The sequence below is a fragment of the Streptomyces sp. ISL-96 genome (genome assembly GCF_018614035.1).
In the GTDB taxonomy this organism is placed as follows: Bacteria; Actinomycetota; Actinomycetes; order Streptomycetales; family Streptomycetaceae; genus Streptomyces.
Window position 1 is genome coordinate 57,085 of sequence record NZ_JAGGPA010000011.1, and the last position, 115,343, is coordinate 172,427.

The window sequence follows — 115,343 nt, forward strand, 5'->3', positions numbered from 1 at the left end:
TCAAGCGTCCAGGGAGGGCCCATCCACGAGTTCCATGACGATGACCGGGCGGCCTTCGTGCTCGCTGACGTCGTGGACGGCGATGACTCCGGGATGGCGTACGCGCGCGGCGGCCCGCGCCTCGCGCTGCATCCGGATCCGCAGGCCGTCCAGTTCGGGCCCCGACGAGTCGTTGTACGTACGCAGTTCCTTGACCGCGACCTCGCGGCCGAGCACCTCGTCGACGGCGCGCCAGACGACGCCCATGCCGCCCCTGCCGAGCTGTTCGACCACCCGGTAGCGGCCGGCCAACCGCTCGTTCTCCCCCGTAGCCACCGCTGCCCCGTTCCTGTGTTCCGACTGAGATCGGGTACAGAGTACGGGGCAGTGGTGACAGCGCCGGACCCTACTGGGCCGTCGCCGTGAGGTCTCCTCGGCGGGGCGACGCGAAGCCGTCGAGGTCCGCGCGGGTCAGGCCGGTGAGCCGGGCGACCTCGGCGGTGTCGAGGGCGCCGCAGTCGATGCCGCGCAGCAGGTAGCCGCTGAGCGCCTTGGCGGTGGCGGGCTCGTCCATCACGTCGCCGCCCGCGTGGTTGACGTACGCGGCGAGGCGCGCGGCGGCCTGCTCGTAGCCCTCGCGGTAGAAGGCGAACACGGCGGCGTAACGGGTCGGGATGTGGGCCGGGTGCATGTCCCAGCCCTGGTAGTAGGCACGGGCCAGGGCGCGGCGGGTGAGGCCGTAGTGGAGCCGCCAGGCCTCGTGGACGTGCTCGGTGGCGCCGACGGGCAGGACGTTGGTGGAGCCGTCCGAGACGCGCACGCCGGTGCCCGCCGCCGCGACCTGCATGATCGCCTTGGCGTGGTCGGCGGCCGGGTGGTCGCTGGCCTGGTAGGCGGCGCTGACGCCGAGGCAGGCGCTGTAGTCGAACGTGCCGTAGTGCAGTCCGGTGGCGCGGCCCTCGGCGGCGCCGATCATCCGGGCCACGGCGGCGGTGCCGTCGGCGGCGAGGATGGACTGGCTGGTCTCGATCTGGATCTCGAAGCCGATCCGGCCGGCGTCGAGGCCGCGCGCCTTCTCGAACTCCTCGAGGAGGCGCACCATCGCGGTGACCTGCTCGGGGTACGTGACCTTGGGGAGCGTGAGGACGAGCCCGTCGGGCAGGCCGCCGGCCTCCATCAGGCCGGTGAGGAAGATGTCGAGGGTGCGGATGCCGCGGTCGCGTACCGCCGCCTCCATGCACTTCATGCGGATGCCCATGTACGGGGCCGCCGTGCCGTTCGCGTACGCCTCGCTGATCAGCCGGGCGGCGCGGGCGGCGTGCGCGTCCTCGTCGGCGTCGGTGCGGCCGCCGTAGCCGTCCTCGAAGTCGACGCGCAGGTCCTCGATGGGCTCGCGCTCCAGCTTGGCCCGTACGCGGTCGTACACCGGCCCGGCGAGGTCGTCGGAGAGACCGAGGACGGCGGCGAAGGACGCGGCGTCCGGAGCGTGCTCGTCGAGCGCCTCGATCGCCTGGTCGCCCCACGAGCGCACGGTGTCGGCGGCGAAGACGTCACCGGGTACGTAGACCGTGTGTACGGGCTGGCGGGTGCCTGGGTCTCCCGGGTAACGGCGGGCGAGCTCCTCGTCGACCGGTACGAGGGAGGCGCTGATGCCCTCGCTGACCGCGCCCGCGAGGCTCGTCGCCACCTTCTCCTGCTGACCCATTACCAACCCTCCAGTTTTCCGCTTCACGGAATCAAGAATCCGCATAGCGAAGTTAGCGGCCGGTCGTGACCTGCGTCAATGGTCTCCGGAAAGCAGCCGGGGCCGCGCGGTGAACCCTCACCACACGACCCCGGAGCTTTACGGCTTGTCGCTGCCGCGCAGGTCAGCCCTTGCGGGCCTTGACCTCTTCGGTCAGCTGCGGGACGACCGAGAAGAGGTCGCCGACGACGCCGTAGTCGACGAGGTCGAAGATCGGGGCCTCGGCGTCCTTGTTGATGGCGACGATCGTCTTCGAGGTCTGCATGCCGGCCCGGTGCTGGATCGCGCCGGAGATGCCGGACGCGATGTACAGCTGCGGGGAGACCGACTTGCCGGTCTGGCCGACCTGGTTGGAGTGCGGGTACCAGCCGGCGTCCACGGCGGCGCGCGAGGCGCCGACAGCGGCGCCGAGCGAGTCGGCGAGCTCCTCGATGACGTGGAAGTTCTCGGCGCCGTTGACGCCGCGGCCGCCGGAGACCACGATCGCGGCCTCGGTCAGCTCGGGGCGGCCGGTGGACTCGCGCGGGGTGCGCGAGACGACCTTGGTGCCGGTCGCGGTCTCACCGAAGGAGACGGCGAGCGCCTCGACGGTGCCGGCGGCCGGGGCGGCCTCGACCGGCGCCGATTTCGGCTTGACGGTGATGACCGGGGTGCCCTTGGAGACACGGGACTTGGTGGTGTACGAGGCGGCGAACACGGCCTGCGTGGCCACCGGGCCCTCGTCGCCGGCCTCCAGGTCGACGGCGTCCGTGATGATGCCGGAGCCGATACGGACCGCGAGGCGGGCCGCGATCTCCTTGGCCTCGGCGGAGGACGGGACGAGTACGGCGACCGGGGAGCCCCCGGCGGACACTGCCTCGTACGCGGCCTGGAGCGCGTCCACCTTCGGTACGACGAGGTAGTCGGAGAACTCGGGGGCGTCGGCGGTGAGGACCTTGACGGCGCCGTGCTGGGCGAGCGTCTCGGCCGTGGCCTCGGCGCCGTTGCCGAGGGCGACGGCGACGGGCTCGCCGATGCGGCGGGCGAGGGTCAGCAGCTCAAGGGTGGGCTTGCGGACGGCGCCGTCCACGTGGTCGACGTAGACGAGAACTTCAGCCATGGGACTTCAATCTCCTGCGAGTGGCGAGTGCGAAGAATCTGGGGGCGGTAGAGGCGCGCGGGCCTTAGATGAACTTCTGGCCCGCGAGGAACTCGGCCAGCTGCTTGCCGCCCTCGCCCTCGTCCTTGACGATCGTGCCCGCGGTACGCGCCGGGCGCTCGGTGGCGGAGTCGACCTTGGTCCAGGAACCCTCGAGGCCGACCTCGTCGGCGTCGATCTCCAGGTCGTCCAGCTCCAGGGACTCCACCGGCTTCTTCTTGGCGGCCATGATGCCCTTGAAGGACGGGTAGCGGGCCTCGCCCGACTGGTCCGTCACGGACACGACGGCCGGCAGCGAAGCCTCCAGCTGCTCGCTCGCGCTGTCGCCGTCGCGACGGCCCTTGACGAGACCGTCCTCGACGGAGACCTCGGAGAGCAGCGTGACCTGCGGGACGCCCAGGCGCTCGGCCAGGATCGCCGGAAGGACACCCATGGCGCCGTCGGTCGACGCCATACCGCAGATGACCAGGTCGTAACCGGTCTTCTCGATGGCCTTGGCGAGCACCAGCGAGGTGGCCATGACGTCACTGCCGTGCAGGTCGTCGTCCTCGACGTGGACGGCCTTGTCGGCGCCCATGGACAGCGCCTTGCGCAGGGCGTCCTTGGCGTCCTCGGGGCCGACGGTCAGCACGGTGATCTCCGCTGCGTCTTCGGGGTCTGCCTCGTCGGCGATCTGCAGCGCCTGCTCGACGGCGTACTCGTCGAGCTCCGACAGCAGGCCGTCGACGTCGTCGCGGTCGACGGTCAGGTCATCGGCGAAGTGCCGGTCGCCGGTGGCGTCGGGCACGTACTTCACACAGACAACGATCCTCAAGCTCACGCCGGCTCTCCTACTGCATCGTCTATTTCTTGACTGCCTCGTTGCAGGCAGCATAGGCGCCTGAAAGGGCGGATCCCGGTCGGGGCGGACCCCCACTCCGACTGGAATATTACTCGTCAGTACATCCAGTGCATTCCCAGTAAGCAAGCGCTTTGAACTGTGACCTTGCCAACCCTGTGTAATCGGCGTATCCGGCCAGGCCGGGGAACTCTCAGTCCCTCAGCGCGTTGAAGCGTCCCTGGTGATAGAGCAGCGGCCGGCCGTGGCCCGCGGGGTCTCCCGCGACGACCTGGCCGAGCACGATCCGATGATCCCCCGCGGGCACGCGCGCCACCACACGGCACACCAGCCACGCCAGTACGCCGTCGAGCACGGGCACTCCCTCCGGTCCCGTACGCCACCGGGTGGGCGCCGCGAAACGGTCGGCGCCACTGCGGGCGAACGTGGCCGCCAGCTCCTGCTGGTCCTCGGCGAGTATGTGGACGCCGATGTGCTCGGCCTCCGCCAGCACCGGCCAGCTGGACGAGCCGGTGCCCACGCCGAACGAGATCATCGGCGGGTCGGCGGCCACCGAGTTGAGGGAGGTGGCGGTGAAACCGACGGGGCGCGAGCCCCGGGCGGTGATCACCGCGACGCCGGCGGCGTGCTGCCGGAAGACGGAGCGCAGCAGCTCGGGTGAGCCTTCGAGGGGCTGCGCCGGAATCCGGAGCGGAGCGGAGAGGTCGGGTGAAGCCGTCATGGAGGTGTCCTTGGTGTCCTTCTGCGGCGGATGCGTACGTGCCCGTGGGTGCTCAGGCACCGGGACAGCGCGCGCTCGCGTTGCGGGCCAGGTCGACATGGGCCCGCCCGTAGAGAAGGATTTCTGACGGCACGCGGTCAGACTGGCGATTCGTGGCCCGTGCAGTCAAGCCGGGTCCGGGAGATGGGACGTGCGTCACGGTGCCCGTACGCGCTGTCATACGGCGTGGCCGAGGGCGGCGATGACATCCGCCCGGCGCGGCTGACCGGAGGCCCGGCGCACGATCCGGCCGTCCCCGTCGAGCACGAGCACGGTGGGCGTGGCGAGGATGCCGAGTGCGCGTACGAGATCGAGTCGTGCCTCCGCGTCGATCTCCACATGGGTGACGCCTTCGACCATGTCCGCCACCTCGGCGAGGGTCCTGCGGGTCGCCCGGCAGGGCTGGCAGAAGGCGCTGGAGAACTGCACGAGCGTCGCCCGCCGCCCCGGCTCAGCGCCCAGTTCGGCCGCGCTCAGCCGCGTACCGCCGTCGTGCCCTGACACCTTCGGCCTCCCGTTGATCTCTGCCGCTTCCCGGCCTCAGTTTCAGCGTTCACCACACAGAGACGATTCCGCATGTTTCCGTACGTGACGAGAATCTCGCGCATGAAGGTCCTCAGGGCTGGCTACTCGGCCGCTCATGGGGCACGATCTGCCCAATGCCGCTAAACCTACGGCTGCGTAACCTCCGCCGGGAGAGCCTTCCCCGGGCACAGAAGGGTCACCCCTGACATGGCAGAACTCGTCTATCGACCGGTTATCGGTGCCGCACTCACCCTGTTCAAGGCGCTGGACCTGAAGATCGACACGCAGGGTTCTGAGAACATCCCCCGCACCGGTGGCGCCGTGCTGGTGAGCAACCACATCAGCTACCTGGACTTCATCTTCTCGGGACTCGGCGCACTGCCGCAGAAGCGCCTCGTGCGGTTCATGGCGAAGGACTCGGTCTTCCGCCACAAGATCTCCGGACCGCTGATGCGCGGCATGAAGCACATCCCCGTGGACCGCGAGCGCGGTGAGACGGCGTACGCGCACGCCCTCGACTCGCTGCGCTCCGGCGAGATCATCGGGGTCTTCCCCGAGGCGACGATCTCCGAGTCGTTCACGCTCAAGAGCTTCAAGTCGGGTGCGGCGCGAATGGCGCAGGAAGCCGGCGTTCCGCTGATCCCGATGGCGCTGTGGGGCACCCAGCGCGTCTGGACCAAGGGCAGGCCGCGCAACTTCGGCCGCAATCACATCCCCGTGACGATACGAGTCGGCGAGCCGATGGACGCGCCCACGGACGAGTACGCGGGTGCGATCACGCGCCGGCTGCGCGGCCGCGTACAGGAGCTGCTCGAAGCCGCTCAGCGCGCGTATCCCGTACGCCCGAAGAACGCCGAGGACACCTGGTGGATCCCGGCGCACCTCGGCGGTACGGCGCCGACCCCGGCACAGGTGCGCGAGGCCGGCTAGGCGTCCGCCGGCCGTGCTTTCAGAGTGCGGCCGGGAGTGTCCGCCAGAGGTACGGGCGGTCCGGTGCGGCTCGCAGAACGCGTATGACCGCCGGATGCGGTGAGGCGTACAACATCGGATAGTCGACCTCACCGGCCTCCGGGCGTACGGCGAAGGCCAGCCGCTCCCGCTCCAGGGAGAACCGCGCGTCCACGCCGGGCTTGTTGCCGCGCGGATCCTGGCGCGCCCAGTCGTCGCTGCCGGGCAGCTTGACCGCGACGAGTCCGTGGATCACGGGGTTCGAGCCGTCGTCGTCCGCGAGGCGCTGGTAGCACAGGGCCGTCGGGATGGCCTGTGCCCGCAGCAGCGCGGCAAGGGCGTGGGCCTTGGCATGACAGATTCCGGTGCGCTGCGCGATCACGTCGGAGGCGCGCCAGGTGACGCGCATGTCGTCGTCCACGTCGTGGGAGTGCGGGATGGTGTCGCGTACGAATTCGTAGGCCGCTTTGGCGTATGTATATGCATCAGCCGCTTCGGCCCGCAGGCGGCCCGCGGTCTCCCGGACCAGCGGATGCTCATGGTCGATGACGTCGTCGGCAGCCAAATAGGCCGACAGATCAGGGCTTTCCTGAATCAGTTCCATGGCGCAGAGCGTAAAGATGCGACCGACCGGAAGCCAATGACTTTCCGGTCGGTCGCATACTCATGTGTCGCGGGTGGCTCGTCGAGCTACCGGGCCATCTCTTCCTTGAGTGCCTGCACGAAGCCGTCCACGTCGTCCTCGGTGGTGTCGAAGGAGCACATCCAGCGCACGTCACCGACCGCTTCGTTCCAGAAGTAGAAGCGATAGCGCTTCTGCAGACGCTCGCTCACGTCGTGCGGCAGGCGCGCGAAGACGGCGTTGGCCTGCACCGCGTAGAGGATCTCGACGCCGTCCACCTGGCGGACGCCGTCGGCGAGCCGCTTGGCCATGGCGTTGGCGTGGCGGGCGTTGCGCAGCCACAGGTCGCGCGCCAGCATCGCCTCCAGCTGCACCGAGACGAAACGCATCTTGGAAGGGAGCTGCATCGACATCTTGCGCAGGTGCTTCATGGCGCGCACGGCGTCCGGGTTGAGTACGACCACGGCCTCGCCGAAGAGCATGCCGTTCTTCGTCCCGCCGAAGGTCAGGATGTCGACGCCCACGGTGTTCGTGAAGGTCCGCAGCGGTACGTCGAGCGAGGCCGCGGCGTTGGATATCCGGGCCCCGTCGAGGTGCACCTTCATGCCGTGCTGGTGCGCGTGGTCGCAGATCGCCCGGATCTCGTCCGGCGTGTAGACCGTGCCCAGCTCGGTGTTCTGGGTGATCGACACGACCTGCGGCATGGCCCGGTGCTCGTCTTCCCAGCCGTACGCCTGCCGGTCGATGAGCTCGGGTGTGAGCTTGCCGTCCGGCGTCGGTACGGTCAGCAGCTTCAGGCCGCCGACGCGCTCCGGGGCGCCGCACTCGTCGACGTTTATGTGCGCCGACTCGGCGGCGATGACCGCGCCCCAGCGGTCGGTGAGCGCCTGGAGGGCGACCACGTTGGCGCCGGTCCCGTTGAAGACGGGGAACGCCTCGGCGAACGGGCCGAAGTGGCTGTGCATGACCCGCTGGAGGTGATCGGTGTAGTCGTCCTCGCCGTAGGCGACCTGGTGGCCGCCGTTGGCGAGGGCGAGGGCGGCGAGCACCTCGGGGTGGGCGCCCGCGTAGTTGTCGCTCGCGAAACCGCGGACCCGCGGGTCGTGGTGCCGGCGTGCGTCGGTCTTGCCCGCGTTCGCCGGGTCGGGATTCACGGCATTCACGGCTTGGGAGTCAGCCACAGACGCTGTCCATTCACTTCCCTGGCGGGCTTGTCCCAGACTCCGGCGATGGCATCGGCCAGTTCCTTGACGTCCGTGAAGCCCGCGAACTTCGCGTTCGGGCGCTCGGCGCGCATCGCGTCGTGCACCAGTGCCTTGACGACCAGGATGGCAGCCGCCGTACGCGGGCCCTCCTCGCCCCCCGCCTTGCGGAACGCGTCCGCGAGAGCCAGGGTCCACGCCTCGGCGGCGGCCTTGGAGGCGGCGTACGCGGCATTGCCGGCGGTCGGCTGCGAGGCGCCCGCCGCGCTGATCAGCAGGTAGCGGCCGCGGTCGCCGCGCAGCAGCGGTGCCTGGAAGGCGAGGGAGGTGTGCTGGACCGTACGGATCAGCAGCTTCTCCAGCAGATCCCAGTCCGCGAGGTCGGTCTCGGCGAAGGTCGCGCTGCCGCGCCAGCCGCCGACCAGGTGGACCATGCCGTCGACCCGGCCGAATTCCTTCTCGGTCTTGTCGGCCCACTCGCGGGTCGCGGCGAGGTCGAGGAGATCCACGGTGTCGCCGACGACGGTGGCACCCCCATGGGCGTACCTGGCGGCGTCGACGGCCTCGGCGAGGCGCTCGGCGTTCGCGTCGGAGCCGACCACGATCGCGCCCGCCTCGGCGAGCCTGAGCAGGGTCGCACGGCCCGCGGGGCCGCCCGCTCCGGCCACCGCGACCACGGCGCCTTCCAGCGGTCCGCCGTTGCCGTTGCCGGTGCTGCTTGTCATGGTCGTCTCCTCTTGTGCGCGAGGGCTCACGCGGACACCCGCTCGGCGCTCGCCGCGGTGATCCCCTTGGTGGAGGCGATCACGTTCTTCAGCTTCTTGGCAAGGGCCTCATAGAACATGCTCAGCGGAAACTCGTCCGGAAGCACGTCGTCCACGAGTTTGCGCGGCGGCAGCGACAGGTCGAGGGCGTCGGGGCCCTTGGCCCAGCGCGATCCGGGGTGCGGAGCGAGATACGTCGACACCAGGTCGTACGCGGCGAACCAGTGGACCAGCTTCGGGCGGTCGATGCCGGCCCGGTAGAGGTCCTCGATCTCGGCGCACAGCTGGTTGGTGACCTGGGGGGCACGCTCCCAGTCGATCTTCAGCGTGTTGTCGGTCCAGCGCACCACGTCGTGCTTGTGCAGGTACGCGAAGAGCAGCTGGCCGCCGAGACCGTCGTAGTTGCGGACGCGGTCGCCGCTGACCGGGAAGCGGAACATCCGGTCGAAGAGCACGGCGTACTGGACGTCACGGCCGTGCGCGTTGCCCTCGGACTCCAGCTTCACGGCCTCCTTGAAGGCGGTGAGGTCGCAGCGCAGCTCCTCCAGGCCGTACATCCAGAACGGCTGGCGCTGCTTGATCATGAAGGGGTCGAACGGCAGGTCGCCGTGGCTGTGGGTGCGGTCGTGGACCATGTCCCACAGGACGAACGCGTCCTGGCAGCGCTTCTGGTCGGAGACCATGGCGCGGATGTCGTCCGGCAGCTCGAGGCCGAGGATGTCGACGGAGGCCTCGGTGACACGGCGGAAGCGGGCAGCCTCGCGGTCACAGAAGATGCCGCCCCAGCTGAAGCGCTCGGGGGCTTCGCGTACGGCGATCGTCTCGGGGAAGAGCACCGCGGAGTGGGTGTCGTACCCGGCGGTGAAGTCCTCGAAGGTGATGCCGAGGAAGAGCGGGTTGTCGTAGCGGGTGCGCTCCAGCTCGGAGAGCCACTCGGGCCACACCATGCGCAGCACGACCGCTTCGAAATTGCGGTCCGGGTTGCCGTTCTGGGTGTACATCGGGAAGACGACCAGGTGCTGGAGGCCGTCGGCGCGCTGCTGGGCGGGCTGGAAGGCGAGCAGCGAGTCCAGGAAGTCCGGCACGACGAAGCCGTCGGCGACCCACTTGCGGAGGTCGGCGACGAGCGCGCCCAGGTACGCCGCGTCGTGCGGCAGCAGGGGTGCGAGCTCCTCGACCGCGTTGATCATTCGGTCGACCGTCGCCTCCACGGTGGCGCGGGTCGGGGCGCCCTCGGCGTCGAAAGCAATGGATCCGTCCGCCGACTGCCAGGGCCGGACCGCCTCCACGGCATTCTTGAGCTCGGGCCAGGCCGGGTGCTCGACCACGCGCCGGGCACCGGATATGCCATCGGCGACTGTGTCCTGCACAAGAATTTCCGTCATGTCACTTCCTCCACGGGAGAAACTCGCGTCAAGGCACCGTATAGGTGTTCTGGTCTCCCATTCAAGCCCACCCTCAGTAAATTATCCTGCCGAGCCCCCATGATCGCCGCCATTCTTCCTGTCTTCTGCCGTACGGGCGATGCCTTCTGCCACTCCAGTGAGCGCGTCCCGGGCGTCGGGAAGGCGAAGAAGCCATGGAACATCCCGGGACAGTGCCGTTCGGTGACCGGCACTCCGGCATGGTCCGCGGCCCACAGGAGGGCGGCGTATGCCGAACGCGAGCCAGAGCGGCATCTGGACAGGCCGAGTACGGCGCCGCGTCAACACTCGCGGGGCGCGCCCACGCACGAGTGACGCAGGTCGCGGACAGCCGCCTCGCGGCGGTAGGACGGACGGGAGCCGCCCCGATCCCCTTCTCTCCCTTTCTCTGCGATCCCCCGGGAGCCGTACCGCGTGAGTACCCGTGCAGTCCTTGTCGCCGCCCTGATCACGGGTCTGATCCTCGGGATCGCCGGAGCGCGAGCGGAGCACTCCGCTTCCCCGCGCGAGACGGGTTCCCTCCGCGAAGCGGGCCGTTAGGCTGCCCGGGAGCCGCCGTCGACGGAAGCGAGATTGCCTTGAGTTTCCTCACCATTGGTCACCGCGGGGTCATGGGTGTCGAGCCGGAGAACACCCTCCGTTCCTTCGTCCGTGCCGAGCAGGCCGGCATGGACGCCATCGAGCTCGACCTGCATCTGAGCAAGGACGGCGCGCTCGTGGTCATGCACGACGCCGACGTGGACCGTACGACGGACGGCCGGGGCGCGATCGCCGACCTGACCCTCGCGGAACTGCGCGGGCTCGACGCGGGGCAGGGCGAGCGCGTCCCGGTCTTCGAGGAGGTCCTCGACGCGGTGAAGTCGCCGCTCCAGGCGGAGATCAAGGACGCGGCGGCGGCGCGGGCGCTGGCCTCGGTGATGCACCGGCGTGATCTGACGGGCCGCGTGGAGGTGTCGTCGTTCCACGACGAGGCGATCGCCGAGATCGCGTCGCTCGTCCCCGGCGTACGGACGGTCCTGATCGCCAGCCGTTACGGCAACGACGTGGTGGACCGCGCCGGGGCGGTCGGGGCGCAGGCCCTGGCGCTGAACATCCGCCGGCTGACCCTGGAGACGGTGGAACGCGCGCACGCGGCGGGACTGCGGGTCATTGGGTGGGTGGTGAACACCCAGGACCATCTGCGGCTGGTTCGGGCGCTGGAGCTGGACGGTGCGACCACGGACTACCCGGAGATCCGGCGCACGGGGCGCTTCACCGCGTAGGCGTGCGGTGCGTGGGCGATCGCCTGCGGCGGGGTGGGGAAAAGGCCCGCCGCAGGCGCCCGCCCTAGCCCAGCGCCTTCACCAGCAGCTCGAACTCCAGGTCATCCCGCTGCGGGACCCCGAAGCGCTCGTCGCCGTACGGGAACGGGGTCATCCGCCCGGTACGCCGGTATCCACGCCGCTCGTACCACGCGATGAGATCGTCCCGCACGGAGATCACCGTCATGTGCATCTCACTCGCGCCCCAGACCTCCCGCACCATACGCTCCGCCTCAGCGATGATCACCTTCCCGAGGCCCCCGCCCTGCGCATCGGGACGTACCGCGAACATGCCGAAGTACGCCGCCTCCCCCCGGCGTTCGAGCTGGCAGCAGGCGACCAGCACACCGTCGCGCTCCACCGTGAGCAGTCGGCTGTCCGGCGACTTGATCACATCGAGGACGCCCTCGGGATCGGTCCGCTGCCCTTCGAGGATGTCCGCCTCGGTGGTCCAGCCGGACCGGCTGGAGTCCCCCCGGTACGCCGACTCGATGAGCTCGACGAGCGCCGCCACGTCGGCCTCGGTCGCGTCACGGAAGATGAGCTCGGCGGCGGCCGGGCGCGGGGTGGTCTCCATGGGGGCGCTCTCCAGATCTGTACGGCGGCTCGGGCGCCCCGAGCGTAACGCGCGCTAAGGTCCGGGTGCATGGTGCATGTACTGAGCAGCAGGACGCTTCTGCGGCCCACGGATCCGGAGCGTTCCCGCGCGTTCTACGGCGAGGCCCTGGGGCTCGCCGTCTACCGCGAGTTCGGCACGGGCCCCGACCGCGGAACGGTGTACTTCCTCGGCGGCGGCTTCCTGGAGGTCTCCGGCCGCTCGGACGCCCCTCCCTCCCCCGCCCTCCAGCTGTGGCTCCAGGTCCCGGACGCGGCGGCGGCGTACGCCGAACTGTCGGCGCACGGCGTGGAAGTGCTGCGCCCCCCGGTCAAGGAGCCGTGGGGACTGATCGAGATGTGGATCGCCGATCCCGACGGAGTGCGCATCGCGGTGGTGGAGGTGCCCGCGGACCATCCGCTGCGCTACCGCCCCTGACCCCGGCGTGCCCCTTGTGCACCCCCGTGCGCTCGCGTACGACGCGGCGCGGGCGGGCATCGACGGGACGGACGGACACCGTCGATCGTCGATCGGGGAGGTACGCCGTGCACGGACAGGTGATGTCCGGCTGGCTGCTCGTGGCGCTGTGCGCCGCGACCGGCGCGTACTGCCTGCTGCGTCTGCGCAGCGGCAGGGGGGAACACCGCGAGGGGGCGGCCGGCGAGGCTCTGATGGGATTCGGGATGGCGGCGATGGCGGTGCCCGCCGCGCTCCTCGCGCCACCGGTGTGGGGATGGATGCTGTACGCCGCCGTGTTCGGCGGGGCGGCGCTGCGGGCGCTGTGGCAGGCCCGTGGGGGCGGCGGGGTGCACGGGCACCACGCGCACCACCTGGTGGGGTCACTGGCCATGGTCTACATGGCGCTGGTGATGGCGCCGGGAGGGGCGAGTTCCGCGCATGCGGGACACGTGGCCGGGTACGCGGCGGGCGGTGTTCCCCTGCTGACCGGGGCGCTGCTGCTGTACTATGCCGCGTTCGTGCTGCGCTCGGGGGTGAGGCTGATGCCGGTGGCCGCCGGGACGGTGGAAGCGGGCGGCGGGGGAATCGCCTGGGGTGCGCGGCCCGAACTGGCACTCGCCTGCCGGGTTTCCATGGGCATCGGCATGATCGCGATGCTGCTCACTGTGTGAAACGGTTCGAAGCGGTGTCCTGCGTCACATGCGGGCCGCGGTCATACCCGCGAGTAGGGGCGCGCTCATAGGCTGGGCCGCATGACGGTCTCCTTCGCACTTCTGCTGCTCGGTGTCGTCGCCGCCGTCGCGGCCCCGCGGCTGATGTCGCGCGCCGACTGGCGGGAGCGCGAACCCGTGGTGGCCCTGTGGGTGTGGCAGTGCGTGGTGGCCGCCGTGCTGCTGTGCTTCGGCCTGTCGATGACGTTCAGCGCGGCCGCCGCCTGGCAGGCGGTACGGGGCCAGGTCTTCGCACCCGCTCCGCACGGCGTGGTGGAGGCGTACGCCCTTGCCGCGTACGGGCCTTGGTCCGCGGTCATCGCGGTGCTGCTGGCGTGCGGAGGCGCCTGGACGGCGGCGATGCTGACGCGGGAGATCCGCAGGACGCGTGTGAGGCGCGGGCAGCGGCGCGCGGAACTGCTCGTGCGCGCTCCGCTGCTGCCCGGCGAAGAGCCCGGCAGTGACCGGCTGGTCGTACTCGAAGGCGAGCGCCTCGACGCGTGGTGGCTGCCGGGCGCAACGCCCCGGCTGGTCATCACCACCGCCGCGTTGCGGCGCCTGAAGGGGCACCAGCTCGACGCCGTACTCGCCCATGAACAGGGACATGTCCGGGCCAGGCACGACTGGCTGCTGCACTGCGCGTCCGCTCTCGCGATCGGGTTCCCGCAGATCCCGGTGTTCGCGGCGTTCCGCGACGAGATGCACCGGCTGGTGGAGCTGGCCGCCGACGACGTGGCGTCGCGGCGCTTCGGCCGGCTGACGATCGCCCTCGCTCTGGTCGAACTCAACGAGGACCGCGGCGTGTTCGGCCCGTGCCCGACACCGCACGCCGAACTGCCGCAGCGCGTCGACCGGTTGCTGGCAGCGGCCCCGCGGCTCACCGCGGGCCGCCGGCTGCGGCTGACGGCCGCGGCCTCGCTCGTTCCCGCCGTACCGCTGCTGGTGGCGTTCGTGCCGGGGCTGAGCGCGCTGGGATAGCCGGTGCGCGAAAACGGCCGCGGGATGAGCGCCCCGGCCCCGGGATGGCCGCGGGCACCGGCGGTGAGCGAGGATCTTTCCATGCGCTCCTCCAGGCCGACTCAGCCACCCCAGCCGCCCCAGCCGCCCCAGTCGCCCCACCCATCCCGTCCGGAACGTCCGGCCCCCGTACGCGCGGCCGTTGTCCTTTCCGCTCTCTCGGTGGTCCTTCTGCTGCTGGTCGCGTTCGAGTGGCACCCCCTGGTCTCGTTCGACCGGTCGGTCGCGGACGTGTTGCACGACTCCGCGGTCGGCCACCCCGCCGTCACCCACACCAACCGGATCCTGTCCGACTGGGTGTGGGACCCGTGGACGATGCGTGCGCTGGTGGCCGTCGCCTGCGTTTGGCTGCTGCGGCAGCGGGAACGGCTTCTGGCGCTGTGGATCGCCGCCACCAGTGCGCTCGGCTCTCTCGTACAGCAGGGGCTCAAGGCAGCGGTCGGCCGTGAGCGGCCCGAGTGGCCGGATCCGGTCGACTCCGCGCACTTCTCGGCCTGGCCGTCGGGCCATGCGATGACGGCGGTGGTCACCTGCGGGCTGCTGGTGTGGCTGCTCGGGCTGCGCGGCGTGAATCCCCGGCTGCGCACCGCCGTGCTGGTGGTGGGGACGGTGTCCTGGCTGGGCGTCGGTGTGACCCGGCTGTATCTGGGCGTGCACTGGGTGTCCGACGTGCTGGGCGGCTGGTTGCTCGGAGGGGCCGTCGTCGCTCTTTCGGTGGTGGCGTACGGTCGCCTGGTCGCTTCCCGGGAAGGACCCTCCGTATGACGTTCAAGGGTGCGCTCTTCGACTTCTCCGGCACGTTGCTCAGGATCGAACCGACCGAGGTGTGGCTTCGCGCCGTTCTCGACCATGAGGGACTGTCCGTACCGCCGGACGACTTCGCACGGTACGCACGGCAGTTGGAGGCGGCGGGGGCGCTGCCCGGCGGCGCGGATCCGCGGCGGGTGCCACCGCGTCTGGCCGAGCTGTGGGCCACTCGCGACGAGAGCGCGGAGCGGCACCGCGCCGCGTACACGGGTCTGGCCCGCCAGGTCGTCCTCCCCGACGCGCGTCTGTACGACGCCCTGTACGACCGCCACATGACGCCAACCGCCTGGCGTCCGTACCCCGACGCCGCCGAGGTGCTCGGTGAACTGCGGCGGCGGGGCATCGGCGTCGCTGTCGTCAGCAACATCGGGTGGGACCTGCGGCCTGTCTTCCGTGCGCACGGGCTCGACGTGTGGGTGGACGCGTACGTCCTGTCGTACGAGCACGGCATCCAGAAGCCGGATCCGAGGCTTTTCAGGACCGCCTGCGAAGCGCTCGGCCACCATCCGCGCGATGTCCTGATGGTCGGTGACGACCGGCGTGCCGACGGGGGCGCGGCGGAACTGGGGTGCGCCGTGCACTTCGTGGACCATCTGCCGGCCGACGAGCGGCCCTCCGGGCTGCGCCCGGTGCTGAAGCTGGTGGGGTGAGTGACGAGGGGCCGGGCATGGCGAAGCGTCCGTATCCGGCGGTCCCCCGCGCCGCCGGACACGGACAACAAGCCCACAGAGGAGGCCCGGTGAGGCGACTGATGTGAGACCACTGAGTATATTGGCTACGGGCCAGTCAACGCAGGAGTTACAGAATGACCCCGCGCAGCGCATCGGTCAATGAAGAGTTGCGTCGCCGTTCCCGGGAACGGCTGTTGCAGGCCACCGTGGAGCTCGTCGGGGAGCGCGGCTACGAGGCGACGACGCTCGGCGACATCGCGGACCGGGCCGGATCGGCGCGCGGACTGGTCTCGTACTACTTCCCCGGCAAACGGCAGTTGCTGCAGTCGGCCGTTCACCGGTTGATGCACCGGACGCTCGAATCGGCTCTGGAGCGCGAGCCTCGCACTGACGACGGCCGCGAACTGCTGGCCCGCGCGATCGACGCCGTACTGGGTCTCGCCTGCGACCACCCGGTGCTCATGCGCACCCACATGGCGGGCATTCTCCAGGCCGAGGGCTTTGTGCAGTGTCCCGAACAGCGGCGGCTGGCGGAGCTGCTGCGGGGCGCTGTCGTGCGCTACGGATCGCCGGATGCGGACGCCGACTATCCGCTGCTGCGCGCGCTGCTGATGGGCGCGGTGTTCGCCGTACTGCTGCCGGGTGCGCCGATGCCGCTCCCCAGCCTGCGGGCCGAGTTGTTCCAGCGGTACGGGCTGGACTGGGAACTCGGCGTACCGCCGGACGGAGAACCGCCCGGCGGCACACGCGTGCGGACCGTGGATCAGCGGCGGTAGTCGGGCTGCGTCTGCACATTGAGCTCGTGCAGCCGGACCCTCTTGGCGCCGTCGGTGCGCTTGTCGTTGAGCTTCAGGACGTCGAAGCCCTTCGCCATGTCGTTGGAGTAGATGTAGCCGTTGTAGTAGTACGCCGACCAGGAACCGGCGGTGACCCTGGCCGTCGCGCTGACGGGGCCGCGCTCGAAGAAGGCGATCTCCTCGGGCTTGGACGAGTCGGTGAAGTCCCAGACGGACAGGCCGCCCTGGTACCAGGCCTGGACCATGATGTCCTTGCCCTCGACCGGGATCAGCGAGCCGTTGTGGGCGACACAGTTCTCATGGGCGGCCTGGTGACGGTCGATCTTGAAGTAGCTCCGGAAGACCAGCTTCCGCTCGTCGCCCTTGCCGGTGATGTCGTAGATGCCGTCGGCGCCGCGCTTCGGGCCGGTGGCCTCGTTGCAGGTGGCGGCGCTGCCGCCACCGAGCTCGTCGGTGAAGACGACCTTGTCGGCCTTCTGGTTGAAGGTCGCCGAGTGCCAGAACGCGAAGTTGACGTTGTCCTGGACGCGGTCGATGACCCTGGGCTTCTCCGGGTCCTCGATGTCGAAGATGATGCCGTCGCCCATGCAGGCGCCGGCGGCCAGGTCCTTCGAGGGCAGCACGGTGATGTCGTGGCAGCCGGAGGTCTTGGAGACGCCCGGGTTGGTGGGCGCGCCCGGGTTTCCGCCGTCCGGGAAGAGCACCGGGAAGTTCACGATCGCTGACTTCTCGGGGGCACCGCGCGGCACTTTGATGATGGAGATGCCGTCGTGCGGAGGCTGGCAGTCCGGGAAGGTGTCGCTCGGCGAGTACGAGGAGACGTAGACGTAGACGTTGCGCCCGTCCGGCACCAGGGTGTGCGTGTGCGAACCGCAGGCGGTCTCGACAGCGGCGACGTACTGCGGGTTGCTCTTGTCGCTGATGTCGAAGATCTTCATGCCCTCCCAGGAGGACTTCTCCGTCGCGGGCTGCGACGTGCTCGCGCACGAGTTGTCGTTGCGCGAGGAGTCCGTGGAGAGGAAGAGCAGGTTTCCGGAGACGGAAATGTCGTTCTGCGAACCGGGACACAGCACCTGGGAGACCGTCTTCGGGGCCTTGGGGTTGCTGATGTCGAGGATGCGGAAACCGTCGTAGTTTCCGGAGAAGGCGTACTTGCCCTGGAACGCCAGGTCCGAGTTGGTGCCCTTGATCGCGTCCTTGGGGACGTTCACGAGGTGCTCGATGTTGTCGCTGTGGACGATCTCGTCCACGCCGGGTATCTCGCCGCTCTCGATGGCGGCCCTGGCTTCGGCCTGCTGCGAGGTGCTCAGGCTCTCCTTCTTCGCGGGCGCGTCCCCGGGGTCGGGGGTAGCGGCCGCGGGACCGGCCGTCAGCAGGGTGGCGATGAGTCCGGCCGCGGCTGTAGCCACGCCCAGGCGTCTGCGCCGCACGCGGGTGATGTGCAACGAGGTCACTGCGTCCTCCCTTGTATCCGTTCGCAGTTGAACGGTTGAGACACCCCGGCAGTATCGTCGTTTGCATGCACATCTCAACAGATGGCAACGAAGAGATAATGAAAGTTATTGATCACCAGTGCGCGGAAGCGTGCTAAGAACGGGCATCAACTACCCCATGTCCCTCAGGAGGTCGCCGTGTTGATCCGCCGCCAGTCCACGCGCGCCCGGAGACCGGGAACGCACAGAGCCGCACACGCGGCGGCGGCGGTCGCGGTGGCCGCCGTGCTGGGCCTCGGGGCATGTGACGCGGGCGGCGAGACCCCGCCGAAGGGCAAGGCGGCCGCCGGGCCTTCGGTGGTCGCGCCGGGCAAGCCGGGTGAACCCGCGAAGACCATGTCGGCCCAGGAGGCGGCGAAGGCGCTGCCCGACGGCTCGCCCAACGGGGCGGACTTCACGTACGCGCGGATGATGATCGAGCATCACCGCCAGGCGCTGGTGATGGCGGAACTCGCGCCGAAGCGGGCCCAGTCGGCGAAGGTCAAGGGGCTGGCCGAGCGGATCGCGGGGGCCCAGGGGCCGGAGATCGCCGCCATGCAGGGGTGGCTCGACAACAACGGCGGCAAGAAGCACAAGGGCGGCCACGACCACGGCGCGATGCCGGGGATGGCCACGGACAAGCAGCTCGCACAGTTGCGCGAGGCCGAGGGCAAGGACTTCGACCGGCTCTTCCTGAAGCTGATGATCACTCATCACCAGGGCGCGGTCGACATGGCGACCGAGGTCCTGTCGCAGGGGAACAACGTCCAGGTCGAGGAGATGGCGACCGACGTGCTCGCGCAGCAGACCGCCGAGATCGGCAGGATGCGCGACATGTAAGGGCGGCCGCGATTGATGCCGGGGGACGCCTAGCGGCGGTTGTGGCGGGGCGGCAGATGGCCCTCGTCACGCGCGCTCGCGATCAGCCTGAGCGACTTGCGCCGGCTGCGGCCTGTCGCGCACATCACCGCGAGCACCGGGTCCTGCCCCGCCTGCTGGGCCGCCCGGTACGCCTGAGCCGCGATACGCCGCCCCGCCTTGCCGCCGGGCCAGGACGGGCGGGCGCGCCTGACGGGCGGCGGCTTCGGCTCGGATGCCTGTGTGGCGGGCGTACGCGGCGGGTCCTCGGCGACCACCCGGCAGGCGCCGCCGAGCGGCCCTTCGACCCACTCCGCGGCCGCCGTGAAACCGCCCAGCGGCAGATCGGCGCGTACCTCCTCGACGGTGATCCGCTCCGCGGACATCGCGGCCAGTACGTCGATCCTGGCGCCGTCGGCGAAGGTGAGCCGGACGTTGAACCAGGCGGGCCGTACCGGCTCCACCCCATTCGGTTCATAATGGTTGTTAACGTCAAAAAAGGTACTTTCCAGCACGGTGAGAACGTAACCCCACCCCGCGCGGGGTCCGCCACGGCGCGCACGCGGGTACGCCGTAAGGCACCCCCTCAGAGCATCTCCCCCGGCCCGCCGATCGATGCCATGCTGGAGACCTTCGCGGGAAGGAGCCCCCGCCGTGCTTCGAGTCGCAGTGATCGGTTCAGGCCCCAGCGGGGTCTACGCCGCGCAGGCTTTGGTGCAGCAGGACGCGGTGCCCGACGTGCACGTACACGTACTGGACCGGCTGCCCTGTCCGTACGGACTGGTGCGTTACGGCGTCGCACCGGACCACGAGAAGATCAAGTCGCTCCAGGGCAGTCTGCGCACCGTGCTCGAACACGAGCGGATCACCTTCGTCGGCCATGCCGAGGTGGGAACGGCCGGGCTCACCTGTGCGCGGCTGCTGGAGCTCTACCACGCGGTGGTGTACTGCGTCGGGGCCGCGACCGACCGCAGGCTCGGCATTCCCGGCGAGGACCTGCCGGGGAGCTGTTCGGCCACCGATTTCGTCTCCTGGTACAGCGCGCATCCGGACGCGTCCGCGAACGGGTTCGCTCTGGGCGCGCGTTCGGCCGTCGTCATCGGCGTGGGCAATGTGGCGGTGGACGTCGCCCGCATCCTGGCGCGCGGCGCGCACGAGCTGCGGCCCACCGATGTGCCGCAGCCGGCGCTCGACGTGCTGGCACGCAGCCAAGTTCGTGATGTGCACATGGTGGGCAGGCGCGGCCCTTCGCAGGCGAAGTTCACCACCAAGGAACTCCGGGAGCTCGGCACCCTGCCGGACGCGGGAGTGGTCGTACGGCCCGAGGAGCTCGCCCTGGATCCGGCGTACGCCGATCCCGAGTCGGCCGTCGCTGTGGCCCTGCCCGCCGTGAACCGGCGCAACGTCGAGGTACTGCGGGGCTGGGCCGCGGACGGCGACGGACAGCGGGCCCGCCGCATCCATCTGCGGTTCTTCCTGCGGCCGGTGGAGGTGCTGGAGGAGAACGGGCGGGCAGCGGGGGTGCGCTTCGAGCGCACGGTGCCCGACGGGAGCGGCGGCGTACGCGGCACGGGGACGTACGAGGACATCGAGGCACAGCTGGTGCTGCGGTCGGTCGGCTACCGGGGGGCGCCGATCCCTGGGCTGCCGTTCGACCCGGGCAGCGGGACGGTGCCGCACGCCGCGGGGCGCGTTCTGCGGGACGGTGTGCCGTCACCGGGCGAGTACGTCGCGGGCTGGATCAAGCGGGGTCCGACCGGCGTCATCGGCACCAACCGGCCGTGCGCCAAGGAGACGGTGGCTTCGCTCCTCGCCGACGCGCCGACGCTCGCCGCCCGCCCGCTCGTGGACGACCCGCTCGACGCGCTGCGGGACTCGGGGATCCGCCCGGTCGTGTGGAACGACTGGCGGGCGATCGAGGCGGCGGAGGCGGCGCTGGGCGTCTCGCTGGGCCGCCGGTCGGTGAAGCTCCACGACTGGGAGGGACTGCTGGCCGCCGCGCACGGCGGGAACTGAGCGGGCGCGTCAGCCGTCGGTGCCGAGCCGGTCCGCCTCCAGGGCCGCCGCCTCCAGCACGCGGTCGATGAGGCCGGGGAAGAGCGCTTCCAGGTCCTCGCGGCGCAGCCCGTTGAGCTTGGCCGTACCCCGGTAGGCCTGCCGGATGACTCCGCTCTCCCGCAGAACGCGGAAGTGGTGGGTGGTCGTGGACTTGGTGACGGGGAGCGTGAAGTACGAGCAGGACAGCTCGGAGTCGGCCACCGCCATTTCGCGGACGATGAGCAGGCGCATCGGGTCGGACAGCGCGTGGAGCACCCCTTCGAGGCGGATCTCGTCGCGCGTGGGGTGCGCGAGTTCACGCGTACTCGTTGCGGTGTTCACGGCGTCTCCAGTTCGTCCGGGGTACCAATGGTACGACGCCCGTCGTAGTTTGGCGTTCGACGTTCTTCGTTCGTACGCGCCTCTGGGGGCACGGCGGCCGCCGTGCCCCCAGAGGGCTGCTCAGACGGCGCGGTGGTACTGCTGCGGGGTGTGCACCTCGCCGCCCAGTTCGCGTGCGGCGTGGCGGGCGAACGAAGGGTTGCGCAGCAGTTCCCGGCCGAGCAGTACGGCGTCCGCCTGCCCGTCGGCGAGGATCTTCTCGGCCTGCACCGGGTCGGTGATCAGGCCGACCGCGGCGACCGGCAGACCCGTCTCGGTACGGACACGCTCGGCGAACGGCACCTGGTAGCCGGGGCCGACGGGGATCCGCGCGCGCGGCGCGAGCCCGCCGGTCGAGACGTCGAGCAGGTCCACTCCGTGCGCCTTGAGCTCACGGGCGAGGCGGACGGTGTCGTCGGCCGTCCAGCCGTCCCGTTCGTCCTCGGTGTTCTCGGTCAGCCAGTCGGTCGCCGAGATCCGGAAGAACAGCGGCAGCTCCTCGGGCCACACCGCGCGCACCGCGTCCACGACCTCCAGGGCGAAGCGCGTGCGGTTCTCGAAGGACCCGCCGTACTCGTCGGTGCGGCGGTTGCTGTGCGGGGAGAGGAACTCGCCGATCAGATAGCCGTGCGCGCCATGTATCTCGGCGACCTTGAACCCGGCCGCGAGGGCCCGCCGCGCGGCGTCCGCGAACTGTCCGGCGATCTCCGCGATCTGCCCGGTGGTCAGCTCGGCGGGCACCGGATGGTCCTCGTCGTAGGGCACCGGGCTCGGAGCGACGGGCTGCCAGGCCTCGGGGTCCGCGACGATGGGCGCGCCGCCGCGCCAGGGCCGGTCGGTGGATCCCTTGCGTCCGGCGTGGGCCAGCTGAATGCCCGGAACGGTGCCCTGGCCCTCCAGGAACGCGGTGATGCGGCGGAAGGCCTCGACCTGCCGGTCGTTCCAGATGCCGAGGTCGGCCGGGCTGATCCGCCCTTCGGGGCTGACCGCCGTGGCCTCCACCAGGATCAGGCCGGTGCCGCCGGCGGCGCGGGCGGCGTAGTGGGCGAAGTGCCAGTCGTGCGCGACCCCGGCGTTCGGTCCGAACACCTCCGCGCTGTACTGGCACATGGGCGCCATCCAGATGCGGTTGGGGATGGTCAGCGACCGCAGGGTGTAGGGCTCGAAGAGGGCACTCACGAGAAGGACTCCGTTTCAGCTGGTGCGGCTGGATCGATCGACTGCGCTTAGTACGATACACACCGTACTACGACGATCGTCAAATTACGAAGCCTCTCGTACAACGAGTTCTCCTCAGCCTCCGAAGGGTGTGGAGGGCAGGCCCCGGCCCGCGTCCGCGAAGACCAGCAGGGAGCCGGCGAGCGGGTGCGGATGGGGAAGGCCGGTCCGGGCTGTGGTGACGTACAGGTCACGCAGACCGGCGCCGCCGAAAGCGCAGGCCGTCGGCCGGCTTACGGGCAGTTCGACGATCCGGTCGAGCCGCCCGTCCGGCGTGTACCGGCGGATCGCCCCGCCGTCCCAGAGAGCCACCCACACACAGCCGTCGGCGTCGACGGTGAGCCCGTCCGGGTAGCCCGCGCCCTCTTCGATCCGCACCCACGGCCGCCGGTTCGTGACGCCTTCACCGGCCACGTTGAAGACATCGATGCGACGCGTGGGCGAATCGGCGTAATACATGAGGCGCCCGTCCGGGCTCCAGCCCGTGCCGTTGCTGACAGCGGCGGTCACTGCCCGCACGGCCGCGCCGTCCGGCGCGATCCGGGTGAGACTTCCGCCGCCCGGCTCCTCGTCGTACCGCATGGTGCCCGCCCACAGGGCCCCGTCGGGGGCGACGGCCGCGTCATTGCCGCGACGGCCGGGCACCGGGTCGCGCGCCAGCCAGGAGAAGGCGAGGTCGGGCCCGTACAGGCCGATTCCGTCGCGGAGGTTGACGACCAGGCCGCCGCCGGCCCGCGGCTTGGCCGCGCCGACATGCTGTTCGGTGACCATGACCGTACGGCGGCCGCTCACCGGGTCGTACGTGCGGATACGCGCGGAGAGGATGTCCACCCAGATGAGCCGGCCTGCCGCCGCGTCCCACGTGGGCCCCTCGCCGAGCGACGCCTGTTCCCGTACCGCGACCTGTAGGACCTGGCGCCTCACGCGCGGACCCGGTGGCCCAGGCGGACCGACAGGTCGCCCGCGCCCTTCGCCGCCAGCTCCGCCAGCTCGGCCTCCCGGTCCTCGCTCCACCGGATCATCGGTACGGAGATGGACAGCGCGGCGACGACCCGGCCGGCGCTGTCGCGCACCGGCGCGGCCACGCAGCTCACGTCCGGGTTCGACTCCCGGTGCTCGAAAGCGAGACCGCGCTCACGGATCTCGGCGAGGGCGGTGCGCAAATCGCCCGGATCAGTGATGCTGTTGGGCGTCATGGCAGCGAAGTCCCGTCCTTCGACGCGCGCGTCGAGCTCCGCCTCCGGCAGTGAGGCGAGCAGCATCTTGCCGACGGAGGTGCAGTGCGCGGGCAGCCTGCGACCGGCGGCGGAGACCATCCGGACCGCGTGCGTCGAGTCCACCTTGGCGATGTAGATGACGTCGGTGTCCTCAAGGATGGCGACATGGACGGTCTCGTCGCAGGTCTCGGCCACCTCACGGGCCACCTGCTGGCCCTCCGCCGCGAGATCGAGCTGTTCCGCGTACCGGCTGCCGAGCTGGTACGTGCGCACACCGAGCCGGTAGCGGCCGGGCTGTTCGGGAACGGGCACCACATAGGAGCGCGCGGCGAGCGTGGTGAGCAGCTCGTGCACCGTGGTGCGCGGCAGCTGGAGCTTGCGTGTGACATCGGGCGCGGACAGCGTGCCGTCCCCCTCCAGGAACAGCTCGAGTATGTCCAGCGACCTCGTCACCGCCGGGACCAGTCGTCCCATGATCGGCCACCCACCCCTTCCGTTCGAAACCCCGACCATTGGCCGGTATGACGAACACAGGCTAACCGCAGGTCCGTTCGCCGGGCAATGGGCAGCGCTTCACTGTGCGCAAGCCATTGACACCCCCAGGACGTGCTGATTACGGTCACGCCAGCATTTCGAACGTGTGACGAAATCTCGAACACACCCCAAGGGACAACTGCCTTGCGTATTACGGGAATCAGCACGCATGTCGTCGGGACACCCTGGCGCAATCTCACCTATGTCGTCGTCCATACGGACGAAGGCCTCACCGGTGTCGGCGAGACCCGGATGCTCGGCCACACCGACGCGCTCCTCGGCTACCTCCGCGAGGCCGAGGCCAACCACATCGCGGGATCCGACCCGTTCGCCGTCGAGGACCTCGTCCGCCGGATGAAGTACGGCGACTACGGCCGGGCGGGCGAGATCGTCATGTCGGGCATCGCCGTCGTGGAGATGGCCTGCTGGGACATCAAGGGCAAAGCGCTCGGGGTACCGGTCTGGCAACTGCTCGGCGGAAAGGTCACCGACAAGGTCAAGGCGTACGCCAACGGCTGGTACACCACGGAACGCACTCCCGAGGCGTACCACAAGGCCGCACAGACGGTCGTCGAGCGCGGTTACCGCGCGCTGAAGATCGATCCCTTCGGGACCGGTCACTACGAGCTCGACCACGCCGGAACGCTCTACGCGGTGTCGCTCATCGAGGCCGTACGGGACGCGATCGGCCCGGAGACCGAGCTGATGCTGGAGATGCACGGCCGCTTCTCCCCCGCCACGGCGGTGCGGCTAGCCCACGAGCTGGCGCCCTTCCGGCCCGCCTGGCTGGAGGAACCGGTGCCGCCGGAGAACCTCAAGGCGCTGGAGAAGGTCGCCGCCAAGGTGGACATGCCGATCGCCACCGGGGAACGCATTCACGACCGGATCGAGTTCCGCGAGCTGTTCGAGTCGCAGGCCGCCGACATCATCCAGCCGGACCTCGGCCATGTCGGCGGAATCCTGGAGGCGAGGAAGCTCGCCGCGACCGCCGAGACGCACTACGTGCAGATCGCGCCGCACAACGTGGGCGGCTCGGTACTGACCGCCGCGAGCCTCCAGCTGGCGGCCTGCACCCCCAACTTCAAGATCCTTGAGCACTTCAACGACTTCGCCGACTCCGAGATCAAGAAGGTGGTGCGCGGAGCACCGCAGGTGGTCGACGGGTACTTCGAGGTGTCCCACGCCCCCGGCCTCGGCGTGGAGCTCGATGTCGCGGCAGCCGCCGAATTCCCGCAGCAGCAGGCCAGGTTCGACCTGTGGGCCGAGGGCTGGGAGCAGAGGAAGCCGAAGTGAGCAGCCGCTCTGTGGTGATTGAGCGGCCCGGCGAGTACCGGCTGGCGGCCGGTCCACCGCCCGAGCCCGGACCGGGCGAGGTGCTGGTGCGGGTGGCCGCTGCCGGGATCTGCATGAGCGACCGGGAGGTGTACGACGGCCATCGCGACGCCGCGTATGTGCGCTATCCGGTGGTTCCCGGGCACGAGTGGTCCGGGACGGTCGAGGCAGTGGGCCAGGGCGTCGACGCCGGGCTCGTCGGGCGTAAGACCGTCGCTGAAGGATTCCGGGCGTGCGGCACGTGCGAGCGGTGCCGCTGCGGCGATACGTCGCTGTGCACCTCGGGGTACGACGAGACGGGCTTCACCCGGCCGGGCGCCTTCGCCGACCATGTGGTCGTCCCCGCGCGGCTGCTGCATCCGCTCGCCGACGACGCCGACCTGCCGGCCGCCGCGCTGCTGGAGCCGGCCGCGGTGGTGGCTGCCGCCGTGCGGGCGGGGCAGGCGGAGGCGGGCGAGCGGGTGGCTGTGGTGGGGGCCGGCACGCTCGGACTGCTGGCGGTTCAGCTGCTGGCCGCCGGGAGCCCCGGTGAGCTGGCGGTCTTCGACCCCCGCACGGAACGGGCCGGATCGGCGCTGGAGTTCGGGGCGACCGATGCGCGTACGCCGGAGGAGGCCGGGGAGCTGGCGGGACGGTACGACTTGGTCGTCGAGACCGCCGGAGCCCCTTCCACCGCGGCGTCGTCCTGTCTGCTGGCGCGGCGGGGCGGGCGGGTGATCCTCACCGGGATGTTCACGGCGGGAGCGACGGGTATCGATCCGGTGCATCTGTCGCTGAGCCAGCTCATGGTGCGGTCCGTCTTCGGGGCGCCGTCGTCGGCGTGGTCGTTCGCCGTACGGGCGTTCGGCGCCGGGCTGATCAATCCGCGGCCGCTGATTACGCACGAGTTCCCGCTGGAGCGGTTCGGTGACGCGGTGGCGCTGGTGGGGGGTGGCGATCCGGGGGTCGGAAAGGTACTGCTGCGGCCGTAGGGGTGGCCGGGGGCGTTCACTCCCCCGCGTTCATTCCCCCACCAAACGCCGGACGGCCACATTTCCGCACCGCCCCGTAACGCATGCGCTTGCGACCGAACTTCGTCCGAAATATCGAACCAAGGAGTCTCGTGACAGCCCCGTCAGTCCCGTCAGTCCCCCGTCGCCCCGGCGCCGACGCTCTCGCTCGCGTGGGGTACACGTCGCCGGAGGGCAATCCCGCCGACACCTCCCCTCACACCTTCCCCGACGGCGGCACCTGGCGCACCGAGATCCCCTCCGTCGAAGGCCCCGAGGCGCTCGCCGTCGTACTCAAGGAGAGCTCCCGCCTCGACGTCCCCATCCACCGCATCAGCCAGGGCAGCGGCATCTGGATGCTGACCGACAGCGACATCACCGAGATGGTGGAGTCCTGCGCCGAACGGGACATCGAGCTCTGCCTGTTCACCGGCCCGCGCGGCACCTGGGACATCGGCGCCGCCACCCGCACCGACTCCGGCGGAGGGGGACTGCGTGCCCGTGGGCACGACGCGCTCGCCGGATGCGTCGAAGACGCCCTGCGGGCAACCGCACTGGGCGTCAAGTGCCTCCTCGTCGCCGACGAGGGCGTGCTGTGGACGCTGCACCAACTGCGCGCCGGCGGCGTGCTGCCCGCCGACACCACCTTCAAGGTCTCCGCCCTGATCGGCCCGGTCAATCCTGCCTCGTACGCCGTGTACGAGCGGCTCGGCGCCGACTCCGTCAACATCCCCTCCGACCTCACGCTGGCCCACTTCACCGAGATCCGCCGGGTCAGCCGCGCCCCCATGGACCTCTACGTGGAGGCGCCCGACGACCTCGGCGGCTACATCCGCATGTACGAAGCCGCCGAGCTGATCCGGCGCGGCGCGCCCCTCTACCTCAAGTTCGGGCTGTCCAAGTCCCCCGGCATCTATCCGTACGGCGCCCAACTGCGCGACACCGCCCTGGCCGGCGCCCGTGAGCGCGTACGCCGCGGCCGGCTCGTACTCGACCTGCTCGCCCGGCACGGCGCGGACGGCGGGATGTCCCCGCTCGGTTCCCGGCTGCCCGGCCCCCTCCACCGCTTCCCCGTCACCACCACCGCCACCACCACCCCCGCGAAGGACTGATCCGCATGACGCGACGCATATTCCGGGCCGCAACCGCCCTCACCACCACCGCGCTCGCCCTCTCCCTCGCCGCCTGCGGCCAGAACGCCGAGGGCGGCAGCAAGGAGAAGAAGTCCGCGGGGGACGGCACCATCGGCATCGCGATGCCCACCAAGTCCTCGGAGCGGTGGATCGCCGACGGCAACAACATGGTCGAGCAGTTCAAGAAGCTCGGCTACAAGACGGATCTGCAGTACGGCGAGGACGACGTCGACCAGCAGGTCTCACAGATCGAGAACATGATCACCAAGGGTGTCGACGTGCTGGTGGTCGCCGCCATCGACGGCCGCGCGCTGGGCGACGTGCTCGGCCAGGCCGCCGACCAGGGCGTCAAGGTGATCAGTTACGACCGTCTCATCCTCGGCACCCCCGACGTCGACTACTACGCCTCCTTCGACAACGAGAAGGTCGGCGTCCTCCAGGCGACGTACATCATAGACAAGCTCGGGCTCAAGGACGGTGGCAAGAAGGGGCCGTTCAATGTCGAGCTGTTCGCCGGCTCGCCCGACGACAACAACACCGGCTACTTCTTCCAGGGCGCGTGGAAGACCCTCAAGCCGTACATCGACAGCAAGCAAATCGTCGTCAGGAGCGGGCAGACCAAGCTGGACCAGGTCACCACCCTGCGCTGGGACGGCGGGACCGCGCAGAAGCGCATGGACGACCTGCTGACCAAGGCGTACGGCTCCGACGAGGTGGACGCCATCCTCTCGCCGTACGACGGGATCTCCATCGGCATCCTCTCCGCTCTCAAGTCGGACGGTTACGGTACGGCGGCCAAGCCGTACCCGGTCGTCACCGGTCAGGACGCCGAGGTCGCCTCGATCAAGTCGATCATCGCGGGGCAGCAGACGCAGACCGTCTACAAGGACACCCGGGCGCTCGCCAAGCAGGCCGTGCAGATGGCCGACGCCGTACTGAACGACAAGAAGCCCGAGGTCAACGACACCAAGACGTACAACAACGAGAAGAAGGTCGTGCCGTCCTTCCTCCTCGACCCGGTCAGTGTCGACAAGACCAACTACCGGTCCGTTCTGGTCGATTCCGGATACATCAAGGCGAGCGACCTGTGACGGCGGAGCCAACGGCGCCCGTCCTGGAGATGCGCTCGATCGTCAAGACCTTCCCCGGCGTCAAGGCGCTCTCCGACGTGACGCTGACCGTGGCGCGCGGCGAGGTCCACGCCGTCTGCGGGGAGAACGGCGCCGGCAAGTCGACGCTGATGAAGGTCCTCAGCGGCGTACACCCGCACGGGAGTTACGAGGGGGACATCCTCTTCGACGGCGAACACTGCGCTTTCAAGGACATCCGGGCCAGCGAGGCGCACGGCATCGTGATCATCCACCAGGAGCTCGCCCTGGTGCCGTACCTCTCCCTCGCCGAGAACATCTTCCTCGGCAACGAGCACGCCAGCCACGGGATCATCAGCTGGAACGAGACGCTCAAGCACGCGGCGGCGCTCCTCAAGCGGGTGGGGCTGCGCGAGCATCCGCAGACGCGGGTCGCGGACATCGGGGTCGGCAAGCAGCAGCTTGTGGAGATCGCGAAGGCGCTCTCCAAGGAGGTGAAGCTGCTGATCCTGGACGAGCCGACCGCGGCGCTCAACGACGAGGACTCGGCTCAGCTTCTCCAGCTCATCCTGGAGCTGAAGGAACAGGGCATCACCTCGATCATCATCTCGCACAAGCTCAACGAGATCGCGGAGGTCGCCGACTCGGTCACCATCATCCGCGACGGCCGGACCATCGAGACGCTGGACGTCAAGGCGGCGGAGACCACCGAGGAGCGGATCATCCGCGGCATGGTCGGGCGCGACCTCGACCACCGCTTCCCCGAGCGGACGGCGTACGAAGGAGATCCCGGCGCGCACCCCGCCCTCGAAGTCCGCGACTGGACCGTGCACCACCCCATCGACCAGCAGCGCAAGGTCGTGGACGGGGTCTCCGTGCACGTCCGGCGGGGCGAGATCGTGGGCATCGCCGGGCTGATGGGAGCCGGGCGTACGGAGCTCGCGATGAGCGTCTTCGGGCGGTCGTACGGGCGGAACATCAGCGGCACCGTCCTCAAGGACGGCGAGGAGATCCGCACCAGGACCGTCCCCGAGGCGATCGGTCACGGCATCGCGTACGTCACCGAGGACCGCAAGCACTACGGCCTCAACCTCATCGACACCATCGGCCGCAACATCACCCTCAGCGCCCTGCCGAAGGTGGCCCGGCGCGGCATCGTCGACGGGCACGAGGAGACCAGGGTCGCCGAGTCGTACCGCCGCAGCATGAACATCAAGGCGCCGACGGTCTTCGAGCAGGTCGGCCGGCTGTCCGGCGGCAACCAGCAGAAGGTCGTCCTCAGCAAGTGGATCTTCGCGGGGCCCGATGTGCTGATCCTCGACGAGCCGACCCGCGGGATCGACGTCGGCGCCAAGTTCGAGATCTACAGCGTGATCGACCGCCTCGCCGCCGAAGGCAAGGCCGTCGTCTTCATCTCCTCCGAACTCCCCGAACTGCTCGGCATGTGCGACCGCATCTACACGATGTCCGCCGGCCGGCTGACCGGCGAGATCGAGCGCGCGGACGCGACCCAGGAAGTACTGATGCGCCACATGACCATGGACAAGAGGTAAGAACGATGGGCAGCCCGGTCACCACCGAGAAGCCGGGGCGGCAAGCCGCTCCGCCCGGCCCCCGCACTTCCGCGGTCAGCACGCTGCTGCTGGAAACCATGCGCCGCAACATGCGCCAGTACGGCATGCTCATCGCGCTCGCGCTGATCGTCGTGCTCTTCGCGATCTGGACGGACGGCGTACTCCTCCAGCCCAACAACGTCACCAATCTGGTCCTCCAGAACAGCTACATCCTGGTCCTCGGCATCGGCATGATGATCGTCATCATCTCGGGCCACATCGACCTCTCGGTCGGCTCGCTGGCGGCGTTCGTGTCCGCCGCGTGCGCGGTGATGATGGTCGAGCACGACATTCCCTGGCCGCTCGCGACGGTGATCGCGCTCGCCATCGGGGCCCTGGCGGGAGCGTGGCAGGGCTTCTGGATCGCGTACGTCGGCATCCCGTCGTTCATCGTCACGCTGGCCGGCATGCTGCTCTTCCGCGGCGGTACGCAGATCTTCCTCGGCTCGCGCTCCATCGGCCCGTTCCCCGAAGGCTTCCAGAAGATCTCCACGGGGTATCTGCCGTCCCTCGGCCCGGACACCAACTACCACAACCTCACCCTGCTGCTGGGGCTGGGACTGCTCGTCTTCGCCCTGGCGCAGGAGGTGCGCGACCGGCGCAGGCAGCTGAGTTACGAGCTCGACGTGCTGCCGCGCTCGCTCTTCCTGACCAAGTGCGTGGCGATGGCGGCGGCCGTCCTCGCCTTCACGATGACGCTGGCCAGCTACCGGGGCGTACCCGTGGTGCTTCTGCTGCTCGCGGTGCTGCTCATCGGCTTCGGCTTCGTGATGCGCAACGCGGTCGTCGGCAGGCATGTGTACGCGCTGGGCGGCAACCAGGCGGCGGCGAAGCTGTCGGGCGTCAAGGACAAGCGCGTCACGTTCCTGGTCTTCGTGAACATGGGCGTGCTCGCCGCCCTGGCCGGGGTCGTGTACGCGGCCCGGCTGAACGCGGGCGTACCGCAGGCCGGTGTGAACTTCGAACTGGAGGCGATCGCCGCGGCGTTCATCGGCGGCGCGTCGATGAGCGGCGGCGTCGGCACGGTGTTCGGCGCGATCATCGGCGGTCTGGTGCTGGGCGTACTCAACAACGGTATGTCGCTGGTCGGCATCGGCACCGACTACCAGCAGGTCATCAAGGGTCTGGTGCTGCTGGCGGCGGTCGGGTTCGACGTATGGAACAAACGCAAGGTCGGTTCATGAACTCCTCGAAGGAGCCACAGATATGAGCACGAGCAGACGCACAGTACTGGCCGGCGCGGCAGCGGCGGGAGTGGCGGCCACCGCGGGCCTGGCCGGGACGGGCACGGCGTACGCCGCCGCGGGCAAGTCGCCTTCGCGGGAACTGTTCGGCCGGCTGGCCGACGGCACGAAGGTGTACCGGTGGACCGTCGCCAACGGCGGGACCCGGCTGAAGGTCCTCTCGTACGGCGGGATCGTCCAGTCCCTGGAGATACCGGACCGCCGCGGCGCGGCGGCGAACATCTCGCTGGGCTTCGACAACCTCGACGACTACGTCGCCAAGTCCCCGTACTTCGGCGCGCTGATCGGGCGCTACGGCAACCGCATCGCCAAGGGCCGGTTCACGCTCGACGGGCGCACGTACGAGCTTCCCGTGAACGACGGCCCGAACAGCCTGCACGGCGGCGACAAGGGCTTCGACAAGCACGTGTGGGGCGTGGAGCCCTTCAGCCGGGGATCCGACCGGGGCCTCGTCCTCAGGCGGACCAGCCCGGACGGCGAAATGGGCTACCCGGGAACGCTCGAAATGACGGTCACGTACACGCTCACCGCGCGCGGTGACTGGCGGATCGACTACGAGGCCACCACCGACCGGGCGACCGTCGCCAACCTCACCAGCCACACGTACTTCAACCTGGCGGGCGAGGGCAGCGGCTCCATCGACGGGCACACCCTGGAGATGGCCGCCGCCCGCTACACCCCCGTCGACGCCACGCTCATTCCGACCGGCGAGCTCGCGCGCGTCTCGGGAACGCCCTTCGACTTCCGGCGGGCGAAGGCGATCGGCGAGCAGGCGCGGGTGCCGCATCAGCAGGTGCTGTACGGGAAGGGGCTCGACCACAACTGGGTGCTGGACAAGGGCATAACGACCGTTCCCGGGTACGCTCTCACGCTCACCGATCCCGCTTCCGGCCGGGTGATGAAGATGTACACGACCGAACCCGGGATGCAGTTCTACAGCGGCAACTTCCTGGACGGCACGCTCGCGGGAACGTCGGGCCGGCTGTACCGCCAGGGCGACGGGCTGTGCCTGGAGTCGCAGCACTTCCCGGACTCGCCCAACCAGCCGTCGTTCCCCTCGACGGTGCTGCGCCCTGGAACGACGTACCGCTCCACCACGGTGCACACTTTCTCGGCCCGCTGACGCGCTGACGACACGCGCATGAGCGAAGCCCCCTGCCGGATCGGGTTCCGGCAGGGGGCTTCGGTCTGTCTGTCTCCCGGGGCTCAGCCCCCGGTCTTGATGCGCATGAAGGTGACGGAGTGGGCGGGGAAGGTGTAGGTGAAGCTGCCGGCCACCCCGTCGAGGGTGGAGCGGCGTGGCTTGATCGGCTGGTCGGTGGGTGTGTTGACGGCGTCGGGGGCGCCCTGGAGCGTGGTCAAGCGGGCCTTGGACGACGCGATGGTGGTCTCCCGGCCGAGGTCGATCTTCGTACGGGCTGGTGCGTCCTGGGCGTTGACGACCTTGACGATGAGTTCGCCGGTGGCCTTGTCGCGGGTGACGACCTGGCGGAAGGGCTCGGCGGCCTTGTCGTCGGTGAAGCTGCCCCACTCCTTACCGTCCAGGAAGAGGGTCACCTGCCGGCCGCGTACCTGGACCTTGACGTCGTACGTACGGCCGCTCTCGATCGTCGTACCGCGCTCTATGAGGGTCTGCTTGGCGCCGCCCACGGCCTTCTCGACCACGGAACGGGTGTTGCCCCAGCCGCCCAGGTTCCACCAGTAGTAGTTGCCGGTGTCCTTGACCCCGAAGGCGATCAGGAAGCCTTCCCTGCCGGATTCCTTCGTGGCCTTCAGCTTCAGGTCGTAGTCGTGCCAGGCCGCGTCGCCGGCGGTGACCAGGGTGTTCTCGGCCGCTGCGTCGGACTGGACGTACGCGCCGTTCCTGACGGACCAGGAGCCGGTGCCCGCCGCCTTGGTCCAGCGGCTGTCGTCGCCGGAGAAGTCGTCGGCGAAGAGGCCGGCGCCGTCCGCCGACGTGACGCTCACATCGTCGTACGCGGCCGCCGTCGCCCAGGTGGAGAGGCCTACGGCGCCGGTGATCGGGCCGCTGACGGCGGGGGTGCCGGATGCCCGGCTGCGTACGACCTCGTCACCGACGTTGTTCATGAAGAGCTTCTGCGTCTCGTAGCTGGCGCTGCCCCATGAGGTGGTGTTGTCGAACCAGATCATGTTGGGCCGCCACTGCGCGTCATTGGTGTCGGCGAGGAGCGGGGCGTACGAGGCGAGCTTGACGATGTCCGCGTTGCGTTCGAGGCCGGTCATGTAGGCGGCTTCGGAAAGGGCGTTGGAGAAGCGGTTGTCGAGTGACGCGTACTCGCCGAGGAACACCTTGGGGCCCTGGCGGTCGTAGGCGTCGTAACGCTCGTTGTTCTCCAGGAACCACTGCGGGCTGTTGTAGTAGTGCTCGTCGACCATGGCCACCTTGGCGTCGCGGTTCAGTTGCCAGGCGCGGTCGAAGGTGGTGCCGCTGTCGTCGGGGCCGGAGTTGCTGATGACCGTGATGGCGGGGTACTTCGCCTCGATGGCCTTGCGGAACTCGGTGAAGCGCGCGAAGAACTGGTCGGGAAGGTTCTCCTCGTTGCCGACCTCCAGATGGGTCAGGCCGAAGGGCTTGGGGTGGCCCATCTGCGCCCGCTTCCTGCCCCAGGGAGACGTCACGGGTCCGTTCGCGAACTCGATGAGGTCGAGCGTGTCCTGGATGTGGCGTTGGAGCAGTTGGGGGTCGTCGGTCGCCTTGTTCTGGCCGCAGCCGGTGACGAGGGCGGGGACGACGGGCAGGGCCATCGCGCCGATGTCCTCGGCGTACTGGAAGTACTCGTAGTAGCCGAGGCCGTACGTCTGGTTGTAGCCCCAGAAGTTGGCGTTCACCGGCCGCTGCTCGACCGGGCCGACGGTGTCCTTCCACTGGTAGGAGCGCTTGCGCTCGAAGTCGGGGGCCTCGTACGCCTCATGGCTTCCGGTGTTGACCAGGCAGCCGCCGGGGAAGCGGAGGAAGCCGGGGTCCAGGGCGGCGATCTTCTCCGCGAGGTCCTTGCGCAGGCCGTTCGGGCGGCCCTTGTAGGTGTCGCGGGGGAAGAGCGAGACCATGTCGAGCCGTACGGTGCCGCTGCCGCCGGCGGTGACGGCGAGGCGGCCGGCGCCACTGGTGGTGCGGGCGGTGAGCGTTCCGGTGTACTTGGTCCAGCGGTCGCCGCGTGCGGTGACGCGCAGGGGGCTCCCCAAGGAGGTCGTCCCGTCGCGCAGTTCGATGCTGAGCGGCGTCCCTCCCGGCTGGTCGGTGCGCGCCCACACCGAGAAGTCGTACTTCTTTCCCGCCTGAACCGCGATTCCCGCGTTGTAGCCGGAGTTCGCGACGCCGAAGCGCTCGCCGTTGCCGTCGAGGTCAAGCCGGAGGTAGCGACGGTTGCGCTCGTTCAGCCGCCCGCCGTCGTCCACGACACGCGCCGTGCCGGTCGCCGCGCCGCTCGCGGTTTCCTTCCATGCCGTGAGCGAGGTGTACGCGCGGTTGTCGGCGGGGTCGTACTCGAAGGAACGATTCTGCACGAGCTCGGCGTACAGCCCGCCGTCGGCGGCGTGATTGATGTCCTCGTAGAACACGCCGTACATCGAGTCGTCGATCGCGGGGCCGGCACTGGCCGGGTCGACGCTGATCGAGTAGTCGGCGGGCTCCACCTCCGCTGCGGCCGGGGCCTCGGTGGGTGCGACGACGAGTGCGGCCGTCAGGCCGGCGAGGACGGCCGCGACGGCGAGGCCGCGTCTGGGCTTCTTTCTCTGGCTCTGCATATGGGCTCCTGGCATTCGTTCGAAATATCGGACATTGACCACAATCCCGAACGAGAACATAGGCAGGCGCCCACCGCAGGTCAACTCCCCTGCACCAGAAGGAAATTATTCGTCGCGGATTACGCGCGTCGCCGGAGGTCGATGTCCGCGTCCGTCGCGTAGCTCTGAGTCCAGTGGCGCCCGGCGTCCGACGCCCATGTGACATGGACGGTGTCACCGTCGATCCGGACGCGGTCCACGGTGATCACCCGCTCCCCGGTACGCACGTCCCCGCGGCGCAGCTCACCGGCCTTGACGGTCGGGTACGTGTCGTTGACCTGCGCCTCTGCCTCATCGGCCGCTCGCAGAAGCGCCGCCGCCAGCTCCCGCGCCTGCTCGGGAGTGGCGACCAGGGGGACGTACGCACTGCCCCGCGCGCCGATGTGGATCTGCCCCGCCGCCGCGTTCACGGCCGGTCCCGTGGCGACCTCGACGGCCTCCACGGGGGCCACCGGACCGTCCGGGGTGTACATGCGGATGTCGGGCATGGTTTTTCTCCTCAGGCGTGCGCGCCCACCGTGACCGTGCCGGTGGACGCTTCGGCGATGCCCTCCATGATCTCCCGTCGTGACGGTCAGCGGTCCGGCTCTTCAGCCGCCGCAGCACCTACCAGTCGCCGTCGGCCACCGGCTTTCCCGGTGCGTCGCCGAGCGGCTTCACCTGATGCGGCGACGGCTGCTGCCACGGCGTGTGGTCCTCGCCCAGCCACTCACCGACCGGCCGCACACCGCCCAGCGTGTCCGTGGGCGCCAGGTCCTCGCCGTCGGCGTCGTAGTAGTCGAACCAGGGCAGGCCTGCCCGTGTGTACGCGGCCCGGTCGACGGGAGACCGCGGTGGCTCTTCCCCGGTGATGCGCCGCCACTCCGGCGGCGTCACCAGGTGCACGAAGACCCGGCCCGACGGCTCGGAGGCCCAGTCCGATGCGGGCCGGTCGTCCTTGTAGACCTCCTGGCGCATGGAGCCGCCCACGCCCAGTCCCATCGGCGCCCCCGGGGACCGGGGCGCGGGCGCACCGCCCCAGCCGCCACCACCGGCGGCCATCATGGCCGGGGCGGCGGCGGCCCCCGGGGCGGGCATGCCGTACCCGCCACCGGTCTGCGGCATCGCGGCGCGCCGCTCAGCCGCTCGCCGCTGTTCCTCACGCCACGCTTCCAGCGGTCCGTCCGTGAGCGGCCACGACTGCAGTTGCAGCCCGCCCCACTTCTCCTCGCCGGTGACCTGGCCCTCCACCGTCGCGCCCATCCCCAGCGGCACCGCGACGAACTGCCGCACCGTACCCGTCCCGGAGTTGATGCCGTCGAGCCAGGGCTGACGCGGCAGCGTCAGGTAGTTCTGCGGGCCGCGTGACAGCCGGCTGTTCCACGGCTTGCCCGACACCGCGCACACCTTCCCGACCCCCACCTGGAGGGCGCCGGGTTCCACGGTCCCGGCGAAGCTCAGCCACATCGCTTCGCGCAGGTACACGGGCAGCATGACGCCGCCTCTGGTGAGCCACTCCTGCGGCACCGTGGCGGCGTAATCCTCGACCCTGCGCAGCGGGAAGTGGCCCAGGCCCGGCGGAAGGGCGTGCGTCCCCTTCTCGGGCAGGCGCAGCGTGCGTACGAAACGCACCCTCATCCCGCCCGGCAGCAGCAGACTATCCCCGTCGATCCGTACGGCCCCGTTGGTCACCGGCGCGTTCCCCTCGCTTCGGTTCTACTGATCGCTCCCGGTGTTATAACGCCGGTGCCGTACCGTCCGGTTCCATTCGAAGGTTTCGGTCGTTCCCGTGAACGGGCCCGTGGGGCCGCTAGTCGGTGTACTTCTGCCACATCTTGGTGGCCGTCTTCGGGTTGGACGCGGAATTCGATTTGTGCGTGACCAGACAGCGGTACTGCTTACCCAAATAGGCGGTGCGGTCATTCACTGAATACTGCCGATTGACTTTCCACTCCGAAAATCCCGCTGCCATGTCCTGACGCCCTTTCGACGGACCGGCTCGTTGCCGGCCCATGCGAATCCTCCCACGGCCAGACGAGCCGGTCACGCCCGGCATGCCGTCCTGATCTGCTACGACACCTGCTCTGGGGGCCACTGTCAGTGGTCGGGTGCACACTGGCTCGTATCTGAGACATCGGCGTCCTGGAGGTATCGGCCATGACCGACGTACTGCTCACGGTAGGAACGCGTAAGGGGCTCTTCATCGGCCGCAGGCACCGTGATGGAGAGTGGGATTTCGACGGGCCTCATTTCAACGCGCAGGCGGTGTATTCGATCGCCATCGACACCCGCGGCGCGGTGCCCAGGCTGCTCGTCGGCGGAGACAGCTTGCACTGGGGTCCCTCGGTCTTCCACTCCGACGACCTGGGCGCGACCTGGGTCGAGCCGAAGCAGCCTGCCGTGAAGTTCCCGGAGTTCACGGGGGCTTCGCTGGAGCGGGTCTGGCAGCTGCATCCGGCCGGGGCCGAGGCGCCCGGCGTGGTGTACGCGGGGACAGAACCGGCCGCCCTGTTCCGGTCCGAGGACTGCGGCGAGTCCTTCGAGCTCGTACGGCCACTGTGGGAGCACCCGACGCGCTCGCAGTGGGTTCCCGGCGGTGGCGGCGAGGGGCTGCACACGATCATCACCGATCCGCGTGACGCCCGGGCCGTGACCGTCGCGGTGTCCACGGCCGGCGTGTTCCGCTCACTGGACGGCGGGGCGAGCTGGGCGCCGTCCAACAAGGGGGTCTCGGCGGTCTTCCTGCCCAATCCCGACCCCGAGTTCGGCCAGTGCGTACACAAGATCGCCCAGGACGCGGCTGATCCCGGCCGGCTGTATCTGCAGAACCACTGGGGGGTGTTCCGCAGCGACGACGCCGGGGCCAACTGGTCGGACATCGGCGCGGGGCTTCCCTCGACGTTCGGCTTCGCCGCCGCCGCGCATCCGCACCGCGCGGACACGGCGTACGTCTTCCCCATCACGGCGGACTCCGACCGGGTGCCCGCCGAGAACAAGTGCCGCGTCTACCGGACCGGGGACGCCGGCAAGAGCTGGGAGCCGCTGTCGAGAGGTCTGACGCAGGAGCCGCATTACGGAACGGTGCTGCGCGACGCCCTCTGTACGGACGACGCCGACCCGGCGGGCGTGTACTTCGGCAACCGCAACGGCGAGCTCTTCGCGAGCGCGGACGACGGGGACAGCTGGCGGATGCTCGCCGCCCATCTGCCCGATGTGCTGTGCGTGCGGGCGGCTGTCATCGGCTGACCGGGGCGGGCGCGCCGCCGGGCACAGCCGTGTGCGGACGACGGCTCCGCAGGGGCGTCACGCTGGATCGGGACCACGTAGATCGCCGGCAAAGGCGGTGCGCAGGTATGCGGCCGCCTGCCCGAGGGCACGGCTGCCCGCGTCGAGGGTTCCTGCCATGGCGAAGAAGCCGTGGGCCACGCCCGGATAGCGGGTCGACTCGACCGGGACACCGCTGTCGCGCAGGCGTTGGGCGTACTGCTCGCCCTCGTCGCGCAGGGGGTCGTACTCGGCGGTGATCACCAGCGCCTGCGGCAGACCGGCATGGCTGGATGCGCGCAGCGGGGACACGAGAGGGTTGTTTCCGTCCTCGGGGGAGGTCAGGTAATTGTCCCAGTACCACTGCACGGACTTGCTGTTGAAGAGCAGCGGATCGCTGTTCTCGCGGCGGGACTCGGTGTCGGCGAGGTAGTCCGTATTGGGGTAGACGAGCAACTGGGCCCGGATGGCGGGGCCGCCCGCGTCCCGCGCCATGAGGGTCATGGCGGCGGCCAGGTTGCCGCCGGCGCTGTCGCCTCCGACAGCGATGCGCGAGGGGTCGGCGCCGAGGCGTGCGGCGTGGTCGGCGGCCCAGCGCAGGCCCGCGAAGCAGTCGTGGAGTGCGGCCGGGAACTTGTTCTCCGGCGCCAGGCGGTAACCCACCGCGATGGTGAGGCAGCCGGCGCCATTGGCCAGGCTCCGGCAGATCGCGTCGCTCGTCTCGATGCTCCCCAGAGTCCAGCCGCCGCCGAAGAAGTACACGAGGACGGGGAGGGGGTCCGGGCCGGCGTCGGGGCGGTAGACGCGGACAGGCAGTGGGCCGGCGGGCCCTGGTATCGACTCGTCGAGCACTTCTCGTACGGGCTCAGGCGTTCCCGCGTCGGCCTGGACGGCGGCGAGGTCGGCCGCCCTGGCCTCGTCCAGTGTCATCTCGTACAGCGGTCGAGCGCCTTGCGCGGCACGCTGGTCGTACAGGGCTTGGAGCTGCGGATCAAAAGCCATGGTCTCTCCGGTCCGGCCGGGCCGGCCGCGGCCCGTGGGGTTCGCGCCGGTGTCTCGGCCAGTCACCGTACCAAGCCGACGGCTGCCTACGGCAGTTGCCAGTCCACCGGCTGCGCGCCCTGGCGGACGAGCAGTTCATTGGTGCGGCTGAACGGCCGCGAGCCGAAGAAACCGCGGTCCGCCGACATCGGTGACGGGTGCGCCGACTCGATGGCCGGGAGGTCGCCGAGCAGGGGCCGCAGGTTACGGGCGTCACGCCCCCACAGCACGGACACCAGCGGCTTTCCGCGCGCCACGAGCGCCCGGATCGCCTGTTCGGTGACCTCTTCCCAGCCCTTGCCACGATGCGCCGCGGGCTTGCGAGGAGCGGTGGTGAGCGCCCTGTTGAGCAGCAGCACGCCCTGCCGGGTCCACGGCGTCAAGTCACCGTTGGACGGCCGTGGCAAGCCGAGGTCTGTGTGCAGTTCCCGGTAGATGTTCTCCAGGCTGCCCGGCAACTGGCGTACGTCGGGCGAGACGGCGAAGCTGTGGCCGATGGCCATTCCCGGCGTCGGGTACGGATCCTGACCCACCATCAGGACCCGTACCTCGTCGAAGGGCTGCTGGAAGGCACGCAGGACATGTGCGCCGGCGGGAAGATAGGTGCGGCCTGCCGCGATCTCCGCGCGCAGGAAGTCGCCCATCGCGGCGATGCGCCCGGCCACGGGACGCAGCGCGTCGGCCCATCCGGGCTCGACAAGTTCGTTCAACGGTAGTGCTGCCACGGCAGATCACTCTACCGGCGTACGGCGCACGGGTGCTGCCCGCCCAGGCGCGGGGGGCTCCGGATAGGCTGCCGCCGTCACTCCTCCTCTTCCTGGAGCCGGTCCTTGAGGTCACGCGGGCGTTCATCGTGGGTGCTGGGGGTCGACTCCGGCGGATCGGGGCTGCGGGTGGCGCTCGCGGACGCCTCGGACACCGGCCGTACGGAGATCACCGCGTCGCGTGAGCCCGTACGCACGGGGCCCGCCGGAATCGACGCGGCGCATCTGCTGGACCAGCTGCTGCCCATGGCCCGCGCGCTCCTCGGCGACGCCGAAGGCCGGGACGGCGCCGCGTCCCCCGTCACGATCGGCGCCGTCGCGATCGGCGCGGCCGGGATGGCGACCCTCGGCGACGATCTGTTGGCCCGGCTGCCCGGGGCGCTGGAGAGCTCGCTGGGCGTACGCCGTCTCGCGCTGGCCGCCGACGCCGTCACGGCGTACGCGGGAGCCCTCGGCATGCGGCCGGGAGCGGTGGTCGCGGCCGGCACCGGCATGATCGCGCTGGGTACGGATCTGGCGGCCTGGCGCAGGGCCGACGGCTGGGGCCATCTGCTCGGTGACTGCGGCGGCGGTGCCTGGATCGGCCGTGCCGGGCTCGAAGCGGCGATGCGCGCCCACGACGGGAGGCCCGGCGGCTCCCCCGCCCTGCTGACCCGCGTGGAGGCGGTTTTCGGTCCCGCGCCGGAGCTTCCCGGCCTGCTCTACCCGCGCGCCGACCGCCCCGCCGTACTCGCGTCGTTCGCGCCGGAAGTGGCCCACTGCGCGACGGCGGAACCTGCCGATCCGGTCGCGGCGGGGATCCTGCGGGACGCGGCCTGGCACATCGCCGACGCCGCCGCCGCGGTCTGCCCGCCGTCCGGGGCGTGCGAAGTGGCTTTCACCGGCGGCCTGTTCAAGATCGGCGACCCGCTGCTCGTGCCGCTGCGGGCCGCACTCGCCGAGCGGCTGCCGCACGCCCGTACGGTCTCGGCGGCCGGAGATCCGCTGGCGGGAGCCGTGCGCGTCGCCGCGTCGCTCGCCACCGGCAGCCTGCGGCTGCCGGTCGACGGGCGCCTGCTGCACGTACCGACAGAGCAGGGCAGTTGAACTCAAAGCGACTCACGGGATAAATCCGGACAGACACCGCTTCAATGCCCCCTCCCCGAACAGCCAAGCACACAAACCCAGTAGCATGCGGCGCCATGAGCTCCCCCACTGGGCCCGCATCCGGCCTGCCTGTACGAATGCCGCGACCACGACAGTCCGGACGGCACCGCCGGCCGGAACCCGCGGTGGCGCCCGAGGGCGCGCCCGCGTTTGTCCTCGCCGTCCCCGGTACCCCGGGCAGCGCGTCGCGCAGCCTGGCGGAGGAAGTCGTCAGTATCGCCCGTTCCGAGCTGCCCGGTCTTGACGCCCGGATCGGCTACCTCGACGGCGACAACGCCGAGTACCCCTCTCTTGAGAATGTCCTCGCGCACACCGCCACCGAGCGCACCGCGCGCTACGAGCAGGCGCTCGCGGCGGGCCGCGAGGCCGCCGAGCCGCAGGGTCCGGTCGCCGTCGTGGTGCCGCTCCTCGCCGGCCCGGAGAACGCCCTGATGCGCCGGATACGGCAGGCCGTCATGGACAGCCGTGCCGCCGTTGAACTGACCGATGTCCTCGGCCCGCACCCGCTGCTCGCCGAGGCCCTGCACGTGCGCCTCTCCGAGGCCGGTCTGTCCCGCGCCGACCGTGCCAGGCTGTTCACGGTCGCCACCGCGGCCGACGGCATCATCCTGGCCACCGTGGGCGGCGACGAGGCCGTGCAGGCCGCCGGCATCACCGGCATGCTGCTGGCCGCGCGTCTCGCCGTACCGGTGATCGCCGCCGCGCTCGACGAGGAAGGTTCGGTCGGCGCCGTCGCGGAGCAGCTGCGCGGTTCCGGTTCCACGCAGCTCGCCCTCGCGCCGTACGTCATCGGTCCCGAGGTGCCCGACAGCCTCCTGGACGCGGCCGTCAAGGAGGCGGACTGCGCGACCGCCGAGCCGCTGGGCGCGTACCCGGCGATCGGCAAGCTCGCGCTGTCGCACTACACGACCGCGCTGGGCATCGCCCCGCAGCAGCAGGCGCAGGGCATGCCTGCCCACTGAGCACGGCGAACGCCCGAGGGCCCGCACCGAGCGTCGAGCGACCGGTACGGGCCCCCGGGCGTTCCTGTCGGCCTGTCAGCCGAAGACGACGCAGGAGGCCGCCGGCGCCTCGATTGAGCCCGCGCGGCGCGGGATGCCCGTCTCCTGGTCGATGTCGAACCAGGTGACGTCCCCCGATCGTCCATTGGCGACGTAGAGCCTGCGCCCCGAAGGATCCAGGGCGAGGTCGCGCGGCCACCGACCGCCGCACTCCACCGTCGTCACGAACTCCGCCTTCGCTCCGGACGCGTCGAGCGCGAGCACGGCGATGCTGTCGCTCCCCCGGCCGGCCACCCACAGGAAGCGTCCGTCGCGGGCCACGACGACCTCGGAGGGGTACGTCGTCCCTTCCGTGCCCGGCGCCACCACAGGAGCCTCACCGAGCGGTACGAGCACTCCGGACTCGGCGTCCCAGCGGCAGACGGTGACGGCCGGCTCCAGCTCACCCAGGACGTACGCGTGACCGCCCGCGGGGTGGAAGGCCAGGTGGCGCGGCCCGGAGCCCGGCCGCAGCGCGGTCTCGGTGTGCACGCGCAGCGTCCCGGTGGTCGCCGCGAGCTCGCAGACCCGTACGGAGTCGGTGCCGAGGTCGACGCTGAGCACCCACCGTCCCGTGGGGTCGGGCAGCACCTGGTGCGCGTGCGGTCCCGCCTGGCGGTCCTCATGGGGGCCGTTGCCGCGATGGTGCAGTACGGCGGTGGCCGCTTCCAGAGCGCCGTCCGCGCCGACGGGGAGCACCGTGACGCTCCCCGAACCGTAGTTGGCGGTCAGCAGATGCCCGTCGGCGAGCGCGAGATGGGTGGGCGCGGCGCCGCCCACGAGGACCGGCCTGCCTGCCGGTACCGGGGCGCCGTCGCCGGTCACGTCGAAGGCCGCGGCCGCCCCGTCGTCGGTCTCACTCACGGCGTACAAAACCGTTCCGCCGGGGGCGAGCGCGAGGAATGAGGGGTCGGAGACGGCGTCGGTCGCCCCGAGCACGGTCAGCGCGCCTGTCTCCGGGTCCACGGCGGCGGCAACGATCCCGCGGCCCCCTGCCGAGGTGAACGACCCGATGAACGCCCGCCCGGACCGCCCGGACCGCTCGGCCTCGTTGCTGCTGCTCACCGTGGAGCCCCTTTCCGCCAGTTGACCGCGTACAGCCGCAAGAGCTGTGACAGCTTTGATCACATTCTGCCGGGGTGTCGGCGTTCGACGGTAGGGGCAGGTCTAGACCACTTGGCCCCGGTCAGTGTGATGCCGAGCGCGGCGAGCTTCGCAAGGGCTCGTCGAGCTGGGCGAGCAGTGTCTCCAGCCCGTGCAGATGGGCGAGCGCCGGCTCGGCGGGGAGCGGCACGGGGTCGGCAGCCGCTGTCGCGCCGCGCTCGGTGTCGCGTACGGCACCGGGCGTATCGGGCGCATTGGGCGTGCCGGGCGAGACCAGCGCCCCTACCGCCGCTTCGACGCGCCAGCAGGCCGCTGCGAGCCGGGCGTCATGGCCCGCGTACGGGTCCGCCGCCACGGAAGCCAGTCCTCGTACCTCTCGGGCGCATTCGTCGAGCAGCGCCAGCACCTGGCGCGCCCGGGCCTTGCGGGCACGGAACGGGCTGAGCGGATGAATCAGCGGCGCGAGAGACACCCGCACGCGCCCGAGCAGCAGCTCCAGCTCGGCGGCCCGCGCAGCCGGGTCGGCAAGGTCTGATCCCGCCAGCCGGGCGACCGCCTCGGCCGTGCAGGCGCGCACGCAGTGCAGGGTGCGCTGGATCCAGGCGTCGGTGGCGCCGTGGGTGGTGACCGGCAGGACGAGGGCGACGGCCAGGGCCGCGCCGATCGCGCCGACGGCGGTCTCCTCGAAGCGCAGGAGCAGCAGTCCGGGGTGCAGGACGCCGAGCAGTCCGTACAGCAGACCGGCCATGACGGTCACGAAGAACATCATCCAGCTGTACGAGGGCGCGGCCGTGTAGAAGATCCCGAAGACGCACACCGCGACCAGCGCGGCGGTCGGCACCGGGGCCCCGGCGAGCGGGACCGCGATCAGCAGGCCGGCTCCGATGCCGGCGACCGTACCGAGGACGCGACGAAAGCCCCGTACCAGCGTCTCGCCGCGCGCCGTGGTGTTGACGAAGATCCACCAGGCGGTGCCGACGGCCCAGTACCAGCGCTCCTGGGAGAGCAGCTGGCCCAGTGCGAGCGCGAACGCGCACGCGGCGGTGACCTGGAACGCCTGGCGGGTGGTGGGCCGGGCGAGGCCGCGCCCCGTCAGCGGGGCCGGGGTGGCGGGCGGCGGGGTGCGCCGCTCGATGCACCACGCCCCGAAGCGCACGGCGGCCGACACGGCGACGGCGAGCGCGACGGCGGCGTACAGCTCGGGCAGCTGGCCCGGCACGGCGTGCAGGAACTGGGTGGCGAAGAACTGCATGAACGCGAAGATGCCGAGCGCGTGCCCGCGCGGCCCCCACCGCCTGGCGTACGCGCCGCAGAAGACGACCAGGAGAAACGCCAGGTCGCGCAGGAGCGGCGCGTCGTGCAGGGCCGTCGCGAGGGCTAGCACCGGGAAGCCCGCGACCGGGAGCAGCGCGGTCGTGACGGCCTGGCGGCGCGTGGTCGCGTCCTGGACGGTGAAGAGCGCGAGGAGCGCGGCGAGTCCCGCGGTGATGGAGGCGGTCAGGGACAGCCCGGCCAGTTCGGCGGCTGCCACCGACAGGCCCACGCCGATGACGGCGCGCGTGGAGACGCGCAGACGCAGCAGCCCCGGATCAGGAGCGGTAAACATCCTCTTCACGACGGTAGGTTCCGCCCCCTGCTCTTCGGACCTCGGACTTCGGACATGGCAAAGGCGCCGCGGGTCCGGAGGCGGCTTCGTTGCCGTCCGGCACTGGCGGCGCCATCGATGAGTAAAGGAAAGCATCAAGAGGCACACTGGCTCAACTCGATGAGATCACACTGGGCCATTGGTACTGTCTACAGTCGGAAGACCGGGCCAGAAGGAGACCAACGGATCATGGCAGTGGACGAGCTCGACACCCGCATCCTGCGGCTCCTCATCGAGCAGCCGCGCACCAGCGTGCGCGAGTACGCCCGTCTCCTGGGCATCGCGCGCGGGACGCTCCAGGCCCGGCTCGACCGGCTGGAGCGCGACGGCGTGATCACCGGTACGGGCCCCGCCCTGTCGCCCGCCGCTCTCGGCCACCCCGTGCTCGCCTTCGTACACGTCGAGGTGACCCAGGGGCATCTGGACGAAGTGGGTGACGCGCTGGCTGCCGTACCCGAGATCATCGAGGCGTTCTCCATCACCGGCGGCGGCGACCTGCTGACGCGGGTGGCGGCCCGCGACAACGGGCATCTGGAGGACGTCATCCAGCGGCTGATCCAGATTCCCGGCGTCGTACGGACACGGACCGAGGTGGCGCTGCGCGAGCGGGTACCGCACCGGCTGCTTCCGCTGGTCGAGTCGGTGGGCAGGGCGACGGCGGCCGCGAAGCGGGACTGACCGGCGGGGTTGGCACGGCTTGGCATGCTGGTGTCATGAGCCACCCGCACCGCACCTCGGTCATCTTCGATCTCGACGGCACGCTCGTGGACAGCGAGCCGAACTACTACCGGGCGGGCAGGCAGCTGCTCGCCCAGTACGGCGTCACGGACTTCGGCTGGGAGGAACACACCCGCTTCATCGGCATCAGTACGCGCGAGACGCTGGCGGCGCTGCGTGAGCGGTACGGGATCACGGCGCCGCTCGACGAGATGCTCGCCGGCAAGAACCGGCTGTATCTGGAGCTGGCCGCCGCGGCGACGGAGGTGTTCCCCGAGATGCGGAGGTTCGTGGAGCGGCTGCACGCCGAAGGGACGCCGATGATCGTGGCCTCGGGCTCGTCCCGCGCCGCCATCGAGGCGGTGCTCGCGGGCACCGGCCTGGACGCCCTGATCACCGACGTCGTCTCGGCCGAGGAGGTCCCGCACGGCAAGCCCGCGCCCGACGTCTTCCTGGAGGCCGCCCGCAGGATCGGCGCGGAGCCGGCCGACTGCGTGGTCCTGGAGGACGCCCCGGCCGGCGCGGCGGCGGCGCACGCCGCGGGCATGCGCTGCGTCGCCGTGCCCTATGTGCGCGGGACGGCGAACGATCCGGCGTTCGCCACGGCCGGGCTGCTCTTCCCGGGCGGCCAGAGCGAGTTCACGGCGCAGGCGGCGTACGAATGGCTCGGACAGTACGGCTGCCGCTGCCAGATCGTTTCCGGCCAGGGCATTTCGCGCTCCCGCGAGGGAAGTACCCCTCCATGACAACGTTCCGCCCCGCTCCCGCCTGGCTGGCCGACGCCGTCTTCTACCAGATCTACCCGCAGTCCTTCGCCGACTCCAACGGCGACGGCATCGGTGACTTCAACGGCATCACCGAACGCCTCGACCACCTCGCCTGGCTGGGGGTGAACACGGTCTGGCTCAACCCGTGCTTCGCCTCGCCCTTCCTCGACGCCGGCTACGACATCAGCGACTACCTCACGGTCGCCCCGCGCTACGGCACCGACGACGACCTCGCCGCCCTCGTGGAGGCGGCCGGCCGGCGGGGCATTCGCGTACTCCTCGACCTCGTCGCAGGCCACACCTCCGACCAGCACCCCTGGTTCACCGCCTCCGCCGACGACACCGGGGACCCCGCCGACGACCGCTACATCTGGACCGACGGGACCGGGCCGGCCCCGGCGGGGTTCGTGGCTTCTCCCGGCGCCCGCCGCGGGGCGTACCTGCCGAACTTCTTCGACTCCCAGCCCGCCCTCAACTTCGGCTACGCCCGCACGAATCCGGCCGAACCGTGGCGCCGGCCCGTCGACGCCGAGGGTCCGCGCGCGAACCGCGCCGCGCTCCGCGACATCATGGACCACTGGCTCGGCCTCGGCCTGTCCGGCTTCCGCGTCGACATGGCGGCCTCGCTCGTCAAGGACGACCCCGACAAGAGCGAGACGTCGAAGATCTGGACCGAGCTGCGCCACTGGCTGGACGCCGCTCACCCCGACGCGGTCCTGCTGGCGGAGTGGGGCGACCCGGCCGTGTCCGTACCGGCGGGCTTCCACGCCGACTTCTTCCTCCAGTTCGGCGGCCCCACCGTAGGGCGCCCGCTGCGCTCCCTGTGGAACAACCGGCACGGCACCGACAACGACGACTGGGACCCCGTCGACTGCTTCTTCGACCCCGGCGGCAAGGGCTCACCCCGCCACTTCGTCGAAGCGTGGCAGGACGCCACCGCCACCATCGACGGCCGCGGGTTCGCCGCCCTGCCCACCGCCAACCACGACTTCGCCCGCCTCAACTGCGGCCCTCGCACCCCCGAGCAGCTTCCCGCCGCGTTCGCCTTCCAGCTCACCTGGCCCACGCTGCCCGCCATCTATTACGGCTATTACGGCGACGAGATCGGCATGCGCTTCGTGCCCGGCCTCCCCGACACCGAAGGCAGCGTCCTGGGCCCGCGCTACAACCGGGCGGGCTCCCGTACGCCGATGCAGTGGGACGCCACCCCGGGGGCCGGTTTCTCCACCGCCCCGCCGGAGCGCTTCTACCTGCCCCTGGACCCCGACCCGGACCGTCCCACGGTGGCCGCCCAGCGCCGCGACGAGGGCTCCCTGCTGCACCTGGTCCGGCGCCTCGTCGCCCTGCGCACCACCACTGCGGAATTCGGCAGCGCGGGCGCGGTGGCCGTCCTGCACGACGGCCATCCCTTCGTCTACACGCGGGGCGGACGCTACCTCGTCGTCATCAATCCCCAGCGCGAGACGGCTGCCATCACCCTGCCGGAAGCCGTCTCCGGCGGTGCCCGGCCCCGGCCCGTGGAGGTCTCCGGCGTAGGCGTACACGTCGACGGGCGCACGATCACGGCGGAAGGTTTCGCGTACGGCGTCTTCGACCTGGAGCCCTCGAGAACTAAGGCCTCAGCAGCGTCTTGACCATGCCGTCCTGCTTCGCCTGGAACATCTCGTACGCCCTCGGCGCGTCCGCGAGCGGCATGGAGTGGGTGGCGAATCCCTCCACCCCCAGCGGGTCCTCGTCGCCGAGGAGCGGCAGGATGTCGTCCACCCAGCGCTTGACGTTGGCCTGGCCCATCCGCAGCTGGATCTGCTTGTCGAAGAGGGTCAGCATCGGCAGCGGGTCCGCCATACCGCCGTACACGCCGGACAGCGAGATCGTGCCGCCCCGGCGCACCACGTCGATCGCGGTGTACAGGGCGTGCAGCCGGTCGACTCCCGCGTGTTCCATCAGCCGCTGCGCCGCGGCGTCGGGCAGCAGGCCGGTCATCCACTGCGCCGCCTTGGCGACGGGCGCGCCGTGCGCCTCCATGCCGACGGCGTCGATCACGGCGTCGGTGCCCCGGCCGTCGGTCAGGTCGCGGATGGCGTCGGGGAGATCCTTCCCGTAACCGCGCAGGTCGAGCGCCCTGACGCCGCGCCTGCCCGCCCGGCTCAGCCGCTCCGGCACCAGGTCGACGCCGGCCACCAGGCTCGCGCCCCGGTGCAGGGCGACGCGGGCCGCCATGTCGCCGATGGGTCCGAGGCCGAGTACGGTCACGGTGCCGCCGGGCGGAATCGCGGCGTACTCGACGGCCTGCCAGGCGGTGGGCAGGACGTCGGAGAGATAGACGTACCGGTCGTCGGGCGGCCCGTCCGGCACCTTGACCGGCAGACTGTCACCGAACGGTACGCGCACGAACTCGGCCTGGCCGCCGGGGACCTGGCCGTACATCTTGGTGTATCCGAACAGTGCCGCGCCCATGCCCCGCTCCCGGACCTGGGTGGTCTCGCACTGCGAGTGCAGTCCCTGTTCGCACATGAAGCAGTGCTGGCACGAGACATTGAAGGGGATCACCACGCGGTCGCCCGGCGCGAGCGCGGAGACACCGGCGCCGGCTTCCTCGACGATGCCCATGGCCTCGTGTCCGAGGATGTCCCCGGGGTCCAGATAGGGCCCCAGGACCTCGTACAGGTGCAAGTCGGAACCGCAGATGCCGGTGGAGGTGACGCGTACGATCACGTCGGTCGGCTCTTTCAGCTGCGGGTCGGGCACCGTGTCCACCCGTACGTCCCGCCTTCCGTGCCAGGTCAGTGCGCGCATCGCTCTCTCCTCGTCACTGGGTCTCCATGACGCTCCGGGTCCCCCTGGCGGGCGCCGCCATTCCTGGCGGTCCGCCCGCTGTGGAAGCGGTCTGCGTACGGCGAGGCCGGCGGACGACACACCCGCCACACCCGCGTTTGGCCCGGAACGGGAAGGGCACCCGGCGACTCATGGATGGGCTGCCACTGGACCAGGCGTGGTTACGCAGGGCCGCCTGCGCCGGGACCGACCCGGAACTCTTCTTCCCCGTGGGGGTCAAAGGCCCCGCGCTGGACGAACAGGCCGCGGCCAAGGAGATATGCGGGCGCTGTCCCGTGACCCGGCAGTGCCTCGCCTACGCGTTGCGTTCCGGACAGCGCACCGGAGTATGGGGCGGCCTGGGTGAAGAGGAACGCTCCCCGCTGCACCGGGCCAAGGCCCGGTCCGGCCGGAAGACACCCGCTCAGGACTGAACGGGCGGGTTCTCCACCAGGGCGGCTCAGGCTGCCGCGCAGCAGGCCGAGACCGGCGTCAAGGTCCCGGTTCCGCACCTCGGCCGCCTCGAAGGGCAGGCCGCCTGGGCCGGGAGCGGCCGGATCCGCGGAGCCGCGCCCCGAATCGGTCGAATCCGCCCATACGGCCGTTGTGGCCTCGTCGCTGCCCTCCGGCGACGGCGGTGCCCGTCGGCGGAGCCTCCACGGCCGGGCGGCTCGCCCCCTTCGCCCGTTCAGTGGACGGGGTTCGCCCCGCTGTCGTGCCCGGCGCCGGCCGGAGCCGTACGCCATGCGCGCGGGGACGGCCGCCACCGCATCACGCGGGTGGCCAGTGCGGCGTACGCGATGCCGACGAGGAGGGAGGCGATCGTCGCCACCACCGCGAACTGGTCTTCCAGGCGCGGGAAGACCTGCCAGTGCGTCACGTATATGTAGAGGGAACTGCCGGCGAGGACGCCCGCGACGCGGTTGACGGAGGCCAGGCTCGGTACGTTCCGTACCCAGATCAGCAGCGTCAGGCCGGCCATGACGACCGCCTCCCGGAACGGCTCCCCGCTGAAGAAGCCGGGCACGGTCGCCAGGGCTGCGGCGTTGACCAGCAGTCGTTGCCCCACCGTGGTCGCCCTCGCGGCGGTCCAGCCCAGGGCGAAGAGCCAGAAGACCGTGACCGCCAGCGGAACGTGTCCCCGGGCGTCGAGGCCGAAGAGGTCGTAGCGGCCGATCAGCCCCAGGGCCGTCAGACCGGCGGGGAGGGCGAACGGGAAACGCCGCTCGGTGCGGTCCATCAGGGGCACGGCCAGCAGCGCCGCCACGGCGGCCAGCACGTAGAGGAGGACTTCGATGAACCAGAAGCCGTCGTTGGGGCCGAGGAGGCTGGTGAGCAGCAGGACGCTGGTGAAGCCGTAGTCGCCGGTGACGAGCAGCATCAGCGCGAGCCAGGCCATGCTCGGCAGGGCGATGCGCGCGACACTGCGCCCCATGTTGCGCAGGCGCTCGCGACGTCCGGCTGAACTGAGCTGGAAGCGGGCGAAGTTGTATCCCGCCACGCCGAGCAGCACATGTGCGCCGCCCTTGACGTTGAAAAGGTGGATGTGGGAGCCGACGATGAGCACGATGGCCACCGCCCGCAGGGCGACGCCGGTCTCCAGGGAGCGGCGGCGCGTGCTGCGACGCGCCTCGGCCGGCCGCTGTGCCGACAACCGCTGAAGGTCGCGGATGGGGAGCGTGTGCCAGTTGTCGGGCAGACGCCCCAGCAGCCCTTCGAGGTTGAGTGACATCTCGACGTACGAAAGGGAATCGCCGCCGAGGCTGACGAAGCTGCCGCTCTCGGTGACGTCGTCCCGGTCGAGGATCTGCGCGTACAGCCGGCACAGGTCGACAGCGGCCGGCACGGATGCCGCCTCGTCGGCAGGGGCCTCGGACGCGGGAGGCCGGGTCAGCTCGCGTATCGCCCGGTAGTCGGGCTTTCCGGTGGCGAGCCTGGGCAGTTGGGGAAGCACACGGACGCGTACGGCGCGCGCCGGCAGGCCGCATTCGGCGGTCACCAGTCGTCGTATCCGGGCGGGGTCGGCCGTGTCCGGATCGCCGGCGACGGCCACTGCGAGCGCGTCGTCGGCGGCGGTGCAGCAGGAGGTGACGCCGTGCCTTTCGAGCATGACCTCGACCTGCTGGGGGTCGATGCGCAGGCCGAGGATCTTCGCGAACCGGCTGCGCCGGCCGACCAGTTCGTACAGGCCGTCGGGGGTACGCCGGGCGATGTCCCCGGTGTGCAGTTCGTCGACCGTACGGCCGGTCCCGAGGTCCTCCGGGCTTTCGGCGTATCCGAGCATGACGTTGGGTCCCGCGTACACCAGCTCGCCGGTGGACTCGCCGGGCCAGTCCGGCAGCGGCTGGAGCCGGAAGGACCCTCCGGGGATCGCGATTCCGGCCGCCTCGGGGCGGGTTGCCGCGAGGTCCGGCGGCAGGTAGGCCATGCGGGCCGTGGCCTCGGTCTGGCCGTACATCACGAAGAGCTCCCAGCCGGCGGCGCGGCCCAGAGCGGCGTACCGCGCGACCCGCTCGGGCGCCAGGCGGCCGCCCGCCTGGGTGATGTAGCGCAGGTCCGGGAGGTCCATCGTGGCGAAGCCGACGCGGTCGAGCAGGTCGAAGGTGTACGGGACGCCGGCGAGGCTCGACCCGCGGGCGGTGCGGAACAGCTCCCAGAAGCAGGCGACGGTGACGGACAGGCCGGTGAGGATCACCGCGGCGCCGCGCAGGAGGTGGCTGTGGATGACGGAGAGGCCGTAGCAGTAGTGCATCGGCAGGGTGGTCGCGGCGCGGTCGGTGTCCCGGATGTCCAGGTACTCGGCTATGGACTCCGCGTTGGCCTGCAGGTTCTCGTGCGAGAGCCGGACGAGCTTCGGCGACCCGGTCGAGCCGGAGGTGCTCAGCAGCAGTGCGAGGTCCGGGTGCAGGGTGTGCGCGGAGACGTCACGCCGCTCGTCGAGCACCCATTCGCCGCCGTCCGCGTGCGCCACGACGTCCGGGTCGTACGCCTCGGTCAGTGACCGTACGGCCTCGGGGTGGTCGCCCGGCACCAGCAGGACGGGGTGTCCCGCCGCCAGGGCCGCGAGGTGTACGACGAGGGCGTCGACGGTGTTGGCGGCGACGAGCAGGACCAGGCGCCGCTCCCGGCCGAGGCGGCGGGCGGTCGCGTCGACCCGCGCGGCGAGCTCGCGGTAGGACACCGGGCCGTCGGCGGTGATGACGGCCGTGCGGTCGCCGTGGGCCGCGAGGCCGCGGGCGAACGGGACGGTCTGGGCGCCTGGGAGCAGGCCGGAAGGGGCTGTCACAAGCGCATCTTAGGAAAGGCTTACCTCAGGGCATAGTCACAGAAACGTCACAACTGATCCACTGCGGGTGCACAGATAAAGAACAGGTAAGGTCGGCTCCGCCGCCCGCTCGACGCTGCCGAAACGTTGCGTACGTCACTCTTGACGTTTAGGTTAGGTTTGCCTTATCTATAGGTCCCCGACGACGCGCCGCGCGGCGGATTTCAGCCATGCAGAAAGGCTTCGCATGCGACGCCCCTTGATCCGACGTCTGACCGCGTTCTGCGCGGCAGCGGCCCTCCTCGCCACCGTCGCGGGCTGCGGCAACGCCGAGGACGACGCCGGCCTCGTGATCTATTCCGGCCGCAACGAGAACCTGGTCAAGCCGCTCCTGGACGATCTGGAGAAGGCCATCGGCACGACGGTCGCCGTCCGCTACGGCGACAGCGCCGAAATGGCCGCCCAGATCCAGGAGGAGGGCGACAAGACCAAGGCCGGCCTGTTCTTCTCCCAGGACGCCGGAGCCCTCGGGGCCCTCTCCACGAAGGGCCTGCTGAAGAAGCTCCCCCAGTCGACGCTGGACCGGGTGGACCCGTCGTTCCGCGGCGGTGCGGGCGACTGGGTCGGCACCTCGGGACGCGTCCGCGTCCTCGCGTACAACCCCGGCCAGGTCACCAAGGTGCCGGACAGCGTGCACGAGCTGACCAAGCCGGAGTGGAAGGGCAAGGTCGGATACGTCCCGACCAACGCCTCCTTCCATGCCTTCGTCACCGGCATGCGCGTCCTGGAGGGCGACGACGCCACCCGCACCTGGCTCAAGGGCCTCAAGGCCAACGAGCCGAAGGTGTACGAGAACAACCTCAAGGTGCTGGAGGCGGTCGGCAAGGGCGAGGTCGCCCTGGGCCTGGTCAACCACTACTACTGGTACGAGCAGGTCGCCGAGAAGGGCGAGGACAAGGTCGGCGCGAAGATTCACTTCCTGCCCGGCGGCGACCCGGGTTCGCTCGTCAACGCGGCCGGAGTCGGCACCCTCAAGAGCAGCGACCAGACCGCGGCCGCGCAGAAGGCCGTGGACTTCCTGCTCTCCAAGAAGGCGCAGACGTACTTCGCCGAGGACACCAAGGAATACCCGCTGGCCGCCGGTGTGACCAGCACGGTCAAGGACCTGCCGCCGCTGGACTCCCTCGACGCCCCCAAGATCGACCTCGGAAAGCTGGAATCACTTCAGGAGACCCTGAAGATGCTTCAGGACGTCGGGATGGTCTGAGCCGTCATGACAGCTCCGGATCCCGTCGTACCGGCGGGACCGGCAGCCCTCCCGCCCCGCCCGCCCGCGTCGGCGGGGCGGCTGAGCGCGGAGCGCCGCCCGCCCGCCGTCCTCGTCGTACCCGCCGTCGTGGCAGCGGTGTTCGCGCTGCTGCCGCTCGGCTATCTCGCGGTCCGCTCCCTGGAGCGCGGCCCCGCCTTCGCGTGGCAGGTCGTCGCGAACGAGCGCACGGCCGAACTGCTCGGCCGGAGCCTGGGTCTGGCCGCCGTCGTGGTCACGGCCTGTCTGCTGCTGGGCATTTCGCTGGCCTGGCTGACCGTACGGACCGCTCTGCCCGGCGCCAGGGCATGGTCCGTGCTGGTGACACTGCCGCTGGCGGTGCCCAGTTACGTCGCGGCGTTCGCGTGGCTGTCCGCCTTCCCGGAGCTGGCCGGCTTCACCGGGTCGGCACTCGCGCTGACCCTGGTGAGCTTCCCGTACGTCTACCTGCCCGTCACGGCCTCGCTGCGCGGCGCGGATCCGGCGCAGGAGGAGGTCTCGCGCTCGCTCGGCGCCGGGCCGCTGCGGACCTTCCTGCGCGTCACGCTGCCGCAGGTGCGGCCGGCGGCGGCCGGGGGGGCGGTGCTGGTAGCGCTGTACGTACTCTCCGACTTCGGCGCCGTGTCCCTGATGCGGTACGACACCTTCACGCGCGGCATCTACACCTCCTACCGGGCGAGTTTCGACCGCACTCCGGCCGCCGCGCTCAGCGTCGTCCTGGTGGTGATGACCATCGCCCTGGTGGCCGCCGAGGCACGTACGCGCGGCCGGGCGGGCCATGCCAGGACGGGTACCGGCGCCGCGCGCCCGGCCGTCCCGGCCGCCCTCGGCCGGTGGCGCGTACCGGCGGTGGCCTGGTGCGGGGCGGTCACGGCCGTCGCCGTCGTCACTCCGCTGGCCACGCTCGGCTACTGGCTCGCCGTCGGCAACTCCGCGACCTGGGACCCCGCCCGGCTGCTCGACACCGCCGGCACGACCCTCGGCGTCGCCGCCGCGGGCGCCGCGCTCACCACGCTGCTCGCCCTCCCCGTGGGCGTGATCGCCGCCCGCCACCGGGGACGCGCCGCACACCTGCTGGAACAGTCCGCCTACGCGGGCCACGCGCTCCCCGGCATCACGGTGGCCCTCTCCCTGGTCTTCTTCGCGGTCCGTTACGCCGAACCGCTCTACCAGGCGTACCCGTTGCTGGTCTGCGCGTACGCCGTGCTGTTCCTGCCGGTCGCCGTCGCCGCCACGCGAGCCGCCGTGCTCCAGTCCCCGCCCGTACTGGAGGACGTCGCCCGCTCGCTCGGCCGCAGTCCGCTGCGCGTACTGCGCGAGATCACGGTGCCGCTGGCCGCGCCAGGTGTCGCCGCCGGGGCCGCGCTGACCTTCGTCGTATGCATGAAGGAACTGCCGGCGACGCTGCTCCTGCGCCCCACCGGCATGGACACTCTCGCCACCCGTCTGTGGACCGAGACGGGAACCGGATCGTTCGCCGCCGCCGCGCCGTACGCCGCGGCGCTGATCCTGCTCGCCGCCATCCCCTCCTACCTCCTCGGGAGGCACCGCACATGAACGATCTGCGGATCACCGGCGTGTCCAAGGCCTACGGCCCGGGCTCGACGGTCCTCGACGGACTCGACCTGCACGTCCCCGGCGGCGCCCTGGCCGCCGTACTCGGCCCGTCCGGCTGCGGCAAGACCACCTTGCTCCGCGTCATCGCCGGCTTCCTGCGCGCCGACGCGGGCACCGTCACGGTCGGCGGCCGCACCCTGACCTCCCCCGGAGTGCATCTCCCTCCCGAGAGCCGCCGGGTCGGCATCGTGCCCCAAGAGGGCGCGCTCTTCCCGCACTTGAGCGTCGCCCGCAACGTCGCCTTCGGCCTCACCGGCCTCGACCGCACCAAGCGTCGCAGCCGTACGGAAGAGATGCTGGAACTCGTCGGCCTCGCCGGATACGGCGACCGCATGCCGCACGAACTGTCCGGCGGCCAGCAGCAACGCATCGCGCTCGCCCGCGCCCTGGCACCGGCGCCCGCCCTGGTCCTGCTGGACGAGCCGTTCAACGCCCTCGACAGCGCCCTGCGCGCAGGGGTCAGGGCCGATGTACGAGCCGCCCTGCGCGCCACCGGAGCCACCGGTGTCCTGGTCACCCACGACCAGCAGGAAGCCCTCTCCACGGCGGATCTGGTAGCGGTCGTACGGGACGGACGGGTCGCCCAGTGCGACACGCCCCAGGAGGTCTACCGCCGCCCCGCCGACACCTGGGTGGCCCGCTTCGTCGGCGACGCCGTGCTGCTCCCGGCCGCCGCTGACGAAAACACGGCCGCGACCGCGCTGGGCCGCCTCTCACTCGCCGCACCCGCCGGGGGCCGGCGCGACGGCACCGTGCTGCTGCGCCCGGAGCAACTCCAACTCACGGAAAGCGCGGGGGCGTCGGAGAGCGCCCAGGGCACCGTGACCGATGTGGCCTACTACGGTCACGACGCCATGGTCACCGTCGCTGTCGACGGCCTGGGAGACCCGGTCGGCATCCGGGTCGCCGGACCTGTGTCCGTACGCCCGGGCCAGCGCACCGGCATCCGCGTCACGGGTGAGGCGACGCTGCATCCCTGAGTTCCGTCCCCTCACCAGGGCGCGACACCGTCCTCCGTGAGGAAGGCGCGGTCGGGCAGCTCATCAGGGGCCAGGGTGGCGAAGTGGACGATCGTCCGCGCGCCTTCCTGAACCGTCTTCGTGCCCGCGAAGTTGTTCATGTCGGTCGCTACGTATCCGGGAGAGACCGCGCAGACGGTGACACCCCATTCCCTCAGCTGGTCGGCCAGGAGTACCGAGGTCATGTTCAGCGCCACTTTGGAGGCGCAGTACGCAATGAGGTCGGCCCGTCCCGCCGGGCCGCTTCCCGTGGTCCGCGCGAAGGTGGCGAGCGCGCTGGTTACGTTCACCACCCGGCCGCCGGCGGTGCGCAGCGCCGGCAGCAACGCCTGTGTGAGCGCGAACGCTCCGACGAAGTTCGTCTCGAGCGTGCTCCTCAGCATCTCGACGGACATCTCGTCGAGAGTCCGGCGTTCGCCCCGGACCACTCCGTTGACTCCCGCGTTGTTGACGAGGATGTCGAGGCGGCCGAAGGATGCGCCGACGAGCTCGGCGACCGACCGGACCGATTTCTCCTCGGTCACGTCCAGCCGCGCGAACCGGATGTCGCCGCCCTCGGCCGCGAGTTCGGCCGCCGCGGCTCTGCCGCGTTCTTCGTCCCGGGCGGTGAGCAGAACGCTCATCCCCCTTGCCGCGAGCCGGCGGCTCACCTCCTTGCCGAGCCCCTTGTTCCCGCCGGTCACCAGTGCCGTAGGCCGTGGGGCGCCGTCGCGTTCGCCGGAGTTGGTCATCCTCGGCTCCGTTCCTCAGCGGTCGGCGACGGCGTCTGCGGCTTGGCCACGGGGGCGGCCTGCGCCTGCGGCGGCACAGCGACGCGCAGCCAGAACACGCTGATGACCAGGGCCAGGCCGGCTACCACGGTGGAGAAGGCGAAGACATGCGCATACGGGTCGAGGCCCCGGCCGCCCCCGTCCCCCATGCTCTGCTGCATGATCACCGCCAGTGCGGCGATGCCCAGCGCGCCGCCGAACTGCCGGGCGGTGGTGTTCATACCGCTGGCCGCGGCGAACCGGGTGGGCGGAGCGCTCAGCGCCGCCGACGCCGAGGTGCCCATGGTGGACGCGCCCATGCCGATGCCGACCAGGCATCCCGCGGGCAGCCAGAAGGCGAGGAAGGAGGGGTCTTCGGTGAGCCCGAAGACCATCCAGAGGCCGCAGGCCACGAAGGCCGTCAGCCCGGCCAGCGTGGCGCCCCGCGGACCGCCCAGCCTCGGAGCCAGCCGGCTCATGGCCAGTGCGGCGACGGAAGCGGCGACCGCGCCCGGTGTCATGGCGAAGCCCGCCTTGAGCTCGGAGTACTGCCAGGACCCCGTCAGGTAGAGCACGCTGACCAGCAGCCAGGGGTACTGCGCCATGCCGTACAGGAGCGACACCACGTTCGTGACGGCGAAGGAACGATTGCCCAGCAGGGACGCTTCGAGAGCCGGCGCCGGATGCTTCCTGGAACGCAGTACGGCGACGACTCCGCCGGCGGCTCCGCCTACGAGACAGGCCAGCGTCCTGGCGTCCCACCAGCCCCAGGAGCCGCCCTCGGTGACTCCCAGGGTCGTGGCGCCGACCGCGAGAGCGACCAGAAGCGTGCCCAGCGGGTCCGGAATCTGCTTCTTGCCCGAGTCCGCGGGACGGGGCAGGAGCCGTACCGCCGCGAAGATCAGCAGGATGCCGAACGGGAGGTTGACGTAGAACACCGAGCGCCAGCCGAACAGGTCGACCAGCACCCCGCCGACGCTGGGACCGACCGCCGCGGCGAACGCCGAGGCCGCGCTCCACAGCCCGATGGACTTCACCCGTTGGTCCGCCGGCCCGTCGAGGAGCAGAATCGCCAGCGACGCCGGGATCATGGCGGCGGCGCCGATCCCCTGGAGCCCGCGGGTGACGATGAGCACGGGCAGGTTGGGCGCGATGCCGCACAACAGCGAGGCCGCGGTGAAAATCCCGATGCCGAGGAGGAACAGACGCCTGCGCCCCAGTACGTCCGACAGCCGTCCGGCCGGCACCAGGAGCGCCGCGAACATCACCGCGTAGGCGCTGATGACCCAGGAGAGGTCGGGTAACGAGGCGGTGGGGAAGTCCCTGGACAGGTCCGGCACCGCCAGGTTGGTGACGGTGGAGTCGAGCATCGCGAGGAAGGTACCCCCGGACGCCGTCAGCGTCACCGCGAGATACCCCCGCCGCTTGTTGGCGGGTTCAGACGTCGTCACTATTCAGCACTCCTGCGGAAACTGGATGTTTACAGACCGGTTACGGCCTTCAGACACGAGGCCGCGCACCGGCGGTCAGGCGTCGGGGCCGCCCAGCGTGATCACTTTCTCGACCTGCTCGATCCTGGCCCGGTCGAGATCAGTGGCGATCTTCTCGTCCTGCTCCATGAGTGCGTCGAGGTCGTGATGCTCGTACCCGATGATGCCCATCTCGCCGAACGCGTGCTGCATCTTCTTTCCGAAGAGGCCGATGTCCTTGAGCGTCGGAACAATGCGGGAGAAGAGGTGGCTTCGGAAGGCACGGAAGTGCTCCGACTCGCGCATGAACTTGATGCATTCGTCCGCGTCGATGTCGAGATTGCGCCAGACCTCTTCGCCGACGAACCGCTCCTGCATCTGGTAGCAGGCCTCGATGCAGAACTCTTCACGCTCGTCCCGTTCCGCCTGCGTGAGTTCCGGATAGTACTCGCGCAGCGCGAGCCGGCCGAATGCCACATGCCGGGCCTCGTCCTGCATCACATAGGTATTGAGCGCCTGGGCCAGCGGCTCCGTGGCATTGTCCCGGATCAGCCCGAACGCCGCGAGTGCCAGTCCTTCGATGAGCACCTGCATGCCCAGATAGGTCATGTCCCAGCGCGAGTCGGAAATGACGTCGTTGAGGATGGACTTGAGACTGGGATTGATCGGATACGCGAGCTCCAGCTTTTCCCTGAGGTAGCGAGAATAGACTTCGACGTGACGCGCCTCGTCCATCACCTGGGTCGCCGCATAGAACTTGGAATCAAGATCGGGCACCGTGTGCACGATCTTCGAGGAACAGATCAGCGCACCCTGCTCACCGTGCAGGAATTGCGAGAACTGCCACGAGGCAAGGTGATGGCGGACAACACCCTTTTCCTTCTGGCTGAGCTTGTCCCATACCCGGGATCCGTAGATGGCAATGGTCTGTTCCGGCACGCCCATGGGGTTGTTGAGGTCGACGTCGATCGACCAGTCAAGCCGCTCGGCGGCGTCCCACTGTTTCTGCTTGCCCTTCTCGTACAGGCCGAGCAGCCGGTCGCGGCCCTCGTCGTATTCCCAGTCGAACACCGTCGTTGCCCCGCTGGGCACTTGCCACCGTGTCTGTTCGACCGGGAGTGCGTAGATGCGTGTGCTCACAGGCGTTCCTCCAAACGGCGACAGCCCATGCACTTCGGACACAGCAGTACACAGGTCAAGAGGAAGTACGCGCCAAGTCTCGTCCACTGGTGGCTCACGAGGCATTGGGGATAACCCTGGGCAGGAGCCGGCCAGGGGCCAGGGGTGCCACGATGAACAAGCCGTCCGCCATCGCTCTCCAGGCACGGCAACTGCGAATCAGCCAACGTTCGTGGCAGGTTTCAGGTCAACTCCTCACCGTGCGGATGCAAATATGCAATAACCATCGATAATCTGCACGATGGACCACCCTGCTGCTAGTGTGCAAGGCGCAATATGCGACACGCGGGGGAGCGGTCCGCACCAGCGCGGACGTGCGTCCTGATGCGACGACGGGGGGGCGATGACACGTACCGGCCGTAATCTGCGCCAGCATGCCATTTCACCCGATTCAGACGTGTGGGGTACAGCGGGGACTGCGCCCAGTCACACGCAATCAGAGACTCTTGCCGGACGGCGAGATGTATTACGGACACTGAGCGACGCACTCCGCCAGGTAGGAGGGCGCCAGCCAGTTGCCCGGCTTGTCAAAATAACGGGCGACCCAGGAATCGGCAAGAGTGCGGTATTGGGGAAGTTCGCCGCCATCGCGCGTTCCGGGAACTCCCACGTATTCACCGGCAGGGTGGACCGTCAAGAGGATACCGCGCCATTCGGCCTTTTCTCCGACGCTTTCGACGACCAGCACGATCTCGTGCGCACGGCGGTGGAGGCTCTTCCTCCCTCGCAGCGCGAGGAGTTGAAAATCGCTCTCCGGCTGACCAGGGACTGCGACGCAGAACACGCGGCAGATGCCGTGAAGACCATGGCGCGGACCGGCTTCCGCTCCGTACGCGGATTTCTGGAGCAACTGTCCGTGCCCCGGCTGGTTCTCGTCCTTGACGACTATCACGCCGCCGATCAGGCCTCTGTCGAACTGCTCGGCAGTCTGCTGCGCCGGCCGCCGCGGGCGCCCATGCTGTTCGTGATCGCGTATCGAAATCGACAGGCGACGCCCTCACTGCAGGCGGCCCTCCGGGGCCGATCCGAACAGGTGATCGTCGAACATGTGCATCTTGAACCACTTCTCGAAGAGGAGGCAAGCCAGATACTGGCCGGCGAGGCCACCGCCATCAACCGTCAACGCCTCTACCGGGAGAGCCGCGGCAACCCCGGGTATCTGAAGGCGCTCATCTCCGAAGAGCCCGTATTCACCGCACGCGACGACCTGGGTCGGCTCAACCAGACCCCGCGCTTCGGGAATTACGCCCGGTACACCGAGGAATTGGTGCCGCTCCGGCCGGAGATGAGGGAGGTGATCGATGCCGCCGCCGTCGTCGGCCACGAGTTCGAGGCGGGGCTGCTCACGCAGATGCTGGGCCGGACCGAGACCGCGGTCCTGAACACCATCGGCGAGCTGATCCGGCGCGACCTCGTCCACCCGGTCGTACCCGGGCAGTACTTCGCCTTCCGGCACCCGGTGGTCCACCGGGCCGTATACAACTACAGCGAGCTGAGCTGGCGCGTGGACATGCACCTGCGCGCCGACGAGGCTCTGTGCACCCGTGGCGCCTCCGCCGTCGAGCGCGCCCCGCACGTGGAACAGTGGATCAAGCACGGCGATCTCGCCGCGGTCGACGTCCTCGCCGAAGCGGCCGAGGCCATGGCCTCCACCGACCCCGGCACGGCATCGGCCTGGCTCACCACCGCGCTGCGCGCCCTGCCGCAACAGCCCCGGTTCGAGGGCCGGCGGGCCGGCATGATGACCCAGCTCGCGGAAGCGCGCGGGGCAACGGGCCAGCTGCAGGAGTGCCGCGATCTCATGCACGAGGCGCTGAGCATCCTGCCCAGGGATCCGGCGCCCGCCCACGCCCGCGCCGTGGCCTTCGCGGCGATGGTGCAGCGGCTGCTCGGCGGCCGCGAGGAGACGGACGCCATGCTGCGCATGGAACTGGACGCGCTGGGCAGCGAGGACGCCCTGGTCCGCGCATCGCTCCAGTTCGAGATAGCCGCCGGCCAGCTGCACAGCGGCGACCCACTGGGCTGCTACCAGTGGGCACAGGAGGCGCTGGCCGTCGTGGAGCGGCACGGGCACCGCCCCCTGCAGGCGTCCTGCCTGGGCCTGATGGCCATGGCGAACACCGCCAACGGGTGCACGGAGCTCGCCTACGAGCTGCTCGGGCAGGCCACCACGATCCTGGACGGGATGCTCGACAGCGAACTCGCCCACAGCCTCGACGCGGTGATCTGGATCGGCTGGAGCGAGGTGCTGCTCGAACGCTGGGACGAAGCGCTCCGGCACTTCGACAAGGGCGTGGGCTTCGCCACCCGCAGCGGATACCGGCTGTTCATGCCGCACTTGCTGGCCGGGCAGGCGTTCGTACTGCGGGACCGGGGCAAACTCGCCGACGCGCGGATCGCCGTCGAGCACGCGGTCTATCTCGCCGAGCGCACGGACAGCCCGGAAGAGCTGGTCAACGCCTACGCGGTGCAGGGCTATGTGGACATCGCGCTCGGCAATCTCGACGGCGCCCTGCAGAGCTCCTTCGCCGCCACGCTGCAGCCCCGGCACTCGGCCAGCAGCTGGAAGGAGGCACTGGCCCTGCGGGTTCTGAGTGAGGCCAGACTGCTCAACGGCGACCACGAGGGATGCCTGGCGCTGGTGAGCGAGGCGGGCGGAGCCGACCTGCCGACCGCGGACGCCGGTTCCCGGATCGCCTGGTACGAGTTACTCGTACGGGCGGAACTCGCCGCGGACCGGCCGGGGCGGGCCGCGGAGTGGGCGCAGCGCGCCAAGCGGGCGGCGGACCTCCTGGAACAACCCGGCCGCATCGCGCTGGCGACGCTGGCCGAGGCGCAGGTGCTGCTCCGTCAGAACCCGGAAAGAGCGCTGGCTCCCGCGCAGCGGGCGGCGGCAGGTCTGGAGGAGGCCGGCCGGGCGATCGACGCGCTGCGCGCCCGCGTGATCGTGGGCCTCGCCCTGTGGCAGGACGGCCGATTCGACGAATCCGCCCAGGAGTTGAAGGCGACCCAGCTGGCCTGCGAGCAGCTGGGGGCCTCCGCTCTGGCACGCCAGGCCCGCGTCGAGCGGCGTCGGCTGGCCGCCCGTGCTCCGCGCGCGAAGAATACCGACTCGGAGAGCAGCGTGATGGTCCTGACGGGACGGGAGCAGCAGATCGCCGCACTCGTGAGCGACGGGCTGACCAACCGGCTGATCGCCAAGAGGCTGCATATCGCGGAGAAGACTGTGGAGATGCATCTGTCGAACGTCTTCGCCAAACTCGGCGTCTCGAACAGGGCGGCCGTCGCCGCGATGGTGACCCGTGGGGGCCCGGACTCCCCGCCCGGATTCTCCTCAGGAGACTGACGCGGCGGGGGCCAGGGAGGCGGGCCTGCCGACCGGGCCCTCCCCGAGGTGTCCGGCCGGCAGGCCGCACCTCAGGCAGGCCTGGTCGCCGACGGTCGCGTCCGCGCTGTCCTCGCCCTCGGGCACACCCATGCCCGGGCCCAGCGGGATCCCGGCGGAGATCCCGATGAGCGTCCGCAGCTGGGCGTTGAGTTCCTCCCGTTCGTCTGCCATGAGATCAGCAACTCCTGTCCTGTCGAGTGTCAGAGGGGAATATTGCTGTGCTTCTTCGGCAGCGGCGCGACCCGCTTGCTCCGCAGCGCGCGCAGCGCCTTGATCACGGCAATCCGCGTCTCGGACGGCGCGATGATGTCGTCTACGCAGCCGCGTTCGGCCGCGGCGTAGGGGCTGGTAAGCGTCTCCTCGTACTGTTCGGTGAGGGAGCGTTCCAGCGTGGCGGGGTCGTCGGACGCGGCGAGATCGCGGTGGAAGAGCAGGTCGACGCCGCCGCGGGCGCCCATCACGCCGATCTCCGCGGTCGGCCAGGCGAAGCAGAGGTCCGCGCCCAGCTCCTTCGAGCCCATCACCGCGTACCCGCCGCCGAACGCCCTGCGGGTGATGACGGTGATCTTGGGCACGGTGGATTCGATGTACGCGAATCCGAGCTTCGCGCCGCGGCGGATGATTCCCCCGTACTCCTGGACCGTCCCCGGCAGGAAGCCCGGGACGTCGACCAGGGTCAGGATCGGCACACCGAACGCATCGCAGAACCGGACGAACCGAGCGGCCTTCTCCGCGGCGTCGATGTCCAGCGAACCCGCCAGGTGGAGGGGCTGGTTGGCCACCACGCCGATGGTGTGCCCCTCCATTCTGGCGAACCCGCACAGAATGTTCTGTGCGAACTCCGGGTGCACCTCGAGCAGGTCCCCGTCGTCCACGAGCCGTTCGATGACCTGGTGCATGTCGTACGGCTGCTCGGAGACGTCCGGGATCACGGAGTCCAGCTCGAGATCGCCGGCCGTGCCCGCCGCGTCCACGGATGTCGGGTAACTCGGCGGCTCTGTGAGGTTGTTGCTCGGGAGATACGACAACAGGTCCTTGACGTACGCGAGGGCGTCCTCCTCGTCCGCCGCCATGTAGTGCGCGTTGCCCGTCCGCCGCGCATGGACGCTCGCCCCGCCCAGCTCCTCCAGGCCCACCGTCTCGCCGGTCACCGAGCGGATCACGTCAGGGCCGGTCACGAACATGTGCGAGGTACGGTCGACCATGACGATGAAGTCGGTCGCGGCCGGGGTGTACACCGCGCCCCCGGCGCACACCCCCATGATGACCGAGATCTGCGGGATCATTCCCGACGCGGTGACCACCCGCCTGGCGACCTTGCCGTACGCGGAGAGGGCCAGCACACCCTCCTGGAGCCGCGCGCCGCTCGAGTCGTTCATGCCGATCACCGGGCAGCCGATCTGCATGGCGATGTCGAGGAGTTTGCCCACCTTCTCCCCGAACACCTCACCGACGCTGCCGTTGAAGGAGGTCGCGTCCTGGGCGTACACGCACACCTGACGGCCGTCCACGGTTCCCAGGCCGGTGATCACGCCGTCACCGGCCGGGCGTCGGCCGTCGATGCCGAAGTTGGCCGAGCGATGCCGGGCCAGCGGATCGGTCTCCATGAAGGAACCGTCGTCCAGGAGCAGTTCGATGCGCTCGCGCGCGGTGTGCTTTCCCAGTACGTGCTGTCGCATCGCTGCCCGGGGTGATCCGGGCCGGCGTGCGAGCCGCTGTCGCTCCCTGTACTCCTCGATGCGCTCCGCGGTGGTGTGCCGTACGGCCCGTGCCGGCTGGGATGCGGACTCGTTCTGCGTGGTCATCCGGTTACCCCCGCCATGGCTTCGCTCGAGCCACCGAACGCCATGGCGAATTCGGTCACTTGACGGCCGACGGTCAGCAGCTGCGTCTCGAATCGGTCGCCGGTCTCCATGCCGGTCGGGGCCAGCGGATGTTCGGTCGTGTTCAGGGCGACGCCCAGCGGGGTCGGCCAGCCGCGCAGCGCGTGCACGATGGACCGCAGCGCGCACAGGGTGGTCCCGGCGGACTGCCACCCGGCGGCGGTGACCACACAGCCGACCGCCCGCCCGTCCAGATAGGGGCGGGGGTCGTCCCGGAGGTCCTCCAGATAGTCGAGCGCGTTCTTGACCAGACCGGAGACGCCGCCGTGATAGCTGGGGCTGGCCAGCAGCACGCCGTCGGCGCGGGCAAGGGCGTCCAGCAATGCGATGGTGGTCTCGCCGCGCTCTTTGCGCTGCGGCTGGAAGAGCGGCAGTACGCCGAGAGTTCCGGCATCGAAGAGCCGGGTCCGGGCACCGGCCTCCCTCGCCCCCCGCAGCGCCAGTGCCAGCGCCTTGTCCGTCGTCGATCCAGGTCGTCCCGTGCCGCCGATGCCGACGACCAATGGCTTCATCTCGCCCGGCCACATGGCCAAGTGAATCTTCTCCCCTCCTGGCTGGCCGGCCGGCTGTTCAGCCGGCGCGCATGCTGCGTGGGCGCAGATCCGTCCACACGCTTTCGATGTGAGTGAGGCAGTCCTCCTTGCTGCCGGAGAACCCCTCCGCGTGCCAGCCGTCCGGCATCCGCAGCGACACGTCCCAGATCGAGTACTGCTCCTCCTCGTTGAGCACCACCGCGTAGGTGGTGGGAGCTGCCGGAGTGCTGTCGTGGTCGGTCATGTGCTGCCTCTCCCCCGCTACTTGCGGGTGTCCTTGACGATGGTGCCGCCCTTCATCACCAGGACGACTCGGTCGGGGTTGTCGAAGAGTTCGGGTTCGGCGAGCGGATCGAAGTCGACCGCCACAAGGTCGGCGTACTTGCCCGCCTCGATGGAGCCGATCTTGTCCGCGACACGCATGATGGAGGCGTTCACCGAGGTGGCGGACATGATCGCTTCCCGGGCGCCGATGATCTTCGCCTTGAGGGCGATCTCCAGGCCCCGCCGGTTCTGGTTCGGTCCGATGAGATCGGAGCCGGAGCCGATGGGGACGCCGGCTTCCCGCGCGGCGAGCAGCCCGTCGGTCATGCCCTGCATCGTGTCGCCGACGCGTTCGCGTATCTGCGGCGGCAGCCCGTGCTGTTCGAAGTTCTCGGTGAGGACCTTGGCGATGGACAGGGTCGGTACGAGGCTGACACGGCCGGCCGCCATCATCGCGGCGGTCTCCTCGTCGATCCCGGTTCCGTGCTCGACGCACTCCACGCCCGCCTTGACCGCGTTGTGGATGCCGGCGACGTTGTGCGCGTGGACCGTGACGTAGGTGTGCCGGGCCCGTGCCTCGGTCACCGCGGTGGCGATCTCCTCGATGGTGAACTGGGTGTCGTCCAGCGAGTCGGCGATGGACACCACGCCTCCCGTGACGGCCATCTTGAGGAAGGTCGCACCCTGCCTGAAGCACTCGCGAGCAGCCTTGCGCACCTCGTCACAACCGTCGGAGATGCGGCCGACGGCAGTCAGCCCGCGCACCCGGAAATGAAAGGTCTCGTCCGGCGGCAGGAACGGCGATCCCAGGTGCCCGTGTCCGCCGCACTGCACCAGGGGGGACGCGGACGCCCAGATCCTCGGACCGGGAACGAGCCCGCGCCCCACGGTCCGCAGCACTCCATGGTCGATACCGCCGCAGTCGCGGACCGCGGTGAACCCGGCGTCGAGGGTCTGGCGCAGCGTGCGGAAGATGTCCGCGGCCCGCTCGGCGACGGAGAGTTCCATGTTGAGGATCGCCCGGGACTCACTGGAGTGCCCGAGGTGGACATGCGCGTCGATGAGACCGGGCAGCAGGGTCAGGCCGCTCAGGTCGACGAGGCCGGCGTCGCGCGCCGGTCCCCGTACACCGGTCTCGGTGATCCGTTCGCCGTCGATCAGCACCGAACCCGCGGGCACCGGGTCGCCGCCCAGGCCGTCGATGACCGTGGCGCCGGTAAGGAGTTGTGGCATGTCTCGTTACTTCTCCGTCCTGGTGGTGGTCGCGCCGCTCTCGGGCGCGGGCAGCAGTTGGCGGCGTACGAAGAATCCGAGCATCCGCTCGAAGAAGAGGGCGTCCAGGGCCGGTGCGGGGGCCAGCTCCGGCGGCATCGTCCGCAGGACGTTGGCGCAGTCGATCGAGGGCATCCGCCGGTCGGGCACATCTCCGAGCATGGCCATCAGCGGCGCCAGGGCGTTGTCCTCGCCCTCACGGTCCACCTGCTCGATGAGCGCCGCGCGCCACTCCTCGAACGGCACGCTGCGCACGGGATACCCGAACTCCTTGATCCTCTCGAAGATGTCGTTCCATTCGAGCGGCTGCGGGTCGATGGTGTGGAACGTCAGGTTCCGGGAGGCCGGCCGCTGGGACAGCCCGACGACCTGCTTCGCCAGGTGGTCGACCGTACCGACGGACAGCCGGTAGGCGCGCTGCGGCGCGAGCCCCAGCTGGACGCATCCCTGGATGACCTTGGTGATGTAGTCCTCGCTGTTGGCGGCGCCGTTACGGCTGTCGCACAACACCCCGCCCGCGCGGTAGACGGACACCGGGATCCCGCGCTCCCGCGCGATCCGGACCAGCCCTTCCGCCACCCACTTGCTCTGGCTGTACGAGGTGTCGTGGCCGACCGGCTCGGGCAGCGGATCGTCCTCCAGGAGGGTGTCTCTGTCCCCGCTCATCGCTCCCGCCAGGACCGCCAGCGTGGAGATGTGGTGCACGGGCTTGAGGCGCGAGCGGGCCGCCAGCCGCAGAATCTCCTGGGTGCCCAGCACATTGGCCGACTTCAGCGCACGGTACGGGCGTACGAAGTTGACCCACGCGCCGCAGTGGTAGATGGCGTCGGTCTCGGCGGCCAGCTCGTCGAAGGCGGCCGGCGTCAGGCCGAGCAGCGGCTTGGCGAGGTCGCCGGTCACCACGCGCAGCCGGGAACCGCGGGGCGCGGGCAGGCCGTACGAGTCCAGCGCGGCGCGAACCCGCTCCAGTCCCTCCGCCGCGTCCGCGGCCCGTACCAGGCACAGGACTGTCGCCTCCGTACGCTCCAGCAGTTCGGCGCAGAGGAATGCGCCGACGAAGCCGGTGGCGCCGGTGAGCAGCACGGTTCCCGGCGGCCCGTCGTGCGGAGCGGGCAGACCGTCCGCCCGGATGTCCTCGTCCAGCCGCACCTCGTCCCACAGGTCCGGGCCGGGCGGCGCGGCGGGCGCGTCCGTGCCCCCCAGCGCCCGTTCGACCACGGCGGCCAGTGCCGCCACTGTCGGCGCGCGCAGCACGTCCCGCGCGGCCAGGCCGGTGACTCCCATGCGCCGCAGCCGGCGGGTCGCCTGGGTCACCATCAGCGAGTGCGCTCCGAGATCGAAGAAGTCGTCGTCGACTCCGATCCGGTCGATGCCCAGCAAGCTGCACCAGATGCCGGCCACTTGGCGTTCCGTCTCGGTGCGTGGAGCCACCAGGGCGTCGGCATGGTCCTCGCCCGCCTCCGGCGCCGCTTCCCCGGCGTACGGCTGCCGCCCGGCAGCCGGCCGGGTCTGCCGCGCCTCGACCCAGTACCGCTTGCCCCGGAACGGATAGGCGGGCAACGGCACGCGGCGCGGGGCGGCTTCGCCGTGGAAGGCGTTCCAGTCCACGGCGACCCCCTGCTGCCACAGCCGGCCGACCGCGGTGACCAGGTGCACCAGGTCGGGTGCCGGGTCGCGCGGCAGCCCCATCGTGGGGACCGCCACCGGAGCCGGGGCCATCCGCTGGGCGGCGACCAGCGACGTCAGCGCCTTGCCGGGGCCGACCTCGAGCAGGGTCCGGCCGGGCCGGTCGAGGACACTGCGCACCCCGTCGGCGAACCGCACCGGGCGGCGCAGATGCTGCGCCCAGTACTCGGGGGACGTGGCCTCGACCGGGGTGATCCAGGTGCCGGTGACGCTGGAGACGAAGGGTATCTCCGGCTTGGAGAGAGTGAGTTGGCCCACCTTGCGGGTGAACTCTTCAAGGTAGGGGTCGACCATCCACGAGTGGCTGGCCACCGGAACGCTCACCTTGCGGCAGTCGATGCCGCGCCCGCGCAGGTTCTTCAGCAGCGCCGCGATGTCCTCGTCCGGGCCGGCGACCACCGTCAGGTCGGGCGCGTTGACCGCCGAGACCGACACCCGGTCGGACAGGAGGCGCACCAGCTCCTTCTCGGGAAGCTGGACGACGAGCATCCGGCCCGGCTCCATCTTCGCGAACAGCTCGCCCCGGGCGAGGGTGATGTCGAGCGCGCCCGGGAGGGTGAACACTCCGGCGAGGCAGGCAGCGACGTACTCGCCGAGGCTGTGCCCGATCATCGCGGCCGGGCGTATGCCCCAGGCCAGCAGCTGACGCGCCAGCGCGTACTCGATCGTGAACAGCGCCGATACGACGCCGGCCCCCTGGCCGCGTCCCATCGTGGCGGCGCCGCCGGTGAGTTCCCTGCCGCTCAGCGGCGTGAAGGCGGCGGGGAAGAGCAGCCTGCGCAGGTCGAAGCCGAGTCCGGGCATGAGCAGCTCCGCGCACTGGTCCACCTCGGCGCGGAACACCTTCTCCGAGCGGTAGATGTCCAGGCCCATGTCCGGATGCTGCATGCCGCCGCCGGGGAAGGCGAAGACCGCCTCGTGTTTCCCGTCGGGCGCGGTCCTGGTGTTCAGCCGGTCCGGCTCCTCGCCGCGCAGCGCGCGCACCGCGTCGGCCGGGTCCGTGCAGACCGCGAACCTGCGCAGCCCGAAACTCCGCCGGCCGTCCTGGAGCGTGTACGCCACATCGGCCAGGGCCGGGGGCGGATCCGCGCGGTCCAGACGGTCGGCCAGCCGCTCGGTGGCGGCGTCCAGGGCGGTCCGGTCACGTCCGGAGACGGGCAGCAGCTGCCACTCCCGCGGCTGCGCCGACGAGGGTTCGGCGGCCGGCTCCGGGGCCTGCTCGATGACGACGTGCGCGTTGGTGCCGCCCACTCCGAAGGAGCTCACCCCGGCCCGCCGCGGCCCGCTCGCCGGCTGCCAGTCGCGCACACGGTCCGGCACGTAGAACGGCGTGTTCTCCAGGCGGAGTCCGGGATTGGGGTGCGTGAAGTTCGCGGTGGGAGGGATCTGCCCGTGGTGCACGGCCAGTGCGGCCCGCATCAGTCCGGCCGCGCCGGCGGCCGCGTCCAGATGGCCGATGTTGGCCTTGACCGAGCCCAGCGCGCACTGGCCGACGGCGTCGCCCGGCAGCTGGAACGCCTGGGTCAGCGCGGTGACTTCGATCGGGTCGCCCACCTGCGTGGCGGTGCCGTGCGCTTCCAGATAGCCGATGGTGGACGGAGCGACACCGGCCATCGCCAGCGCCGAGGCGATCACCCGGGCCTGGCCGTCGACGCTGGGGGCGGCGAATCCCGCCTTCATCGAGCCGTCGTTGTTGACCGCCGAACCACGGATCACGGCGTAGATGTGGTCCCGGTCGGCCAGCGCCTCCGACAGCCTGCGCAGCACGAGCACCACGGCGCCGTTGCCGGGCACCGTGCCGCCTGCCTTCGCGTCGAAGGGGCGGCAGCGTCCGTCGGCGCTGAACAGCCCGCTGTCGGCGACCGGATAGCCGGCCTTCAGCGGCACATTGACCGTCACTCCCCCGGCCAGCGCCACATCGCACTCGTAACTGAGCAGCGACTGGCAGGCCAGGTGGGTGGCGACCAGGGAGGTCGAGCAGGCTGTCTGCACCGTGTACGCCGGCCCGGTCAGGTCGAGCAGATAGGCGATCCGGGTGGCGAGGAAGTCCTTGTCGTTGAACATCCGTGCCACGGGGGCCATCGGTGAGTGCAGGAAACGCGTATTGGTGTTCAGGTTCTGGGCCATGTACTTGTTCATGAACGAGCCCCCGAACACGCCGACCGCCCCGTCGAAACGTGCCGGGTCGTGGCCGAAGTCCTCCATGGCCTCCCAGGCGGTCTCGCAGAACATGCGCTGCTGGGGGTCCATCGTCTCGGCCTCGCCCGCGTTGAAGCCGAAGAACGAGGCGTCGAAGTGGTCCGCGCCTTCCAGGTGGCCGGAGGCGGGGACATAGTCGGGATCGGCGAGGGTCTCCTCGTCGACACCCGCGGCCGCCAGCTCCTCCCGCCCGAACCAGGTGATCGAGTCCACCCCGTCGCGCATGTTGCGCCAGAACTCGTCGACGGTCCTGGCCCCCGGCACCCGGCAGGCCAGGCCGACAATGGCCACCGGCTCGACGCCGTCCAGCTCTTCGCCGCCTGTCACGCCCCACTCCGTCCCGCTCGTCGCTTCGCCTGCCGGGCGAACGCGTCGGCCCGCCGGCCGGCCGCCTCGCGTACCCGGTCCAGTCCCCCGCCGCCCCCCGCCGCGCCTGCCGCGCCCGCTGTGTCGAACGCCGCGACCAGCGCCCGCGCCGTGGGATAGCGGAAGATGTCCACGAGGGACAGCCGGTCGCCGAGCACGGGCTGCAGCCGTGCCCTCGCCTGCACGGCGAGCAGCGAGTTCCCGCCCGCCTCGAAGAAGTTGTCGTCCATGCCGATCCGCTCCGCGCGCAGCACTTCGGCCAGTGCCTCGGCCACGTGGCGCTCCTTGTCGTTGTCCGGCGGCCGGTAGACGGCGGCCGGCCGGTTCTCCAGGGCGGGCAGCCGGCCGCGGTCCACCTTCCCGTTCGCCGTCATCGGCAGGGCGTCGAGGAAGACGACGTCCGCGGGAACCATGTAGTCCGGCAGCGACTTGGCGCCGAACGCCCGCAGTGCGGGCGCGGTCAGGGCGTTCGTACCGTGCGGGACGGGGACGCAGTAGGCGACGAGGCGGCTGTGCCCGCCCTCCCCGCGCACCGCGACGACCGCGTTGCGTACGTCGGGATGCGCGCCCAGGGTGTTCTCGATCTCGCCGAGTTCGATGCGGTGGCCGAGGACCTTGACCTGGTGGTCCAGGCGGCCGAGGAACTCCAGTTCACCGTCGGCACGTCGGCGCACCAGGTCCCCGGTGCGGTAGAGCCGGGCCCCCGGCTCCGCGGCGAAGGGGTCCGGGATGAAGCGTTCCGCGCTGAGCGCGGGCCGGCCGAGATAGCCGCGCACGACGCCCGGGCCGCCGAGGAGCAGCTCCCCCGGCGCGTTGGCGGGCGTCGGCCGCAGATAGGCGTCGACGACGTACGCCCGTACGTTGGCCAGGGGCCGCCCGATCGTCACCGGCCCGTGGCCGCCGGCTGATGCCGTGGTTGCCCAGACCGTCGCCTCGGTGGGGCCGTACATGTTGTGCACCTTGCCGGGCAGCAGTGCGGCCAGCCGCTCGGCGAGCGGGGCGGGCAGCGCCTCGCCACCGACCAGCAGCCGCTCCAGTCCGGGGAGCGCGGCGGCCGCGGCGTCGTCCTCGGCCAGCAGCCCCGCCACCGAGGGCGTGCACTGCAGATGGGTGACCCCGTGTCGTACGAGCTGCGCCGCGATGGGCTCGTCTGCCTGCGCGGTGCGGCGCCGGGACTCGCTCAGCTCGCGTGTCGTCGCGAGGTGTTCCAGGGAGGCGAGCACCCGCTCGTGCTCGACGCCGAAGTCGATGAGGCAGGCCACCTCGTCCACCTCGATCGACTTGAGCCGGTCGATCACATCGGCGCAGTGCTCCGGCGTACCCAGCAGCCCCGACGTTTCGAAGAACCGGTCGAAGGCCTGCGCGACGAGGTGGTCGAGCTCGTCCTCGGGCAGGGTGCGCAGGTCGGTCTCCTGCCCCATGGCCTGTCCAAGACCCGTCAGCAGGTCGAAGGAGGACTTGATGTACGCGCACAGGGGCTCGCGTACGGTCTCCCGCACCTCGTCGGTGTCGGTGCCGACGAACGTGTGGAGCATGACCGTCACCTGGCCGTTGCCCGGATGACCGGCATCGCGCCAGGCCTGCCGGTAGAGCCGGATCTTCTCCGCGAGCTGCTCGACGCTGTGGCCGAGGAGGTGGGTCAGCAGCCCCGCGCCGCTCTCGCCGGCGAGCTGGAAGGTCTCGGGGCTGCGCGCGCTGGTGACCCAGACCGGCAGTTCGTCCTGCACGGGGGGCGGGAAGATGCGTACGTCTGTCTCGGCGTCGGCCCCGTTGCGGCGGCGTACGGTCTCCCCGCGCCACAGCCGGCGCAGTTCGTCGAGACCGCTCATCATGGCCTTCTTGCGGTCGGCGTAGACGTCGGGCGCGAGCACGAAGTCGTCCGGCTGCCAGCCCGACGCGACCGAGATGCCGGCCCGGCCGTGGGAGATGTTGTCCACGACGGACCACTCCTCGGCCACCCGCAGCGGATCGTGCAGCGGCAGGACGACGCTGCCCGCCCGTACCGCCACGCGCTCGGTGATCGCCGCGATCGCGGACGCGGTGACCGACGGGTTCGGGTACAGCCCGCCGAACTCGTGGAAGTGCCGCTCGGGCGTCCATACGGCCGAGAAGCCGTTACGGTCGGCGAACTTGGCGCCCTCGATCAGCAGCCGGTACGCGTCGCCCGGCTCGCCTCCCCGGTCGCCGCCGAAGTAGAACAGGCTGAGGTCCAGCGGCCGGGCCTGCACGGAGGAGGTCACGGCCGGGCCGTCGGCCCCGGCGCTGTGCCGGGTCGGTTCGTCGCCACGGATGATCACCCGGTAGCCGTGTGCCAGCGTCCACAGCAGCTCCAGCACCGAGATGTCGAAGGACATGCTGGTGACGGCGAGCCAGGTGTCCGGGGTGTCTTTGCCGAGCACCTTGTCCATGCCGCCGAAGAACGTCTGGACATTGCGGTGCGAGACCATCACGCCCTTGGGCCTGCCGGTCGAGCCCGAGGTGTAGATGACGTACGCCAGGTGCTGCGGCGAGACGGCGGCGGCCGGGCCGCCGGCCCCGGCGGGCGTTGCGTCCGGCTCGGGTGTGTCGAGCAGCAGCGGCGACGCGGGCAGCCCCTCGATGCGGCGGGCCAGGGCCGCCCGTGTCACGATCACGGGGGTGCGCGAGTCCTCGGCCATGAACGCGATCCGGTCGGCCGGATAGCCGGGGTCGAGCGGCAGATACGCGCCGCCCGCCTTGAGGACGGCCAGCAGTGCGACGACCAGGGCGGGCGAGCGGTCCAGGTAGACGCCGACCGGTACGTCCGCGCCGACCCCGCGGGCCCGCAGCCGGGCGGCCAGCGCCTCGGCGCGCCGGTCCAGTTCGCGGTACGTCATCGCCTCCTCGGGCCGCTGCTCCGCGCCCAGCAGCGCCGGGGCGTGTGGCGTCCGCGCGGCCTGCTCGGCGATGAGCTCGTGAATCAGTACATCCGGTACGGGCTCGGCGGGCGGGTTCCAGTCCACCAGGACGCGGCGGGTCTCGTCCGGTGACAGAACGGGCAGTTGACGCAGTGGGGTGTCCGGGGCGGCCACGGCGGCGGCGAGGACGGCGCTGAACTGATCGCCGATCGAGCGGGCCGTGGCCTCTTCGAAGAGGCCGGTACTGAACTCCAGGCGGGCCGACAGCCGGTCGTCGGTCCGGGTCAGGCTGAGGGTCAGGTCGAACTTCGAGGTCTCGGTGTCGCCCGGCACCAGCTGTACTTCGCAACCCGGCAGGACCAGGCCGTCGGCGTCGCCCTCGTGGTAGCTGAACAGGAGCTGGAAGAGCGGGTTGTGGGCCGGGTCGCGGCTGGGCTGAAGCTCCTCGACCAGCTTCTCGAAGGGCAGCTCCTGGTGTGCGACCGCGGACCGGCTCTCGTCCCGGGCGCGGGCCACCAGCTGCCGGAACGTCGGCTCGCCGGAAACGTCGACGCGCTGCACCACGGTGTTGGTGAAGAAGCCGATGAGCGACTGCAGTTCGGCTTTGGTCCGGCCCGCCACGGGTGATCCGACGATCACCTCGTCGCCGCCCGCCCGGGAGTGCACCACGGCGGCGAACGCGGCCAGCAGCACCGCGAACGGCGTGGCGCCCTCGGCGCGGGCCAGCTCGCCCACCCGCTCGGTGACATCGGCGCCGATGGCGAAGTCCAGATGGCTGCCCAGGTGGCTCTGGGTGGGAGGCCTCGGGCGGTCCCCGGGCAACGTGGCCAGAGCGGGGGCCCCGGCCAGCCGCTCCCGCCAGTAACCGAGCATCTCCTCCAGCCGCTTCCCCTGGAGCCGGGACTCCTGCTCCTCGGCGAAGGCCGCGTACTGCACCTGCACCGGCGCGAGTTCCGGCTCCCGGCCTTTCGTGAACGCCCCGTAGAGGGCCGACAGTTCGCTGCCGAGGACGCCGAGCGACCATCCGTCGCAGGCGATGTGGTGCAGGCTGAGGCAGAACCAGTGCTCGTCGGGCGCGAGCCGCAGCAGCAGGGGCCGTACGGGCACCTCCACCGCCAGATCGAACGGCCGGGCCGCCTCCCGCCGGGCCTCCTGCTCCGCCTCGGCCGCCGGTTCGGGCCGGGCGGACAGATCGCGGACCGGGATGGTCATGGGCTCGGCCGGCCGGACGAACTGGCGCGGAGTGCCGCCCACCGACCGGTAGACCGTACGCAGCACGTGATGCCGGCGGACCACTTCGCCGAGGGCGCGCTCCATGGCGGCCACGTCCAGCGGGCCGCTGATCCGGTAGATCAGGGGGACGACGTAGACGGCGTTGTCCGGGTCGAGCTGGTCGAGGAACCACAGGCGCTGCTGGGGGTAGGAGAGCGGGTAGTGCCGCTCGGAGATGCGCCGCTTGAGCCGCTCGGCGAGCTGGGCCCGCCGGTCGTCGGCGGCGCCGCCGAAGGGAGTGCCGTCCGTCATCGTTCGACCTCGTTCTCAGCCATGTCACGCAAGAGAGCGTTCACCTCGTCGTCGGAGAGTTCGTCGATCCGGTGGAGCAGGTCCTCGTCGGAATCGGTTTCGCGAGCGCTTTCGCGGGCCGCGGCCGGGGCCGGCGGACGGTCGCCGTCGGCGGATGCGAGCGCGGCGTCCACGTCGGACGCGAGGCGCTCGACGGTCGGCGTGACGAGGAAGTTGCGCAGCGGCAGGTCCACGGCGAACCGTTCGTTGACCCTGCTCATCAGGCGCATCGCCAGCAGGGAGTTGCCGCCGAGAACGAAGAAGTCGTCCGCCACGCCGACTGCGGGGACGCCGAGCATTTCGGCCAGCAGCGCGGCCAGGGTGCGTTCCGTCGGGGTGCGCGGTGGCACATGGCCGTCGAGCGGCAGCCTGCTGTCGGCGACTGCCGGCAGTGCGGCCCGGTCGGCCTTGCCGCTGGTGGTCAGGGGCATCGCCGCCACTTCGGCGTACACGGCGGGCAGCAGATACGCGGGCAGGGTGCGGGCGAGGAAGTCCCGCAGCTCGTCGGGGGCAGGCGCGGACCGGCCCGGCGCGGCCGCCACATAGGCGACCAGCCGCCGGCCGGACGGGGCGTCGTCGACGACGACGGCGGCCTGTCCCACTCCGGGGTGGGCGGTGAGGGCCGTCTCGACCTCGCCCGGCTCGATCCGGTATCCGCGGATCTTGACCTGGTTGTCGGCGCGGCCGAGGAACTCCAGCGTTCCGTCCCGGCGGTAGCGCGCCACATCGCCCGTGCGGTACATCCGCGCCCCGCCACCGGCGTACGGGTCGGGCAGGAACCGCTCGGCGGTGAGCCCGGGCCGGTTCGCGTATCCGCGGGCCACACCGGGGCCGCCGATGTACAGCTCGCCCGGCACACCGACCGGAACCGGCCGCAGACGCGGGTCGAGGACGTGGGCCGTCGTGTTGGCGATCGGGCGGCCGATGGGCACCGAGGACGTACCGTCCGGCAGTGACTCGATCAGGTGGCACACCGCGAACGTCGTGGTCTCGGTGGGTCCGTATCCGTTGATCAGCCGCGTCGGCCGCGTGTCGGCGGGACTGTCCAGCAGCTGCCGTATCCGGCTCACATTGAGCACATCGCCGCCGACGATCAGGTTGGTCAGCCCGGCGAAGGCCCCCGGGTTCTGGGTCATCACCTCGGTGAACAGCGCCGAGGTGAGGAACATGCTGGTCACAGCGTGCTCGCTCAGTGCGGCCGCCAGCCCGCCGGGGGTGAGCAGCTGTTCCGCCTCGATGACGCACAGCGCGCCACCGTGCAGCAGCGCGCCCCACAGCTCGAAGGTGAGCGCGTCGAAGGAGGCGTCGGCGACCTGCGCCAGCCGCTCCCGCGGACCGAAGGAGACGTAGTCGGTCCCGCACACCAGCCGCAGCACCGAGCGGTGTTCGACCATCACGCCCTTGGGCCTGCCGGTGGAGCCGGAGGTGAACAGGATGTACGCGAGGCTGTCGGGTGTGGCCTGCGCGGCCGGCGCGTGTGCCGGGGCCTGGGCCAGTTCCCCGGCCACCTCGTCCAGGATCAGCGTCCGGGCCGCCCCCGGGGCCAGCCGCCCCTTCAGGCCGGCGCGCGTCACCACGAGCGGCGCGGCGACGTCGTCGAGCATGGCGGTGAGCCGCTCCGCCGGATATCCGGGATCGAGAGGTACGTACCCGCCGCCGGCCTTGAGGACGGCCAGCAGCGTGATCACCATCTCGTCACCGCGTTCGAGCAGTACGCCGACGGGGACGTCCCTGCCGACGCCGCGCGCCCGCAGCAGGTGGGCCAGGCGGTTGGCCCGCTCCTCCACCTGCGCGTAGGTGTGCGACCTTCCACCGCCGACGAGCGCGGTCGTGTCCGGCCGGGCGGCGGCCTGCTCGGCGAACAGCTCGGGAACGGTCCGGTCGTACGGGAAAGCCGTCGCCGCTCCCCGCGATCCGCGGAGCACGTCGGCGAGTTCGCCGCCGGCGAGCAGCGGCAACCGGTCGAAGGGCAGTTCGGGGGCGGCGAGTGCTTCCTGGAGGAAGGTCGTGTAGTGCTGGACCATCCGGCGCATGGTCTGGGCGTCGAAGAGGTCTGTGGCGTACTCCCAGATCAGGGTGATGGCCGAGTCGTCGTCACCGACTCCGTGACCGGCGTGCTGCTCGGCACGTGGGATCACGACGACGTTGATGTCGGTCTTGGCGGAGTCGTTGTGCAGTTCCAGCACGGAGCCGCGGATGCCCATGAAGTCCAGGTCCGGGATCTGCGAGTCGTGGAAGCTGAACATGACCTGGAACACCGGGTTGCGGGAGGGGTCGCGGGGCAGCGCCAGGGCGTCGACGAGCCGGTCCAGCGGCACGTCCTGCCATTCGTGTGCCCGGCCCACGGTGTCGTGTACGCGCCCGACCAGGTCGTCGAAGTCCGGCTGCCCGGACAGATCGACGCGCAGCGGTACGGTGTTGACCACCATGCCCATCATCTGCTCGATCTCCGTCAGCCGCCGGTTGGCGACCCCGCTGCCGACCACCACGTCACGCTGACCGCAGTAGCGCGACATCACCGCGGAGAATCCGGCGAGCATCGTCGAGTAGAGGGTGGTGCCGCGGGAGCGGCTGTAGGCGCGCAGTTTGCGGCAGAGTTCGCCGGGCAGGTCGATGCGCACCGAGGAGCCACGGAAGCTCTGTGCGACCGGGCGTGGCCGGTCGGTGGGGAGCTCCAGGGCGGGCGGTATGCCGTCGAGTTCCTTGGTCCAGTGCGCGATGTACGCGTCCAGGGCATCGCCTCGCAGCCACTCCCGCTGCCACAGCGCGAAGTCGGAGTAACCAATGGCCGGTTCGGGCAGCGGCGATGCCTCGCCCCGCGCCAGGCTCGGGTAGAGCTCTTGCAGTTCCCGCAGGAAGAGCGCGTACGACCAGCCGTCGTGCACCAGGTGATGTTCGACATGTACGAGCGTGTGATCGTCCTCGCCGTGCCGGATCAGCACCCAGCGCACCAGCGGCGGCGTGGTGAGATCGAAGGCGGCCTGCACGGTCTGCCTGATGATGGCGCCGGCGCGCTTGGTCCCCTCGTCGGCGCCGAGCCCGGTCAGGTCGTGCAGCGGCAGCTCGATCTCCATCGGCGGCTGCGGGAACTGCATGGGCCGGCCGTCGACCTCCCTGAACGCGGTACGGAACACGTCGTGGCGGCGCACGATTTCGTTGAGGGTGGCGTGCAGCGCGTCGGCGTCGAGCGGGCCGCGCAGCCGGATCGTGGCCTGCGCGTTGTACGCGAGATTGCCCGGCGAGAGCTTCTCCAGGAACCAGATGCGTTCCTGCGGGAAGGACAGTGGAACCGGTACGTCCGCCTCGTCGCGCTTCCGGGCCCGGATCGGCGGCACGATCGGGCCGCCGGAGGATGCCGCCGAGTCGATCAGGAGTGCCATCGCCGCCACGGTGCGCGCTTCGTACACGCGGCGCAGCGGCAGCTCGCGGCCGAGTTCCGAGCGCACCCGGGCGGCCAGCCGCCCGGCCAGCAGGGAGTGGCCGCCGAGGGCGAAGAAGTCGTCGTCCACGCCGACCGAGTCGAGGGACAGCAGGTCGGCCAGTATGGCGGCGAGTGCCCGTTCGGTGGGCGTACGGGGCGCCGTACGGCCGGAGGTGTCCGGCGTTCTGGGGGGCGCGGGCAGATTTTCCCGGTCGATCTTGCCGCTGGGTGTCAGCGGCATCTGTTCCAGCGGCACGATGACGGCCGGCATCATGTGGACCGGGAGACGCTCCGCGAGATGGTCCCGCAGCCGCGCGGCGTCGAGGCCGGCGCCCGTCGCGTAGGCGACGAGCCGTGGGCCTGCGCCGTCGTCGCGCGGGATGACCACGGCGTCGGTGACCTGCGCGTGCTCAGCGAGCTGCCGGGCGATTTCGTCCGGTTCGATGCGGAAGCCGCGGATCTTGACCTGGTGATCCAGGCGGCCGAGGAACTCCAGGTTGCCGTCGGCCCTTTCCACCACGCGGTCCCCCGTGCGGTACAGCCGGGCTCCCCCGGGCTCGGCCGCACCGGGATCGGGGATGAACCGCTGCGCGGTCAGGGCCGGTCGGCCGAGGTATCCGCGCGCCACGCCCGCCCCGCCGATGAGCAGCTCGCCGGGTGTGCCCGCGGGCACCGGCCGCATCGACTCGTCGACGACCAGAGTGCGGGCGCCGCGGATGGCCGTGCCGATGGAAGGCTTGCCCCCGCCGGGAGTCAGCTCGGCGACCGTGGCCCACACGGTGGTCTCGGTGGGCCCGTACGCGTTGAACACGCGCCGGCCGGGCAGCCACTGCTCGGCGAGGTGCTCCGGCAGCGCTTCACCGGCGCACACCAGCACCGCCAGGTCGGGCAGTGCGGCCTCGGGCAGCGTGGCCAGCACGGAGGGCGGCAGGGTGACATGGGTGATGCGGCGCTCGCGCAGGTAGTCCGCGAGGCCGGGGCCGGGTGCGATGTCCTCGCGCGGCGCCAGCACCAGGGTGGCGCCCGCGTACAGCGCCATCGTCATCTCGAACACCGACGCGTCGAAGCTGGTCGGCGCGAACTGCAACACCCGGCCGTCCGGCCCGACGCCGAAGGTCTCGGTCTGCGCGCGGGCCAGATTGGCCAGCCCCCGGTGGGTGAGCGCGACGCCCTTGGGCCGGCCGGTGGACCCTGAGGTGTAGATGACGTAGGCCAGTTGACCGGGCTCCGGCGACGGCCCCGGTTCCCCGGCCCCGGGCACAGCCGGGGCGGCGCCGGCGCTGTCGACGTCGGGGCTGATGCTCTCCAGACCCTCGTACACCGGGTCGCGGGCGGTCTTCGGATCGGCGACCAGCAGGGCGAGGCCGGAGTCGGCGATCATGTAGCGGAGCCGGCCGGCCGGGTAGGCGGGATCGAGAGGGAGCCAGGCCGCACCGGCGCGCAGGATGCCGAGCACCGCGAGCGGCAGGTGGAGCGACGGACTCGCCGCGATCCCGACCACGCTGTCCGGGCCCACGCCTTTGCGGACGAGCTCCGCGGCCAGCCGGGCCGATCCGTCGTCCAGTTCACGGTACGACAGCCGCTGGTCTCCGAACTCGACGGCGATCGCTTCCGGCGTTGCCGCGACGTTTCGGTTGAATATCTCACCGAACAGTGGAGTCGTCTCAGGCATTTGTTCTGGGCTCCCCGATTGCGCTCGGCCTGCTGTGACTGACTTGACCTTCCTGACACATTCCGCACAAGATCGTTCAGTGCGAGGGAGTAAAACTCCAGCGCGCGGTTTCCGGTGATTCGAGGACCATTCGCGAGGTCTCGCCGAATCTGAATTCCCTGGGTCCCGAGGGTTCGCAGGCATCGGGGTCCAGGCCGATCTCTACTTCCGTGACGCGTTCCAGCCGGTCGCCCGTCTCCAGCCGGAGGGTGAGGCCGGGGCCGCGCAGTTCCCGTACCCCGGGCGCGGTTTCGGCCTCGGTGAAACCGAAGACCGCGAGCGCGCCGGCGAGGCGCCGGCCGCGGTCGGCGGTAACCGAAACCGTCACACCGGTGACGTCCTTCATGAGCCGCTTCACCCCGTCCGGAGCACCGAGCGCCGCGTCCAGATAGCTCTTGCGCAGCAGCGCCCCGTCCGGTGCGGGCCGCGCGCCGAGGGAGCGGAAGTACTCGGGCGTCACCTCGTTGAGGAAGAGCAGCAACGGACTGCCCTCGCCCAGGTCGACGCTGATCAGGTGGTACCAGGGCTGCTGTTCCTCGGCGCCTTCCACCGTACGAAGCACCAGGTCATGGTGGTACTTGACCTCGCCGGAAGCATCCAGCGCGGCGCGGGCGCGCTCGGCGGATCCCGGCTCCTCGAACGAGAACACCAGACCGCCCGTGAGCGGCGACGCGCTGGGCAGGTCGCTGCCGAACAGCTCGATCAGCGTGTTCTCGCCGGCCACTCCCAGAGTGGAGTACTGCCCCGCGACCGAGCTTTCCGCCTCCTTGCGCTTGATCCGGCCGAAGCGCTTCGCCAGGAATCCGCTCGCCGACACATCGCGATGCGCGGCCCCGTCGAGCAGCACCATGACGTGGTCGAGGCGGGGTACCGGCGTTCCGTTCGCTGCAGATCCACTCGTCACACGTCTGCTCCGATCGCGTCCGAATTTGCGGTCCGACGAATACTCAATACGCATCGCAATTAACGCGGTTGCCCTCGGCGGACTCCGGAGCCAGGAGTCTTGCATCCGCCGCCCCCGCTAGGCACCGGGGGAATCCCTGGGCACCCTGGGGAGCCCCTGGGTCGCCCCCTGTACCGGCCTGAAATCCCTTGACACTCCAGCTGCCGCACGACAACCATTACGTCTGGCCAATTTGATCAACGCGAGATCGCGGTAGCCGGCAACCGGACACCATTGCGATGCCGTCGACAGGACGCCCGACGAGTCGAATTGACTTAGGAGTGTCGTGCACATCGAAATTCTTGGCACCGTATCCGTCACAGTGGGCGGTCAGCAACGCGAAATCCGCGCGAACAAGGTACGCGCCATGTTCGCCACCCTGGCGCTGGAACCCGGCCGCGCGATCTCCCATCTCGAACTCGCCGACGAGCTGTGGTCCGGTCAGTCACTCGGCAATGTGCACAACGCACTTCAGGCGCATGCGGCGCGCTTGCGGAAGATCCTGGACGGCCCTTCCCAGGGACGGGCCGCCGGGACCGTACTGCGCGCCGTGCACAACGGCTACGTACTGGACATCCCGCGCGAGGCCGTGGACGGCAACCGGTTCCTCGATCTCGCGGGGCGGGGCTCGGCGGCTTTGCGCCATGACCCGTGCCGGGCCATCGAACTGCTTGAGTCCGGGCTGCGGTTGTGGCGTGGGCCGGCCCTTCTCGACGCCGGAGACGGGTTGCGGTGCAGGGCGGCGGCCGCGCTGTTCAACGAGCGGCGGCTGACCATGTGGGAAGACCTCATCACCGCCAGGCTGGCCGTCGGCGACGTCCGCCAGGCGGCCGCCGAACTGCGCCAGCTCGTCGCCCAGCAGCCTCTGAACGAGCACTTCTGCGAGCAGCTGATGATCGCCCTGTACCGCTCGGGCCGACAGGGTGAGGCACTGACCCTGTACCACGGCACCCGTCAGCGACTGGACGAGGAACTGGGCGTACAGCCGGGTCTGCCACTGCAGCGGTGCTACGCCGAGATCCTGGCCCAGGACCCCGCGCTCACCCTGACCGGGGCGGGCAGGGCCTCAGCCGTCGGCCAGATCGCATGAGCCGGGCAGCGGTCCTCGCGGGCATCGGCGGCTGCCTGCCGCCCCGCGCGGTGTCCAACGAGGAGATCGCCGCGGTCTCCGGTGGCTCCGACGAGTGGATACGGTCCCGGACAGGCATCCGGCAGCGGTACTTCGCCGCACCCGGAACCGCCACCTCGGACCTCGCGGTCGGAGCGGGCGAGCAGGCACTCAAGTCCTCCGGCGACCCCTCGGTGGACACCGTGGTCGTGGCAACCTCCACGCCCGACCGGCCGTGTCCGGGGACCGCGCCCACGGTGGCGACGCGGCTCGCGCTGTCCGGTGCGGCGGCGTTCGACATCTCCGCCGTGTGCACCGGCTTCATCTACGCCCTCGCCACCGCCGCCGGGCTGATCGCGTCCGGCACGTCCACCCGCGCGCTGGTCATCGGGGCGGACACGTTCTCCAGCATTCTCGACCCGAAGGACCGGACGACATCGGCGATCTTCGGTGACGGCGCGGGGGCGGTGGTGCTGCGCGCGGGGGAACACGGGGAACCGGGCGCCATCGGCCCGTTCGACCTCGGCAGCGACGGGGAGGGCCGCGATCTCATCACGGTGCGCTCCGGCGGGTCGGAACAGCGCCTGGCCGGTCTGCCCCCCGAGGACGCCGACCACTACTTCGCGATGGCCGGCAAAGAGGTCTTCCGGCACGCGGTACAGCGCATGGCGAAGTCGTCGATCACGGCGCTGGACCGGGCCGGCTGGCGCCGCAGCGACGTCGACTGGCTGGTCGCCCACCAGGCCAACGCCAGGATCCTCACCCGGCTCGCCGACGAGCTCGACATCCCGCACGAGCGCGCCGTCAGCAATATCGCCGAGGTCGGCAACACCGCGGCCGCGTCCATCCCGCTGGCCCTTCACCACGCGCATGCCACCGGGATGCTGCGGCCGGGTGACCGGCTCCTGCTCACCGCCTTTGGCGGCGGCCTTACCTGGGGCTCGTCCGTACTGACGTGGCCGGGGACCGGCCTGGCATGAGACCCACGGCGCGGCACACACCACACGCGACAGCCCCACACAACAGCAGCACAGGACGAAAGGAAGCCGTAATGGCAGCCATGTACGACACGCTCGCCGACATCCTGGTCAACCGTTTCCAGGTGGACCGGTCCGAGATAACACCGGACGTGACCTTCGAGGACCTGGAGATGGACTCGCTCTTCCTCGTGGAGCTGCTGCTGGTGGTCGAGAAGGAACTGGGCGTAAAGATCAGTGATGACGCCGCGTCACCGCGCGACACCATCGGCCGTGCGGCCGAGGTGATCGAGGAGCAGGCCGCCGCGGCGACGACGTCATGACCGCTGCTCCCGTCGCCGTCACGGGGGTCGGCCTGGTCACCGCCGCGGGCATCGGCGTCGAGGCGAGCTGGCAGGGCGTTTGCGAAGGTCTGCCGAGGGCCACGTACGATCCGGCTCTCGAAGGCCTGCCGGTCGACATCTCGTGCACAGTCCCGGAGTTCAGCGCGGCCAGACTCGTCGGGCGCCGCAGCACTCTCGTACACGACCGGTTCGTGCAACTGGCCATCGTCGCCGCGCGGGAGGCCGTTGCCGACTCGGGGCTCGATCCGAAGACATGGGACGGCGCGCGCGTCGGCGTCGTCATGGGGTGCGGGCTCGGCGGCGTCTCGACCTGGGAGCAGCAGCACCGGACCATGCTGTCCGAAGGGCCGGGCTCCGTCTCGGCGCTGCTGATCCCCCTTCTGGTGCCGAACATGGTCGCGGGTCACCTCGCCATGGAGTTCGGCGCCCGCGGACCGAATTTCGTCACCGCGACTGCCTGCGCCTCGGGCGCGACCGCCGTCGGAGCCGCGACGCAGTTGCTGCACGACGACCGCTGCGATGTGGTGATCACGGGCGGCAGCGAAGCGGGGGTGAGTCCGCTGATCGTCACCGGGTTCGCACAGATGGGGGCGCTGTCCCGACGGCTGGACGAACCGGCCGCCGCTTCCCGCCCGTTCGACGTGGACCGTGACGGCTTCGTCATCGGCGAAGGCAGTGGCGTGCTGATCCTGGAACGTGAGACGGACGCACGGGCTCGCGGGGCTCGCGTACGGGCGAGGATCGCGGGGTACGGCGCCTCCGCCGACGCTCACCACATGACGGCGCCGGACCCGCGGGGCACGGGTGCCCGGCAGGCCCTGGAGGCGGCACTGGCCTCGGCGGGCGTGACGCCGGGCGAGGTCGACCACGTCAACGCGCACGGCACCTCTACGCCGCTCAACGACGCGGCCGAGTCCAGGGTCCTGCACGAACTGCTGGGCGCCCGTGCGACGGTGACGTCCGCCAAGGGCGCGCTCGGTCACGCCCTCGGGGCGGCGGGCGCGATCGAGGCGGCGCTGACCGTGCTCACCGTGCAGAACGCGACCGTGCCGCCGACGGCGAATCTGGAGAACCTGGACCCGGAGATCGAACTGGACATCGTCGCGAAGGGCCCGCGCGCCCAGCAGATCGAGGTGGCGGTGAGCAACTCGTTCGGCTTCGGCGGCCAGAACGCGGTGCTGGTCTTCACCTCCGCGTGAGACCCCCACACCGCCCCCGCGCCCGTCCCTCACCCGAACCCGAACGAACCGTCAACGGAGGCCGGAAACGTGGCCGAACAGCTCAGCAAGGGTCCCTTCGACGTCATCGTGGTGGGTGCCGGTTCCGCCGGCTGCGTCGTCACCCGGCGGCTGGTGGACCGGGGCGCGGAGGTCCTGCTTCTGGAAGCCGGCGGCGAAGCCACCAACCCGGCCATCGACGACCCGCTGCGGTTCGGTGAACTGTGGTTCGGCGAGCAGGACTGGGCGTACCGCACCACGCCGCAGGAGCACGCGGCCGGCCGCAGGCTGCACTGGCCCCGCGGCCGGGTGCTCGGCGGGTCGAGCGCGCTCAACGCGATGATCTACGCCCGGGGCGCGGCGCTGGACTACGACCACTGGGCGTACCTCGGGAACGACGGCTGGTCCTGGCAGGATGTCCTGCCGGCCTTCCGGGCCATCGAGGACTACGACACCGGGGCGGACGAAACGCACGGCTCGGGCGGCCCACTGCCGGTGCTCACCAAGTACGACGCGGACCCGGTCCACGAAGCGCTGATCCAGGCGGCCGGGGAAACCGGCATCCCCCATCAGACGGATTACAACTCAGGGCACCCCGAGGGCATTTCGAAGATCCAGTTCACCATCGCCGACGGCCGCCGGTGCAGCGCGGCCGCGGCCTATCTCGATCCGGTCGCCCAGTCGCCCGGCCTGACCGTGGTCACCGGGGCCCGCGTGCGGCGCGTACTCCTCGAAGGCACGCGGTGTGTCGGCGTGGAATGGCTGCGGGAGGGGATCGTCGAGCGGGCCACCGCCCGCGCGGAGGTGGTGATCAGCGCAGGCGCGATCGAGTCGCCCCGGCTGCTGATGCTGTCCGGCATCGGCGCCGCGGCCGAGCTGCGCTCTGTGGGCATCGACGCGGTGGCCCATCTCCCGGGCGTAGGACGCAACCTGCACGATCACGTCCTGGCACCCGTCATCTTCAGCACGGAGCGTCCCGTCGGCCGGCCGTCGCCGGGCCTCGGTCCCGCCCAGACGCATCTGTTCTGGCGCAGCCGGCCGGGTCTGCCGGTGCCGGACCTCCAGCCGCTGCACTTCCCGGCCCCCATGTACCAGCCGGGGATGACGGGCCCTGGCAGTGGCTTCACCCTGCAGGCCGGGATCGTTCGGCCGGCCTCCCGCGGATCGGTCCGGCTCACCGGCGCGCAGCCGGAGGACGAGCTGCTCCTCGACCCCGGCACGTTGCGTACGGCGGCGGACCTGGACAGTCTGGCGGCCGCCGCGGTGCTGTGCCGGGACATCGGACGCTCCTCGGTCCTGCGTGAGGAGTGGGGGGCCCGCGAGCTGTACCCGGGCCCGGAGGCGGGCGAAGACGCCGGCGACCCGGCCCTGCGCGACTATCTGCGGCGTACGGTGACGACGTATCACCACCAGTCGGGTACCTGCAAGATGGGCGTGGACGCCGATGCCGTCGTCGATCCCCGGCTGCGGGTGTACGGCATCGAAGGCCTGCGGGTCGCGGACGCCTCCGTGTTCCCGGCGATCACGACGGGCAACACCCACGCGCCCGCGCTGATGGTCGGGGAGCAGGTCTCCTCATTCATCGCGGCCGACCACGGGACGGCCTAGATCAGGCCGGAGCCGCCCCGAGCACGCGGGGCGCGTGCCGCTCCACGAACTCTTCGAGCTCCCGCACGGTCAGGTCCACGGGCGGGACGACCACGAGCCGGTCCACCCCGAGTTCCGCGTACGTCCTCACTGTCGCGGCGTCCAGCGGCCGGGCCGGCGCCACGGAAACCTTCAGCGGCCGGTCCTGCCGCCCGGCACGGTCGGAGAGCTCCCTGAGCGCGCGTACCTGTTCCGCGGTGGAACGTACGCCGACGAGATAGCCGAACCACTCGTCGCCGTGGGCGACCGCGCGCCGATGGGCCGCGGCGCTGTGCCCGCCGATCACCAGCGGCACCGGGCGCTGGAGGGGCCGCGGACGGGCATCGACGGAATCGAAGCCGGCATACGAGCCGTGAAAGGCGGGCTTGTCCTCGTACCAGAGGGCGTGGATGGCCTGGAGGTACTCGTCCGCCCGTGCGCCGCGGCCGGCCATCGGGACGCCCACGGCGCTCATTTCGGGCTCCAGATAGCCGACGCCGGCGCCGAAGAGCAGCCGGCCACCGCTGACCACGTCGAGGCTGGCCAACTGCTTTGCCAGGATCACCGGGTTGCGCTGCGGCAGGATGACGCAGCCGGTGCCGAGCCGGATGCGTTCCGTGTGGGACGCCAGATGCGTCAGGGCCACCACGGGATCGAGCAGGGGGGTGTCCGGCTCCAGCGGGGAGTCCTCGGTACGAGGCCGCGGCAGGACGACATGGTCGGCCGCCCACAGCGAGTCATAGCCGAGCTCTTCGGCCCGTCGGGCGATACGGGCCGAGACCGCCGGGTCCGCCGCGGCGTTCATATTCATCCCGAACAGGCCCACTGTCGGGGTAGTCGATGCCATGACGGTCATGCTAACCACGCCCGGCCGGGGTCACCGCCGTCTCACCTGGGCTGCTCTGGCGTGCGAGGAACGTTTCGACCACCTCGCGAAAAGCGACGGGTTCCTCGAGGTGCGGCATATGGCTCGACTCCTCGAACAGGACCCACTCGGCGCCCAGAACGCCACGCTGGATCTCTTCGACCGCGCGCGGCGTCACCTCGTCGTGCCGTCCCGACACCAGCAGCACGGGCACTTCCACCCGGTCGAGCCGGTCTCGGATGTCCCAGCCGCGGAGCGTTCCGGTCATGCTGAATTCGCTCGGACCCATCATGGCCTCGTACACCGCGGGATTCGCATCCAAGTACTGGAGGGTACGGAGGAGTTCGGCGGGCACGGGCCGGGCCCGGCACACATGGCGCCCGTAGAAGGCCCGAACCGCCGCCTGGTACTCCGGCGAGTTGGTGGTCCCCGCCGCCTCGTGGCGCTCTATCGGCTCCCTGATGCCCTGGGGCAGCTCGCTCACCAGCCGGCCGACTTCCTCGCGGTACGTCCGCGACGACGCGAATCCGTCGGCGACGACGACCGAGCGCAGCCCGGGCGGGCGCCGGACCGCCAGTTCGAGGGCCAGCATTCCGCCCCAGGAGTGCCCCAGCAGGTGGTAGCCGTCGGCGATGCCCAAGTGGCCGAGCAGCGCCTGGAGTTCCTCCACGAAGAGCTCGGGCGTCCAGAATCCGGCGGGGGCGTCCCCGTGGTGTTCCGAGCGCCCGTTGCCGATCTGGTCGTACAGCACGCAGGTCCGGTTCGCGCTCATCGACTCGGCGACCGGGGCGAGGTAGTCATGGATGAGGCCGGGGCCACCGTGGCAGATCACCAGCGGAGCCCGGCCGGAGCTCCGGCCGGGCGGTCCCACTACGCGGTACCAAGTCTTGCGCCCCTGCCAGTCCACCGTGCCCTCGGTCACGGTTGCGCCGTCCAGTGCCGTCAAGGCCGCCTCCACGCGTTCGGATACTCCGGGCCCCGCGCCACCGGCGCACGGGCACACGTGGCGCATCGTCGCCGTACCGGCTGACGGCTCACTGACCTGCCGCTGACGGCACGGCCGCGGCGGGGCGGGGGCCCGGCCCGGTCAGCGATCGGTCAGCCGCCGGTCAGCGCGCGGGGCCAGGCTGGACCCGACCGGTGACCGGGAGCCCTCGCGCTCCGGTTCACGCGACCACAGTGCGATGCCGTATGGAGGCAGACCCTTGAGCGATGCGACGCAACCGACCCAGGCCACGGAGATCGCAGCAGCAGTGAGGCAGGTCCTCGGCGACTCGCTCGGCTACCTCTACCCCGCCGCACTGCGCGTGGCCCTGCGTACCGACATCGCCGGCCACCTCACCGACGGACCCAAAACCGCCGCCCAACTCGCCGAACTCACCGGCGTACACGCCCCGTCCCTCCACCGCGTACTGCGCTTCCTCGCCACCCGCGGCATCTTCCGCGAAGACACGGACTCAGCCTTCCACCTCACCCCCGCCGCCCACGTCCTGCGCACCGACGTCCCCTACTCCGTACGCTCCACGGCCCTGCTGCTGACGGACGAGATGTACTGGAAGTCGACCGGACGCCTCGAAGACACCGTCCGCGACGGCAGCACCGCCTTCAACGACATCTTCGGCGCCCCCCTCTTCGACTATCTCGACCAGAACGAGGAGAGCGCCCGGACCTTCCACACCGGCATCGCCGACCTCTCGGCCATCGAACAGGGCGGTATCGCCGCGAGTTACGACTTCCCGGCGACCGGGAAGATCATCGATGTCGGCGGCGGCCCCGGCGGCTTCCTGCGCACTGTCCTCGCCAACAACCCGGGCCTGCACGGTGTGCTGTACGAGCAGGACGCGGTGCTCCAGCAGCACCAGCTCGACGACGAGGCGATCGCGGGCCGCTGGGAGACCGCCGAGGGGAACTTCTTCGATGTCGCGCCCACCGGCGGCGACATCTACGTCCTCAAGCGCGTCCTCCACGACTGGAGCGACGACGACAGCCTCCGGATTCTCCAGGCCGTCCGTAAGGCCATGTCCGACCAGGCCCGCCTCCTGGTCGTCGACGCCGTGGTGCCGCCCGGCAACGACCCGCACCCGGCCAAGCTGTACGACGTGGCGATGATGACCATCTTCGACGGCAAGGAGCGCACCGAGCCGGAGTTCAAGGAACTCCTCGCCGCCGCCGGCCTGCGGCTGGTCCGCGTCATCCCGACTCCGGGCACGGTGTCCATCCTCGAAGCCGTTACCGCCTGAGCGGCCGGCAGCCCTCCGCTCGTGCACACGACACAGGAAGAGCGACCCTTGAGCGATGCGACGCAACCGACCCAGGCCACGGAGATCGCAGCAGCAGTGACGCAGGTCCTCGGCGACTCGCTCGGCTACCTCTACCCCGCCGCACTGCGCGTGGCCCTGCGTACCGACATCGCCGGCCACCTCACCGACGGACCCAAAACCGCCGCCCAACTCGCCGAACTCACCGGCGTACACGCCCCGTCCCTCCACCGCGTACTGCGCTTCCTCGCCACCCGCGGCATCTTCCGCGAAGACACGGACTCAGCCTTCCACCTCACCCCCGCCGCCCACGTCCTGCGTACCGACGTCCCCTACTCCGTACGCCCCGCCGCCCTGCTGTTCACGGACGAGATGTACTGGAAGCCGGCCGGACGCCTCGAAGACACCGTCCGCGACGGCAGCACCGCCTTCAACGACATCTTCGGCGCCCCCCTCTTCGACCACCTCCAGGGCGAAGGCGAGCGTGAACGGCTCTTCACCGATGCCATGGACACCATGTCCATGACCGAGCAGAACGGCATCGTCGCGAGCTACGACTTCCCCCAGACGGGTACGGTCATCGATCTCGCCGGCGGTCTGGGTGGCTTCCTGCGCACCCTGCTCGCCCGGAACCCCGGTCTGCGCGGTGTCCTCTTCGAGCGCGAATCCGTGCTCCGGCGGCACAAGTTGGACGACCCGGCGATCGAGGGGCGCTGGGAGACCGCCGTGGGTGACTTCTTCGAGGCCGTACCGCCCGGCGCGGACTTCTATGTCCTCAAACGCATCATCCACGACAAGAGCGACGCCGACAGCGTGCGCATTCTGCGGACCGTACGCAATGCCATGTCCGAGCGGTCGCGCCTCCTGATCGTCGACGCGGTGCGCCCGGACGCGGACATCTCGCCGTCTGTCACCATCTCCGACGTACTGATGCTGACCGTGTTCGATGGACAGGAACGCAGCGACGAGGAACTGGAAGTGCTGCTCTCCGCGGCTGATCTCAAGTCGCTGCGGGTCATCTCCACGCCGGGAACGCTGTCCATCGTGGAGGTGGCTCCGGTCTGACCATGGAAGTGGCTGATTCTCCTGCCGAGGGTGGCACCCACTGTTACCGTCCAGTATCCCGCTCGTCCCAGCCAACCTTGGAGGCAGGCATGACCCAGCACGAGATGACCGTGGAGCGCGGCATCGTCGAACCCGGCTACACCCACTTCGACGAGCTCGACTCGATGGGCTTCGTGCACAACTCCCGCTACATGGTGCTGGTGGAACGGGCGTTGACTACTTTCTGGGCGCGCCAGGGTTTCGCGTTCACCGACGGGAAGTACACGCAGCCCGACGTTTTCCTGGCCGTGGCGGAGTTCTCGATCAGCTACCGGGCGCCCATTCGCGGCACGGGTGAGATCGGTATCCACCTGTGGATAGACAAGCTTTCCGACTCCAGCGCGGTATACGGCTTCCGGGTGCTGTCCGCGGACGGTGGCGTGGTGCATGCCGAAGGGCGGCGGGTGCACATCCGGCTCGACCCCAAGACGCTGCGCCCCACGGCATGGAGCGACACGTTCAACGATGTCGCGAAGACCTTGCTCTGAACAGCGGTGAAGATGCCGTCCTACGGCCCCGGGCTGTCGGCCCGGGGCCGTCGGCATGTCCGCGACTCATGTCCGAAAGGCCACGATGATCCCTGAATCCCGGTCAGTACCGGCCGCCGACGCACCGCCGCCGCCGCCGGACAGGCTCAGCGAACCGGTCGCGCGGGTGGGGCCGAGGTTCGTGGGCGGCATCGCGCTGGTCAGCCTGGGCATGTGGACCGCGTTGTACACGCCGGTACAGGTACTGCTCGCCCAGCAGTTGGAGACGATCGATCCGGACAACAAGGAGTCCGCGCTCGGCCTGGTCACCGGGATCGGCGCGGTGATCGCACTGGTCGCCACCCCGGTCGCGGGCGCCCTGTCGGACCGCACCACGTCACGTTTCGGCCGCCGCAGACCCTGGCTGGCCGGCGGCGCGCTGGGCACGGCCCTGGGCCTGCTGATACTCGCCCCGCAGACCACGGTGACCGGCGTCGTGCTCGGCTGGTGCGTGGCGCAGCTGTCGCTCAGTGCGATGCTCGCCGGCCTGGTCGCCGAGGTGCCCGACCATGTCCCGGTCGCGCAACGCGCCGTCGTGAGCGCGTGGGTGGGTGCCACTCAGCCCCTGGCCGTCGTGTTCGGTACGGTCCTGGTGACCGTCGCCGTGAGCGGACCACGCAGCGGCTACCCCCTGATCGCCGTCGTCCTGGTCCTGTGCGCCCTGCCGTTCCTGTGGTCGGTCACGGACGCCCGGCTGCCGGCCTCCGCGGTGCCCGCTGTGAGCTGGTCGCGATTCCTCGCCGGGTTCTGGATCAGCCCCCGCCGCCATCGCGACTTCGCGCTCGCCTGGCTGACGCGGCTGCTCGTACAACTCGGCAACGCCACAGGGACCTTGTACCTGCTCTACTTCCTGCGCGACGAGGTGCGGTACGAACAGCGCTTCCCCGGGCGCGAGGCCGAGCAGGGACTGCTGACTCTCGTCGTCCTCTACACCACCGGCATCGTGCTCACGGCCTTCATCGGCGGTGTGGTGTCGGACCGCCTCGGCCGCCGGAAGTCGCTGGTCACGGCCTCCGGTGTGGTGATCGCCCTCGGCTCCGCCCTGCTGGCGGTCTGGCCGACGTGGCCGGTCGCGCTGGTGGCCGCCGGCCTGATGGGACTCGGTTACGGCGTCTACATCTCGGTGGACCAGGCGCTGATCACCCAGGTGCTGCCCACCGCGGACAACCGGGGGCGGGATCTCGGTGTCATCAATATCGCGAACTCCCTCCCGCACGTCCTCGCGCCGGCCATCGCCGCCGTGCTGGTCACTCACCTCGGCGGCTACCCGGCGCTCTTCGCGTTCACCGCCGCTCTCACCCTGCTCGGCGCTGTCCTGGTCCAACGCATCCGAAGCGTGCCCTGACGCCGAAGGCGTCGGACCAGCGGCCGGGTCCCTCAGCCCAGGAAGCTCAGCCGCACCTGGCGGTCCGGGTTGTCCTTGTTCGTGTCGACCAGGCAGACGGACTGCCACGTGCCCAGTTCCAGGCTGCCGCCGATCACCGGAAGCGTCGCGTGCGGGGGCACCAGGGCGGGCAGTACGTGGTCCCTGCCGTGGCCGGGGCTGCCGTGGCGGTGCTGCCAGCGGTCGTCGGCGGGGAGCAGGGCGTGCAGCGCGGCGAGGAGGTCGGCGTCGCTGCCCGCGCCCGTTTCGAGGATCGCGATACCGGCCGTGGCGTGCGGGACGAAGATGTTGAGCAGGCCGTCCCTCCCGCGCGCCGCCTGCTGGAGGAAATTCTCGCAGTCGTGGGTGATGTCGGCCACGGTCTCGGCCGAGCCCGTGGTGACGTTCAGGATGCGGGTCGTGAAGGCGTCGGACATGCCTCCATCATGCACAGGCCTACGCTCCGGGCAGGGTGTCCAGGTCCGGCTGGACCTCCACCGTGCATTCGGCGTCCTCCGGGCCCATGCCCTCCGCGTCGCGCCATACGCAGATACGTACGTGGTGGACGCCCGAACCCTCGTGGTCCCACTCCGTCGCAAGGTCACGCACCACCACCGCGGCCACGAATTCGGCGTCCTCCGGCTGGGTCGCGGTGGTGATGGCGCCCCGGTAGCGGGGTCCCAGGGGGTGCCAGCCGGCGCTTCCTGCGGGCGCGTCCACTCGGTACACGTATTCGACGGGGGTCATTCCGGCACCGTACCCACATCGCGGGGTATTACGTCGACCGGGAAGATCCGGCCCCAACGCCCCGTTAGTAGAAACATGAACAATCTTGGGGTGCGGGAAGTGGACGTCGTGGTGATCGGTGCCGGGCAGGCCGGTCTTTCCAGCGCCTACCACCTGCGGCGCGCGGGCCTGGAGCCCGGCCGTGACTTCGTCGTGCTGGACCACTCCCCGCGCCCGGGCGGCGCGTGGCAGTTCCGGTGGCCCTCGCTGACGTACGGCAAAGTGCACGGCATGCACGCGCTTCCGGGCATGGAGCTGACCGGCGCCGACGACAGCCGCGCTTCCTCCGAGGTCATCGGGGAGTACTTCGCGACGTACGAGCGCACCTTCGGCCTGCGGGTGCGCCGGCCCGTCGGTGTGTCGGCCGTGCGTGAGGGAGAGGGCGGGCGGCTGCTCGTCGAGACGTCGGCGGGTGCCTGGTCGGCGCGCGCCCTGATCAACGCCTCGGGCACCTGGGACCGGCCTTTCTGGCCCCGCTACCCCGGCCAGGAGACGTTCCGCGGGCGTCAGCTGCACACCGCGAACTACCCGGGGCCGGGCGAATTCGCCGGACAGCGGGTGGTCGTCGTGGGCGGCGGGACCTCGGGCGTACAGCACCTGATGGAGATCGCCGGCGCCGGGGCGCGGACGACGTGGGTGACGCGGCGGCCGCCGGTCTTCCGCGACGGCCCGTTCGGCGAGGAGCAGGGGCGGGCCGCCGTCGCGCTCGTCGACGAGCGGGTACGGCGCGGGCTGCCGCCGCAGAGCGTCGTGTCGGTGACCGGGCTTCCTGTGACGGAGGCGGTCGCGCGGGCCCGCTCGGAGGGCGTGCTGGACCGGCTGCCGATGTTCGACAGGATTACGCCGAACGGGGTGGCCTGGTCCGACGGACGCACGGTCGACGCGGACGTCATCCTGTGGGCCACCGGGTTCCGTGCCGCGATCGATCACCTGGCGCCGCTCAAGCTGCGCGAGCCGGGTGGCGGCGTCCGCGCCGAGGGCACGCGGGCGACCCGCGACGAGCGGATCCACCTGGTGGGCTACGGGCCCTCGGCCAGCACCATCGGGGCCAACCGGGCGGGGCGGGCCGCCGTACGCGGGATCATGCGGCTGCTGGAAGGGGAGCGGCGGACGGAGAGCGAGCCGGTCGCGGTGGGCGTCTGAAGCGGGTCGGGGGCTGAGCGGGTCGGGGGCTGAAGCGGGTCGGGGGCTGAAGGGGTCAGCCGCCGTTCTTGCTCGCGCCCTTGCGGTTCGCGTTGAACTCCGCGACGTTCTTCCGCTGCTCGGCGTAGCTGTCCGTGAAGCGGGTGTCCCCGGGCGCGACGGTGACGAAGTACAGCCAGTCCCCCGGCGGCGGGTCGGTCGTCGCGTCCATCGCCTGCCGGCCCGGGTTGCCGATCGGAGTCGGCGGCAGGCCGGCGCGCAGGTATGTGTTGTACGGGGTGTCGATCTTCGTGTCCGCGTGGCTGGTGTCGAGGGTCGAGCGCTTCAGCGCGTAGTTGATCGTCGAGTCCATCTGGAGCGGCATGCCGCGCGCCAGCCGGTTGTCGATGACGCGTGCGGCCTTCCCCATGTCCTCGGCGGTGTCCGCCTCGGCCTGCACGATGCTGGCGATGACAACGTTCCGGTAGGCCGCGGGAGTGGCGCCGAAGTTCTTACGGGCCGTGTTGACCATGTACGAGAGCAGGCTCGCCGGCGTCGTCCTGTCGTCGACGGGATAGGTGGCCGGGAAGAGGAACCCCTCCGGGTTTCCCTTGGCCGCGCGCGGCAGGTTCAGGTTGGCCGCGCCCGCCGCCCTCTCGGTGGTTCTGGGCGCGACGCCGAGCGCCTTGTCGACCGCGGTGTACACCTGGGACGACCGCCATCCCTCCGGAATCAGCAGGCTCCGCGGCTCGCGCTTCTCCTCCCTGAGCAGCAGGAGAGGCACCAGGACGGCGGCGGTCGCCACTGTCGCGGCCATACCCGCGACCAGCAGCAGTCGGCCGCGGCGCGTCAGGCGGGGGCTGTTCGCGGGCCGTTTCTGTGCGGACTCGTTCTCCATGCGGGCACGCTAACTCGCCTCACTCGCCGTTCCCGGGATGCCGAGAACGGCATTCGGTCGGTACCGGATACTCACCGCCCATGGCTTTCAGGTGGCGGCGGGCGAGAGCCTGGCGTCCCTGCGCACGAGGGCGGCGTACCGGCCGTCCTGTGCGAGCAGTTCCTCGTGCGTGCCGCGCTCGGCGGTCCTGCCGCCGTCGAGGACGACGATCTGGTCGGCGTCCCTGACCGTGGAGAGCCGGTGCGCGATGGTGATGGTCGTACGGCCCGCCGACAGCGCGTCGATGGCCTGCTGCACGGCGTGCTCCGTACGGGTGTCGAGCGCGCTCGTCGCCTCGTCGAGGATGAGGACGGGCGGGTCGCGCAGAATGGTCCTGGCGATCGCCAGGCGCTGCTTCTCGCCGCCGGAGAAGCGGTATCCGCGCTCGCCGACCAGCGTGTCGTACCCGTCGGGCAGTGAGGCGATGTGGTCGTGGATCTGCGCCGCCTCGGCTGCCGCGCGCAGTTCCTCGTCGGTCGCGTCCGGCTTGGCGAAGCGAAGGTTCTCGGCGACGGAGGCGTGGAAGAGGTACGTCTCCTGGGAGACCACGCCGACCGCGCGGGCCAGCGTGTCGAAGTCCAGGTCGCGCACGTCGACGCCGTCGAGTGTGACGCCGCCGTCCGTCACGTCGTACAGCCGGGGCACCAGATAGCTGAGCGTGCTCTTGCCGGAGCCCGTCGGCCCGACGACCGCCAGGCTGCCGCCCGCCGGGACCGTGATGTCGATTCCGGTGAGCGTGGGGCCGTTCTTCTCGTCGTACGTGAAGTGGACGTCGTCGAAGCGCACTTCGCCGCGGATCTTGTCCAGCCGGACGGGCTTCTCGGGTTCGGTGATGTCCACCGGCAGGTCGAGATATTCGAAGATCCGCTGGAAGAGCGCGAGCGAGGTCTGCATCTGCACACCGGTCGACAGGAGGCTCACGGCCGGCCGGAAGAGGCCCTGCTGGAGCGATACGAAGGCGACGAGCGTGCCGAGGGAGACGGCTGCCCCGCCGGCCTGCATGGTCAGGCCGGCCGCCCAGTAGATGACGGCGGGCATGGCGGCCATGACGATGCCGATGGTGGACATCCGCCAGCGCCCCGCCATGTTGGAACGCACTTCGAGGTCGACGAGGCGCTCGGACTCGTCGGCGAAGGATTTGGTGAGGGAGTCGGCGCGGCCCATGGTGCGGCCGAGCAGGATGCCGCTGACCGACAGCGACTCGGTGACGGTGGCGGCCATGGCGGCCATCTGTTTCTGCCGCTGCGTGGTGATCTTCTTGCGCTCGCGGCCGACCCGGCGGCTGATCCACACGAAGACCGGCAGCAGCAGGAGGGAGACGACGGTAAGCCGCCAGTCGAGCGCCAGCATGGCGACGACCGTGGCCACGACCGAGGTGAGGTTCGAGACGAGCGAGGTCGCCGTGGACGTCACCGTCGCCTGCATGCCGCCGATGTCGTTCGCGATACGGGACTGCACCTCGCCGGTGCGGGTCCTGGTGAAGAAGGCGAGCGGCATGCGCTGGAGCTGGGCGTAGACGGCGGTCCGCAGGTCGTGCATGACGCGCTGGCCGACCGTCGTGGAGATCAGGGTCTGGAGTACGCCGAAGACGCTCGTCACCACGGCGGTCAGGATCATGCCGAGGGCGAGCAGGCTCAGCAGCCCCGTACGCCCCTGCGGGATGGCGGTGTCGAGGATCTCCCGGAGCATGAACGGGGAGGCGACGGCCACGAGCGACGAGGCGGCGACGAGCAGGCCGACGACGGCCAGTCGGCCCCGGTAGGGGCGGAAGAGCCGGAGAATGCGGCGCACCTGCGCGGGCTCCTCCGGCTGGGCCGGATCGCGGGCCGGGGGTGTCCACGTGGGTCGATCGGGGTGCATGGGCTCCTTCGAGAGGGTGAAGTCACGGATTTTCAGAGCCTAGCCGATTGTTACCTGTACTCACAATGAATAAGGTCCTGATATCGTTTCCCGGTATGAGCACCTCAGACGCCGACGGCCTGCTGGCCGAGCAACTGCTCCGGCTGACGCGCCGGCTGCACCGGATCCAGCGGGAGCAGATGGAGCCGATCGGCATCACGCCCGCGCAGTCACGCCTGCTGCGCACCGTTTCGCACTACGACCTGCACCACGAGCCGCCGCCGAGGATGGCCGACCTCGCCAGGCGCCTCGACGTGGTCCCCCGCGCCGTGACCACGCTCGTCGACGGCCTGGAGGCCAGCGGCCGGGTGCGCCGCGTGCCCGATCCCACCAACCGGCGGGTGATCAGGATCGAGCTCACCGACACCGGCCGCGCCACGCTGCGCGCCCTGCGCACCGCGCGCCGCGACGCCGCGGAGGACATCCTGGCTCCATTGGACGCCGATCAGCGCGAGGTGCTCGGCGGCCTGCTGTCCGCTCTGGTCGACGGAATGCCGGAGCGCCGCTGCTGAGTCGAGGAAGTGACCTGGATGCCGCTGCTGGAGCCAGACCCCGGATCACTGCGCCCCGCCGCCCCGCACGGCCCCGCGCCCGACCGGGTGCCGGACACCATGGCCGGCGGCACACCGGATCCGCTGCGCGGCGAGCTGACCGCGCTCCTCGGCGCGGACAAGGTGCTGTGGAAGGTCTCCGACCTCGTGCGGTACGCGTCCGACGCCAGCCCGTACCGCTTCCTCCCCCGGGTCGTCGTGGTCGCCGAGGACATCGACGACATCTCGGCAGTGCTCTCGTACGCCCATGGCAGGGGCCGCGAGGTCGTCTTCCGGGCGGCGGGCACCTCGCTCAACGGCCAGGCCCAGGGCGAGGACATCCTCGTCGACGTACGCCGCCACTGGGCAGGCATCGAGGTCCTGGACGGCGGCGCCCGCGCCCGGATCCGCCCGGGGACCACCGTCGTACGGGCCAACGCCTCGCTCGCGCGCCACGGCCGCGTCCTCGGCCCCGACCCCGCGAGCGCCATCGCCTGCACGATCGGCGGCGTCGTGGCGAACAACGCGTCCGGCATGACGGCGGGCACCGCCCGCAACTCCTACCGCACGGTCGCCTCCCTCACCTTCGTGCTCCCGACCGGTACGGTCGTCGACACCTCGCACCCGGCAGCCGACGAGGAACTGGCCTGCGCGGAGCCCGGCTTGTGCGCGGGGCTCATGGCGATCAAGGCGGAGATCGAGGCGGACGCGGAGCTCACGGCCCGTATCCGCGCCAAGTACGAGATCAAGAACACCAACGGCTACCGGCTCGACGCCTTCCTCGACGGCGCGACGCCCGTGGAGATCCTGCGGGGCCTGATGGTGGGCTCCGAGGGCACCTTCGGTTTCATCTCCGAGGTCGTCTTCGACACACTGCCGCTGGACCGCGAACTCTCCACCGCGCTGCTCTTCTTCCCCACGCTGTCCGCCGCGGCCGCCGCCGTCCCCCGCTTCAACGACGCGGGCGCGATCGCCGTCGAGCTGATGGACGGCAACACGCTGCGCGCCTCGGTGAGCGTCGAGGGCGTACCGGCGGACTGGGCGCGGCTGCCCAAGGAGACGACGGCGCTGCTGGTGGAGTTCCGGGCGCCCGACGAGGCGCGTCTCGCGGCGTACGAACGGGCGGCGGCCGAGGTGCTGGGCGGGCTCGAACTCGTCGTGCCGGTCGCCTCGGTGACCAATGAGTTCACCCGGGACGCGAAGACGATCGCCGGGTACTGGAAGGCCCGTAAGGCGTTCGTCACGGCGGTCGGCGGCGCCCGCCCCGCCGGTACGACCCTGATCACCGAGGACTTCGCCGTACCGCCGTCGCGGCTCGCCGACGCATGCGAGGCCCTCCTGCGGCTCCAGAGCCGGCACGGATTCGACGCGGCCGTCGCGGGTCACGCCGCGCACGGCAATCTGCACTTCCTGCTGGCCTTCGACGCCGCCGACCCCGCGGACGTCGCGCGGTACGCCGCCTTCATGGACGACTTCTGCCGGCTCACCGTCGAGCGCTTCGACGGCTCGCTCAAGGCCGAGCACGCCACCGGCCGCAACATCGCGCCGTTCCTGGAGCTGGAGTGGGGAGCGAAGGCGACGGAACTGATGTGGCGTACGAAGCAGGTCATCGACCCCGACGGGGTGCTTGCCCCGCGCATCGTCCTGGACCGCGACCCGAAGGCGCATCTGCGCGGCCTCAAGACCATCCCGAAGGTCGAGCTGATCGCCGACCCGTGCATCGAGTGCGGCTTCTGCGAACCGACCTGCCCCAGCGCCGATCTGACGACCACTCCGCGCCAGCGCATCGTGCTGCGCAGGGAGATGACGCGCCAGCCGGCAGGTTCGCCGGTCCAGGACGGGCTGCTCGACGCGTACGGGTACGACGCGGTGGACACGTGCGCCGGGGACTCGACGTGCAAGCTCGCCTGTCCCGTCGGTATCGACACCGGCGCGCTGATGAAGGACTTCAGGCACCGCAGGCATTCGCCGCGCGAGGAACGGATCGCGGCGCTGACCGCCCAGCACTTCAGTGCCGTGGAGGCGTCCGCGCGCCTCGCGGTGGCGGCCGCGGACCGCGCCGGCGACCGGCTCCTCCAGGCGGTCACGGGCCTGGCCCGCAAGGCGGTACGCCCGGACCTGGTCCCGCGGTGGCTGCCGCAGCTCCCCGGCGCCGCCGCCAGGTCCCTCCCCCGCACCGCGCGCACGGGCGCGCACGCCGTGTACTACCCGGCCTGCGTGAACCGCATCTTCGGCGAGCCGGAGGGCTATCGGGGGCCCTCGCTCCCGCACGCCGTGGTCGCCGTGTCGCAGCGCGCCGGACGGCCGGTGTGGATCCCCGGCGATGTGGCCGGCACGTGCTGCGCGACGATCTGGCACTCGAAGGGCTACCGCGCGGGCACCACCGTCATGGCGAACCGCATCGTCGAGGCCGCCTGGGGCTGGACCGCCGGCGGCACGCTGCCGCTGGTCGTCGACGCGTCGTCCTGCACGCTGGGCATCGCGCACGAGGTGGCGCCGTACCTCACCGACGCCAACCGTGAGCTGCACGCGGAGCTGACCGTCGTCGACTCGGTCGTCTGGGCCGCCGACGAGCTGCTGCCGCGTCTGTCAGTGCTGCGCAGGGCGGGATCCGCCGTCCTGCACCCCACATGCTCCATGCGGCACTTGGGCGACGAGGAGCACCTGCGTACCGTGGCGCAAGCGTGCGCGGAGGAAGTCGTCGTGCCGGACGACGTACGCTGCTGCGCGTTCGCCGGCGACCGCGGGATGCTGCACACGGAGCTGACGGAGTCGGCTACGGCGCGGGAGGCGGCGGAGGTCGGGGCGCGCGAGTACGACGTGTACCTCTCCGCGAACCGCATGTGCGAGGTGGGGATGGAACGCGCGACGGGCCGCGGCTACCGGTCCGTACTGCTGGAGCTGGAGCGCGTGACCCGCCCCACCAGCCTGGCCGACTGACTCCCTCTTATTTACGGTCACATGCCCGGGAACCGAAAGGACCGCGCAGCCGGTCCTCCGTCACCGTCCCCTGCGCCGTCTTCAGGCTCCGGTCGTAGCAGCCCGCCGTCCCGTACAGCCGGTAGCGCTCACTCGACGTGCCGACCGCGTGCCGCTGGTCGCGCGGGACGTTCGCGGTGTACGTCGCGTCGCCCTCGTACGCGTCGTCGAACCGCGACCAGGACGCGCGTTTCCCGCCGCGCTCCGTGGAGGTGTCGGCGCGGTCGCCGAGCGCGAGCACGGTACGCAGGCGGTCGCCCGCGCCGAGTGTCGTCGTGCCTTCCATCGTGTACGTCCGGTGGGCGCGCACGGTGGTGGCCGGGCCGCGCCCGTCGGTGGTGACGGTCTCGTTGTCCGTCCACGTGCCCTTGAGTGCGTCCAGCTTCTCGCCATCGGTCCAGCGGTGGACGGAGGTGTTGGCGAGCATCCGGTCGACGGTCGTGACGACACGCCCGTGCGAGGTGTTCACATGGCCGGAGACGGTGAGCCGGTGACCGCCCTTGGTGTCGAGACGGTGCTCGGAACCCGGCGTGTACGCCGAGGAGTTGGCCGGCGCGCCGTTGTCGTGCCGGGTCAGCGCGCCCGTAACCACCGCACTCCCCTCGTCCTGCCACACCAGCACATTGACGGGTGTGCTCCAGCCGGTCCGGCCCTCGGGGACACCGACGACCGAGACCTCCACGCGGTGCGGGCGGCCGTCGTTGAGCCTGCCCGCGAAGGGCGTCAGGTCGTACTGGACGGGCTTGACGTCGAAGGCACGGGGGCCGGGGATCACGTACCAGAGGAAGGGGTTTGACCAGCCGCCGGTCCAGACCGTCGGGAACGGGGCGGCGATTCCCGCGAGTTGTCCGTCGACCTTGATCTGCACCTCGCGGTAGGGGCCGTCCGGGGTCGTGCAGGAGTAAGGCGCCTCCTCGGGGGCGGACAGGTACCAGTACTCCTCGCAGCCGCCGCCCGAGCCCGTCGCGTACACCTCGGCGACGATGCGTTCGGAGTTGCGCGGGGTGGTGAGGGAATTCCCGCCGTCGAGGGTGAGGACGCGGTCCGGGGTGGTGGCGGGCGGCTTGGTGCGGCCTTCGGCTACGTAGAACGTCAAGGTCGCCCTGACGTCGATGATGCCGGTGTACGTCTCGTTGACGACATTGCCGATGAGCATCTCGACGGGCTGTTCGCGGCGCAGGGTGTCGCTGTAGCGGGTGACGTCCTTCTCCACGGACCAGGTGATGCCTTCGGGAGAGGGCTGCGGGGTGGAGGTGCGGAGTACCTCGACGCCGCCGATGTGCAGGTAGCCGAGCCGGTCGTACTGCCGTCCCGCGACGTTGCCTTCGAGCCGGAGCACCACCTTGCTCCAGCGGTCTCCGCACTCCTCCGGGGGCGCGTATCCGCCCCGGTACGGCGTGAAGTCGCGGAACTCGGCCTGCGCGACGGTGACTTGGCAGGAGCGGGTGGCGGGGGCCTCGACGGGCGGCGCCGCGGTGACGGGATCGTGCCAGTCGCGGCCGAATTCGGCGGGCGGCTCGCCTGCGGCGGTGGCCGCGCCGGCCTGACCTGCCCCGAACACCGTTCCGGCGGCCAGCGCCAGGGCGGCGAACACGCACATGACTTTTGGTCGTCTCATGCGTCAGGAGTGAAGCGGGGGCGGGCCGGTAGCGCCAGAGTGAGATGTTGGATCTTGGCGTGTTCTGTGTGCCGGCGCCCATAAATCGATTGCGGTTTCAGGTGGAAAAACGCGAACCTTGCACGGTTTCGCCAGCACAGGCTGGCACAAGCAAGCGCAAGCAAGCACACCGAGCCGTGGGACGTCATGCAGATTCGCGATCTTCCGTATCCCGATCCGGGCGTCCCCGACGTCCGGTCCGGTCCCCGATTCCTCTACTGGCTCGGGCGGAACCAGCTCGGCGGGCAGCTGAAGTCGCTCTCGTGGGGCCTGCTGCACCAGTGCGGTGTGGCAGGCCTGCCACTGGGCGTGGGGCTCGCCGTACAGGCCGTGGTCGACAGATCCGGCAGTCGGCTGGCGCTGGCCGCCGGGCTGATCGCCCTGCTGGGTGTGGCCGTCGCCCTCGGCGACACCATGCTGCACAGGACCGCCGTCACCAACTGGATCACCGCCGCCGCACGCGTGCAGCAGCTGCTGGCCCGCAAGACGGCGGAGCTGGGGTCCGCGCTGACCCGCAGGGTCGCGGCGGGCGAGGTCGTCGCCGTCTCCACCGGTGACGTCGAGAAGATCGGCTGGTTCGTCGAGGCGCTCTCGCGCTTCGCCGCCGCCGCGCTCACGCTCGTCGTCGTGTGCGTGGGGCTGATGGTCTACCAGCCCGCGCTCGGCATCGTGGTGGCCATCGGGGTGCCCGTACTGGCCCTGTCCGTACTGCCGTTGCTGCCGAAGGCGACGCGGCGGGCAGACGCCCAGCGCGAGAAGGCGGGCAAGGCCACCGAGCTGGCGTCCGACACCGTCGCGGGCCTGCGCGTACTGCGCGGCATCGGCGGCGAGGACCTGTTCCTCGGCCGCTACCGCAGCGCCTCGCAGGAGGTACGCAAGGCGGCAGTGCGCAGCGCCCGCATGTGGGCGCTGATCTCGGCTGTCCAGGTGCTGCTGCCGGGCCTGCTGCTGATCACGGTCGTGCTGTACGGCGCGAAGCTCACCCTCGACGGACGGGTCGCGGTCGGCGAACTGGTCACCGTCTACAGCGCGGTGACACTGCTGCTCTATCCTCTCCGGCACTTCGAGGAGATCGCGATGGCGTACTCCTTCTCGCGGCCGTCGGCCAAGCGGGCCGCGCGGGTGCTGGGGCTGGAGCGCACGGCGTACGCACCGGGTGCCCCCGAGGCTTCCGCCGTCGAAGAGACCCCGGCCGGTGACCTGTACGACCCGGCCACCGGACTGCTCGCCCCCGCGGGCCGGTTCACCGCCGTCGTGTGCGGCGACCCGGATCTGGCCGGCGAACTCGCGGAGCGCCTCGGCGGTCACGCCACCACGGACACCGCCACCGGTGAGAAGGCGCCGCCTTCGGCGCTGCTCGGCGGGGTGGCGCTCGACGACCTGCCGCTGATCACCGCGCGGAGTGCGGTCCTGGTCCAGGACAAGGACCCGGTGCTGCTCTCGGGTACGCTGAGCGAGCTGCTCGACGTACCGGCTTCGGGGAACGTGGCGGCGGCGGACGCGCTGGACGCGGCCCAGTGCGACGACGTACTGGCCGCGCTCGCCCAGGCGTCGGCGGACAGCACGGACGACCCGATGCGCACCCGGATCACGGAGCGCGGGCGTTCGCTCTCCGGCGGCCAGCGTCAGCGCCTGGCGCTGGCACGGTCGCTGGTGACCGACCCCGAGGTACTGGTCCTGGACGAGCCGACCTCGGCCGTCGACTCGCACACCGAGGCGCGGGTCGCTGCGGGCGTGAAGCGGCTGCGGACGGGGCGTACGACCGTCGTCTTCGCGTCGTCGCCGCTGCTGCTCGACCGGGCCGACCGGGTGGTGCTCGTCCACGAGGGCGCGGTCGCCGCGGTGGGCGTGCACCGCGAACTGCTGCACACCGACCCGCGGTACCGCGCGGTCGTCACGCGCGAGACGGACGACGAGATGGCCGAGGTGGCCCCGGTCATGGAACAGGCCGACGTACCCGTACTGGAAGAAATCGAGGAATCGGCATGATCGGCGTGGCGCCACCGACGTACGACCCGGCGGCACCGGAGTCGGCTGGGTTGTTGCCGACTCTGCCTGTCGGCAGTCCGGCGACCGTACGGACGTACGTGAGCGAGCTGATGCGGCGGCACCGCAGGGCGTTCGCCGTGCTCGTGTCGTTCAACGCGGTCGCCGTCATCGCCTCGATGGCGGGCCCCTACCTCCTGGGATCGCTCGTCGAGGATCTGGCGGACGGGGCGCGTGAGCTCCACCTGGAGCGTACGGCGGCGATCTTCGCGCTCGCACTGATCGTCCAGACTCTCTTCACCGGCCAGATGCGGCTGCGGGCCGCCATGCTCGGCGAGGAGATGCTGGCCGACCTGCGCGAGGACTTCCTCGTACGGGCGGTCGGTCTGCCGCCGGGCGTGCTGGAGCGGGCGGGCACCGGCGATCTGCTTTCGCGCATCACCACCGACATCGACCGGCTGGCCAACGCGATGCGCGAGGCCGTGCCGCAGCTCGCCATCGGTGTGGTGTGGGCGGGCCTGCTGATCGGCGGCCTGACCGTCACGGCCCCGCCGCTGGCGCTTGCGGTGCTGGTGGCCGTTCCGGTGCTGGTCATCGGGTGCCGCTGGTACTTCAAGCGGGCGCCGTCGGCGTACCGCTCGGAGGCGGCGGGTTACGCGGCGGTCGCCGCGATGCTCGCCGAGACCGTGGACGCCGGGCGGACCATCGAGGCGCACCGCCTCGGCGGGCGCCGGGTGGCCCTGTCGGAGCGGCGGGTCAGGGAGTGGACGGCGTGGGAGCGGTACACGCTGTGGCTGCGGACCGTGCTCTTCCCCGTCATCAGCGTCACGCACATGACGATCCTGTGCTCGGTGGTGCTGATCGGCGGCGTCTTCGTCCTGGAGGGCTGGATCAATGTCGGCCAGCTGACGACGGGCGCCCTGCTCGCGCAGATGCTGGTCGATCCGGTCAACCTCATCCTGCGCTGGTACGACGAACTCCAGGTCGCGCAGGTGTCGCTGGCACGGCTCGTGGGCGTACGGGAGATCGAGCCGGACGCGGGTGACGCGAAGGTGGCGCCGGACGGGCGTGCGGTGCGCGCCGACTCGGTGCACTTCGGGTACCGGGCGGACGTCGACGTACTGCACAAGGTGACGCTGGACGTGGCGCCGGGGACGCGTCTCGCCCTGGTCGGCCCTTCGGGCGCCGGGAAGTCCACCCTCGGCCGGCTGCTCGCCGGGATCTACGCGCCGCGTACGGGTGAAGTGACGCTCGGCGGGGCGGAGTTGTCGCGGATGCCGGCCGAGCGGGTGCGCGCGCATGTGGCACTGGTCAACCAGGAGCACCACGTCTTCGTGGGCACCCTGCGCGACAACCTGCTGCTGGCCCGTACGAGCGCGCAGGACACCGACCTGTGGGCGGCGCTCGGGGCGGTCGGCGCGGACGGCTGGGCGCGGGCGCTGGACGACGACCTCGACACCGAGGTCGGTTCCGGCGGCCACGCGCTCACCCCGGCGCAGGCGCAGCAGATCGCGCTGGCCCGTCTGGTGCTCGCCGACCCGCACACGCTGGTGCTGGACGAGGCGACGTCGCTGCTGGACCCCCGGGCGGCGCGGCATCTGGAACGTTCACTGGCCCGCGTCCTCGACAGCCGTACGGTCGTGGCGATCGCGCACCGGCTGCACACCGCGCACGACGCGGATGTGATCGCGGTGGTCGAGGAGGGCCGGATCAGCGAACTGGGCAGCCATGACGAACTGGTGGCGGCGGACGGCGCGTACGCGGCGCTCTGGCGCTCCTGGCACGGCTAGGTCTGTGTCCTTCGCGGGGGCATGCCCCCGCGGACCACGGAATACGCGGTGGACCTTCACCCGTGGCGACGCCGTCCGTTCGCCACGTAGTCGCACGGCACCGGGCCGGCGCCGCCCCCCGGGCGGGGCGACCGGGCGTAAGTGGTGGGCCGCCGCCCGCCCAGCGGCGCGGTCCGTGCGCGGCCTCGTCGCTGCTGCGCGGCGGTCAGGCCGCGACGCGTACTGGCTCCACCCCCGCCTCGTTGTGGCGGTCCGCCCACGCCGTCAGGGCCGCGCCGCAGGCGTGGTCCACGTGGCGCAGGCCCGCTAGGTCGAGCTCGATCGGCCGGTCGCGCGGCAGCGCCTCCAGTTCGTCCAGGAGCTCCGGCAGCCGCAGGAAGGTCGCGTTGCCGAGGACGCGGACGCGTACCGGGCCCCGGTCGTCCTCGTCTCCGCCGGAGACCTCGACATGGACGTGCGAGATCTCCCACGCCGACTTCGCGACCGCCAGCAGCAGGCCGATCAGTACCCCTTCGAACATGTTGGTCACCACGATCGCGAGCGCCGTAGTGCCGAGCACCACCGCCTCGCCCCGGTGTTCGCGCCACAGCGGGACGAGTTCCTTCACCGGGATCAGTTTCCAGCCCGCGTGCACCAGCACACCGGCCAGCGCCGCCACCGGAATCACGCCGAGAGCCGCCGGGAACGCCGCGGCGAAGACGAGCAGCCACACCCCGTGCAGAACGCGGGAGGCCTTGGTGCGCGCCCCCGCCTGCAAGTTGGCCGAGCTGCGTACGATCACCGCCGTCATCGGCAGCGCGCCGAGCATTCCGCACACCGCGTTGCCCGCGCCCTGGGCGACGAGCTCCTTGTCGTAGTCGGTCCTCGGGCCGTCGTGCAGCCGGTCCACCGCGGCCGCGCTGAACAGGCTCTCGGCCGACGCGATCAGCGTGAAGGCGACCACCGTGCCCAGCAGGCCCACCTCGGCGAGCCCCGCCAAGTCCGAGATTCCAGGCGGCTGTACGGCGTCGAGCAGTCCCTTGACCTCCACCCGCGCGACCGGTGGGTCGAACGCCACCGCCGCCACTGTCGCGAGTGCGACCGCCGCGAGCGGGGCGGGCAGCACGCGCGCCGCGGCCGGAATCCTCGGCCACAGCACCAGCACCGCCACCGTGCCGACGCCGATGCCGAGTGCGGCCAGGGCCGGTCCCGACGCCAAGGTGTCGGCCGCCAGCGCCGGCAGGCCGCCGATCTTCGCGAGGCCACCGGCGGGCGCCCCGGCGTCGGCCAGGGCGTACAGCTGGCCGGCGATCAGCACCAGGCCGATACCGGCGAGCATGCCCTGCACCACCGCGATCGAGATCGCCCGGAACCAGCGGCCCAGCCGAAGGGCACCCATCGCGAGTTGCAGCACTCCGGCGCCCAGCACGATCGCGCCGAGTGCGCCGATCCCGTACTCCTGCACGGCCTCGTACACGAGCACGGTCATCCCGGCCGCCGGGCCGCTGACCTGGAGGCTGCTGCCGGGCAGCAGTCCGGTGACGAGCCCGCCCACGATCCCGGTGACCAGGCCCAGTTCGGCGGGTACGCCGGAGGCGACGGCCACGCCCACGCACAGCGGCACCGCCACCAGGAAGACGACGAGCGAGGCGGTGAAATCGGCACGGAGGTCGCCCCGGCCGCGCCGCCCGCCGAAACGCTTCGTAACGGCCTTGACGACGGTGTTCACGCCGGCGCTCACAGCGGCAGGAACGCGTCGGCGGCAGGCTGATGCGCCAGCACCACTCCCGTGTCCACGGCGTAGAACCAGCCGTGCAGCCGCAGTTGTCCGGCGGCCAGCCGCTCCGCCACGCAGGGGTAGGCGCGCAGCCGCTCCACCTGCTCGCGGACGTTGCGCTGGACGGCCGCCGCCACCTCCGTGTCGGCGTCCTCGTGGAGTCCGTCCAAATCGTCCGGCAGCTGGCTGTTCAGCCAGCCCTCGACCGCCGGTACGGCGCGGAGGTCCTCACCCCGCACCCGCGCGCCGATGGCCCCGCAGTGGGAGTGCCCGCACACCACGATGTCGGGAACCCGCAGCACACTCACCGCGTACTCGATGGTCGCGGCCTCACCACTCGGCCGGTCCGCGTGGTAGCCGGGCACCGCGTTGCCCGCCGTACGCAACTCGAAAAGCTCGCCGGGACGCGCGCCGGTGATCAGGGAAGGAACGACGCGCGAGTCGGAGCAGGCGATGAAGAGCGCCTGCGGAGACTGGCCTGCCGCCAGCCGCCCGAACCACTCGCGCTGTTCGTCGCGCGCCGCTATCCGTTCGCCCAGGGAGCGGGCATGGTCGATGAAGGTCTGCATGGGGGGGTCGCCTCCAGGAGCGATGACAGTACCGGGATGTGACGGATCAGTACGTACGGGAATCGGTCCGTACGGGCCGCGTCATCAGCAGCGGAAAACCTGGAGGGCGACGGGGAAGTCCCCAGATCTGGACGGCGCGTGGCAGTACGGCGCACCGCTGTCCGCCGGAAGGGCGTGCCGCGGGAGCTCCGCGAGCGGGGAGGACAGGGCGCAGACCGCGTGGACGGCCGTCTGCGGGGCGCCGGTCTCCGGCCGCTGCGCCCGGCGGACCTGGCCGGGGTGGGCCGCGGAATCGGAGTCGGGGGGCGAACACGAACCCTGCGCGGCCACCGGCGGCACCGTCTCGGGTTCGGCAACAGCCGCAGGACCGGCGGCGGAAGGCTCCGCGGCGGCGTTGCCGGTCGCCACCGTGAGGGAGAGCAGAGCGAATACCGCCAGCAGCAGCGCCTTGGCGGCCGCGGTGAACCGCAGCACTGTTTCCCCTCCCCCGTGGACGTCGCAAAGAAGACCGCCACCATTGTGTCCTGGAAGAGGTACCGGACAGCAACTCGGCAATTTACAACGCCGTTAACTCTCCGCGAACGGGGTCACATCTCACGCCTCCGCCCGCGCCGAGGACGGTCCCGACGGCCACGGCGCCGGGCCCGCCCCCGCGGCACGGCACCGTCAGCGGCTGCCGTGCACCTCAAGCGCCGCGCGGACCGCGGACTCCAGCGCCCCTTCGATCCAGGCGGGCTTGAGCGAGGTGTGACAGCCGGCGAAGTGCAGCGGGCCTTCGCGGGTGCCCATGTCCGGGAAGATCTCGGTGTGCTGCCCGGGCAGGAGCACGGACGCCTCCCCGTAGGCGTACGGGTCGCGCTGCCAGCTCTGCGTGCGGCCGACGCCGGTGAAGAACACCTCCAGCCGCTGCCCGTACACCTCCTGCATGCCGCGCAGCGCCAGCGCGTACCGGGCCTCGTCGTCGTAGGAGTCCCAGCGCCGGGCATCGTCCGCCCAGCTGTACGAGGCGAGTACGACGCCTCCGTCGCTGCCCGGCACCGGGTGGGACGGGTTGAACATGAAGCGGTTCGGGTTGTCGGTCACCGATCCACCGCCGACGACCTCCGCCGCCTCGGGCTGGTCGCGGGAGACCCAGCAGTGCGCCGCGTAGTGCGTGCGCTGTGCCTCGGAGAGGTGCCCGGGCGGCACGGAGGGGTGGGCTCCGAGCAGCCGCCCGTCGTTCGCGACCCGGCCCTTGCGGTAGGCGTCGTACAGGCCGGGATCCATGGAGTTCAGCTCGCGCTTCCAGTCCTCCTCGCTCATCTCCCACCACCGGCGGCTGAATTCGAGGAGCACCTTGGTGGCGCTGTCGTAGTGCACCTCGCAGACGGCCCGGCGCTTGCCGTACGAGAGCTGGGGCGAGACCTGGACGTGCCGCAGGCCGGAGAAGGGGATGGTGACGATGGCGGTGTCGCCGGAGAACTGCTCGCGTACGACTTCGCCGTCGCGTCCCTCGGAGACGGTGTGCAGCCGCACGCGCGGCCCCGGGGCGCCCGCGTCGCGGGTTTCGATGCGGGTGACGCGCCGGTCGAAGCGCACTTCGTCGCGTACGTCGTCGAGGAGGGCGTCCGCGAGGACCGCGGTGCCGCCGGTCAGCTCGTAGAACTTGGTGCCGGGGCTGATCAGGGAGGCGCCCATGAAGCTGTGCATGAAGGACAGCGGGAGCCGGGACGTCATGTTCTCCAGCGTGCCGATGAGGTCGATCGTGCGCGTGTCGAGCTTCGCGTGCTCGGTGAGGAAGCGGTACATCGACCAGTCGCCGAAGCGCTGGACGATCCGGGCCCAGCCTTCGACGAGGTCGGGCATCGGCTTGTTGACGCGGGTGCCGTCGGGCCGGCGGGTGCTGTACTCGTCGCGGACGGGGTCCAGGGCCTGCCGGACGATCTCGGACGCGGGGACGTCCACGTACTTGCGCGGCACACCGAAGGAGCGGTTGACCGCCTGCGGGTTCTTCGCGTAGTCGGCGCGCCGGACCCTGATCCCGTTGACGCGGATCCAGGTGCGGTACACCGGCTTGCCGTCGGGGTCGGTGTCGATGTAGTGGAAGGGCCGGCGTTCGATGCCCAGGTGGTCGATCAGCCCGATGACCAGCGGGTGGCTGCCGGGGATGCGCATGGCGCCCGCCTCGGCGTACTGCTTCGGATCGGCGAACGGCTGCTTGGCGTTCTCGTGGCCGCCGGTACGGAAGGTCTTGATGCGGCCACCCGCGCGGTTTCCGTTGGCCTCGACGACGGTGACCCGGTGACCGGCTCGCTTGAGCAGCGACGCAGCGACCATGCCGGCCGGCCCGGCGCCGATCACCAGCACCTTCTTCGGCGCGGCGCCGGCCCTCGGGAACCCGTCGCCGAGAAGGATCTTCTCGTACCTGGGGACCAGGGGCTTGTTGTCCTCATCGAGCACCAGCAGGGCTCGGGCGACGGTGAGGCACGTCTGCCAGTCGGTGGTGGAGCGGGGGGCGGCGGGCGCGGCGGGAGCTGTGGGGGCTGCGGCCGCCGCTGCGGGAGCAGGCGCCCCGGCGACAGTGGTGACGGCGGCGGCCGTGGCCGCCGCGCCGGTCCGAGCACTGAATTGACGACGCGTCAGCTTTGGGGATTCCATGATCTCAAGAACTCGATCTTGGCCCGCCCGGCTGCGGGTCCGCGTCAGGATTCACCCGAACGGAACTCGTCCATAACGCATCCGGAACGCATCAGCAACGGGTCATATGAAGTTCATCGCCGCCGCGCCGCCCACTCCCCCGAGCAGCATGAACGCCGGCATGAGCACCTTCAGCTCCACCCAGCTGCCCGCGCGGAACCGCAGCGCCTTCGGCGGGCCGATCGGGTACCAGCGCTTGCGGCCGACCGGGATCGGCCACAGGATCGGGCAGCCGGAGACGGTGAGCGCGTCACCGATGTCGTGCACCAGCGCACCGAGCACGATCGGCAGGCCGAGCCACAGGTACTCCTGGCCGTCGCCGGTGAACAGCCAGTCGGCGCCGTTGCCCGGTTTGTCCAGTACGCCCGCCAGAATCCACGCGCTCGTCGCGCCGAGCAGCCACACCAGGATGTCGCTCGACATCCTGGCGGCCCGCCACAGCAGGCCTTCCACCGCCAGCACCAGGTGGATGAAGAGGAGCGCGAGGACCGCCCAGCGTCCGCCGGTGTACGCCAGGGCCGACGCACCGGCGCCGATCACGACCGCCCACAGCCAGGTGTGGGTGAGGGTGCGGTGGCCGCCGGTCCTGCGCGGGTCACCTTGCTTCTTTGTCGCCTTGTAGACGGCGTACGACAACTTGTCGACGATCTCGCAGACGCCCTTCGACACCGGTCCGAAGGCGCGCGAGATCGTCGCCGACTTGTGGTCGAGGTCGGGAGCGAGGGCCGCGCCCGCGCAGATCAGGGCGCCGACGACGATCACGGGCCACGGCATCGGATGTCCGGCCGCGGCTGCCGCCGCCCCCACCCCCAGCCAGGCCGCTGCTCCTGACAGTGAGTGCGCCGGTCCCATCATGGTCGTTCCCCGCCCCGTTTGCTCTTGTGGTGTCGCCCAGTTGACACGGCAGCGTATCGCCCGTGATCTTCGTGCGACCGACCGGTTCCCTGTTCAGGGGGGAAGCCAGGCAAGATGGGGGCGTGACCCTTATCGATCAGATGCCCCCGACCGCCGACCCCGATGCCCTCTTCGAAGCTTTCTCCTCATGGGCCGAGGACCAGGGCATCAGTCTCTATCCCGCTCAGGAGGAGGCGCTGATCGAGGTGGTCTCCGGTGCGAATGTGATCTTGTCCACTCCCACCGGCTCCGGCAAGAGCCTGGTCGCGGCGGGTGCGCACTTCACCGCCCTGGCCCAGGACAAGGTGACCTTCTACACCGCACCGATCAAGGCGCTGGTCTCGGAGAAGTTCTTCGACCTGTGCAAGCTCTTCGGCACGGAGAACGTCGGCATGCTGACGGGCGACGCGTCCGTCAACGCCGACGCCCCGGTCATCGCCTGCACGGCGGAGGTGCTGGCCTCCATCGCGCTGCGCGACGGCAAGCACGCCGACATCGGCCAGGTCGTGATGGACGAGTTCCACTTCTACGCCGAACCGGACCGCGGCTGGGCCTGGCAGATCCCGCTCCTGGAACTGCCGCAGGCGCAGTTCATCCTCATGTCGGCGACGCTCGGCGACGTCTCGATGTTCGAGAAGGACATGACCCGCCGCACGGGCCGCCCGACGTCCGTCGTGCGCTCCGCGACCCGCCCGGTCCCCCTCTCGTACGAGTACCGCCTGACCCCTATCACCGAGACCCTGACCGAGCTGCTGGAGACCAAGCAGGCGCCGGTCTACATCGTGCACTTCACGCAGGCGGCGGCCGTCGAGCGGGCGCAGTCGCTGATGAGCATCAACATGTGCTCGCGCGAGGAGAAGGACCAGATCGCCGAGCTGATCGGCAGCTTCCGCTTCACCACGAAGTTCGGCCAGAACCTCTCCCGGTTCGTCCGGCACGGGATCGGCGTACACCACGCGGGCATGCTGCCCAAGTACCGCAGGCTCGTGGAAAAGCTCGCGCAGGCGGGCCTGCTGAAGGTCATCTGCGGTACGGACACGCTCGGCGTCGGCGTCAATGTCCCGATCCGTACGGTCCTGTTCACGGCCCTCACCAAGTACGACGGCACGCGCGTACGCACGCTCCGCGCCCGGGAGTTCCACCAGATCGCGGGCCGCGCCGGCCGGGCCGGCTTCGACGTCGCCGGTCTTGTCGTCGCCCAGGCACCCGAGCACGTCGTCGAGAACGAGAAGGCCCTCGCGAAGGCGGGCGACGACCCGAAGAAGCGCCGCAAGGTGGTCCGCAAGAAGGCCCCCGAGGGCTTCGTCGCCTGGTCGGAGACGACCTTCGACAAGCTCATCGGCTCCGACCCCGAGCCGCTGACGTCCCGCTTCCGCGTCACGCACACCATGCTGCTCTCGGTGATCGCCCGCCCCGGCAACCCCTTCGCCGCCATGCGCCACCTCCTGGAGGACAACCACGAGCCGCGCAAGGCGCAGCTGCGGCACATCCGCCGGGCGATCGCCATCTTCCGGTCGCTGCTCGACGGCGGCGTGGTGGAGATGCTGGAGACCCCGGAGCCCGACGGCCGGACCGTACGCCTGACCGTCGATCTCCAGCAGGACTTCGCGCTCAACCAGCCGCTGTCGACGTTCGCGCTCGCGGCGTACGAGCTGCTGGACCCGGACTCCCCTTCGTACGCCCTCGACATGGTGTCCGTCGTCGAATCGACGCTCGACGACCCGCGCCAGATCCTCGCCGCCCAGCAGAACAAGGCGCGCGGCGAGGCGGTCGGCCAGATGAAGGCGGACCGCGTCGAGTACGAGGAGCGCATGGAGCGGCTCCAGGAGATCACGTACCCGAAGCCGCTGGAGGAGCTGCTGTGGCACGGGTACAACGTCTACCGCAAGAGCCACCCGTGGGTCGGCGACCACCCGGTGTCGCCGAAGTCCGTGGTCCGTGACATGTACGAGCGGGCCATGACCTTCGCCGAGTTCACCTCGCACTACGAGCTCGCCCGCACCGAAGGCATCGTGCTGCGCTACCTGGCAGGCGCGTACAAGGCCCTCGAGCACACCATCCCGGACGACATCAAGTCCGAGGACCTGGAGGACCTGATCGCCTGGCTCGGTGAGCTGGTGCGCCAGGTCGACTCCAGCCTCCTCGACGAGTGGGAGCAGCTG

Annotated in this window: 94 protein-coding genes and 1 pseudogene (1 of these 95 running past the window's edge); 44 read left to right on the forward strand and 51 right to left on the reverse strand. The window is 70.6% G+C overall.

The window, feature by feature from the left end; genetic code table 11:
* Positions 1-6 precede the first annotated feature (6 nt).
* The 6 genes and pseudogenes from J7E96_RS07450 to J7E96_RS07475 form a co-directional block, all read right to left on the reverse strand.
* Positions 7-315: pseudogene (locus tag J7E96_RS07450) on the reverse strand (protein kinase); the annotation flags it as partial.
* 70 nt (positions 316-385) lie between these two features.
* Positions 386-1,684 carry an aldolase/citrate lyase family protein gene (locus J7E96_RS07455; RefSeq protein ID WP_215128720.1) on the reverse strand — a complete coding sequence of 433 codons (1,299 nt, stop codon included), beginning with the start codon at positions 1,682-1,684 and terminating at the stop codon, positions 386-388.
* A gap of 163 nt (positions 1,685-1,847) precedes the next feature.
* On the reverse strand, positions 1,848-2,822 hold the full coding sequence (locus J7E96_RS07460; protein ID WP_215128724.1) for an electron transfer flavoprotein subunit alpha/FixB family protein: 975 nt from the start codon (positions 2,820-2,822) through the stop codon (positions 1,848-1,850).
* Positions 2,823-2,886: 64 nt separating this feature from the next.
* A complete protein-coding gene (locus J7E96_RS07465) occupies positions 2,887-3,681 on the reverse strand; it encodes an electron transfer flavoprotein subunit beta/FixA family protein (protein ID WP_215128726.1) in 795 nt (264 codons plus the stop codon).
* A gap of 211 nt (positions 3,682-3,892) precedes the next feature.
* Entirely contained in the window at positions 3,893-4,420 is a 528-nt protein-coding gene (locus J7E96_RS07470) for a flavin reductase family protein (RefSeq protein WP_215128728.1), read from the reverse strand.
* Positions 4,421-4,636: 216 nt separating this feature from the next.
* Positions 4,637-4,981, reverse strand: a complete 345-nt coding sequence (locus J7E96_RS07475) for a TlpA family protein disulfide reductase (RefSeq protein ID WP_374196647.1) — start codon at positions 4,979-4,981, stop codon at positions 4,637-4,639.
* A gap of 210 nt (positions 4,982-5,191) precedes the next feature.
* Here J7E96_RS07475 and J7E96_RS07480 point away from each other — a divergent pair, with 210 nt between their 5' ends.
* Complete coding sequence (locus J7E96_RS07480) at positions 5,192-5,914, forward strand: 1-acyl-sn-glycerol-3-phosphate acyltransferase (RefSeq protein WP_215128732.1); 723 nt, start codon at positions 5,192-5,194, stop codon at positions 5,912-5,914.
* 19 nt (positions 5,915-5,933) lie between these two features.
* On the opposite strand, the gene J7E96_RS07485 is transcribed toward J7E96_RS07480, so the two are convergent.
* The 4 genes from J7E96_RS07485 to J7E96_RS07500 all read right to left on the reverse strand — a co-directional run bounded on the left by J7E96_RS07485 (position 5,934) and on the right by J7E96_RS07500 (position 9,905).
* Positions 5,934-6,536, reverse strand: coding sequence for a transglutaminase domain-containing protein (locus J7E96_RS07485; protein ID WP_215128734.1), 603 nt, complete (start codon positions 6,534-6,536; stop codon positions 5,934-5,936).
* 86 nt (positions 6,537-6,622) lie between these two features.
* A complete protein-coding gene (locus J7E96_RS07490; protein WP_215129223.1) occupies positions 6,623-7,708 on the reverse strand; it encodes a low specificity L-threonine aldolase in 1,086 nt (361 codons plus the stop codon).
* A gap of 5 nt (positions 7,709-7,713) precedes the next feature.
* Entirely contained in the window at positions 7,714-8,481 is a 768-nt protein-coding gene (locus tag J7E96_RS07495; protein ID WP_215128736.1) for an SDR family NAD(P)-dependent oxidoreductase, read from the reverse strand.
* A 26-nt stretch (positions 8,482-8,507) separates the two neighbouring features.
* A complete protein-coding gene (locus tag J7E96_RS07500; RefSeq protein ID WP_215128738.1) occupies positions 8,508-9,905 on the reverse strand; it encodes a DUF6421 family protein in 1,398 nt (465 codons plus the stop codon).
* 453 nt (positions 9,906-10,358) lie between these two features.
* Between J7E96_RS07500 and J7E96_RS38105 the strand changes: the two genes are divergently transcribed.
* Both J7E96_RS38105 and J7E96_RS07505 read left to right on the forward strand, forming a co-directional pair.
* Positions 10,359-10,484 carry a hypothetical protein gene (locus J7E96_RS38105; protein WP_285439423.1) on the forward strand — a complete coding sequence of 42 codons (126 nt, stop codon included), beginning with the start codon at positions 10,359-10,361 and terminating at the stop codon, positions 10,482-10,484.
* 38 nt (positions 10,485-10,522) lie between these two features.
* On the forward strand, positions 10,523-11,206 hold the full coding sequence (locus J7E96_RS07505) for a glycerophosphodiester phosphodiesterase family protein (protein WP_215128740.1): 684 nt from the start codon (positions 10,523-10,525) through the stop codon (positions 11,204-11,206).
* A 64-nt stretch (positions 11,207-11,270) separates the two neighbouring features.
* Here J7E96_RS07505 and J7E96_RS07510 read toward each other — a convergent pair whose 3' ends face one another.
* Positions 11,271-11,822: a GNAT family N-acetyltransferase gene (locus tag J7E96_RS07510; RefSeq protein ID WP_215128742.1), complete on the reverse strand. Its 552-nt coding sequence runs from the start codon at positions 11,820-11,822 to the stop codon at positions 11,271-11,273.
* Positions 11,823-11,891: 69 nt separating this feature from the next.
* On the opposite strand from J7E96_RS07510, the gene J7E96_RS07515 reads away from it, so the two are divergent.
* The 6 genes from J7E96_RS07515 to J7E96_RS07540 all read left to right on the forward strand — a co-directional run bounded on the left by J7E96_RS07515 (position 11,892) and on the right by J7E96_RS07540 (position 16,280).
* Positions 11,892-12,278 carry a VOC family protein gene (locus J7E96_RS07515; RefSeq protein ID WP_215128744.1) on the forward strand — a complete coding sequence of 129 codons (387 nt, stop codon included), beginning with the start codon at positions 11,892-11,894 and terminating at the stop codon, positions 12,276-12,278.
* A gap of 107 nt (positions 12,279-12,385) precedes the next feature.
* A complete protein-coding gene (locus J7E96_RS07520; protein WP_215128746.1) occupies positions 12,386-12,970 on the forward strand; it encodes a DUF5134 domain-containing protein in 585 nt (194 codons plus the stop codon).
* Between the two features lie 81 nt (positions 12,971-13,051).
* Positions 13,052-13,987: a M56 family metallopeptidase gene (locus tag J7E96_RS07525; RefSeq protein WP_215128747.1), complete on the forward strand. Its 936-nt coding sequence runs from the start codon at positions 13,052-13,054 to the stop codon at positions 13,985-13,987.
* 201 nt (positions 13,988-14,188) lie between these two features.
* Positions 14,189-14,791, forward strand: coding sequence for a phosphatase PAP2 family protein (locus tag J7E96_RS07530; RefSeq protein ID WP_374196641.1), 603 nt, complete (start codon positions 14,189-14,191; stop codon positions 14,789-14,791).
* Positions 14,788-15,483 (forward strand): HAD family hydrolase, encoded by a 696-nt coding sequence (locus tag J7E96_RS07535; protein ID WP_215128751.1) that lies wholly within the window; start codon positions 14,788-14,790, stop codon positions 15,481-15,483. Before J7E96_RS07530 ends, J7E96_RS07535 begins: the two co-directional genes overlap by 4 nt.
* 155 nt (positions 15,484-15,638) lie before the next feature.
* A complete protein-coding gene (locus J7E96_RS07540) occupies positions 15,639-16,280 on the forward strand; it encodes a TetR/AcrR family transcriptional regulator (protein ID WP_215128753.1) in 642 nt (213 codons plus the stop codon).
* Here J7E96_RS07540 and J7E96_RS07545 read toward each other — a convergent pair.
* Positions 16,268-17,755, reverse strand: coding sequence for an LVIVD repeat-containing protein (locus J7E96_RS07545; RefSeq protein ID WP_215128755.1), 1,488 nt, complete (start codon positions 17,753-17,755; stop codon positions 16,268-16,270). The genes J7E96_RS07540 and J7E96_RS07545 overlap by 13 nt on opposite strands.
* 180 nt (positions 17,756-17,935) lie before the next feature.
* On the opposite strand from J7E96_RS07545, the gene J7E96_RS07550 reads away from it, so the two are divergent.
* Positions 17,936-18,613 (forward strand): DUF305 domain-containing protein, encoded by a 678-nt coding sequence (locus J7E96_RS07550; RefSeq protein ID WP_251069574.1) that lies wholly within the window; start codon positions 17,936-17,938, stop codon positions 18,611-18,613.
* A gap of 29 nt (positions 18,614-18,642) precedes the next feature.
* Here J7E96_RS07550 and J7E96_RS07555 read toward each other — a convergent pair whose 3' ends face one another.
* The gene (locus J7E96_RS07555; RefSeq protein ID WP_215129227.1) at positions 18,643-19,095 is read right to left on the reverse strand and encodes a DUF6214 family protein; all 453 of its coding nucleotides are present in this window, start codon (positions 19,093-19,095) and stop codon (positions 18,643-18,645) included.
* A 190-nt stretch (positions 19,096-19,285) separates the two neighbouring features.
* Here J7E96_RS07555 and J7E96_RS07560 point away from each other — a divergent pair, with 190 nt between their 5' ends.
* A complete protein-coding gene (locus J7E96_RS07560; protein WP_215128757.1) occupies positions 19,286-20,647 on the forward strand; it encodes an FAD-dependent oxidoreductase in 1,362 nt (453 codons plus the stop codon).
* A 9-nt stretch (positions 20,648-20,656) separates the two neighbouring features.
* Here the strand turns inward: J7E96_RS07560 and J7E96_RS07565 are convergent, their stop codons facing one another.
* The 4 genes from J7E96_RS07565 to J7E96_RS07580 all read right to left on the reverse strand — a co-directional run bounded on the left by J7E96_RS07565 (position 20,657) and on the right by J7E96_RS07580 (position 23,958).
* Positions 20,657-21,010 (reverse strand): helix-turn-helix transcriptional regulator, encoded by a 354-nt coding sequence (locus J7E96_RS07565; RefSeq protein WP_215128759.1) that lies wholly within the window; start codon positions 21,008-21,010, stop codon positions 20,657-20,659.
* A gap of 120 nt (positions 21,011-21,130) precedes the next feature.
* On the reverse strand, positions 21,131-22,228 hold the full coding sequence (locus tag J7E96_RS07570; protein WP_215128761.1) for an NADH:flavin oxidoreductase/NADH oxidase: 1,098 nt from the start codon (positions 22,226-22,228) through the stop codon (positions 21,131-21,133).
* A 114-nt stretch (positions 22,229-22,342) separates the two neighbouring features.
* A complete protein-coding gene (locus J7E96_RS07575; RefSeq protein WP_215128763.1) occupies positions 22,343-23,191 on the reverse strand; it encodes an SMP-30/gluconolactonase/LRE family protein in 849 nt (282 codons plus the stop codon).
* Entirely contained in the window at positions 23,188-23,958 is a 771-nt protein-coding gene (locus tag J7E96_RS07580; protein WP_215128764.1) for an IclR family transcriptional regulator, read from the reverse strand. The genes J7E96_RS07575 and J7E96_RS07580 overlap by 4 nt, the downstream gene beginning before the upstream one ends.
* Positions 23,959-24,162: 204 nt before the next feature.
* On the opposite strand from J7E96_RS07580, the gene J7E96_RS07585 reads away from it, so the two are divergent.
* The 7 genes from J7E96_RS07585 to J7E96_RS07615 all read left to right on the forward strand — a co-directional run bounded on the left by J7E96_RS07585 (position 24,163) and on the right by J7E96_RS07615 (position 32,540).
* Entirely contained in the window at positions 24,163-25,311 is a 1,149-nt protein-coding gene (locus J7E96_RS07585; RefSeq protein WP_215128766.1) for a mandelate racemase/muconate lactonizing enzyme family protein, read from the forward strand.
* The gene (locus tag J7E96_RS07590) at positions 25,308-26,321 is read left to right on the forward strand and encodes an alcohol dehydrogenase catalytic domain-containing protein (protein WP_215128768.1); all 1,014 of its coding nucleotides are present in this window, start codon (positions 25,308-25,310) and stop codon (positions 26,319-26,321) included. Before J7E96_RS07585 ends, J7E96_RS07590 begins: the two co-directional genes overlap by 4 nt.
* Before the next feature lie 131 nt (positions 26,322-26,452).
* Positions 26,453-27,451 (forward strand): hypothetical protein, encoded by a 999-nt coding sequence (locus tag J7E96_RS07595; RefSeq protein WP_215128770.1) that lies wholly within the window; start codon positions 26,453-26,455, stop codon positions 27,449-27,451.
* Positions 27,452-27,456: 5 nt separating this feature from the next.
* Positions 27,457-28,563 carry a multiple monosaccharide ABC transporter substrate-binding protein gene (chvE, locus tag J7E96_RS07600; RefSeq protein ID WP_215128772.1) on the forward strand — a complete coding sequence of 369 codons (1,107 nt, stop codon included), beginning with the start codon at positions 27,457-27,459 and terminating at the stop codon, positions 28,561-28,563.
* Positions 28,564-28,592: 29 nt separating this feature from the next.
* Complete coding sequence (gene mmsA / locus J7E96_RS07605; RefSeq protein WP_215129229.1) at positions 28,593-30,113, forward strand: multiple monosaccharide ABC transporter ATP-binding protein; 1,521 nt, start codon at positions 28,593-28,595, stop codon at positions 30,111-30,113.
* 5 nt (positions 30,114-30,118) lie between these two features.
* Positions 30,119-31,357: a multiple monosaccharide ABC transporter permease gene (gene mmsB, locus J7E96_RS07610; protein ID WP_215128774.1), complete on the forward strand. Its 1,239-nt coding sequence runs from the start codon at positions 30,119-30,121 to the stop codon at positions 31,355-31,357.
* 22 nt (positions 31,358-31,379) lie between these two features.
* Positions 31,380-32,540 (forward strand): aldose epimerase family protein, encoded by a 1,161-nt coding sequence (locus J7E96_RS07615; protein WP_215128776.1) that lies wholly within the window; start codon positions 31,380-31,382, stop codon positions 32,538-32,540.
* 83 nt (positions 32,541-32,623) lie between these two features.
* Here J7E96_RS07615 and J7E96_RS07620 read toward each other — a convergent pair whose 3' ends face one another.
* The 4 genes from J7E96_RS07620 to J7E96_RS38685 form a co-directional block, all read right to left on the reverse strand.
* Positions 32,624-35,182 (reverse strand): alpha-L-arabinofuranosidase C-terminal domain-containing protein, encoded by a 2,559-nt coding sequence (locus J7E96_RS07620; RefSeq protein ID WP_215128778.1) that lies wholly within the window; start codon positions 35,180-35,182, stop codon positions 32,624-32,626.
* Positions 35,183-35,301: 119 nt separating this feature from the next.
* A complete protein-coding gene (locus J7E96_RS07625; RefSeq protein WP_215128780.1) occupies positions 35,302-35,709 on the reverse strand; it encodes a hypothetical protein in 408 nt (135 codons plus the stop codon).
* A gap of 118 nt (positions 35,710-35,827) precedes the next feature.
* Entirely contained in the window at positions 35,828-36,892 is a 1,065-nt protein-coding gene (locus J7E96_RS07630) for a hypothetical protein (RefSeq protein ID WP_215128782.1), read from the reverse strand.
* 118 nt (positions 36,893-37,010) lie between these two features.
* Positions 37,011-37,256 (reverse strand): carbohydrate-binding protein, encoded by a 246-nt coding sequence (locus J7E96_RS38685; protein WP_374196642.1) that lies wholly within the window; start codon positions 37,254-37,256, stop codon positions 37,011-37,013.
* 101 nt (positions 37,257-37,357) lie between these two features.
* Here J7E96_RS38685 and J7E96_RS07635 point away from each other — a divergent pair, with 101 nt between their 5' ends.
* Positions 37,358-38,446, forward strand: a complete 1,089-nt coding sequence (locus J7E96_RS07635; RefSeq protein WP_215128784.1) for an exo-alpha-sialidase — start codon at positions 37,358-37,360, stop codon at positions 38,444-38,446.
* 57 nt (positions 38,447-38,503) lie between these two features.
* On the opposite strand, the gene J7E96_RS07640 is transcribed toward J7E96_RS07635, so the two are convergent.
* The gene (locus J7E96_RS07640) at positions 38,504-39,466 is read right to left on the reverse strand and encodes an alpha/beta hydrolase (RefSeq protein WP_215128787.1); all 963 of its coding nucleotides are present in this window, start codon (positions 39,464-39,466) and stop codon (positions 38,504-38,506) included.
* Between the two features lie 86 nt (positions 39,467-39,552).
* Positions 39,553-40,230: a uracil-DNA glycosylase gene (locus tag J7E96_RS07645; protein WP_215128789.1), complete on the reverse strand. Its 678-nt coding sequence runs from the start codon at positions 40,228-40,230 to the stop codon at positions 39,553-39,555.
* Positions 40,231-40,335: 105 nt separating this feature from the next.
* Between J7E96_RS07645 and J7E96_RS07650 the strand changes: the two genes are divergently transcribed.
* Positions 40,336-41,355 carry an N-acetylglucosamine kinase gene (locus tag J7E96_RS07650; protein ID WP_215128791.1) on the forward strand — a complete coding sequence of 340 codons (1,020 nt, stop codon included), beginning with the start codon at positions 40,336-40,338 and terminating at the stop codon, positions 41,353-41,355.
* A gap of 95 nt (positions 41,356-41,450) precedes the next feature.
* Positions 41,451-42,377: a sirohydrochlorin chelatase gene (locus J7E96_RS07655; RefSeq protein WP_215128793.1), complete on the forward strand. Its 927-nt coding sequence runs from the start codon at positions 41,451-41,453 to the stop codon at positions 42,375-42,377.
* Positions 42,378-42,452: 75 nt separating this feature from the next.
* Here J7E96_RS07655 and J7E96_RS07660 read toward each other — a convergent pair whose 3' ends face one another.
* Both J7E96_RS07660 and J7E96_RS07665 read right to left on the reverse strand, forming a co-directional pair.
* The gene (locus J7E96_RS07660) at positions 42,453-43,520 is read right to left on the reverse strand and encodes a lactonase family protein (RefSeq protein ID WP_215128801.1); all 1,068 of its coding nucleotides are present in this window, start codon (positions 43,518-43,520) and stop codon (positions 42,453-42,455) included.
* A gap of 121 nt (positions 43,521-43,641) precedes the next feature.
* The gene (locus J7E96_RS07665) at positions 43,642-45,165 is read right to left on the reverse strand and encodes an FUSC family protein (protein WP_215129231.1); all 1,524 of its coding nucleotides are present in this window, start codon (positions 45,163-45,165) and stop codon (positions 43,642-43,644) included.
* A 228-nt stretch (positions 45,166-45,393) separates the two neighbouring features.
* On the opposite strand from J7E96_RS07665, the gene J7E96_RS07670 reads away from it, so the two are divergent.
* From J7E96_RS07670 to J7E96_RS07680, 3 genes are read left to right on the forward strand one after another with little or no spacing between them, the layout of a single operon-like run.
* The gene (locus J7E96_RS07670) at positions 45,394-45,882 is read left to right on the forward strand and encodes an Lrp/AsnC family transcriptional regulator (protein ID WP_215128803.1); all 489 of its coding nucleotides are present in this window, start codon (positions 45,394-45,396) and stop codon (positions 45,880-45,882) included.
* Positions 45,883-45,917: 35 nt separating this feature from the next.
* On the forward strand, positions 45,918-46,667 hold the full coding sequence (locus J7E96_RS07675) for an HAD family phosphatase (RefSeq protein WP_215128805.1): 750 nt from the start codon (positions 45,918-45,920) through the stop codon (positions 46,665-46,667).
* Positions 46,664-48,322, forward strand: coding sequence for an alpha-amylase family glycosyl hydrolase (locus tag J7E96_RS07680; RefSeq protein ID WP_215128807.1), 1,659 nt, complete (start codon positions 46,664-46,666; stop codon positions 48,320-48,322). The genes J7E96_RS07675 and J7E96_RS07680 overlap by 4 nt, the downstream gene beginning before the upstream one ends.
* On the opposite strand, the gene J7E96_RS07685 is transcribed toward J7E96_RS07680, so the two are convergent.
* Positions 48,300-49,484, reverse strand: coding sequence for an alcohol dehydrogenase catalytic domain-containing protein (locus J7E96_RS07685; protein WP_215128809.1), 1,185 nt, complete (start codon positions 49,482-49,484; stop codon positions 48,300-48,302). The two genes, J7E96_RS07680 and J7E96_RS07685, sit on opposite strands and share 23 nt — an antisense overlap.
* A 170-nt stretch (positions 49,485-49,654) precedes the next feature.
* Between J7E96_RS07685 and J7E96_RS07690 the strand changes: the two genes are divergently transcribed.
* On the forward strand, positions 49,655-49,936 hold the full coding sequence (locus tag J7E96_RS07690; RefSeq protein WP_215128811.1) for a WhiB family transcriptional regulator: 282 nt from the start codon (positions 49,655-49,657) through the stop codon (positions 49,934-49,936).
* A 254-nt stretch (positions 49,937-50,190) separates the two neighbouring features.
* Here the strand turns inward: J7E96_RS07690 and J7E96_RS07695 are convergent, their stop codons facing one another.
* A complete protein-coding gene (locus J7E96_RS07695) occupies positions 50,191-52,788 on the reverse strand; it encodes an AMP-binding protein (protein ID WP_215128813.1) in 2,598 nt (865 codons plus the stop codon).
* Positions 52,789-53,014: 226 nt separating this feature from the next.
* Between J7E96_RS07695 and J7E96_RS07700 the strand changes: the two genes are divergently transcribed.
* Genes J7E96_RS07700 through J7E96_RS07710 form a run of 3 tightly spaced genes read left to right on the forward strand, consistent with a single transcriptional unit; the run spans position 53,015 to position 56,670 of the window.
* Positions 53,015-54,034: an iron ABC transporter substrate-binding protein gene (locus J7E96_RS07700; RefSeq protein ID WP_215128814.1), complete on the forward strand. Its 1,020-nt coding sequence runs from the start codon at positions 53,015-53,017 to the stop codon at positions 54,032-54,034.
* A gap of 6 nt (positions 54,035-54,040) precedes the next feature.
* Positions 54,041-55,630 (forward strand): iron ABC transporter permease, encoded by a 1,590-nt coding sequence (locus tag J7E96_RS07705; protein WP_215128816.1) that lies wholly within the window; start codon positions 54,041-54,043, stop codon positions 55,628-55,630.
* Complete coding sequence (locus J7E96_RS07710; protein ID WP_215128818.1) at positions 55,627-56,670, forward strand: ABC transporter ATP-binding protein; 1,044 nt, start codon at positions 55,627-55,629, stop codon at positions 56,668-56,670. Before J7E96_RS07705 ends, J7E96_RS07710 begins: the two co-directional genes overlap by 4 nt.
* An 11-nt stretch (positions 56,671-56,681) precedes the next feature.
* Here J7E96_RS07710 and J7E96_RS07715 read toward each other — a convergent pair whose 3' ends face one another.
* The 3 genes from J7E96_RS07715 to J7E96_RS07725 all read right to left on the reverse strand — a co-directional run bounded on the left by J7E96_RS07715 (position 56,682) and on the right by J7E96_RS07725 (position 60,067).
* Positions 56,682-57,440: an SDR family NAD(P)-dependent oxidoreductase gene (locus tag J7E96_RS07715; RefSeq protein WP_215128820.1), complete on the reverse strand. Its 759-nt coding sequence runs from the start codon at positions 57,438-57,440 to the stop codon at positions 56,682-56,684.
* The gene (locus J7E96_RS07720; RefSeq protein ID WP_215128822.1) at positions 57,437-58,909 is read right to left on the reverse strand and encodes an MFS transporter; all 1,473 of its coding nucleotides are present in this window, start codon (positions 58,907-58,909) and stop codon (positions 57,437-57,439) included. Before J7E96_RS07720 ends, J7E96_RS07715 begins: the two co-directional genes overlap by 4 nt.
* A 75-nt stretch (positions 58,910-58,984) precedes the next feature.
* Positions 58,985-60,067, reverse strand: coding sequence for a diiron oxygenase (locus J7E96_RS07725; protein WP_308295869.1), 1,083 nt, complete (start codon positions 60,065-60,067; stop codon positions 58,985-58,987).
* Positions 60,068-60,449: 382 nt separating this feature from the next.
* Here J7E96_RS07725 and J7E96_RS07730 point away from each other — a divergent pair, with 382 nt between their 5' ends.
* Positions 60,450-63,452, forward strand: a complete 3,003-nt coding sequence (locus tag J7E96_RS07730; protein WP_251069543.1) for a LuxR family transcriptional regulator — start codon at positions 60,450-60,452, stop codon at positions 63,450-63,452.
* Here J7E96_RS07730 and J7E96_RS07735 read toward each other — a convergent pair.
* From J7E96_RS07735 to J7E96_RS07775, 9 genes are all read right to left on the reverse strand, one after another.
* On the reverse strand, positions 63,441-63,665 hold the full coding sequence (locus J7E96_RS07735; RefSeq protein WP_215128828.1) for a hypothetical protein: 225 nt from the start codon (positions 63,663-63,665) through the stop codon (positions 63,441-63,443). The two genes, J7E96_RS07730 and J7E96_RS07735, sit on opposite strands and share 12 nt — an antisense overlap.
* Positions 63,666-63,694: 29 nt before the next feature.
* Positions 63,695-65,299 (reverse strand): acyl-CoA carboxylase subunit beta, encoded by a 1,605-nt coding sequence (locus J7E96_RS07740; protein WP_215128830.1) that lies wholly within the window; start codon positions 65,297-65,299, stop codon positions 63,695-63,697.
* Positions 65,296-65,904, reverse strand: a complete 609-nt coding sequence (locus J7E96_RS07745) for an NADPH-dependent FMN reductase (protein ID WP_215129233.1) — start codon at positions 65,902-65,904, stop codon at positions 65,296-65,298. Before J7E96_RS07745 ends, J7E96_RS07740 begins: the two co-directional genes overlap by 4 nt.
* A 43-nt stretch (positions 65,905-65,947) precedes the next feature.
* The gene (locus J7E96_RS07750; RefSeq protein WP_215128832.1) at positions 65,948-66,154 is read right to left on the reverse strand and encodes an MbtH family NRPS accessory protein; all 207 of its coding nucleotides are present in this window, start codon (positions 66,152-66,154) and stop codon (positions 65,948-65,950) included.
* Positions 66,155-66,171: 17 nt separating this feature from the next.
* Positions 66,172-67,407 (reverse strand): amidohydrolase family protein, encoded by a 1,236-nt coding sequence (locus J7E96_RS07755; RefSeq protein ID WP_215128834.1) that lies wholly within the window; start codon positions 67,405-67,407, stop codon positions 66,172-66,174.
* A gap of 6 nt (positions 67,408-67,413) precedes the next feature.
* Positions 67,414-71,658: a type I polyketide synthase gene (locus tag J7E96_RS07760; RefSeq protein WP_215128836.1), complete on the reverse strand. Its 4,245-nt coding sequence runs from the start codon at positions 71,656-71,658 to the stop codon at positions 67,414-67,416.
* Positions 71,655-76,097, reverse strand: coding sequence for a MupA/Atu3671 family FMN-dependent luciferase-like monooxygenase (locus tag J7E96_RS07765; RefSeq protein ID WP_215128838.1), 4,443 nt, complete (start codon positions 76,095-76,097; stop codon positions 71,655-71,657). Before J7E96_RS07765 ends, J7E96_RS07760 begins: the two co-directional genes overlap by 4 nt.
* A complete protein-coding gene (locus J7E96_RS07770; RefSeq protein WP_215128840.1) occupies positions 76,094-81,229 on the reverse strand; it encodes a non-ribosomal peptide synthetase in 5,136 nt (1,711 codons plus the stop codon). Before J7E96_RS07770 ends, J7E96_RS07765 begins: the two co-directional genes overlap by 4 nt.
* A 76-nt stretch (positions 81,230-81,305) precedes the next feature.
* On the reverse strand, positions 81,306-82,172 hold the full coding sequence (locus J7E96_RS07775; RefSeq protein WP_215128842.1) for a DUF5829 family protein: 867 nt from the start codon (positions 82,170-82,172) through the stop codon (positions 81,306-81,308).
* Positions 82,173-82,497: 325 nt separating this feature from the next.
* Here J7E96_RS07775 and J7E96_RS07780 point away from each other — a divergent pair, with 325 nt between their 5' ends.
* The 5 genes from J7E96_RS07780 (at position 82,498) to J7E96_RS38400 (ending at position 87,465) form a co-directional block, all read left to right on the forward strand.
* Positions 82,498-83,301, forward strand: coding sequence for an AfsR/SARP family transcriptional regulator (locus tag J7E96_RS07780; RefSeq protein WP_308295870.1), 804 nt, complete (start codon positions 82,498-82,500; stop codon positions 83,299-83,301).
* Positions 83,298-84,299: a beta-ketoacyl-ACP synthase III gene (locus J7E96_RS07785; protein WP_215128844.1), complete on the forward strand. Its 1,002-nt coding sequence runs from the start codon at positions 83,298-83,300 to the stop codon at positions 84,297-84,299. The genes J7E96_RS07780 and J7E96_RS07785 overlap by 4 nt, the downstream gene beginning before the upstream one ends.
* Before the next feature lie 71 nt (positions 84,300-84,370).
* Positions 84,371-84,619, forward strand: coding sequence for a phosphopantetheine-binding protein (locus J7E96_RS07790; RefSeq protein WP_073751640.1), 249 nt, complete (start codon positions 84,371-84,373; stop codon positions 84,617-84,619).
* Positions 84,616-85,839, forward strand: a complete 1,224-nt coding sequence (locus J7E96_RS07795) for a beta-ketoacyl synthase (protein ID WP_215128846.1) — start codon at positions 84,616-84,618, stop codon at positions 85,837-85,839. Before J7E96_RS07790 ends, J7E96_RS07795 begins: the two co-directional genes overlap by 4 nt.
* 69 nt (positions 85,840-85,908) lie before the next feature.
* Entirely contained in the window at positions 85,909-87,465 is a 1,557-nt protein-coding gene (locus tag J7E96_RS38400; protein WP_215128848.1) for a GMC family oxidoreductase, read from the forward strand.
* Between the two features lies 1 nt (position 87,466).
* On the opposite strand, the gene J7E96_RS07805 is transcribed toward J7E96_RS38400, so the two are convergent.
* Complete coding sequence (locus tag J7E96_RS07805) at positions 87,467-88,330, reverse strand: LLM class F420-dependent oxidoreductase (RefSeq protein ID WP_215128850.1); 864 nt, start codon at positions 88,328-88,330, stop codon at positions 87,467-87,469.
* Positions 88,331-88,340: 10 nt separating this feature from the next.
* On the reverse strand, positions 88,341-89,294 hold the full coding sequence (locus J7E96_RS07810; RefSeq protein ID WP_251069544.1) for a proline iminopeptidase-family hydrolase: 954 nt from the start codon (positions 89,292-89,294) through the stop codon (positions 88,341-88,343).
* Between the two features lie 259 nt (positions 89,295-89,553).
* On the opposite strand from J7E96_RS07810, the gene J7E96_RS07815 reads away from it, so the two are divergent.
* The 4 genes from J7E96_RS07815 to J7E96_RS07830 all read left to right on the forward strand — a co-directional run bounded on the left by J7E96_RS07815 (position 89,554) and on the right by J7E96_RS07830 (position 93,582).
* A complete protein-coding gene (locus J7E96_RS07815) occupies positions 89,554-90,588 on the forward strand; it encodes a methyltransferase (protein ID WP_251069545.1) in 1,035 nt (344 codons plus the stop codon).
* A gap of 48 nt (positions 90,589-90,636) precedes the next feature.
* Positions 90,637-91,671, forward strand: coding sequence for a methyltransferase (locus J7E96_RS07820; RefSeq protein WP_215128856.1), 1,035 nt, complete (start codon positions 90,637-90,639; stop codon positions 91,669-91,671).
* 89 nt (positions 91,672-91,760) lie between these two features.
* Positions 91,761-92,198: a thioesterase family protein gene (locus J7E96_RS07825; protein WP_215128858.1), complete on the forward strand. Its 438-nt coding sequence runs from the start codon at positions 91,761-91,763 to the stop codon at positions 92,196-92,198.
* Positions 92,199-92,283: 85 nt separating this feature from the next.
* Complete coding sequence (locus J7E96_RS07830; RefSeq protein WP_215128859.1) at positions 92,284-93,582, forward strand: MFS transporter; 1,299 nt, start codon at positions 92,284-92,286, stop codon at positions 93,580-93,582.
* A gap of 32 nt (positions 93,583-93,614) precedes the next feature.
* Here the strand turns inward: J7E96_RS07830 and J7E96_RS07835 are convergent, their stop codons facing one another.
* Together J7E96_RS07835 and J7E96_RS07840 are read right to left on the reverse strand one after the other, a co-directional pair.
* Positions 93,615-94,037: a secondary thiamine-phosphate synthase enzyme YjbQ gene (locus J7E96_RS07835; RefSeq protein WP_215128861.1), complete on the reverse strand. Its 423-nt coding sequence runs from the start codon at positions 94,035-94,037 to the stop codon at positions 93,615-93,617.
* 19 nt (positions 94,038-94,056) lie between these two features.
* Positions 94,057-94,347 (reverse strand): hypothetical protein, encoded by a 291-nt coding sequence (locus J7E96_RS07840; RefSeq protein WP_215128863.1) that lies wholly within the window; start codon positions 94,345-94,347, stop codon positions 94,057-94,059.
* Between the two features lie 75 nt (positions 94,348-94,422).
* Here J7E96_RS07840 and J7E96_RS07845 point away from each other — a divergent pair, with 75 nt between their 5' ends.
* Positions 94,423-95,529, forward strand: coding sequence for an FAD-dependent oxidoreductase (locus tag J7E96_RS07845; RefSeq protein WP_215128865.1), 1,107 nt, complete (start codon positions 94,423-94,425; stop codon positions 95,527-95,529).
* A gap of 55 nt (positions 95,530-95,584) precedes the next feature.
* Here J7E96_RS07845 and mltG read toward each other — a convergent pair whose 3' ends face one another.
* Positions 95,585-96,406, reverse strand: coding sequence for an endolytic transglycosylase MltG (gene mltG, locus J7E96_RS07850; RefSeq protein WP_215128867.1), 822 nt, complete (start codon positions 96,404-96,406; stop codon positions 95,585-95,587).
* A gap of 87 nt (positions 96,407-96,493) precedes the next feature.
* Positions 96,494-98,305, reverse strand: coding sequence for an ABC transporter ATP-binding protein (locus J7E96_RS07855; RefSeq protein ID WP_215128869.1), 1,812 nt, complete (start codon positions 98,303-98,305; stop codon positions 96,494-96,496).
* Between the two features lie 95 nt (positions 98,306-98,400).
* On the opposite strand from J7E96_RS07855, the gene J7E96_RS07860 reads away from it, so the two are divergent.
* Together J7E96_RS07860 and J7E96_RS07865 are read left to right on the forward strand one after the other, a co-directional pair.
* Positions 98,401-98,856: a MarR family winged helix-turn-helix transcriptional regulator gene (locus tag J7E96_RS07860; RefSeq protein ID WP_215128871.1), complete on the forward strand. Its 456-nt coding sequence runs from the start codon at positions 98,401-98,403 to the stop codon at positions 98,854-98,856.
* 18 nt (positions 98,857-98,874) lie between these two features.
* Positions 98,875-101,814: an FAD-binding and (Fe-S)-binding domain-containing protein gene (locus tag J7E96_RS07865; protein ID WP_215128873.1), complete on the forward strand. Its 2,940-nt coding sequence runs from the start codon at positions 98,875-98,877 to the stop codon at positions 101,812-101,814.
* 7 nt (positions 101,815-101,821) lie between these two features.
* On the opposite strand, the gene J7E96_RS07870 is transcribed toward J7E96_RS07865, so the two are convergent.
* Positions 101,822-103,471 (reverse strand): peptide-N4-asparagine amidase, encoded by a 1,650-nt coding sequence (locus J7E96_RS07870; RefSeq protein WP_215128875.1) that lies wholly within the window; start codon positions 103,469-103,471, stop codon positions 101,822-101,824.
* A gap of 186 nt (positions 103,472-103,657) precedes the next feature.
* On the opposite strand from J7E96_RS07870, the gene J7E96_RS07875 reads away from it, so the two are divergent.
* Together J7E96_RS07875 and J7E96_RS07880 are read left to right on the forward strand one after the other, a co-directional pair.
* The gene (locus tag J7E96_RS07875) at positions 103,658-105,499 is read left to right on the forward strand and encodes an ABC transporter ATP-binding protein (protein ID WP_215128877.1); all 1,842 of its coding nucleotides are present in this window, start codon (positions 103,658-103,660) and stop codon (positions 105,497-105,499) included.
* Positions 105,496-107,286 (forward strand): ABC transporter ATP-binding protein, encoded by a 1,791-nt coding sequence (locus J7E96_RS07880; protein ID WP_215128879.1) that lies wholly within the window; start codon positions 105,496-105,498, stop codon positions 107,284-107,286. The genes J7E96_RS07875 and J7E96_RS07880 overlap by 4 nt, the downstream gene beginning before the upstream one ends.
* Positions 107,287-107,491: 205 nt before the next feature.
* Here J7E96_RS07880 and J7E96_RS07885 read toward each other — a convergent pair whose 3' ends face one another.
* The 5 genes from J7E96_RS07885 to J7E96_RS07905 all read right to left on the reverse strand — a co-directional run bounded on the left by J7E96_RS07885 (position 107,492) and on the right by J7E96_RS07905 (position 113,142).
* Entirely contained in the window at positions 107,492-108,898 is a 1,407-nt protein-coding gene (locus tag J7E96_RS07885; protein ID WP_251069586.1) for a SulP family inorganic anion transporter, read from the reverse strand.
* A 104-nt stretch (positions 108,899-109,002) separates the two neighbouring features.
* The gene (locus J7E96_RS07890; RefSeq protein WP_215128881.1) at positions 109,003-109,611 is read right to left on the reverse strand and encodes a carbonic anhydrase; all 609 of its coding nucleotides are present in this window, start codon (positions 109,609-109,611) and stop codon (positions 109,003-109,005) included.
* Between the two features lie 84 nt (positions 109,612-109,695).
* Positions 109,696-110,085: a hypothetical protein gene (locus J7E96_RS07895; protein ID WP_215128883.1), complete on the reverse strand. Its 390-nt coding sequence runs from the start codon at positions 110,083-110,085 to the stop codon at positions 109,696-109,698.
* A gap of 192 nt (positions 110,086-110,277) precedes the next feature.
* Positions 110,278-112,248 carry an NAD(P)/FAD-dependent oxidoreductase gene (locus J7E96_RS07900; protein WP_215128885.1) on the reverse strand — a complete coding sequence of 657 codons (1,971 nt, stop codon included), beginning with the start codon at positions 112,246-112,248 and terminating at the stop codon, positions 110,278-110,280.
* Between the two features lie 102 nt (positions 112,249-112,350).
* The gene (locus tag J7E96_RS07905) at positions 112,351-113,142 is read right to left on the reverse strand and encodes a metal-dependent hydrolase (RefSeq protein ID WP_215128887.1); all 792 of its coding nucleotides are present in this window, start codon (positions 113,140-113,142) and stop codon (positions 112,351-112,353) included.
* A 122-nt stretch (positions 113,143-113,264) separates the two neighbouring features.
* Here J7E96_RS07905 and J7E96_RS07910 point away from each other — a divergent pair, with 122 nt between their 5' ends.
* Positions 113,265-115,343 carry the 5' portion of an RNA helicase gene (locus tag J7E96_RS07910; RefSeq protein ID WP_215128889.1) on the forward strand. Its footprint extends 435 nt past the window's final position, so only the first 2,079 of its 2,514 coding nucleotides appear in the window; its start codon is at positions 113,265-113,267; its stop codon lies off the right edge, out of view.

What these genes read in the sequence shown, in the direction of transcription:
- J7E96_RS07455 (WP_215128720.1), bottom strand. Translation starts at nt 1,684, where the DNA reads ATGGGTCAGCAGGAGAAGGTGGCGACGAGCCTCGCGGGCGCGGTCAGC.
- chvE (WP_215128772.1), top strand. Translation starts at nt 27,457, where the DNA reads ATGACGCGACGCATATTCCGGGCCGCAACCGCCCTCACCACCACCGCG.
- J7E96_RS07745 (WP_215129233.1), bottom strand. Translation starts at nt 65,904, where the DNA reads ATGTGGCCGGGCGAGATGAAGCCATTGGTCGTCGGCATCGGCGGCACG.
- J7E96_RS07580 (WP_215128764.1), bottom strand. Translation starts at nt 23,958, where the DNA reads ATGGGACGACTGGTCCCGGCGGTGACGAGGTCGCTGGACATACTCGAG.
- J7E96_RS07825 (WP_215128858.1), top strand. Translation starts at nt 91,761, where the DNA reads ATGACCCAGCACGAGATGACCGTGGAGCGCGGCATCGTCGAACCCGGC.
- J7E96_RS07830 (WP_215128859.1), top strand. Translation starts at nt 92,284, where the DNA reads ATGATCCCTGAATCCCGGTCAGTACCGGCCGCCGACGCACCGCCGCCG.
- J7E96_RS07755 (WP_215128834.1), bottom strand. Translation starts at nt 67,407, where the DNA reads ATGCCACAACTCCTTACCGGCGCCACGGTCATCGACGGCCTGGGCGGC.
- J7E96_RS07735 (WP_215128828.1), bottom strand. Translation starts at nt 63,665, where the DNA reads ATGGCAGACGAACGGGAGGAACTCAACGCCCAGCTGCGGACGCTCATC.
- J7E96_RS07485 (WP_215128734.1), bottom strand. Translation starts at nt 6,536, where the DNA reads ATGGAACTGATTCAGGAAAGCCCTGATCTGTCGGCCTATTTGGCTGCC.
- J7E96_RS07790 (WP_073751640.1), top strand. Translation starts at nt 84,371, where the DNA reads ATGGCAGCCATGTACGACACGCTCGCCGACATCCTGGTCAACCGTTTC.
- J7E96_RS38685 (WP_374196642.1), bottom strand. Translation starts at nt 37,256, where the DNA reads ATGCCGGGCGTGACCGGCTCGTCTGGCCGTGGGAGGATTCGCATGGGC.
- J7E96_RS07730 (WP_251069543.1), top strand. Translation starts at nt 60,450, where the DNA reads ATGACACGTACCGGCCGTAATCTGCGCCAGCATGCCATTTCACCCGAT.
- J7E96_RS07700 (WP_215128814.1), top strand. Translation starts at nt 53,015, where the DNA reads ATGCGACGCCCCTTGATCCGACGTCTGACCGCGTTCTGCGCGGCAGCG.
- J7E96_RS07670 (WP_215128803.1), top strand. Translation starts at nt 45,394, where the DNA reads ATGGCAGTGGACGAGCTCGACACCCGCATCCTGCGGCTCCTCATCGAG.
- J7E96_RS07785 (WP_215128844.1), top strand. Translation starts at nt 83,298, where the DNA reads ATGAGCCGGGCAGCGGTCCTCGCGGGCATCGGCGGCTGCCTGCCGCCC.
- mltG (WP_215128867.1), bottom strand. Translation starts at nt 96,406, where the DNA reads ATGGAGAACGAGTCCGCACAGAAACGGCCCGCGAACAGCCCCCGCCTG.
- J7E96_RS07865 (WP_215128873.1), top strand. Translation starts at nt 98,875, where the DNA reads ATGCCGCTGCTGGAGCCAGACCCCGGATCACTGCGCCCCGCCGCCCCG.
- J7E96_RS07870 (WP_215128875.1), bottom strand. Translation starts at nt 103,471, where the DNA reads ATGAGACGACCAAAAGTCATGTGCGTGTTCGCCGCCCTGGCGCTGGCC.
- J7E96_RS07845 (WP_215128865.1), top strand. Translation starts at nt 94,423, where the DNA reads ATGAACAATCTTGGGGTGCGGGAAGTGGACGTCGTGGTGATCGGTGCC.
- J7E96_RS07510 (WP_215128742.1), bottom strand. Translation starts at nt 11,822, where the DNA reads ATGGAGACCACCCCGCGCCCGGCCGCCGCCGAGCTCATCTTCCGTGAC.
- J7E96_RS07685 (WP_215128809.1), bottom strand. Translation starts at nt 49,484, where the DNA reads ATGCGCGCACTGACCTGGCACGGAAGGCGGGACGTACGGGTGGACACG.
- J7E96_RS07835 (WP_215128861.1), bottom strand. Translation starts at nt 94,037, where the DNA reads ATGTCCGACGCCTTCACGACCCGCATCCTGAACGTCACCACGGGCTCG.
- J7E96_RS07540 (WP_215128753.1), top strand. Translation starts at nt 15,639, where the DNA reads ATGACCCCGCGCAGCGCATCGGTCAATGAAGAGTTGCGTCGCCGTTCC.
- J7E96_RS07710 (WP_215128818.1), top strand. Translation starts at nt 55,627, where the DNA reads ATGAACGATCTGCGGATCACCGGCGTGTCCAAGGCCTACGGCCCGGGC.
- J7E96_RS07515 (WP_215128744.1), top strand. Translation starts at nt 11,892, where the DNA reads ATGGTGCATGTACTGAGCAGCAGGACGCTTCTGCGGCCCACGGATCCG.
- J7E96_RS07740 (WP_215128830.1), bottom strand. Translation starts at nt 65,299, where the DNA reads ATGACCACGCAGAACGAGTCCGCATCCCAGCCGGCACGGGCCGTACGG.
- J7E96_RS07795 (WP_215128846.1), top strand. Translation starts at nt 84,616, where the DNA reads ATGACCGCTGCTCCCGTCGCCGTCACGGGGGTCGGCCTGGTCACCGCC.
- J7E96_RS07665 (WP_215129231.1), bottom strand. Translation starts at nt 45,165, where the DNA reads ATGTTTACCGCTCCTGATCCGGGGCTGCTGCGTCTGCGCGTCTCCACG.
- J7E96_RS07890 (WP_215128881.1), bottom strand. Translation starts at nt 109,611, where the DNA reads ATGCAGACCTTCATCGACCATGCCCGCTCCCTGGGCGAACGGATAGCG.
- J7E96_RS07715 (WP_215128820.1), bottom strand. Translation starts at nt 57,440, where the DNA reads ATGACCAACTCCGGCGAACGCGACGGCGCCCCACGGCCTACGGCACTG.
- J7E96_RS07840 (WP_215128863.1), bottom strand. Translation starts at nt 94,347, where the DNA reads ATGACCCCCGTCGAATACGTGTACCGAGTGGACGCGCCCGCAGGAAGC.
- J7E96_RS07690 (WP_215128811.1), top strand. Translation starts at nt 49,655, where the DNA reads ATGGATGGGCTGCCACTGGACCAGGCGTGGTTACGCAGGGCCGCCTGC.
- J7E96_RS07750 (WP_215128832.1), bottom strand. Translation starts at nt 66,154, where the DNA reads ATGACCGACCACGACAGCACTCCGGCAGCTCCCACCACCTACGCGGTG.
- J7E96_RS07535 (WP_215128751.1), top strand. Translation starts at nt 14,788, where the DNA reads ATGACGTTCAAGGGTGCGCTCTTCGACTTCTCCGGCACGTTGCTCAGG.
- J7E96_RS07875 (WP_215128877.1), top strand. Translation starts at nt 103,658, where the DNA reads ATGCAGATTCGCGATCTTCCGTATCCCGATCCGGGCGTCCCCGACGTC.
- J7E96_RS07855 (WP_215128869.1), bottom strand. Translation starts at nt 98,305, where the DNA reads ATGCACCCCGATCGACCCACGTGGACACCCCCGGCCCGCGATCCGGCC.
- J7E96_RS07625 (WP_215128780.1), bottom strand. Translation starts at nt 35,709, where the DNA reads ATGCCCGACATCCGCATGTACACCCCGGACGGTCCGGTGGCCCCCGTG.
- J7E96_RS07525 (WP_215128747.1), top strand. Translation starts at nt 13,052, where the DNA reads ATGACGGTCTCCTTCGCACTTCTGCTGCTCGGTGTCGTCGCCGCCGTC.
- mmsA (WP_215129229.1), top strand. Translation starts at nt 28,593, where the DNA reads ATGCGCTCGATCGTCAAGACCTTCCCCGGCGTCAAGGCGCTCTCCGAC.
- J7E96_RS07480 (WP_215128732.1), top strand. Translation starts at nt 5,192, where the DNA reads ATGGCAGAACTCGTCTATCGACCGGTTATCGGTGCCGCACTCACCCTG.
- J7E96_RS07805 (WP_215128850.1), bottom strand. Translation starts at nt 88,330, where the DNA reads ATGGCATCGACTACCCCGACAGTGGGCCTGTTCGGGATGAATATGAAC.
- J7E96_RS07905 (WP_215128887.1), bottom strand. Translation starts at nt 113,142, where the DNA reads ATGATGGGACCGGCGCACTCACTGTCAGGAGCAGCGGCCTGGCTGGGG.
- J7E96_RS07705 (WP_215128816.1), top strand. Translation starts at nt 54,041, where the DNA reads ATGACAGCTCCGGATCCCGTCGTACCGGCGGGACCGGCAGCCCTCCCG.
- J7E96_RS07615 (WP_215128776.1), top strand. Translation starts at nt 31,380, where the DNA reads ATGAGCACGAGCAGACGCACAGTACTGGCCGGCGCGGCAGCGGCGGGA.
- J7E96_RS07880 (WP_215128879.1), top strand. Translation starts at nt 105,496, where the DNA reads ATGATCGGCGTGGCGCCACCGACGTACGACCCGGCGGCACCGGAGTCG.
- J7E96_RS07470 (WP_215128728.1), bottom strand. Translation starts at nt 4,420, where the DNA reads ATGACGGCTTCACCCGACCTCTCCGCTCCGCTCCGGATTCCGGCGCAG.
- J7E96_RS07655 (WP_215128793.1), top strand. Translation starts at nt 41,451, where the DNA reads ATGAGCTCCCCCACTGGGCCCGCATCCGGCCTGCCTGTACGAATGCCG.
- J7E96_RS07770 (WP_215128840.1), bottom strand. Translation starts at nt 81,229, where the DNA reads ATGCCTGAGACGACTCCACTGTTCGGTGAGATATTCAACCGAAACGTC.
- J7E96_RS07675 (WP_215128805.1), top strand. Translation starts at nt 45,918, where the DNA reads ATGAGCCACCCGCACCGCACCTCGGTCATCTTCGATCTCGACGGCACG.
- J7E96_RS07900 (WP_215128885.1), bottom strand. Translation starts at nt 112,248, where the DNA reads ATGGAATCCCCAAAGCTGACGCGTCGTCAATTCAGTGCTCGGACCGGC.
- J7E96_RS07620 (WP_215128778.1), bottom strand. Translation starts at nt 35,182, where the DNA reads ATGCAGAGCCAGAGAAAGAAGCCCAGACGCGGCCTCGCCGTCGCGGCC.
- J7E96_RS07765 (WP_215128838.1), bottom strand. Translation starts at nt 76,097, where the DNA reads ATGACGGACGGCACTCCCTTCGGCGGCGCCGCCGACGACCGGCGGGCC.
- mmsB (WP_215128774.1), top strand. Translation starts at nt 30,119, where the DNA reads ATGGGCAGCCCGGTCACCACCGAGAAGCCGGGGCGGCAAGCCGCTCCG.
- J7E96_RS07640 (WP_215128787.1), bottom strand. Translation starts at nt 39,466, where the DNA reads ATGGCTTTTGATCCGCAGCTCCAAGCCCTGTACGACCAGCGTGCCGCG.
- J7E96_RS07500 (WP_215128738.1), bottom strand. Translation starts at nt 9,905, where the DNA reads ATGACGGAAATTCTTGTGCAGGACACAGTCGCCGATGGCATATCCGGT.
- J7E96_RS07860 (WP_215128871.1), top strand. Translation starts at nt 98,401, where the DNA reads ATGAGCACCTCAGACGCCGACGGCCTGCTGGCCGAGCAACTGCTCCGG.
- J7E96_RS07680 (WP_215128807.1), top strand. Translation starts at nt 46,664, where the DNA reads ATGACAACGTTCCGCCCCGCTCCCGCCTGGCTGGCCGACGCCGTCTTC.
- J7E96_RS07460 (WP_215128724.1), bottom strand. Translation starts at nt 2,822, where the DNA reads ATGGCTGAAGTTCTCGTCTACGTCGACCACGTGGACGGCGCCGTCCGC.
- J7E96_RS07635 (WP_215128784.1), top strand. Translation starts at nt 37,358, where the DNA reads ATGACCGACGTACTGCTCACGGTAGGAACGCGTAAGGGGCTCTTCATC.
- J7E96_RS07495 (WP_215128736.1), bottom strand. Translation starts at nt 8,481, where the DNA reads ATGACAAGCAGCACCGGCAACGGCAACGGCGGACCGCTGGAAGGCGCC.